Here is an 84400-nt window from a genome sequence, read left to right on the forward strand (position 1 = left end):
CACATCCGCACGAACGCGGCTGATGCGTCGCCGAACAGATAGCCCGGCGCCAGTCCTACATGCGCCTTTTCCAGTATGTCTGCGCAGAGCTTGCGAGAGTCGCTTTCGCCTTGCATGGCGAAGAATGCGTACATGCCGCCCTTCGGCTTGGTGGGCAGGATGATGCCGGGGATTTTCGCCAGCCGGTCATAGGCGAGGTCGAGACCGGTCCTGATGCGCTGGCGGATTTCCTCGACCAGCGGCTCGCCCTGGCGGAGCGCCGCGACCGCGCCGGCCTGGAGCGGGCCGGCGGTGCCGCTGTTGATGTACTGGGTCATCGCGCCGAGCTGGTCGGCGACGCCGGACGGATGCGTCAGCCAGCCGACGCGCCAGCCGGTCATCGCCCAGGCCTTGGAGAAGCTGTTGACCGACAGGACGCGGTCGCCATCGTCGGCGATCTGCAGGATGGAAGGTGCGCACTGGCCATCGAAATAGAGGCGGTTGTAGACCTCGTCGGAGATGATCCAGACGCCGGTGCGGCGGCTGAAGTCGAGCAGCGCCTCCATCTCGGCGCGGGTCGCGGTCCAACCGGTCGGGTTCGACGGCGTGGAGAGGAAGATGGCGCGGGTACGCGCGTCGCAGCTCGCGAACAGCCGGTCGAGGTCAAGCTTCCAGTCGCCGTCGAAATCGAGCGCGAAGGGACGCGGCTCGCCGCCGATCAGGTGGATGGCGTTGTGGATGTTTGGCCATTGCGGCGCGATGTAGACGACGTTGGTGCCGACATCGACGAGGAGCTCCAGCGCCATGTAGAGCGCCTGCATGCCGCTCGGGGCGACGGTGGTCCGGGTCACGGGGATAGGCTGGCCGTGCAGCCGGCTCTGGTACTCGGACAGCGCCTCGTTGAGCGGGCCGTAGCCGCGCATGTTGGGGATGTAGAAGGTGAGGCCTTCGTCGAAGGCGGCCTTCGCCGCGTCGCGGATGAAGGCCGGCGTCACCATGTCGCCTTCACCGTACCACAGCGCGATGACGTCGCCGAGTTCCTGCGCCCGCACGGCGAGGTTGGCGATGTTTTCGGTGTGGAGGTCGCGGATCTGCGCGCGGATGCCGTCGAAGGCATAGCGGGCCTTTGCCGCGGAGGACGACTGGGGTGGCAGGAAGGACAAGTGACCGGACCCTTTGCGCGACTAAGGTTTCCACGCAATTCCGGACGCAAAACCGCGGTGCACTTTTGCTGGAATTGCTTCAGGCTTACGCGGACCGCCCCAAGCTCCACTCCCGGGCCACTGTCCCACGCGATTTCTGGCCAAAGATGCTATCCGAACCCGAGCGCTTTTCAAGGCAAAAGTTTTAAGCTTAAAAAATTAGCCCTTCGCGCTCCGCTTTCGTTTCGCGGGCTTGAAACCGGTCTTGGCCTCGGCGAGGCCGGCGGCGGTGGCGGCGCCGAGGAACATGGTGTCGCTGGCGAGGATGAAGAAACTCGCGCCCTTCTCCGCCCATCGGGCGACGTCCTCCGGACGGCCGCAGAAGATGCCGGCGGCCTTGCCGTGCTTCAGCGTCGCGGCGATGATCTTCTCTATGGCTTTCGCGAGCTTCTGCGCGCCCTCGGGCCGCCAGGCGTCGAGCGAGACGGAAAGGTCGCCCGGCCCGATGAAGACGACGTCGACGCCCTCCACGGCTGCGATCTTGTCGACATTGGCAAGGCCTTCGGCGGTTTCGACCTGCACGGCCACCACGATTGAGGCGTTGGCGTCGGCTAGGTAGTCGAAGATGCCGTAGCCGTAATTGGTGGCGCGGCTCGGGCCGACGCCGCGCTCGCCCTGAGGCGGATAACGCGAGGCTTTCACGATCGCCGCGGCCTGCGCGGCGGTGGAGACGCGCGGCGCCAGGATACCGCGCGCGCCGCCGTCGAGCGCGGCGGCGATCTCCTCCGGCGCGTGGCCGGGCACGCGAACCATGGCCGGGATGCGGTGGATGTCGGAGGCGCGGACGAGGTTCTCGATCTGGTCGCGGGCGATCTGGCTGTGCTCCCAGTCGATGCAGATGAAGTCGGGCTTCGCCAGCGCCGTTACCTCGACCGCTACCGGGTGCGGGATCTCGGCGAAGACGCCGACGAGCGGCGCGTTGCCGATGGTCCTGTCGCGGAATTCCTTCATACCGACCTCCCTGTGGATGCCAAGGCATAGCGGCAAACGCGACTGCTGCGAAGCGCTATTTCAGGCTTGAAATATTTTCACCCGGCCGTAGCGTCAGAGCAATTCCAGCAAAAGTGCGCAGCGGTTTTGCGCCCGGAATTGCGTACAGCAAAGAAGAACGCAGGTCGGGAGGACCGCGCATGATCAAGCAACATCCCCTGAAGGGGTCGAACCGGCTGAAGCTCGGCGTCTTCTCGGCCAACGCCGATGGCGGGCTCGCCATCACCGACGTGCCGGAACGCTGGCAGGCCGGCTGGGACGACAATCTCAGCGCAGCGCAGATCGCCGACCGCGCCGGGCTGGAGTTCTTCCTGCCGATCGCCCGCTGGAAAGGGTTTGGCGGCAAGAACCGCGTGCGCGAGCATTCCTTCGAGACATTCACCTGGGCCGCTGGCCTGGCGGCGGCGACCGAGCGCATCGGCCTGTTCATGACGGTGCACGTGCCGCTGGTGCATCCGCTCTATGCGGCGAAGGCGCTGGCGACCGTCGACCACATCAGCCATGGCCGCGCAGGCCTCAACATCGTCTGCGGCTGGAACCCGAAGGAGTTCGGCATGTTCGGCACGCCGCTGGTCGAGAAGGGCTACGACCAGGCCACCGAATGGATCGACATCGTCGAAAGGCTCTATGCGTCCGACGAGCCGATCGACTTCGATGGCGAGTATTATCACCTGAAGGAGGCGGTCAGCCGCCCGGCGAGCCTGCAGGCGCCGCGCCCGGTGACGATGAACGCTGCCTTCGGCGGGCCGGGCCGCGATTTCGCCGCCGCGCATTGCGACTATCTGTTCACCACCTTCTCGGAAATCGCGGAAGCCGGAAAGCACGTCGCCGACATCGCCGGGCGCGCGCAAAAGATCGGCCGCACGGTCGGCTGCTACACCGTTGCGCATGTCGTCTGCCGCGAGACGGATGCGGAGGCCGAGGCCTATTACACGCGCTATGCCGTGACCATGGCCGACCACGCGGCGGTCGACCAGCACATGGCAGGCAAGAAGGAGTTCTCGCAGTCGCACGACGCGCATGCCTATGACCGCTACCGCCAGCGCTTCGCCGGCGGGGCGGGCTCCTATCCGCTGGTCGGATCACCGGAAAAGATCGCCGAAGAGATGATCGCGATCTCCGCGCAGGGCTACGAGGGGATCGCGCTCTCCTTCGTCAACTACACGCAGGAACTGCCCTTCTTCAGCGACCGCGTGCTGCCGCTGCTGAGGCAAGCGGGGTTGAGGGAGTAGGCTACTTCGCCGGGCTTGCCAGTGGCTTCGTCTTGTCGACCACGAACACGCTGACGGCCTTCGCCGGCACGCTGCCGACGCTCTTCACGTCGTGCGCCGCTCCGGGTGGGATGACGAAGGAGTCGCCCGCTTTCAGCCTGCGGTCGGGCTGGCCCTCGACGATCATCAGCACCTCGCCGTCGAGCACATAGCCGGTCTCGATGCCCGGATGCGTGTGCATGCCCGAGGCATGGCCGGGCGCGACTTCGGCGAGCCCCGTCACGGTCTTGTAGCCCTCGGGAAAGTCGATCGCCTGGAGCGGCGTCCGCTTGATGCCCGAAGGCGCCTGTTCGGCCATCGTGGGAGAAGCCAGCGCCGCCAGCGACAGGATGGCGGCGATCCGCATTGCGCCAAGATTTCGCATGTTTACGTCCTCCTTCGCGATGTCCCTTTTTCTGCTCCGGCAGGCGGTTGCGAGCCGGGCCTGTGCCGGTGCGTTGCCGCTTCACGCGCGGCCTGCTCGTAGATACCGGTCATCAGGTCGAGCGCATGCGCGGCGTCCGGCAGCCGCTTCGCCAGTTCGGGCAGCCGCGCGATCGACTGGACGAGAAGCTCCGCGCGCACGTCGGCGAAGCGGTCGCAGACGTCGCGGCCGACTTCGGTGGCCTCGTAGGTGACGCCGGATCGTCCGCTGCCGCTCTTCGCCACCAGTCCGCCCTTGATCAGCTTGCGCAGGCTGTACTGGATGTTGGGCACGTCCTGGCGGTTCGCCATATGCGCGAGGTCGCGCACGCTCTTCGGTCGGTCGTTGGCGCGGATCATGTGAAGCAGTGCGTTTTCCGGCCCGCTGGCGGAGAACTCGGCGACCGAGGCGAGGCACTCGGCCTGCCAGTGCCCGAATGCCTCGAAGCATCGGATCAGCGCGTATTCGATGCCGGCGACGTTCATCTCCTCAGGCGTCCGGGCCAGATGCCACGATCGATCGAGCGACTTCGGTGCGTCGGGCTGCTGCCTGCGGTTCGACATGAAACTCCTCCGCGGGCGAAACTGCATCAGGGGACCGCTTGCGTCCACATCGATCTTCAAATAGACTTTCTATCATAAAATAAATCATAAATCGGGGTGCAACTTTGGAGGAGAATGCGATGGTTTCGCCACGCAACCGCATGTTCAATCGTGACCAGTTCCTGCTCGGCACGTTCGCGTCCAACTGCTCGGGCGGCATGACCGTCACCAAGCTGCCGGAGCGCTGGAAAAGCTCCTGGGACAACAATCTGAAACTGGCAAAACTGCTCGATGCCGCCGGCATCGACTTCATGCTGCCGATCGCCCGCTGGATCGGCTATGGCGGCGAGACCAACTTCCACGGCAGCGTGCTTGAGACGATCACCTGGGCCGCCGGCCTCCTGGCGCACACCAACGATATCACCGTCTTCGCCACGACGCACACCGCAGCCAATCATCCGGTCGTCGTTGCCAAGCAACTCGCCACGATCGACCAGATCAGCGGCGGCCGCATCGGCCTCAACATCGTCGCCGGCTGGAACAAGCCGGAATACCGGGCGCTCGGGCTGACGCTGCCCGACGACCACGAGACGCGCTACGGCTATGCGCAGGAATGGTTCGACATCGTCAAGGCGCTGTGGAGCCGCGAGGAGGCCTTCGACTGGGACGGCAAGTTCTTCCAGCTCAAGAACGTGCTCGGCGACCCCCGCCCTTCAGCGCCGCTGCCGATCCTCAACGCCGCCGGCTCGGCGCAGGGGCGGGAATTCGCGGTGCGCAACGCCGACTTCCTGTTCACACCGGCGATCGATCTCTCCCGCTCGGGCGAGGAGATCGCCGCGCTGAAGGCACAGGGCAAGGCGGCAGGCCGCGACATCGACGTGCTGACCTTCTGCCACGTCGTCTGCCGGCCCACGGAGAAGGAGGCAAAAGACTACCTCCAGCATTTCGGCCAGACCAATGCCGACTGGGAGGCGGTCGACAATCTGGTGCGGCTGCAGTTCGCGCACGCCCAGTCCTTTCCGCACGATCTCCTGGCGCTGATCCGCGACCGGATGGCGGCCGGCCATGGCGGCTTCCCGCTCACCGGCACGCCGGAGCAGGTGGCCGACGGCATCGCCTCGCTGCATGCGGCGGGCTTCCGCGGCACGACGCTTTCCTTCGTCGACTATGTCGAGGAGTTCCCCTACTTCCGGGACAACGTGCTGCCGCTGCTCGAGGAACGCGGCATCCGCATCCCTCAGCCGGCCTCGGCGGTTGCGGCATAGGCGGCGGCTATGACCGACGCTTCGCAGGGACCGACAGTCGACGTCGCCGACTTCCGTGCGGCGATGCGCATGATCGTCGGTAATGTCAGCGTAATCACCGCGGGCGTCGGCGACGACCGCACGGGCCTGGTGGTGATCTCGCTGGTGTCGCTGTCGGCCAGCCCGCCCAAGGTGATCGCCTGCGTGAACCGCTCGTCCTCCACCTGGCCGGTGATCGAGAAGTACCGCCATTTCGGCGTCAGCTCGCTCGCCGCCGACCATCAGGCGGTGGCCGAGCGCTTTTCCGGCTTCGGCGGCGTCAAGGGCGTTGACCGCTATTCGAATGCCGAATGGTTCACGCTGGAAACCGGCGCATCGCTGCTGAAGGGCGCGACGGCGGTGTTCGACTGCCGGCTGGACGAGATGATCGACCGCGGCTCGCATTCGATCATCGTGGGCTCGGTCGCGGCGGTGCGCACCAACGATATCGGCGAAGCCATGCTTTACTGGCGCGGGGCCTACCGGCCAATGCGCTTCGACGCCTGAAAAAAAGCCGGCCGTCTCGCGACGACCGGCTTCTTTTTCGGCAGATTCGGCGATCTTACTTCGTCAGTTCGGCCTTCACCTTGTCGACCTCCGCCGCGCTCATCTCGCCGATCGTCGTCACCGCGCCATCCTTGATTTGCCAGAGGCGGAACGGGCCGGTGATGTCGCCATACTGGTCGAAGCTGACTGGGCCGATGACGCCTTCATACTTGATCGGCTTGCCTTCCTTGATCAGGCCGAGCGCCTTGGCGAACTCGTCCTTGCCCGCATGGATCGGCTCGCCGTCGGCGGCGACGACTTGCGGTATCGCAGCCTTGATGGCTGCTGCGTCGCCGCTGCCGGCCTTGGCGATGGCGAGCGCCACGATCGCGCCCGCGTCGTAGGAACGGTCAGCCGCCGGCGCGTCCGGCTTGATGCCGTCGGAGAAGGCCTCGTAATTGCCGTAGAAATACTCGGTCGAGGCGGTCTTCGAGGTGCCCGACGAGGTGCCGTAGGCCTCGTTGAGATATTGCGCGCCGACGGCGTCGATGAACTCCTGCGCGTTCATGCCATCATTGAGCAGGAACTTCGCTGCCCCGCCGCCGGAAATCCAGGCGCGGGCGATGGTGGCGCCGTCGACCGGATAGCTGACGAGATAGAGCCCTTCCGGTTCGCCGGCCATGGCGGCACTTGCCTCCGACGAATAGCTGGCCTGCTTCTCGTTGTAGGGGGTGGTCGAGGTGATCGTGCCGCCGAGCTTCTCGAAGGCGGCCGAGAACTCCTTCACCATGTTCACGCCGAAATCGTTGTTGACGTGGATGATGGCGAGCTTCTTCAGGCCCTGGTCGATGGCGTATTTCGCCGCCGCCGTGCCCTGCAGCGCGTCCGACGTGATGGTGCGGAAGAAGACGCCGTTGGTCTTGCCGTCGCGGGCGAGCGCGGTGAGCGTCGGCGAGGACGAGGCGGGCGACACCTGCACCACGCCGGCCGGCGCCGTCACCGAGGTCAGGATCGGGATCGAGATCGGCGAGATGATGCCGCCGATGATGACCGGCACCTTCTTGATGTTGACGAGCTGCGTCGCCTGGTCGACGGCGACCGTGCCCTGGCTCTGGCTGTCGCGCGTGTCGGTCGAAATCTTGCAACCGTCGGCGCCGGAGGCTTCGTTGAAGTCGCGGAACGCCATCTCGACGGATTTCGCGCCGGCCTGGCCATAGGCGCCGGCCGGGCCGGTCAGTTCCATCACCACGCCGACGGTGACGTTGCAGTCCTGCGCGGCGGCGGGCAGCGCGAAGGCGGCGGTCGCTGCGAGAAGCGTTGATGCGAGCAGAAGTCTTTTCATGTCCATTCCCCTTGTGGTTTCGACGCTCTCCCGGAGCGGCTTAGGTTATGTGTCAGGCTGTGAAGGCTGGCGGGAACTCACGCGGCTCCCTTGTTGAGATTGTATTTCATGATCGACCCGTGGCGGCCGTGGCGGTCACGCTCGAGCGTATAGACATCGCCGTCGAGTTCTCCCGCCTGGCCGAGCACGGCGTCGATCTCGGCCCGGTCCTGCGGCGTCAGCGAGACGCCGGAGATGGCGAGGTTGGAGGCGAGGTGGTCTCGGTTGCGCGCCCCAACGATGACGGCGGCCACCGCCTTTTTCGGCAGCATGGCGGCGCTGGCGATCGTGGCGATGTCGACGCCGTGGCGGTCGGCGATGCGGCGCAGGGCTCCGAGCAGCGCCTGGAACAGATCCCAGCCGCCGAGGTCGTCGATGACGAGCTTGTACTTGATCAGCGAGCGGTTCTCGAAATCCTCCGGCTCCGGCTGGCCGAGCCAGCGGTCGCCGAGGAAGCCCCCGGCCACCGTGCCGTAGCAGAACAGCGCGACGCCGTTTTCGGTCGCCGCCTCGGCCATGCGCTTGGCGGGCCTGGAATCGAGCAGCGAATACTGCACCTGCATCGAGGTCAGCGGGACGCCGGCGCGCACCATATGCAGCATGCGCTCGGTGTCGAAATTGGTGCCGCTGACCTTGTGGATCTTGCCGGCGAGCCTCAGCTCGTTGAGCCACTGGGCGGTTTCCAGCCACATCGGCGCGGCGTAGTCCCACCAGTGGAACTGCACGAGGTCGAGCCGCTCCAGGTTCAGCCGCCGCAGCGACTGGTCGATGACGCCCTCGACATAGCTCTTGGTGATGCGCCTGAGCACGTCGAGATCCGGCACGAATTTGGTGTGCACCTTGATGCGGGACAGCGCCTCGGTTCCGCGCACGTCGCGGTAGCGCAGGCGGAAGCGGCCGATCAGCTCCTCGACGCCGGTGTAGATATCGGCGCAGTCGAAGGTGGTGATGCCGGCGTCGGCGAAGGCGATCATATCGGTGACGGGATCGTCGCTCCTGAGCTGGCCGTGGCCGCTGGCGAGCTGCCAGCCGCCGCGGATGACGCGGGAAATCTCGTAGTCGGGCGCGAGCTTTATGCGTTGCATGCGGGAAGGGTCACTTGTCATCGAGAGGCACTGCTGTCGTTTCCGCGTGGCTGAATTTCCGCAAGCCGAGCCGCGTGATCCTGAGCCGCGAGCCGCAATGCGGGTCGGGGCAGGCGATCTCGGCGTCGGTGGTCATCCAGTCGTTCCTGTGGGTCGGGCGCTGCTTGGCCGCGAGCAGCGGCAGCACCGAGGCCAACGAATAGATCGAGATGCCCTGTCCCGGCGGCAGGTGCAGCATCTCGCCGCGTAGCTCGAAATGGTCGCCGACCCTGGCGCCGCAATAGATTTTCGCGCCTTCGTCGGCGACGACCTCGACGCGCAGGTCGAACAGCTCAAACGTGTCGTCCTTCGTCTCAGCCATAGGCGCGCGCCTCCTCGCCGTTTCCCGCGTCGGCCAGCTTGCGGCGGACGAGGTTGAAGGAACGGGTTATGTCGTTCTTCAGCGCCTTCACCGCCTGCGCCCTGTCGCCGCGCTCCAGCGCCTCGATCAGCGCCCAGTGATGATGCGTGCCCGACATGTCGCGCAGCTCGTCATGGATCTGCGCGGCGGCGCGCACATAGGGGCCGGATTGCAGCCACAGGCTCTCGACGACAGGGATCAGCACCGCCGAGCCCGCCGCGCGATAGATGTGGAAGTGGAAGGCGTGGTTGAGCTCGGAGGTGCGGTGCGGCTTGTCCGGATCGTCTCCGGTGAAGGCCGCCTCGCATTCCCTGGTCAGTTCCCGCAACTTTCCGAAATCGTCCGAGGTGAGTGTTGGGAGTGCCAACGCCACCAGCTCGCCTTCGATCAGGCAGCGCGCGCGAGCGAGGTCGTCGAGTTTCTCGCGGGTGATGAGGGGCACGCGCACGGTGCGGTTGGGCATCGATTCGAGCGCCTGCTCGGAAACCAGCCGGCCGAGCGCCTCGCGCACCGGCATGGTGCTGGTCTGCAGGGTTTCGGCGAGCTCCTGCATGCGCAGCGAGGCGCCGGCGTCGAACATGCCGTGGATAAGCGAGCGGCGGAGTTCGGCGTAGACGCGGTCATGCAGCGTTTCGCGGCCGACCGGCGACAGGACGCCGTTCCGGGTCACCGAGGAACCTCCCGGAGACGTGCCGCGAACTCTGCCCTCGATACCGACATCCAACGCCAAATCCTGCTGTCGCCAGCGTATGGAAATTTTGTAGTTGCAAAGAGCGGGGCTGTAAAGTTTGATCAAACATCATCGATCAAGATTGTGCGCATGCAGCCTGCTTCGGACCTTGCCCATACGCTCGCCACCTCGCCGCTTGAAGCCCGCGGCGTGACGAAGGTATTCGGCGGGCTCAGCGCCGTCGACGGCATGTCGATCTCGCTTCAGCGCGGCGAGTTGCTCGGGCTGATCGGGCCGAACGGCGCCGGCAAGACGACGCTGTTCAACCTTTTGGCCGGGAGTCTCAGGTCGAACGGAGGCACGATCGTCGTCAACGGCACGGACATGACGCGCGCCGGGCCGGAAGCGCGGATCGCCAACGGCGTCGGCCGCACCTTCCAGATTCCGCGCCCCTTCGCCGAGATGACCGTGCTGGAGAACGTGCTGACCGGCGGCCAGCGCCAGTCGGGCGAGCGCGCCTGGATGAACATCGTCAGGCCCGGCCGCGTCGCTGCGGAGGAGCGCGCGGCGGTCGAGAAGGCGAGGGCGCTGCTCGATTTCGTGACGCTCTCCAGGCTCGAAGGCGAACCGGCGCGGGTGCTTTCGGGCGGCCAGCGCAAGCTGCTCGAGATTGCGCGTGTGCTGATGGCCGATCCGGACACCATCCTGCTCGACGAGCCGGCGGCCGGCGTCAACCCGACGCTCCTGGAACTGATCATCGACCGCGTGCTCGATCTCAACGCGCAAGGCACGTCGATCCTGCTCATCGAGCACAATATGGAGATGGTGTCGCGGCTCTGCTCGCGTGTCGTGGTGATGGCCGGCGGCCGCTATTTGACCGAAGGGACGCCCGACGACATCGCCAGGAATCCGACCGTGGTCGACGCCTATCTCGGCGGGGTGGCGTGATGGCGGCCGCGTCCACCGTGCTGTCGACGACGGCGCTGGTCGCCGGCTACGAGCGCGACCTGCCGATCGTGCGCGGCGTCGATTTCCAGGTGACCGACGGCGAACTCGTGCTCATCCTGGGACCCAACGGCGCCGGAAAATCCACCTTCGTCAAGGCGATATCAGGGCTGGTGCCGGTGCATTCGGGCAAGGCCGCCCTCGGCGACTTCGACATCACCGGCGTGCCGGCGCATGAGAAGATCAGGCACGGCCTCGCCTTCGTCCCGCAGACCGAGAACATCTTCGCGACGCTCTCGATCCACGACAATCTGCTGCTCGCCGCCGATATCCTGCCGAAGGAGAAGCGGGGGACACGCATCGCCGCGCTCTACGCCATGTTTCCTGACCTTGCCGAGCGCCCGTCGCGCCGCGCCGGCGCGCTGTCTGGCGGCCAGCGGCAGATGCTGGCGGTGGCGCGCGCGCTGATCGTCGAGCCGAGGGTCCTGATCCTCGACGAGCCCAGCGCCGGCCTGTCGCCGAAGATCGTGTCGGAGGTTTTTGCGCGGCTGAAGGAGATCAACGGCCGCGGCGTCACCATCGTGCTGGTCGAGCAGAACGTGAAGGCAGCGCTCGCGATTGCCGATCGCGCCATCATCCTCGTCGAGGGCCGCGTCGCGCATGAGGGCACGGCGGCCGGCCTCGCCGACGATCCTGTGATCGGCGAGCTCTATCTCGGCGCACGCCACCACAGACAGGCCGCGCCATGAACCCGCAGGCGCTGATGGACGGGCTGGTGGCGGGCTCGATGATCGGGCTCGGCGCGGTGGGCGTCACGCTCACCTATTCGATCCTGCGTTTCGCCAATTTCGCGCATGGCGAGTTCATCGCCTGGGGCGCCTATTTCGCGCTGGTGATCGCCGGCGCGCTCGGCATGCTCGCCGGCGGGCTTTCCGCACCGATCGGCCCGTTCTCCTTCGGCTGGGCGCTGATCGTCGCGACGATACTCGCGGTGGCGCTGAACGGCGGCCTGGCGCTGCTGGTCGACGCGCTGCTGTTCGGGCGGCTGCGCTCGCAGAAAAGCACGGTGATCATCATGGTGATGGCGAGCTTCGGCGCGGCGCTGACGCTGCGCTCGCTGCTCGAATTCATCTTCACCTCGCAGCCGCTCTATTTCTCCAAGGCGCTGCAGATCGCCATGCCGCTGGGCCTCGGCATTCGCGCCACGCCCGACCAACTGCTCTCGCTCGGCGTCGCGGCGGTGCTGGTCGTCGCAGTCCACCTGCTTCTGTCGCGCACCGCGATCGGTCGCTCGATGCGCGCCGTCAGCGAGAACCCGCAGCTTGCGGGCGTTGCCGGCGTCGAGGTGCGCAAGGTCATCCGCATCGTCTGGCTGCTCGGCGCGGCCCTTGCCTGCATCGCCGGCGTCAGCGCCGGGCTTCTCGTGCAGATACGCCCGCAGATGGGGCTCGACCTCTTGCTGCCGCTTTTCGCCGCCGCCATCCTCGGCGGCATCGGCTCGGTGCCCGGCGCCATGCTCGCCGGCCTGATCGTCGGCCTGTCGGAAGCCTTCGCGGTGCAGCTCATCGGTGCGGAATGGCGCGCCGCGGTCGCCTTCGTCATCCTGGTGCTGGTGCTGCTGTTGCGCCCGCAGGGCATCTTCGGGAGGGCCGAATGAGCGTGGAGCTTGTCAGCTACGGCGCCTTCTTCCTGACCATGGCGCTGACCTATGCCATCATCTGCCTCGGCCTCAACGTGCAATGGGGCCAGACGGGGCTGTTCAATGTCGGCATCGCCGGCTTCGTCGCAGTCGGCGCCTATGTCTCGGCGCTGCTGACCACGCCCGACGATCCGAACCGCTTCGGCGGCTTCGGCCTGCCGATTTTTGTCGGCTGGATCGGCGGTGCGCTCGCCACCGGCCTCGTCTCCTTCCTGATCGGCGCGCTGACGATTAGGCTGCGCGCCGACTATCTCGCCATAGCGACCTTCGGCGTCGCCGTCGTCGTGCAACTGGCTGCGCTGAATCTCGAGCCGATCACCGGCGGCCCCTTCGGCATAGGTTTCATCCCGCGTCCCTTCGCCGACTATGCCGGCGATCCGCTCGTCTTCAGCCTTGCCAATCTCGGCATCCTGGTCGCCATCGTGCTCGTGCTCTACGTCGTGCTCGAACGGCTGGCGCGCAGCCCGTGGGGCAGGGTGCTGCGCGCCATCCGCGAGGACGAGCAGGCTGCGCTCGCGCTCGGAAAAAGCGCGGTAAAGTTCCGCCTGCAGGCGTTTGCCATCGGCGGCGGCATCATGGGGCTCGCCGGCGCCGTGCAGGCGCATTTCATCGGCTTCATCGCGCCGGACAATTACGTGCCGATGCTGACCTTCCAGGTCTGGGCGATGCTGATCGTCGGCGGCTCCGGCAACAACAAGGGCGCCATCCTTGGCGCGGTGCTGGTCTGGGGCATCTGGGCGATGTCGGCGGGCGCCGTTTCGGAACTCTTCTCGCCCGGCCAGCAGGCGCGGGCGGCGGCACTCCAGATCGTCATGATCGGCGTTGCGCTCTGCGCCATCCTGCTTCTGCGCCCGCGCGGCATTCTCGGCGAGGAGCGAGTCGTCTCGCGCCATCTCGGCGGCGCGCGCCTCCCAACTGACGGAAAGACCTCCGATGCCAAAAGCTCCTGACCGCACGACGATCGCCGACGGCCTGTCGATCAGCCGCCTGGTCTGCGGGCTCTGGCAGGTCGCCGACATCGAAAAGGGCGGTGAGACGATCGATCCGGAGCGCGGCGCCGATGCGCTGGAAGCCTATACCAGGGCTGGGTTCGATACATTCGACATGGCCGACCACTATGGCAGCGCCGAGATCATCGCCGGCCGGCTGCTTGCGCGCTATCCTGCCAGGCAAAGGCCGCTCGCCTTCACCAAATGGTGCCCCGAGCCAGGACCTATGACCGCCGAAATCGTGCGCAAGGGCGTGCAGGAGCGGCTCGACCGGCTGGGTGCGCAGAAGGTCGACCTGCTGCAATTCCACTGGTGGACCTTCGAGCATCCGGCATGGCTCGACGCGCTGCACGAGATGGCGAAGCTGAAGGATGAGGGGCTGATCGGCGCGATCGGCGTCACCAATTTCGACGCCGCGCATCTGCGCGTGGCGCTGTCGGACGGCGTGCCGCTCGCCACCAACCAGGTGTCGTTCTCGCTGGTCGACCGTCGCGCGGCGGGCGAATTGTCGGCGCTGTGCAAGGAAAAGGGTGTCAAGCTGCTGGCCTACGGCACGCTCTGCGGCGGTTTCCTGTCGGAGAAGTGGCTGGGCAAGCCCGAGCCCGCGGAGATTCCCGACTGGAGCCGTTCGAAATACAAGCGCTTCATCGACGTTGCCGGCGGCTGGCGGGGCTTCCAGGGCATTCTCGCCACCGCGTCCGAAATAGGGCGCAAGCACGGCGTCTCGCTCTCCAACGTGGCGTCGCGCTGGGTGCTGGAGCATGAGGCTGTTGCGGCGACCATCATCGGCGCGCGGCTCGGCGAGAGCGAGCACCGTGACGACAACCTCAAGGTCTTCGGCTTCGCGCTTGATGCCGAGGACCGTGCGCGTCTGGATGCCGCTTTCGCGGCGACTACGCCCATCCCCGGCGATTGCGGCGACGAGTACCGCAAGCCGCCCTATCTCACCGCCTCCGGCGATCTCAGCCACCATCTCGATGCCATTCCCTCAGTGTTCGAAGCGGTCCCGGTGCCCAGCCGGCCGAACCGTCTGCGGGTGTCGTCGGGCAGCCTGTGGGAGCCGATCGCCGGCTACAGCCGTGCTGTACGCGTCAAGGACACGATCCGGGTGTCCGGCACCACGGCCACCCATGGCGGCGACCGCTGCGTGGCGCCCGGGGACCCCGCCGCGCAGACGACCTACATCCTCGACAAGATCGCCGCCTCGATCTCGGCGCTGGGCGGGCGGGTCGAGGATGTCGTGCGTACCCGCATCTATCTCAGGGACGTCGCGAAGTGGGAGCCGGCCTCGCGCGCGCATGGCCGCGTGTTCGGCGACGTGATGCCGGCGAACACCATGATCGCGGCCGGCGACCTGATCGGCGACTATGAGGTCGAGATCGAGGCGGAAGCGGTGGTGGATGATCCTGCGTCTTAGGATCGTCCCGCTGCGAACATCGGCCCGCCCCTGTGGGCAGGAAAACCGTAGCCGTTGATCAGCACGAGGTCGATGTCGCTGGCGCGCAGGGCGATCTTGTTCGCCAGCAGCCTGTCGCCCTCGGCGGCCATCGCTCCAAGCAGGCGCGAGACGATTTCTTCGGCTTCTATTCTGCGCGCGACGATGCTCTTCTTCGTCCGGGCGGCCTCGATCAGCGCCGTCACCTCCGGATCGACCGTGCGCTTGCCGTCGGGATAGGCGTACCAGCCGCGACCCGCCTTCTGGCCGAAGCGGCCGGCCTCACAGAGCCGGTCGGCGATCTCGACATAGCGTTCGGCGGGGTCGCGCGTCCCCGCCTGGCGCTTGCGCCGCGCCCAGGCGATCTCCAGCCCGGCAAGGTCGAACACGGCGAAGGGACCCATGGCGAATCCGTAGGCCTCCATCGCCGCGTCGATCTCCTGGGGCAGCGCGCCGTCCTCGAGCAGGAACTCGGCCTCGCGGCGATAGGCGGAGAAGATGCTGTTGCCGATGAAACCCTCGGTGACGCCGGAGACCACCGGTAGCTTGCCGAGCTTCTTCGCCACGGCGAGCGCCGTGGCCAGCACGTCAGGCGCGGTCCTGGCGCAATTCACCACCTCGACCAGCCGCATGATGTTGGCCGGCGAGAAGAAATGCAGCCCGACGACGCGCTCCGGCCGCGTCGTCGCGGCGGCGAGGACATCGGGGTCGAGATAGCTGGTGTTGGTGGCAAGCACCGCGTCCGGCCGAACGATTGCGTCGAGCCGCTGGAAAAGCTCGGTCTTCACGGCGAGGTCGTCGAACACGGCCTCAATGACCAGGTCGGCATCGGCGAGGTCTTCCAGCCGGCCGCTCGTCGTCAGCCGCGCGAGACGTTTTTCGCGGCCGTCCGCGTCGAGCCGTCCTGAGGCGACGTTGCGGTCGAGCACCGCAACGATGCGTTCGCGCCCCTTCTCGGCGGCCTCGGCCGTCATTTCGGCGCCGATCACGGTATAGCCGCCGTCGAGCGCCGCGACCGCGATGCCGGAACCCATCAGGCCGAGGCCGACGATGCCGATGGTGCGTATCGGACGGGGCTCGACGCCCTCCAGCCCGTCGACCTTGGCGGCCGCGCGCTCGGCGAAGAAGACATGACGCAGCGCCTTGGCCTGGTCGGCGTCGCGCAGCCGGATGAAGGTGGCGCGCTCGTCCACCAGCCCCTCGGCCAGCGTGCGTTCGCCAGCGGAGCGCACGAGCCGGAGCGCTTCGGCCGGCGCGTCCTGTCCGCGCGCCCGCGCCAGCACCTTTGCCGACATCTTGTCGAATGCTTCCGCGTCGGCCGCCTGAACCGCCAGCTCGCCGCTGCGCCGCGGTGGGTCGCCGGCCAAGGCGCCGACGGCCGCAACGGCTTTGGCGACCAGGTCGTCCGTCGTCACTTCGTCGACGATGCCGAGCGCCAGCGCCTCGTCAGCGCCGACCATGCGGCCGGTCGCCGCCATCTCGGCGGCGGCGACGATGCCGGCAAGGCGCGGCAGACGCTGCGTGCCGCCGGCGCCCGGCACGATGCCGAGCTTCACCTCGGGCAGGCCAAGCTTCGCCGCGGGCGAGGCGATGCGGTGATGGCAGCCGAGCGCGATCTCCAGCCCGCCGCCGAGCGCAGCGCCGTTGATCGCCGCCACGACCGGCTTGTCGCAGGCCTCGATGTGATTGACGAGCTGCGGCAGCAGCGGCTCGGCCATCGGCTTGCCGAACTCACGTATGTCGGCGCCACCGACGAAGGTCTTGCCCGCGCCGGTGACGACGACGCCGGCGATCCCGCTGTCTGCCGCCGCATGGTCGATCGCCGCGAACAGGCCCTGCCGCATGTCCGCCGACGCCGCGTTGACCGGCGGATTGTCGATTGTGACGACAAGCACGCCGTCGGTGACGGAACCGGTCACCGTCGCGGAAAATGTCAGGCTCATCGCGTCAGTCCTCCGTCTGGCAGAGTTCGTCGAGGTTCAGCCCGGGCCGGAGCCTCAACAATATCGACAAACTCTAGTCCGGCACTACTGCCATCGCCTGGATCTCGACCTTGGCGCGGTCCTCGACCAGCGCCGTCACCTCGACCGCCGCCATTGCCGGAAAGTGCTTTCCGATCACATCGCGATAGGCCTGGCCCAGCCCCTTCAGGTTGGCGAGATATTCCGCCTTGGAGGTGAAGTACCAGGTCATCGTCGTGATGTGCTGGGGTCCCGCGCCGGCCTCGGCGAGAATGGCGACGATGTTCTCCAGCGTCTGTCTGACCTGGCCGGCGAAGTCGTCGGTCTCCCATTGCTGCTGGCCGTTCCAGCCGACCTGCCCGCCGATGAAGACCAGCCGCCCGCGCGCGGCAATGCCGTTGGAATAGCCGATCGGCTTGGCCCAACCCTCCGGCTGCAGGATCTCGTACATCAATTCCCTCGTCAGATTCATCGTCAAAGCTCCGTCCGCACCTTCCAGAGTTCCGGGAACAGCTCGACGTCGAGCATTCGGCGTAGATAGGAAACGCCGGCCGTGCCGCCGGTGCCCCGCTTCAGCCCGATGATGCGCTCGACCGTGGTCACGTGGTTGAAGCGCCATCGGCGGAAATAGTCCTCGAAGTCGACAAGCTTTTCGGCAAGCTCGTAGAGCTTCCAGTATTTCGTCGGGTCGCGGTAGACGACTTTCCAGGCTTCCAGAACCTTGGGGTTCTCGGTCCTGGTTTCCCGCCAGCTCGCACGCTTCTCCTCGCCGCCGATGTCGAAGCCGTTGCGGGTGAGCAGAAGCAGCGCCTCGTCGTAGAGGCTGGGGGCGGCGAGGATGTCTTCCAGCTTCGCCGTGATGTCCGGCCTGTGCTCATGCGGTTTCAGCATGGCGAGGTTGCGGTTTCCCGCCAGGAATTCGATGGCACGGTACTGCCACGACTGGAAGCCCGAGGACTGGCCGAGTGACGAGCGGAACTCGGTGTATTCGCTTGGTGTCATGGTCCTCAGGACATCCCACGCGCCGGTGAGCTGCTCGAAGATGCGGGCGACGCGCGAAAGCATCTTGAAGGCGGGCTCCAGCTGGTCATCGCGGACCGCCAGCATGGTGGCGCGGATCTCGTGGATGGCGAGCTTCATCCACAGTTCGGACGTCTGGTGCTGGATGATGAACAGCATCTCGTCATGGGCAGACGACAGCGGCTGCTGCGCGTCGAGCACGCGTTCGAGATGCAGGTAGTCGCCGTAGGACATGCGCCCGGCGAACGACATCTGCGCGCCTTCCTTCGCTGGATCGTAAGGCTTGCCGCTCACGTCACCGCTGCCTTCCTGTGATATTCGGGCCGGTCCCACAGCCGGTCCTTCATGATCGCTTCCAGCACATCGGCCGCGCCGAGCACTTCCTTCTCGCCGATATAGAGCGGCGTGAAGCCGAAGCGGATGGAATCGGGTGCGCGGAAATCGCCGATCACGTTCTTCGCGATCAGCGCCTGCATGATCGCATAGCCTTGGGGATGGCGGAACGACACCTGGCTGCCGCGTTTGTTGCCGTCGCGCGTGGTGGCGAGCACCAGGTCCGGACAGCGCTTCTCGACTTCGGCGATGAACAGGTCGCAGAGCGCGATGGACGTCGCGCGCAAATCCTGCATCGACACGCCTTCCCAGGCGTCGAGCGCCGCGTCGAGCACGGTGAGCGCGATCACCGGCGGGGTACCGACGCGCATGCGGTCGATGCCCTGGCCGGCCCGGTAGTCGAGATCGAAGGCGAAGGGGGCCTCGTGGCCGAGCCAGCCGGACAGTGCGGGGCGGGCAGTCTCCAGATGGCGCGGTGCGACATAGATGAAGGCCGGTGCGCCGGGGCCGCCATTGAGATATTTGTAGGTGCAGCCGACCGCGAAATCGACGCCGGCGCCGAGCAGGTCGACCGGCAGCGCGCCGGCCGAATGCGCGAGGTCCCAGACCGTCAGCGCGCCGGCCGCATGTGCCTTCGCAGTCAGCGCCTTCATGTCGTGCAGCCGGCCGGTGCGGTAGTCGACTTCGGTCAGCATCAGCACGGCTGTCGTCTCGTCGATCGCATCCTCGACGTCTTCCGGCTCGACGATCTTCAGCTCCAGCCCGCGTCCCAGCGAACCGATCAGCCCCTGTGCGATATAGAGGTCGGATGGAAAATTGCCGCTGTCGGAGAGCACGACCCTGCGGCCCGGATTGAGATCGAGCGCGGCGGCCAGCGCTTGGTAGACCTTGATCGACAGTGTGTCGCCCATGATCGTGGTGCCCTCGGGCGCGCCGATCAGCCTGCCGACACGGTCGCCGATGCTGCGCGACAGGTTGATCCAGCCCGAGACGTTCCAGCCCTTGATCAGGTGCTTGCCCCACTCGTCGGCGAGCATGTCGGCGACGCGGGCCTTCGCAGCGATAGGCAGCGGCCCGAGCGAGTTGCCGTCGAGATAGATCATGCCTTCCGGGATATCGAAGAGCGTGCGTGTCAGGGCGAAATCGGTCATTTCGTCTCCCGCAGCCTGAATCGCTGGATCTTGCCGGTCTGGGTCTTCGGCAGCGCCTGGATGAACTTCACCGAGCGCGGATATTTGTAGGGCGCGATAACAGCCTTGACGTGGTCCTGCAGGATCTTGCGGGTCAGGTCGTCGGCGTCGACGCCCTCGACCAGCACGACATGCGCCTCGACGATCTGGCCGCGATCGCTGTCGGCCACGCCGATGACTGCGCATTCCCTGACATGGGCGTGGGCGAGCAGCGCCGCCTCCACCTCGGGGCCGGCGATGTTGTAGCCGGACGAGATGATCATGTCGTCCGAGCGCGCCGCGAAGTGGAAGAAGCCTTCCTCGTCCTCGAAGAAGGAATCGCCGGTGAGGTTCCAGCCACCGCGGACGTATTTCTTCTGCCTGTCGTCCGCCATGTAGCGGCAGCCGGTGGGCCCGCGCACCGCAAGCCGCCCGATCGTGCCGCGCGGCACGTCTTTCATGTCCTCGTCGACGATCCTGGCCTCATAGCCGGTGACCGGCTTGCCGGTGCGGCCGGGCGCCATGTCGGAAAGACGGTTGGAGATGAAGATGTGCAGCATCTCGGTGGCGCCGATGCCGTCCAGGATCGGCTTGCCGGTCTTCTGCGTCCAGTCCTCGAAGACCGGCGCCGGCAGGGTCTCGCCGGCCGACACGGCGATGCGCAGCGAGGAGAGGTCGGCGCCCTTCTCCATCGCCGCCAGCATGGCGCGATAGGCGGTCGGCGCGGTGAAGCTGATCGTCGCGCGGTACTTCTCGATGATCTCGACCATGTTCGGCGGCGTCGCGCTTTCCAGCAGCGTCGCGGCTGCACCGAACCGCAGCGGGAAGATCGCCAGCCCGCCGAGGCCGAAGGTGAAGGCAAGCGGCGGCGATCCGACGAACACGTCGTCGGGCGTCACGCCGAGCACTTCCTTCGCATAGCCGTCGGCGATGATCAGCAGGTCCCTGTGGAAATGCATCGTCGCCTTGGGCACGCCGGTCGTGCCGGAGGTGAAGCCGAGCAGCGCGACGTCGTCGCGCCCCGTCGCCACCGCCTCGAAGCGCACGTCGTTGTCGAGCGCTGCCCGGTCGAGCTCGGCGTCGTGGTTGGCGGTGCCGTCGAAACCGACCACCTGCTTCAGGAAGCGGCTGGTCTTGGCGCAGGCGACCATCTCGTCCATCAGCCTGGTGTCGCAGAGCGCCAGCGTGATCTCGGCCTTGTCGACGATCTGGGCCAGCTCGCCGGCTCGCAGCATGGGCATGGTGTTGACCACCACCGCGCCGGCCTTGGTGGCGGCCAGCCAGCAGGCGACCATCGCCGGGTTGTTGGCCGAGCGGATCAGCACGCGGTTGCCCGGCTTGACGCCGTAGCTCTCGACCAGCGCATGCGCCAGCCGGTTGGTCCAGTCGGACAGCTCCTTGTAGGTGCGGCGGCGGCCGTTGCCGATCAGGGCGGTGTGATCGCCGAAGCCCTTTTCGACCAGCCGGTCGGTCAGCTCGACCGCCGCGTTCAGCCGCTCCGGATAGTCGAAGCCTTCGAGCAGGAAGTCCGGCCACTGGTCCTCGGGCGGCAGATTGTCCCGCGTGAAGGTGTCGGTGTGAGCTGACGGTCCGAGCATTTTACGCGTTCGCTTCTTCCGGAAGGAAATCGACGTCGTGCTCGGCCGAGAGCTTAACGATGGTCGGAATATCGCTCTTGTCGTGCAGTTGCTCGAAGAGGTTCTTCAGCCGGCCGGCGGGCGACACCCAGAACAGCGCCCGGCAGGGCTTGTCGGACTTGTTGAAATAGCCGTGCGGGATGCCTCGGGGCATGCGCACCAGATCGCCGGCCTTGGCGGTCGACCATACGCCGTCGAGCTTCAGCTCGAGCTGGCCCTCCTGCACGAGAATGAACTCGTCCTGGTCGGGATGGATGTGCACGGGCACGAACTGGCCGGGCGCGCTGTTGGTCTCGAAGGCGAAGCTGCTCTCGCACTCGGCTTTGGGGTAGTAGACCTGGCCGAGGATGTTCCATTTGACGTCACCGAAGCCGGTTCCGCTGGCGGTGATGCCCTTCGCGAGATCTTTCGTCATGACGCAGTTCCTCCCTCTGGATTATGTTCTGTCGGCGAGCACCTGGCGCGCGATGACCACCTTCTGCACATCGGATGCGCCTTCGTAGATCCTGAGCGCGCGGATCTCGCGGTAGAGGCTCTCGATGACATGGCCCTTGCGCACGCCGTCGCCGCCATGGAGCTGCACCGCCTTGTCGATGACCTCCTGCGCCTTGTCGGTGGCGTAGAGTTTCGCCATTGCCGCCTCGCGGGTGACGCGCGCAGCACCCGAATCCTTCGTCCAGGCGGCGCGGTAGACCAGAAGTGCTGCGGCGTCGATGTCGAGCGCCATCTCGGCGAGGTGGCCCTGCACCATCTGCAATTCGGCGAGCGGCGCGCCGAACAGCTCACGCCCGGCGGCGCGCTCCAGGCTTTCGTCGAAGGCGCGGCGCGCGAAGCCGAGTGCGGCGGCGCCGACCGTCGAGCGGAACACGTCGAGCACCGACATCGCGATCTTGAAGCCCTCGCCGGGCTTGCCGATCATGGCGGAAGAGGGGACGCGCACGCCCTCGAAGGAAAGGCGGGCGAGCGGATGCGGTGCGATCACCTCCAGCCGTTCGGCGACGGTCAAACCTTTGGCGTCGGCGGGCACGAGGAAAGCCGAGATGCCCTTCGCGCCGGGCGCCTCGCCGGTGCGCGCGAAGACGACATAGAGGTCCGCGATGCCGCCGTTGGAAATCCAGGTCTTCTCGCCTGACAGCACGTAGCTGTCGCCGTCCTTCGCGGCCGCCATGTCCATGTTGGCGACGTCGGACCCCGAGCGCGGCTCGGACAGCGCGAAGGCCGATATCGCCTTGCCGGCCCGTGTCTTCTCCAGCCACTGCTTCTGCCCGTCCGTGCCGAACAGGCTGATCGCGCCGGTGCCGAGCCCCTGCATGGCGAAGGCGAAATCGGCGAGCCCGTCATGGCGCGCCAGGGTCTCGCGCGTGATGCACAGTATGCGCACGTCGAGCGGGGCGGGATTTGCAGTGTCTATCGCCGTAGGCTTCAGCCAGCCGTCGCGCCCGAGCATGTCGACCAGCTTGCGGCAGGCGGCGTCGACGTCGTGATGATCGACCGGCAGGTTTTCCGCGCACCAGGCGTCCAGCTTCTCCGCCCATTCGCGATGGCGGGGCTCGAAGAACGGCCAGTTGAGAAACGAGCGGTCAGGCATCAATTCCCCTCGAATACGGGCTTTTCCTTCGCCACGAACGCATTGTAGGCGCGCTCGAAGTCCTTGGTCTGCATGCAGATCGCCTGGGCCTGCGCCTCGGCCTCGATCGCCTGGTCGAGACCCATCGACCATTCCTGGTTGAGCTGCGTCTTGGTGATGCCGTGCGCGAAGGTCGGGCCCGACACGATGCGGCCGGCGATGTCCATCGCGTCGGCCTCCAGGGCATCGGCCTCGACGAGGCGGTTGTAGAAACCCCAGCGCTCGCCTTCGGCAGCGCTCATCGTGCGGCCGGTGTAGAGCAGTTCTGCTGCGCGGCCCTGGCCGATGATGCGGGGCAGGATCGCGCAGGCGCCCATGTCGCAGCCGGCAAGCCCGACCTTCGTGAACAGGAAGGCGGTCTTGGCTTCCGGCGTCGCGATGCGGATATCGGAGGACATGGCGATGATCGCGCCGGCGCCGACCGCCACGCCGTCGACCGCCGAGATGATCGGCTTGCCGCAATTCAGCATCGCCTTGACGAAATCGCCGGTCATGCGGGTGAAGGCGAGCAGTTCCTTCATGTCCATCTTCACCAGCGGCCCGATGATGTCGTGCACGTCGCCACCCGAGCAGAAATTGCCGCCGTTCGGCAGGAACACGACTGCGTCGATGTCGTCGGCATAGACCAGCGCGCGGAAGAGATCGCGCAGTTCCGCATAGGAATCGAAGGTCAGCGGGTTCTTGCGCTCGGGGCGGTCGAGCCGGATCTTCGCGATGCGTCCTTCCGCCTGCCAGCGGAAATGTTTCGGCTTGAGCGCCGCCATCGAGGTCATTCACGTCCCTCCCAATTGCTGCGGAACGACTGCAGCATGGCCGCAAGCCGCCTTGTGTCTTCTTCGTTGACGCCGCCGAGCAGCTCGCCGATCCAGCCTTCATGCGCGGCCGCCATCGCCTCGAACTGCGCCTTGCCGGCGTCGGTGAGCTTGACCATCGAGGTGCGGCGGTCGCCGTTACGCCGCGCCCGCGTCACCAGCCCTTCGGTGACCAGCCGGTCGACGATGCCGGTGACGTTGCCGTTGGAGACGAGCAGGAAGCGCGACAGGCCGCTCATCAGCATGCCTTCCGGAGCACGATAGAGAGCGGCCATAACGTCGAAACGCGGCAGCGTCGTGTCGAATTCCTGCCTGAGGCGCTCGCGCAGCTCCGCCTCGATCGTGCGCGATGCCCTGAGCAGCCTGATCCAGAGTCGCAGCCGCTCCTTGCTGTCCTTCGAGATCGCCGAGAGAGGCGCGCTCACCATGTCTCGCCTCCCGAAAGCGCGATCGTCTGGCCGGTGACCGATCTCGCCTTGTCGCCGCAGAGCCACAGCACGGCGTCGGCCACCTCGTCGGCCTGCACCAGCCGTCCCTGGGGATTGGTCGCGGCGAGCGCCGCGCGCGCATCCTCGGGGGAGCGGCCCGTCTTCTCGACGATCTTCTTCACCGACTGTTCGAGCATTTCGGTCTCGACATAGCCGGGGCAGACCGCGTTGACGGTGACGCCGGTCTTGGCGAGTTCGGCGGCAAGCGCCCGCATCAGCCCGACGACGCCGTGCTTGGCGGCGACATAGGGCGCGACATAGCCGTAACCCTTGAGGCCGGCTGTGGAGGCTATGAAAATTATCCGGCCCGATTTCCGCGCGGCCATGCCCGACAGCGCCGGCTTCACGGTGATGAAGGCGCCCGTGAGGTTCACGTCAAGCGTCTTCTGCCAGTCGGCGAGCGTCACCTTGTGCGCCGGCGCGCTGTCGGCGGCGCCGGCATTGGCCACCACGATGTCGAACGGTCCGCGTGCGGTCTCGGCCTTCTCGTAGAGCGCCGACACCGCGTCCTCTTCGGTCACGTCGGCGACGATGCCGTGGATGCGCGCGTTCCCCGCCGCGACTGCCTCGAGCGCGTCCGCGCGCCGGCCGCAGATCGTCACCTCGACGCCTGCCTCGGCCAACGCCAGCGCGACCGCGCGCCCGACGCCCGAGCCGCCGCCCGTCACCAGCGCATGGCTGCCCACGATCTTTTGGGCCGCGATCATACCTTCAGCCCTGCAGACGCCTCGCGTTCGGCGAGCCGGTAGGCCTGGTCGCGGCCGGGCAGGTAGGGATCTGGCCACTTCACGCCGCGGTCGCCGAGCGTGATCGCCGCATGCAGCGTCCAGTAGGGATCGGCAAGATGCGGACGCGCCAGGCAAACGAGGTCGGCGCGCCCGGCCATCAGGATCGAATTGACGTGGTCGGGCTCGTAGATGTTGCCGACCGCCATCGTCGCCATGCCGGTCTCGTTGCGGATGCGGTCGGAGAACGGCGTCTGGAACATGCGGCCGTAGACGGGCTTGGCGCGGATGGAGGTCTGGCCGGCCGACACGTCGCAAATGTCGACGCCGGCAGCGGACAGCATTTTTGCGATCTCCACCGCGTCGGCGGGCGTGACACCCTCGATGCCGACCCAGTCGTTGGCGGAGATGCGCATGGAGATCGGCTTGTGCAGGGGCCAGGCCTCGCGCACCGCCTGGAACACTTCGAGCGGATAGCGCATGCGGTTCTCAAGCGATCCGCCGTAGTCGTCGGTGCGCTTGTTGGTCAGCGGCGTGATGAAGGAGGAGAGCAGGTAGCCGTGCGCGGCGTGGATCTCCAGCATGTCGAAACCGCAGCGGTCCGCCATTTCGGCTGACGCCACGAACTGGTCGCGCACCATGTCCATGTCGGCGCGGGTCATCGCCTTCGGCACCTGGTTGCGCTCGGACCACGGCACGGCCGAGGCCGACATGATCGGCCAGTTGCCCTCCGGGAGCGGCGCGTCGCCTTCCTCCCAGCCGACCTGGGTGGACGCCTTGGCGCCGGCATGGCCGATCTGCGCGCAGATTTTCGCCTGCGTCTCGCGGTGCACGAAATCGACCAGCCGCTTCCAGGCGACTTCGTGCTCCGGCTTGTAGAAGCCGGGGCAGCCGGGGGTGATGCGGCCTTCGGGGCTGACGCAGGTCATCTCGATGTAGAGAAGCCCCGCGCCGCCCTTGGCGCGCTCGGCGTAATGCGTGAAATGCCAGTCGGTCGGACAGCCGTCGACCGCCTTGTACTGCGCCATCGGCGAGACGACGACGCGGTTCGCGAGCTCCATCTCGCGCAGCTTGAACGGCGCGAACATCGGCGCGCGATTCCAGTCCTGCTCAGGCGCGCCGGCCTCGCGCTGGAACCATGCTTCGGCGTCGCCCAGCCATTCCGGGTCGCGCAGGCGCAAGTTCTCATGGCTGATGCGCTGCGAGCGCGTCAGCAGCGAATAGTTGAACTGCACCGGATCGAGGTCGAGATAGCGCTCCACCTCCTCGAACCATTCGAGCGAATTCCTCGCCGCCGACTGCAGCTTCAGCACTTCGGTGCGCCGCGCATCCTCGTATTTGCGGAAGGCGGATTCGAGGTCGGGCTCGGAATGCACGTAGTTCGCCAGCGCCACCGCGCTTTCCAGCGCAAGCTTGCTGCCCGAGCCGATCGAGAAATGCGCCGACGCCGCGGCGTCGCCCATCAGCGCGAGGTTCTTGTGGGACCAGCGTTCGCAGAGCACGCGCGGGAAGTTGATCCAGGCCGAACCCCGTATGTGGTTGGCGTTGGTCATCAGCGGATGCCCGCCGAGATGCTTCTCGAAGATCTTCTCGCAGGTGGCGATCGATTCCTGCTGCGACATCGCGCCGAAGCCGAACTTGTCCCACGTCTCCTGGCTGCATTCGACGATGAAGGTCGCGGTGTCGGGGTCGAACTGGTAGGCGTGCGCCCACACCCAGCCGTGCTCGGTCTTCTCGAAGATGAAGGTGAAGGCGTCGTCGAATTTCTGGTGGGTGCCGAGCCAGACGAACTTGCACTTGCGCGTGTCGATGTCCGGCTTGAACACGTCGGCAAAGGTGGCGCGCGACCGCGAGTTCAGCCCATCGGCGGCGACGACGAGATCGTGCGTCTCCATATAGGGGCGCGGGTCCGGCGCTTCCGTCTCGAACTGCACATTGATGCCGAGTTCGCGCGCGCGCCTCTGCAGCAGAAGCAGCAGGCGCTTGCGTCCGATGCCGCAGAAGCCGTGGCCAGTCGAGACCGTGCGCACACCCTTGTAGATGACGGCGATGTCGTCCCAATAGGCGAAATAGCGCTTGATCCACACCGCGCTGACGGGATCGTTGCGATTGAGGTTGTCGAGCGTCTCGGCCGACAGCACCACGCCCCAGCCGAAGGTGTCGTCCGGCTTGTTGCGCTCGATGACGGTCACTTCGTGCGCGGAGTTGCGCAGCTTCATGGAGATCGCAAAATAGAGGCCGGCAGGCCCGCCGCCGAGAACCGCGACCTTCATCGTGCGATCTCCTCTTTCCTTCGCGTTTGCCAGACTATCGCGCCGGATATTGATTACTTCAAGCTTAAAATTTCAAGCTGAAGCGATTTTCTCGCGATGCCGGCCGGCGGCGGAGCGATCGCACTGGCTGCCCGGCGCGACCGCGACGACCGCAGCGCGGATTATTTCGCCGGGTCCTTCGGGCTCCACAGCACCGTCGCCGCGCCTTTCTCGTAGGCCATGCCGTCGGGATAGCTGATCGCCTCGAACTGCAGCCCCCACGGCGCCTGGAAATACATGACCGTCTGGCCGGCCGCTGGGCCTTCGCCGACCGGGAGCACGATCCGGGTCGCGACTCCCTTGCCTTCCAGATAGGCTTTCGCCGCCGGCACGTCGTCCACGTAGAAGGCGATGTGGTAGCCGCCGACGTCGCTGTTCTTGGGCGTCATGTCCTTCTGGTCCGGCGACGTATATTCGAACAGCTCGATGTTCGAGCCGAAGCCGCAGCGCACAAGCGTGATCTCCTTGATCACCGCCTTCGGGTCGACGCCGAGCAGGTCCTGCATGAAGGTGCCCTTGTCGTCGGCGAAGGGGCCGAACGACATCGCCTTCTGGCAGCCGACGACGTTGGTGAAGAAGTCGACCGCCTGCGCCATGTCGGGCACGGTGACGCCGGTGTGGTCGTGGCCGCGCATGCCGGGAATGGAATCGGCGGATGCGACGCCGGCGCTGCCGAGGATGGCCGTAGCGAGAACTGCGCTGCGAAATAGGTCTTTCACGTGACGTCTCCCGTTGGCGGGCGGTTCCCGTGTCTCGCGCCGGCTGCCCGCTGCGCCGGCGCCGTTGAAATTCCCTCGTGCTACCCCGCCTTGAGCCAGTCTCCATCGATTTCCGGCAGCGGGATCGCTGCGATGAGATCGCGCGTATAGGCGTGCTTGGGATCGGCGAAGAGGGCGTCGGTCGGGCCCTGCTCGACGATCTCGCCGTTGCGCATGACGATCACCTGCCGGCACAGCCGTCGGATGACGGAAAGGTCGTGGCTGATGAAGGCGACCGTCAGGCCCATCTCGTCGGCGAGCTTTTCGAGCAGCGTCAGGATCTGAGCCTGCGTCGAGACGTCGAGGCCCGAGACGATCTCGTCGGCGAGCACGAAGTCGGGCGAGAGCGCCAGCGCCCTGGCTATGCCGACGCGCTGGCGCTGGCCGCCGGAGAGCTCGTGGCGGTAGCGTTTCGCGAAATGTTCCGGCAGGCCGACACGCTTCAGCGCCTCCGCGACCCGCGCGCCGATATTATCGCCGAGCCCGTTCTGCTTCAGCGGCGCGGCGATGATCGCGCCGATGGTGCGGCGCGGATTGAGCGACGACATCGGGTCCTGGAAGATCATCTGCAGGTTGCGCCTGAGCGGCCTGAGTTCTACGTCGGGCAGGTGGGTGATGTCGCGCCCGTCGAAGCTGACGCTGCCGGCGCTGGGCTCGATCAGCCGAACCAGCGCGCGCCCAAGTGTCGACTTGCCCGAGCCGGACTCGCCGACGATGCCGGTGACGGAGCGGCGCGGCAGCTCGAAGTCGAGTCCTTTCAGGATTTCCACCAGCGGCGCGCGACCGACCAGCGGCTTTCGCGTCATGTCTGGCAGGGCGACCTTGAGGCCGCTGACCTTGAACAGGGGCTCAGCCATGGCCCGATTTCCGGTCAAGACTCGGCCTCCAGTCGTGGTCGGCGATGGCGATCTCAGCGGCGAGCCCGGCGAGCACGGCCTCGTCGACCGGCATCAGCGACGCCAGCGGGTCGGTGTATTTGGGCGTCGCCGCCATAAGCGCGCGCGTGTAGGCGTGTTGCGGGTCGGCGAACAGCGCCGCGGTATCGGCCTCCTCGACCACCTTGCCGGCATAGAGCACCGTCACCTTCTGGCTGATCTTGGCGACGACGCCGAGGTCGTGGGTAACGAACAGGATCGCCGTGCCGTGCTCCTTCTGAAGCTGGGCGATGAGTCTCAGAATCTGCTTCTGCACGGTGACGTCGAGCGCCGTCGTCGGCTCGTCGGCGACGATCAGGCGCGGCTCGGCCGCGAAGGCCGCCGCGATCAGCACGCGCTGGCGCATGCCGCCCGACAGTTCGTGCGGATAGGCGCGCATGACGCGGTCCGGTTCTCGGATATGCACCTCGTCGAGAAGCTGGCGCACGCGTTTGTCGGCACGGTCGGCCGCCCAGCCGAGGATGTGGACCAGCCGGTCGGTCATCTGCGGTCCGACGCGGCGCGACGGGTTGAGCGCGGTGAGCGGATCCTGCGGGATCAGCGCGGTCTTGGCCCCGATGACGCGCCGTCGCTCCTTGGCCGACAGCGCGCCGAGGTCGGCGCCTTCGAGCCGGATCGAGCCCTCGACGATCTTCACGCTCGGCGGCAGCACGCCGAGCACAGCCTTGCCGATCATGCTTTTTCCCGCGCCGCTCTCGCCGACCAGCGCCCTGACTTCGCCGGGCTCGACCGACAGCGACACCGAGCGCAGCACCCGCTGCCCGTTGCTGAGCGTCGCGCTGAGATTGGAGATGTCGAGGCAGGCGGTCATCTCAGCACCGGATCGAATCTGGCCTTCAACCCCTCGCCGAACTGGCTGAAGGAAAGCACGGTGAGGAAGAGCGTGATCAGCGGGAAGACCAGCACCCACCAGGCCTGATGGATCGACAGCCGGCCCTCGGCGATGATGCCGCCCCAGGTCGGGTCGTCGGTGGAGATGGAGAGGTTCACGAAGGAAAGGATCGCTTCCACGATCACCGCGATGCCCATTTCGAGCGACAGCAGCGCGACGATGGACGGCAGCACGTTGGGCAGCACTTCCGACAGCATGATGCGGAAGCGCCCGAAGCCGGCGATCCTGGCGTTCTCGACATAATCCATGCGCGACTGGCCCATCGCCTCGGCGCGGATGACGCGGCAGAAGCGCGTCCAGTCGATGACGGCGATGGCGATGATGACGGAGCTCAAGCCGGTGCCGAACACGGCGACCAGCAGGATGGCGAAGAGCACCGGCGGAAACGCCATCCAGATGTCGACGATGCGCGAGATGATGCGATCTGCCCAGCCACCGAAATAGCCGGCGATCAGACCGAGCGTCGAGCCGACGATGCAGGCGGCGAACGCCGCCGCGAAGGCGACGATGAAGGCGACGCGCCCGCCATAGATGATACGCGACAGGAGGTCGCGCCCAAGGCTGTCGGTGCCGAGCCAGAAGCCGGGTTCGGCGCCCTGCATCCAGAAGGGCGGCAGCCGCTCGAACAGCAGATCCTGCGCCAGCGGGTCCTGCGGCGCAATCAGCGGCGCGAAGATCGCCGCGAGCAGCGCGACGAGAAGCCAGCCGCCGGCAAGCACCAGGCGGGCGTCGAAGCGGCGGCGGGGGAGGGCGCGCGCGTCAGCCATGCCTCAGCCTCGGATTGAGCAGCGCATACATCATGTCGACGGCGAGGTTGATCAGCACGAAGATCAGCGCGAAGACGAGCACGATGCCCTGGATCAGCGGCAGGTCGCGGTTGATCACCGCGTCGATCGCCATGTTGCCGAGCCCCTCATAGGAGAACAGCCGCTCGATGATGACGGTGCCGCCGATCAGGAAGGTGAACTGCACGCCCACCAGCGTCAGCGTCGGCAGCGCCGCGTTCTTCAGCGCCTCGCGCAGGATGACCGAAGTCTCGGAGAACCCCTTGACCCTCGCCAGCGTTACATAGTCGAGTGTCATCACTTCCTTGAGCGACAGTTTCAGCAATTGCGAGATGATGGCGGCGAGCGGCAAAGCGAGCGCCAGCGCCGGCATGAACATGTGGCTGATCAGGTCCTTGGTCAGGTCGAGGCGCAGCCTGAGGATGCTCTCGAAGAGATAGAACTGCGTGACGAAGGGCAGTTCGAGCCGTGGCGACACACGGCCTGAAATCTCGAAGACCGGCCACAAGACACCGAACAGCAGGATGAGCGCCAGCCCCCACAGGAAGTCGGGGATCGAGAGCGCCGCGCCATTGGCGACGTCGATGCCGGCCTCGACCGCCGTGCCCTGTTCGCGCGCGCCGAGAATGGCGAGCGGCATGCCGATCAGAAGCGCTATGAGGAGCGCGACGGTTGCGAGCTCCAGCGTCGCCGGCAGCCGGTTGAGCACCAGGCTCATCACGTCCTGGCGGAGCGAGATCGAGGTGCCGAAATTGCCTTGCAGCACGCCGGACAGCCAGATGAAATATTGCTCCACGATGGAGCGGTCGAGCCCGTAGAGCGCGCGCAGCCGGTCGATGTCGGCCTGGCTGGCGCCGGGCGGCAGCATCATGGCGATCGGATCGCCAGGCGCCACGCGGATGATGACGAACACCACCACCGACACGCCGAGCAGCGTGACGGCCATGGTCAGGAGCCGAACGAGGAACCGCTGCAGGATCATACTGCCCAACGTTATCAAAAGAACGCGCGCCGCCTTCTTTTGGAAGAGCGGCGCGCGTTGATCTTATGCAGCCATCAGGCCGGCGTCATCAGATGCGGCAGCAGCGCGCCGGATTTGTGCGGCACGACCTTGACGGTTTCCGAAAACACGATCGGCTGCGCGTACTGCATCAGCGGCAGCACATAGGCGTTGTCGGCGATCAGCTTGCTGACGGCCTTCCAGCCGGCGATGCGCTTGGCCTCGTCCGGCTCGCCCCACAGCGGGTTGATCGCGTCGATGACGTCCTGGCCGTCCCAGACCGAGTGCGGGCTCGGCCCGTACATGGCGAAGCCGGTCGAGGTGGTCGGGTCGCCGATCGAGTTGCCCCAGTTGTAGAAGGCGGCGGGCGCGAGCTGGTCGGCGGCGCGCAGCTCGTAGTGCTTGGCGATCTCGTAGACCTCGATGTTCGCCTCGATGCCGACCTTGCGCCACATGCCGACGATCGCCTGGATCATTTCGTAGTCCTTCGGCTTGAAGCCGCGCGTTGTCTGGATGGTGAACTTCACCGGGTTGTCGGTGGAGTAGCCCGAGGCCTTCAGCAGCTCGGCCGCCTTCTCCGGGTTGTATTCGACCTTGATCGTCTCGTCGAAGGCCTCATATTCCGGCGTCTCCAGCGTGTCGAGCGGCAGGCCGTAGCCGCGCAGCAGGCGGTCGACCAGCAGCTTCTTGTCGACCGACATGACGGCCGCCTTGCGGACATTCTCGTCCTTCATCACATCGATGTCGTTGAAGAAGATCATGCCGATGTCCGACACCGTCTCGGCCGAGCCGGCGAGCCCGTCCTTGGCGGTCAGCCGGTCATATTCCTCGTAGGGGATTTCGAGCGTGACGTGCGAGGAGCCCGACTCGATCTCGGCGACGCGGCTCGCCGCGTCGGTGACGAACTTGATCGTCACGTTCTCGAAGGCCGGCTTGCCGCCCCAGTAGTTGGGATTGGCCTTCAGCCGCACGAAGGCGTTCTGCTCGAATTTCTCGACCATGTAGGGGCCGGTGCCGATCGGCGCCTTCTCGAAACCTTCCGCGCCGACCTTCTCGTAATAGGCCTTGGGCAGCACGTAGCCGGTCAGGAACGACATCCACTTGAAATAGGTCGGGTCGAACTGGACGACGTCGGCGGTGATCTTGTTGCCGTCGATCTTGAAGTTGTTGACGTTCTTCCAGACGAACTGGATCGGGTTGCCCGTCTCTTCCTTGCCGGCGCGCTCCAGCGACCAGACGATGTCCTCGGCCGTGAAGGGCGAGCCGTCATGCCAGGTGACGCCCTCGCGCACCGTCATGTGCACAGTCTTCAGGTCGTCGGAGAAACCCCATTCGGTGAGCAGGCCGGGCGCCAGCGAGAGGTCGGGCTTCTGCAGGATGAACTGGTCGAACACCGACTGGTAGATGCCTTGGATGGTCGGGTTGACGGCCGAAGGGCCGGTGGTCGGGTCCCAGGAGGGCAGGTTGACGTTGTAGGCGATGACGAGTTCGTCCGCCTGCGCGAGGGCAATGTGCGGGATGGAAAATCCGGCCATCGCCGCGCCGGCGCCGGCCAGTTTCAGCACTGTTCGTCTGTTCGGGTTCTTGATCATGTCTTGGTTCCCCAGATTGATTGCTTTTTTTCCGAATGTGTCGCCGTCCGGCGGCGATTGTCTACAGCGCCGCGGTTGCTTCGATCTCCACGAGGAAGTCGGGCAGCGCGAGCGCCTGCACGCCGATGAAGGTGTTCGCTGCCGGCACGACGCCGTCGTAGAAGGCCATGATCTCGCCGATGACCGGGCCGAGCTTGTCGGGCGAATGGTCGACGACATAGGTGCGCAGGCGCACGATGTCGGCGGGCGTGGCGCCTGCGTCGGCCAGCACGGCCTTGAGGTTTGCCAGCGCCTGCCGGGTCTGCGCGGCGAGGTCGCCGGGCCCGACCACTTCGCCGGCCTTGTTCCAGGCGACCTGGCCCGACAGATGAAGCGTGCGTCCGCCGTTCTGCTCCACCGCATGCGAGAAGCCGAACTGCGTCGACTCATACAGTGTCGCGGGGTTGATTGCCTTGCGTTTCATGGTCCTCCCTCGTCTTCGATCGATCACGCGCCGCCGAGCTGTTGGGCGAGCATGAAGCCTGAGCCTGCACCCGTTCCGGCCCCGGGCCAAGTGGCCGCGCCGACAAGATGCAGATTCTGGATGGGCGTGTTCCAGCGGGCGTAACCGCGCGCCGGCCGGAAGAGAAAATTCTGCGAGATGTGATGGCTGCCGCAGATCTGGTCGCCGCCGACGAGGTTGGGGTTGCCGCGCTCGAGATCGACCGGCGAGAACACCGCGCGTCCCAGGATCTTCTTGGCCAGTCCGGGCGCATGCGCCTCGATGAGCTGGAGGGCGCGGTCGGCATAGCGTTCCTTGATCGCGTCCCAATGGCCGGCCGCGATCTCGTCGGCCGCGTCGCCTTTCACTTCGGCCGGCAGGGCGCGCACCTGCACCCACAGCACATGCTTGCCCTCCGGCGCGCGGGACGGATCGACTGTTGTCGGCTGCCCCACCACCAGCACCGGCTCGTCCGGCAGCAGCCCGGCGACGGCCTGCTGGTAGGTCCGCGCCATCTGGTCGAGCGACGGCGCGACATGCACATAGGCGAACTTCTTCAGCTCATCGCCGGCTTTCCAGTCGGGCAGGCCGTCGAGCGCCAGATGGATCATCATCGTGCCCGACGCGTGACGGAACTTCTTCATCGCCATGTCGAAGCCGGCGTCGCCCGAGCCCTTTGGCAGGAGCTTGCCGGGCAGCGCGCCGGGCGCGACGCCGGCAATCACCGCTTTCGTTGCCCTGTGCGTCTCGCCATTGGCAAGCCTGATGCCGGTCGCCTTGCCGCCGGAGGTCAGAATCTCGGCGACCTCCGCGTCGTGGGCAATCTTGCCGCCGGCCGCGGTCAGCAGGCCCTCCAGCGCCATGATGATGGTGTCTGCGCCGCCCTTGCCGAGCACCATGCCGAAACTCTGGTTGGCCATGGATTCGAGATAGGGGAAGACGGCGCCGCCAGCGATGTCGGGGGCGAAGTCGAGATGCATGCCCCAGGCGGCGAGCGTCGCCTTGACCTCAGGCGAGGCGAAGGTTTCGTCGAGCCATGCGCGCGGCGAGGAGAGCAGAAGCTTGCCGGTGTCGAGCGCGCCGGAAACGCCCTTCTTGCGCCAGAGGTTCCAGGCTGTGCCGGCGAGCGCGCGGCCGCTCATCGGCGAGCCGAGCAGGCGGAAGAGATGTTCTGCCTCGCCCATGAAACCGCCGACGAGACGCCGCCATGTATCGGCATCCTCGGTTGAGAATCCTGCGAGCCGGACCGCCGTCTTCTCGATGTCGGTGCTGACGCCGAACCAGCGCCCGTCGGGGAAGACGGAGGCGAAGCAGTCGGCCACCGGAGCGAACTCCAGGCCCGCCGCTTTCAATTCATTTGCATATTTCTTGTGAAAAGCCGAACCGGCGAAGAGGCTCAGATTCATCGCGCCGAGGTCGTGGCGGAAGCCCGGCAGCGTCACTTCGCGAGTCTGGACGGCGCCGCCGCTGACGGGATTTCGTTCAAAGACCGCTGTTTTCCAGCCTTTGAGCGCCAAATGCGCCGCGCAGGCCAGACTGTTGTGGCCGGCACCGACGAATATGGCGTCGAACTCGCTCACTGCCCCTCCCCAATTTCCTTTAGGCTTAAAGATAATTGCAGATGCATATGTTTTCGTCTAGTAGCATATTGAGGGCCGATAGAGCCGCGAGACGCAAACGACCAAGGGGAAACACATGGACACGCAGAAACTTCTCGGCGAATTCGCCAGCCAGCTTCTTTCGGGCGGCATCGAGGTGGTCGATCTCACCACCGTCCTCGGGCCCGACACCCCGCTGATCAAGCTGCCGCCGGAACTCGCGGTCGACACGCCCAAGGTCGAAATCCACACCATCTCGGCCTATGACAAGAACGGCCCGTGGTGGGCCTGGAACTGGCTGAAGCTCGGCGAGCATTCCGGCACCCACTTCGACGCGCCGCACCACTGGATATCGGGCAAGGACTACCCGGACGGCTCGACCGACACGCTGCCCGTGCAGAAGCTGGTCGGCCCGGTCAACGTGCTCGACTTCTCCAAGGAAGCAGCCGCCGATCCCGACTTCCTGCTCACCGTCGACCACATCAAGGACTGGGAAGCCAAGCACGGCGCGATCAACCCGGGCGAATGGGTGGTGATGCGCACCGACTGGGACCGTTTCGGTAATTCGGAGGCCGAATTCCTGAACGCCAACGAGACAGGCCCGCATACGCCCGGCCCGACGGCCGAGGCGATCATCTACCTGATCGAAAAGGACGTCGCCGGCTGGGGCTCGCAGACGATCGGCACCGACGCCGGCGCGGCGGGCGGCATGGAGCCGCCGTTCCCGGCCCACACGCTGATGCACAAGGCCAACAAGTATGGCCTCGCCAGCCTCTGCAACCTCGACAAGCTGCCGCCCAAGGGCGCGGTCCTGATCGCCGCGCCGCTGAAGATCCAGAAGGGCACCGGCAGCCCCATCCGCGCGCTTGCGCTGGTGCCGAGGAAGTAGGGCGGTCGCGGAAGCGGAGGCGATGCTCGCATGACCGCCCCGGATCACATCATCGTCGGCAGCGGCATCAATGCGCTGGTCTGCGCCGCCGTCCTTGGCAACAAGGGCGGCAAGGTGCTGCTGCTGGAGCGCAACGACCGCATCGGCGGCTGCATCCGCACCGATGAGATCATCGCGCCCGGTTTCGTCCACGACGTGATGGCGACGACCTTTGTCCTGTTCATCACCTCGCCCGCCTATGCGGCGCTCGCCGCCGACCTTGGCCGCCACGGGCTGCAGTTCTGCAACGCTAAGGCCCCGACCGGCGTGCTGCGTCCCGACGGCAGCCATCTTGTCCAGCGCATGGACCGCCCGGCCAACATCGCCGCCTTCAAGGACGACGGTGCGCAATATGCCGCCGATGTCGGCGACATCGAGAAGAACGCCGGGCTGCTGTTCGGCCTGCTCGGCGGCGGCTTGTGGACATATCCGACCTTCAAGCTGCTCGCTGGCGAAGCCTGGCGCAGGAAGCCGCGCAACCTCGCCGCCTTTCTTGGCGAGGCTCTGGTTCCGGCGCGCGGCTGGCTGGAGACGTCCTACCAATCCTACCTCTCCCGCGCGCTTTGGGCGCCCTGGGTGCTGCATGCGGGCCTCGGTCCCGAGGATGCGTTCTCCGGCCAGATCGCCAAGGTCATTGCCTTCGCGCTGGAGGCCGCCGGCGCGCCTGTCGTCAAGGGCGGTGCAAAAAACCTGCTCGCCGCCTTCGAGGCGCTCATCACGGAGAAGGGCGGCGTGATCCGCACGGAGGCCGACGTCGCTTCTGTTATCGTCGAGGATGGCCGCGCCATCGGCGTCACCCTGACATCGGGTGAAACCGTCAGGGCGGCGAAGAGCGTCATCTGCTCGGTCACCCCGACGCAGCTTTACGAGCGCCTGCTCGGCCAGGCCGCGCCCGAGGCCGATCTCGACGCGACCAAGAAGTACCGATACGGCAAGGGCAATTTCCAGATCCACTACGCGCTCGACCGGCCGCCGGTCTGGCCCGACGCGTCGCTTGGCGAGGTCGCGCTGCTGCACCTGACGCCGGGCCTCGATGGGGTGTCGAAAGCCTGCAACGAGGCCGCGCGGGGGATGCTGCCAGAAGTTCCGACCATCTGCGTCGGCCAGCCGCACGCGCTCGACCCGTCGCGCTGCCCGCCCGGCAAGGCGATCCTCTGGCTGCAGCTTCCGGAAGCGCCGCGTCACATCAAGGGTGACGCAGCGGGCAAGCTCGCCGTACCCGCCGACGGGCACTGGACCGAGGAGCTGCGCGAGGCCTATGCCGACCGCGCCGAGGCGATCCTCGCTTCTCACATCGACGGCTTCTCATCCACCGTGCTTGGCCGCCGTGCCTATTCGCCCGCCGATCTCGAGGCGATGAACGTCAACCTCGTCGGTGGCGACCCCTATGGTGGCTCGTCGGCCATCGATCAGTCCTTCCTCTGGCGGCCGTTCAAGTGGAGCCGCAACCACGAGACGTCGATCAAGGGCCTCTATCACATCGGTGCGTCGACCCATCCGGGCGCGGGGCTCGGTGGCGGCTCGGGCTTCCTCCTGGGGCAGAGGCTGTGATGGACCAGAAAGTCCAGCAAAAGCGCGAGCGCATCTCGACCTTGGGCCAGATCGGGCTGCAACAGTTCGCGCCCTATCTGATGAACCGCATCATGGGCCGCTACAACGCCACGCTGCGCGACGATCTTCGCCGACAGCACCGCACCATTCCGCAGGTGCGCACGCTGGCTGTGCTGTCGGTGACCGATGGCGTCACCGTCGGCGACCTTTCCGTCTACACCGTCATCGAGCAGTCGACGCTGTCGCGCACGCTCGATGCGCTGGAGGCGCATGGCCTGGTGCGCCGCGAGCCGGGCGAGACCGACAGCCGCGTGCGCAAGGTCTTCCTCACCGACGAGGGACGTGCCGAGTTCAACCGCGCCTGGCCGGCCATGCATGATGCTTTCGAGCAGATGTTCGAGGATATCGACGACGCCGAATATTCGGCGCTGCTGGTGACGCTGCAGAAGATGCTGAAAAACATCCGCCAGCACGACATCTAGAGCATGATCCCGAAAAGTGGGAACCGGTTTTCGGAAAAGATCATGCTGAAAAAATAGAGTTACGCACCGCCGCGCCGGACGCGGCGGCAACGGAGTGGAGAAAATGGCCGAACGGTCATTCGCCAAGGAAGTCGAGAAGCTGAGGCTGGGCGACGGCGAGGAGTTTGCCGGCGAGGGCATTTTGGCCATCACCAAGGCGCTGCTTCAATGTGGCGTCGGTTATGTCGGCGGCTACCAGGGCGCGCCGATCAGCCATCTGATGGACGTGCTGGCCGACGCGCAGGACATTCTGGGAGAGCTCGGCGTGCATTTCGAGGCTTCCGCCTCGGAGGCGACCGCCACCGCCATGCTTGCCGCTTCCGTGCACTACCCGATCCGCGGCGCGGCGACCTTCAAGTCCACCGTCGGCACCAACGTTGCCTCCGACGCGCTCGCCAACCTCGCGTCCGGCGGCGTCACGGGCGGCGCGCTGCTGATCGTCGGCGAGGACTACGGCGAGGGCTCCTCGATCATGCAGGAGCGCAGCCACGCCTTCGCCATGAAGAGCCAGGTCTGGTTGCTCGACCCCAGGCCGAACCTGCCCTCGATCGTCAAGGCGGTGGAGGACGGTTTCGAACTCTCCGAAGCGTCGAACACGCCGGTCATGATGGAAGTCCGCATCCGCTGCTGCCACGTGCACGGCAAGTTCATAGCCAAGGACAACAAGCGCCCGGCCATAACCGTCGCCGACGCGCTTGAAACACCGCGTCGCGACACCGGCCGCATCGTGTTGCCGCCTGCCTCCTTCCTGCACGAGAAGGAGAAGGTGTCGAAGCGCTGGCCGGCCGCCGTCGACTTTATAAAGTCGCGCAAGATCAACGAGTTCTTCGGCCCGGACCATGGCGCGATCGGCATCGTCATGCAGGGCGGCATGTACAATGCCGTCATCCGCGCGCTGCAGCGGCTCGGCCTCGCCGACGCCTTTGGCGAGACCGATATCCCGCTTTACGTGCTGAATGCCGTCTATCCGCTGGTCGACGACCAGTTCCTGTCCTTCTGCGAGGGCAAGGACGCCGTGCTGGTGGTCGAGGAAGGCCAGCCCAACTACATCGAGCAGGCCTTTGCCGCGATGCTGCACAAGGCCGGCCGCGATACAAGGCTGGTCGGCAAGGAATACCTGCCGATGGCCGGCGAATACACCGGCCAGGTGATGCTCGACGGCCTCGGCGCCTTCCTGCGCGCCGAAGCGCCGCTGCTGCTGTCCGCCGAGATCCGCGCACCCAACAAGCAGGAGCAGGGCGAGGAGATCCCCGACCTCAGCCGCGTCGTGCCGGGCCGCCCGCCGGGCTTCTGCATAGGCTGCCCGGAGCGCCCGATCTTCGCCGCGACCAAGCTCGTCGAGCAGGAGCTCGGCAAGCACCACATCGCCTCCGATATCGGCTGCCATCTCTTCTCGATCATGCCGCCCTTCGAACTCGGCGCGACCACCATGGGCTACGGCCTCGGCCCGGCCTCGGCCTCGGCCTTCAATTCGCCGGATGCGAAGCGGCGTTCGATCTCCTTCGTCGGCGACGGCGGTTTCTGGCACAACGGCCTGACCTCCTCGATCGGCAACGCCGTCTTCAACAAAAACGACGGCGTCATCGTCATCGTCGACAATTTCTACTCGGCCGCGACCGGCGGGCAGGACATCCTGTCCTCGCGCGCCGACAACCGCACCAAGGCGACCAAGCATCCGATCACCAAGGCGGTCGAGGGCATGGGCGTGAAATGGCTGCGCCACATCGACCGCACCTATGATGTCGGCAAGATGCAGGCCACGCTGAAGGAAGCGCTGACCACTGAGGAGAGCGGGCCGAAGGTCATCGTCGCCTCGTCGGAATGCATGCTGAACCGCCAGCGCCGCGAGAAGCCGCTCGTCGCCAAGGCGATCAACAACGGCGAACGCGTGGTGAAGCCGAAATTCGGCGTCGACGAGGACATCTGCACCGGCGATCACGCCTGCATGCGGCTCTCCGGCTGCCCGTCGCTGTCGGTGAAGTCGCTCGACGACCCACTGCGCGACGATCCGGTGGCCCATATCGACCAGAATTGCGTCGGCTGCGGCAATTGCGGCGAGGTGGCGGACGCCGCCGTGCTCTGCCCCTCCTTCTACCGCGCCGATGTCGTGCACAATCCGAGCGGCTGGGATCGGTTTCTCGACCGCGCCCGCGGCGCCGTGATCGGCTTCCTCCAGCGCCGGCGCGAAAGCCGCCGGCTGGTCTTCGCCGATGCTTGACAGGGCCTCATCCTCGCGCGCCGACGGAAAGACCGGCGACGGCGGCATGATCAAGCTTGCCATATTGGCGGTCGGCGGACAGGGCGGCGGCGTGCTCTCCGACTGGATCGTCGACGTCGCCGAGCGCAACGGCTATCTCGCCCAGTCGACCTCGGTGGCGGGCGTCGCCCAGCGCACCGGCGCGACGATCTACTACATCGAGATGTGCCCCGACCTGAATCCTGGCGCCGGTCGGCTGCCGATCTTCGCGCTGTCGCCTTCGCAGGGCGACGTGGACATACTGATCGCCGCCGAGCTGATGGAGGCGGGACGCGCCATCATGCGCGGCTTCGTCACTCCCGAGAAGACGACGCTGATCGCCTCGTCTCACCGCATCGCGGCCGTGTCCGAAAAGATCGAGCCCGGCGACGGACGCGCCTCGTCCGCGAAGGTGCGTGAAACGGCTGAACTCGCCTCGAAACGCTTCATCTCCTTCGACATGGAGAAGGTCGCGGTGGAAAGCGGCTCGATGATTTCGGCGAGCTTGCTCGGCGCGCTGGCGGGTTCGGGCGCGTTGCCCTTTGCCCGCGAAAGCTACGAGCAGACGATCGCCACCTCCGGACGCGGCGTGAAGCAGAGTTTGGCGGCGTTTGCGGGCGGCTATGAGGGTGCGCGGGGCGTCAACAAGGCTGCGGAGACGGCAGCGCCTCCGCCCCGCAAGGCGGAGCTTTCGGCTGCGTCTCCTGCCGGCCCGGACCGGCTGGTTGACGGCTGGCGCCATCTGACGGCGCGCGTCGAGCGACTGCCGGAGGAGGTCCGCGACATGGCGCTGCGCGGCCTGCGCAAGGTCGTCGACTTCCAGGACGAGGCATACGGCCGGGAATATCTCGACCGGCTGGAGCGCGCGGTCGAACGCGACAAGGCCGCGCGCGGCTTTGCGCTGTCGGTCGCCGCCGCGAAACATCTCGCCAACGCAATGTGCTACGACGACATGATCCGCGTCGCCGATTTGAAGACGCGCTCGACGCGCGGCGCGCGCGTGCGCCGGGAGGTCGGCGTGAAGGACGACGCCGTCCTGCAGACGACGGAATATTTTCACCCGCGCGTCGAGGAGTTCTGCGGCGCGATGCCGGCCGGGATCGGCCGCTACATCGAGGAGCGCCCGAAGCTCGCCGCCTTCATTGACCGCCGCATCAACCGCGGTCGCCGCATCCGCACCGACAGTTTCACCGGCTTCGCCATGCTGTGGCTGGTCGGCGGCATGCGCCGCTGGCGGCGCGCGCTGCTGCGTCATAAGGTCGAGCAGGCGCATCTCGACCGCTGGTACGATCTCGCGCTCGACACCGTCGCCGACGACTATGCGCTTGCGGTGGAGGTCCTGAACACGCGCCGGCTGATCAAGGGCTACAGCGACACCCACGTCCGCGCGCAGTCCAAGTTCGACCGCGTGCTGTCGGCGCTGCCGATGCTAAAGGGCCGCCCCGACGCCGCCGACTGGCTGCGCCGCCTGCGTGAGGCCGCCCTCAAGGACGAAAAGGGCGACATGCTCGACGGCGCGCTGAAGACGGTGGCGACGCTGGGGGAGTAGCCTCTCCGGGCGTTGTCTCCGTTTGAAATGGGCTAGCGTCGTGCCATTGTCGCGGCCAGCACCTGAATCGTAGTTGCCGATGCTGCATTGAGAGGGAGTATTCCTCACATGGCAGACGCCACCACCAACCGCCAGATCGTCCTTGCCTCTCGCCCTAGCGGCGAGCCTCGACCTGAGAATTTTGGGATCGTTGAGGGTCCCATGCCGCTGGCTCGCAATGGAGAGGCATTGTTGAAGACGCGATGGCTCTCACTCGATCCTTATATGCGCGACGACATGAATGCCGGGCATGCCTATTCCGTCGAGATCGGTGAGGTCATGTACGCCAAGGGCGTCAGCGATGTCGTTCAGTCGAATAATCTCGCCTTGACCGTCGGCGATGTCGTCGTCGGCGAGACCGGCTGGCAAAGCTTCTCCGTCACCGATGGCGTCAACCTCCGTAAGCTCGACGCAGAACTCGCTCCTGTGTCGACCGCCCTTGGCGTACTCGGAATGCCTGGCCTTACCGCCTACGGGGGATTGCTCACCGTTGGACAGCCCAAACCCGGTGAGACCCTTGTTGTGGCGGCCGCCGCCGGGCCGGTGGGTTCGCTGGTTGGGCAGATCGCGAAGTTGCGAGGCTGCAGGGTTGTCGGGATCGCCGGCGGTCCTGAGAAGTGCCGCTATCTGGAAGAAGAGCTTGGTTTTGACATGGCTTTGGATCATCGGACCGCCGATCTTCCAAAGCGTCTGGCGGCGGCATGCCCGAATGGCGTCGATATCTATTTCGAGAATGTCGGCGGCCATGTTTGGAAGGCGGTGTTCCCCCTCTTGAACATGTTTGCGCGAGTACCCGTCTGCGGCCTCATTGCCCACTACAATGATGTCGAACTGCCGCCGGGTCCGGACCACGTCCCCGAGTTGTTGCTTGCCGTGCTCGACAGGCGCCTGACGGTGCGCGGGTTGATGGCTGGCGATTTCGAGCCGCAAGCGGACGAATTCCGCCGCGTCGTTGCTGGATGGCTTCGTAGTGGGCAGATAAAATATAAAGAGGACGTCGTCACCGGTTTAGAGAACGCGCCAGAGGCTTTCGTCGGGCTCCTTAAGGGGAACAATTTTGGAAAACTGCTTGTGCGGGTATCCGGCGATGGTTTGGAAAATTCAAACTAAGACACCGCCCTCTCGGTCAAATTGACTTTTGTCAATGGTCGTGACTATTGTCGGATATGGCAATCCGACCGGCAGACCAGATCGTCCACAAGGCTGCGTGGCTCTATTACGCGCACGGCCTGAGACAGGACCAGGTCGCGCAGCAGCTTAACATTTCGCGCGCGTCGGTCGCCATGTATCTGCGCAAGGCGCGCGAAACCGGCATCGTCAACATCTCGACCTCGACCCAGCTCTTCACCGACGACGTGACGGCACGCGAGATCGAGGACGCCTTCGGCCTCGACGCCGTCTGGATTGCCCCGCATGGCGATCATGTCGATCCCGCCGCCGAGGTTCCGGTGCTGGCGGCGAGCGTGTTCCTGCAACTGGTCGGCAAGGGCGACAAGATCGGCGTCGCCTGGGGCCAGACGGTCTATGCGATCGCCGACGTGATGGCCTATGCCGACCTGCAGGACGTCACCGTCGTCCAGCTCTGCGGCAATCTCGGCGCGCCCTTCGCCTACCGTCCCGACCAGTGCACGATGGAGATCGCGCGGCGGCTCAACGCCAAGGGGCTGAATTTCTACGCGCCGCTGGTGCTTTCCACCGAAGGACTCGCGAAGGACCTGCGCAGCGAGCCGGTCATTCGCGAGCAGCTCGCAGGCATTTCGGAATGCGACCTCGCGCTTTATTCGATCGGCACGGTCGACGCCGGAAGCCATGTGGTAAAATGCGGCGCGCTGACATCGGATGAGATGGACGCGCTGCGCCGCGAGGGCGCCGCCGGCGTCGTCGCCGGGCAGATCATCGACAACAAGGGCGCGCTGCTCGACTGCAGCTACAACCGCCGCTGCATCTCGGCCGACCTTGCTTCGCTGCGCGCCATCCCCAAGCGGCTGGTGGTCGTACAGGAGGAAAACAAGTTCGAGCCGCTGCTCGCCGGTCTCGCCGGCGGACTCTGCACCCATCTCGTCATCAATGCCGCAATGGCCAGGCGCCTTCTCGATCACGCGAAGGCGGCCAACCGGCGCAAGGCATCCTAGGTCGCGCCGGCCGTCATCGGCCAGTCGCCAAAACCCTTCAAACCCAACACATCGAACAACCGGACGAAGATCATGAAAAACCTGTGGAACGACACCGAGGCCGAGAAGCTGGTCGAGCACTACGCCGCGAAGGGCGTTGGGCGCGATCTCGCGCTGCGCGTCTACACGACGCGGCTCCTCGGCGGCGATCCGCGCCTCGTCCTGCATGGCGGCGGCAACACCTCGGTCAAGACCAGGGCGACCGACCTCGTCGGCGACGAATGGGACGTACTCTGCGTCAAGGGCAGCGGCTGGGACATGGGCGTGATCGAGCCGCAGGGACTTCCTGCCGTGAAGCTCGGCGCGCTGCTCAAGGCGCGCAAGCTGGACAGGCTGTCTGACGAGGACATGGTGGCGCTGCAGCGGGCCAACCTGATCGACCCGTCCTCGCCCAATCCGTCGGTGGAGACGCTGCTGCACGCCTTCCTGCCGCATAAATTCGTCGACCACACGCATTCCACCGCCATCCTCGGCCTCGTCGACCAGGACGACAGCGAGGAGATCTGCGCCAAGGTCTTCGGCAAGACATTCGGCTTCGTGCCCTACATCATGCCCGGCTTCGATCTCGCCAAGGCTGCGGCGGAAGTGTTCGAGCAGGATACGTCGGTGGTCGGCCTGATCCTCGACAAGCACGGCATCTTCACCTTCGCCGAAACGGCAAAGGAGGCCTATGACCGCATGATCGATGCGGTGACCAAAGCCGAGGAGTTCATCGCCAAGGGCGCCAAGGCGGCTCCCGCCAGGGCGGCGTTGCCGGCGAAGGTTGCGACCGCGGCCGAGATCGCGCCGATGCTGCGCGGGGCGGTCGCGGTCGACAAGGGCGAGGGACGTTTCGACCGCATGATCAGCGACTTCCGGGCGTCCGACACGATCCTGGACTTCCTGTCGTCCTCGAAGCTTGGCGAACTGGCTGGCCGCGGCGTCTCGACGCCCGACCTGTCGATCCGCATCAAGACCGGCCCGATGACGCTGCCCGCGCCCGAGGCTGGCAAGCCCGACGACTACAAGAAGGCCGTGAAGGAGCATGTCGCGCAGTTCGCCAAGAATTACCGCGCCTATTTCGAGACCAACGACGCGCTCGACGACGTCAAGCGCACCATGCTCGACCAGATGCCGCGCCTCAGCCTCGTGCCCGGCGTCGGCATGTTCGGCCACGGCCGCACGCTGAAGGATGCGAAGATCGCCTCCGATGTCGGCGAGATGTGGATCGAGGCGGTGAAGGGCGCCGAAGCCATCGGCGACTTCAAGCCGCTGTCGAAGGCCGATCTTTTCCCGCTCGAATACTGGTCGCTGGAACAGGCCAAGCTCGCCTCCAACAAGCCGAAGCCGCTGACCGGCCAGGTCATGCTGGTGACCGGCGGCGCCGGCGCGATCGGCGCTGCGACCGCAAAGCTCTTCGCCGACTACGGCGCGCATGTCGTCGTCGTCGACCTCGACGCCGACAAGGCGGCCGATGCGGCGAAGAAGGCCGGCAACAATTCGATCGGTGTCGGCGCCGACATCACCGACCCCGCGCAGGTCCGCGCCGCCTTTGACAAGGCGGTCGCCGTCTATGGCGGCCTCGACATCCTCGTCTCCAACGCCGGCGCGGCGTGGGAAGGCAAGATCGGCGAGATCGACGACGCTCTCCTGCGCAAGAGCTTCGAGCTCAACTTCTTCGCCCACCAGTCGGCGGCGCAGAACGCTGTGCGCATCATGAAGGAGCAGGGCACCGGCGGCGCGCTCCTCTTCAACACCTCCAAGCAGGCGGTGAATCCCGGCCCGAAATTTGGCGCCTACGGCCTGCCCAAGGCGGCGACGCTGTTCCTGTCCAGGCAATACGCGCTCGACCACGGCGCGGACGGCATCCGCTCGAATGCGGTCAACGCCGACCGCATCCGCTCCGGTCTGCTGACTGACGCCATGATCGCCAATCGGTCGGGCGCCCGCGGTGTCTCGGAAAAGGAATACATGTCCGGCAACCTGCTCGGCCAGGAAGTGACGGCGCAGGACGTGGCGCAGGCCTTCCTGCACCACGCGCTCGCCGACCGCACTACCGCCGACGTCACCACCGTCGACGGCGGCAACATCGCGGCGGCGCTGCGGTAGCCAGCGAGTTCGCGGAGAGGGCCAATTGAAAAATGGCCCTCTTTAGACTATCTGATGCGTGATGCTTGATGCGCATCCGAGTGGAGCCATGCGAACTACCCTTGCCATAGATGACGACGTGCTGTTGGCGGCGAAAGCCATTGCCGATCAGCAGGACCGCAGCCTTGGCGATGTCATCTCCGATCTCGCCCGCAAATCATTGCGTAAGCCGCAGCCGCCTGCCGAGCGCAACGGCATTCCCCTGCTTGGCGTTCGGCCGGGAGCGCCGCCGGTGACGTTGGAGACGGTGAACACGCTCCGCGACGAACTGCCGTGACCTACCTGCTCGACGTCAACGTGCTCATCGCACTGATTGACCCTGGCCATGTAGGACATGAGGCGGCCCACGCCTGGTTCGCATCCTCGGGCCGTGAGGACTGGGCGACTTGTCCAATGACCGAAAACGGTGTGATGCGTATCGTCGGTCACTCCAGATACACGAACACGCCGGGATCGCCCGCGGAGGTGGCCGGGATAATTATTCGGCTGCGAGATCTTCCCGGCCACAGTTTCTGGCCGGATGATCTCAGCCTTGTCGGCTCGGACCTTGTCGACCCTTCACGCATCCTGACCTCGGCTCAGGTCACGGACACCTATCTCCTCGCGCTGGCAAAATCGAATGGCGGCAAGCTTGCGACCTTCGACCGCCGGCTCTCGCCGGCCGCTGTGAAAAGGCGGCAAGGCGGCGCTTCACCTCATCGAGAGCTGATCCGAATTCCCACGACGTGACGAAAACGGTGACCCGCTCCGAGGTGCCAGTCTTGGCTCCCGGCCTGCTCTGTCGTAGCCTCCTGCCGCAACGTAAGCATGCGCAGGGAGCGCGTTCGCGATGCGGTTTCCGATCTGGGTTCTTTCCGCCCTGGTGTTCTTCGCGGGTTTGTCATGTGGCGCCAGGGCGGCGGATGAGCCGCAGCTCACGCCGCTGACCGCAGAGATCATCGCTCCGCCCCACGTGGTCTCCGGTTCGGACGGCAAGCGTCATATCGTCTACGAACTTGCACTGACCAACATCACCGGCGGGGATGTTCGTCTCGAGAAGCTCGAAGTCCTCGATCCCGACAGTGGAGCGAGTCTTGCGGTTCTTGGTGCCGATGAACTCGCGGAACGTGTGACGCCCGGCGCCAGCCGCGGCCACGAGACGCGCGAACTGGCCGCCTATCAGTTCGCGGTCGTCTTCCTGCACGTCGCACTGGCCGAAGGCACCGCGGTTCCGTCGCGCATTACGCATGAGATCACGGCCCATTTCGCGGTGATCGACGGCGACATGACGCTGAGGATCGGCGCCGGCGAAGTCGTCGCGACGGCGCCCGTTGTGCTCGGGCCGCCTTTGCGGGGCAGGGGGTATGTCGCCGCTGATGGTTGCTGCGATTCCATCCGTCATGTTCGCGCGCTGCTGTCGCTCGACGGCAGATTCCACCTTGCACAGCGTTTCGCCATCGACTGGGAACAGATCGACGATGACGACACGCTGGTCGTGGGCGACACCAAGGTGCCGGCAAACTACCATATCTACGGTCAGCCGATCCTGGCTGTTGCCGACGGCACCGTAGTCGGCACGCGCAACGACCTGCAGGATCAGGTGCCTGGCTCGTTGCCGGCCAACCTGCCGCTCGACGAAGCCGACGGCAATTTCGTCGTGCTCGACATTGGCTCTGGCTTCTTCGTCAACTACGCCCACATGCGGCCGGGCAGCGTGAAGGTGAAGCTCGGCGACACGGTCAAGCGCGGCGATCTTCTCGGTGAGGTCGGCAACACCGGCAACAGCCAGGCGCCGCATCTGCACCTGCACGTCATGGACGGCCCGTCGCCGCTGGCCTCGGACGGTCTCCCCTACGTCTTCGACAGCTTTGCCATCACTGCTGTCAACGAGGCAGGTACCGAGGACTTCGACAAGGCGGAGGCGACTGGATCGCCGCTTACGCTGACGCCGCGTGTTCCGCCCCAGACGCTTGAGAATGTCCTGCCGCTCGATCTCTCCGTCGTCGATTGGCCAGAATGATTGCAGCAAAAAGGGCGCCCTGCGGCGCCCTTCCTGCATTTCAGCCCTGCGGCTGAAATCACTTCGCGTTCGGGTTCGGCATCCAGGCCGGCATGGCGACATCGGCATGGGCGAATTGCGGCATCTTCGCCGACAGCTCTTCCATGTTCTTGATGTCGTTGTCGTTGAGGTCCTTCTGGGTGATCAGCGTCGGCGGCACGATCACCTGCTTGCCCGGGTCCTCGCCGGCCAAGAGCTGCGCCAGCGCGCGCACCGACACCTGGCCGACCACGGCCGGGTTGGTGGCGGCGGTGGCGACCCAGGCGCTGCCAGGCTCGCGCATCGCGGCGATGTCGGAGGTCGAGATGTCGGCCGAATAGATCTTGATGTCGGACGACAGGCCGGCCTCGTCGACGGCGATCTTCACGCCCTTGGCGAATTCGTCATAGGGCGCGAACATCACCTGGATGTCCGGGTTCGCGGTCAGCACCGAACGCGCCTGGTTGGCGACCGAGTTGGCGATCGGGTTGTCGAGCGTGCCGAACATTGCCGCTTCGTTGATGCCCGAATACTTGGCCTTGAACTCCTTCCAGGTCTCGTCGCGGCGGTCGAGCGGCGCGATGCCGGCGACGTAGACGTAGCCGGCCTTCCAGCTCTCGCCATTGTCCTTGATCGCCTGCTCGAGCGCGAGGCGGGCGAGGTCGCGGTCCGACTGCTCGATCTGCGGGATCTTCTCGTTCTCGACGTTGACGTCGAAGGCGACGACCTTGATGCCGGCGTCGACCGCGCGCTGCGCGGCTTCCTTCATCGATTCCGTCAGGCCGTGCTGGATGATGATGCCCTGCACGCCGAGCGCGATCGCCTGGTCGACCATGTCGGCCTGCAGCGCCGCATCCTGGCGGCTGTCGAGCACGCGCAGGTCGACGCCGAGCGCCTTGGCCTGCGCTTCCACGCCGCTGAGATAAGCCTGGAAGAAGTCGCCGGTCGAGAGATAGCGCACCAGCGCGATCTTGACGTCGCCGGGCTTGTCGAACGGCGCCGGCTTTTCCTGCGCCAACGCCGGCGCCGAGATGAGGCAGCTTGCGGCGGCGAGGCCGATCGCCAGTCTGCCGAGAGTCCTACGCGTAAAGTTCATTCCTTCCTCCACTCCATTGTCTGGTCGGTTGATGTTTAGGCTCTGCCCCTGTTGGAAAGGGCAAAGGTGAAGACGAGGGCCACGACCAGGACCGCCCCCTTCACGAAATCCTGCGTGTAATAGGGCGCGTTCATCATGGTCAGGCCCTGCAGCAGCACGCCGACGAACAACGCGCCGATCGCAGTGCCGAAGGCATTGGGTTTCGCCGCACCCAGAACCGCGAAGCCGATGAGCGCCGCGGCTACTGAATCCAGCAGCAGATTGTTACCCGAAGCGATGTCGCCGCGTCCAAGCCGCGCAGCGAGAAGAATGCCGCCGATCGAGGCAAAAACTCCCGAAATCACATAGGCCCAGATTTTGTATGCCTTGACAGGCGCGCCGGCGAGTTCCGCTGCTTTCGGATTGCTGCCAACCGCATACATCATGCGGCCGAAGCGCGTGTATTCGAGGAAGAACCAGATCAGCACCGCCAGCACCAGCAGCACCACCACCGACACCGGGATAAGGTTCGGCATGAAGAAGTCGAAGCGGTGGCGGCCGAGCGCCAGGAAGGCGGCGCTGAAGGTCCCTTCGGCGGTCGAGCCGTCGGGCATCGTCATGCCGGTGGCGATGGAGCGGCCTTCGGTCGGGATGCGCTGCAGGCCGACCAGCAGGAACATCATGCCGAGCGTCGCCAGTAGGTCGGGCACGCGCATGTAGACGATGAGGAAGCCGTTGATCAGCCCGACCACGACGCCGATGACCAGGCAGATCGCGACCGCCACCAGCGCGTTCTGCTCCAGCACCACCATCGCATAGGCGGCCGCCATCATGGCGGTCGTTGCCACCGAGCCGATCGACAGGTCGAAGCCGCCGACGACCAGCGTCGCGGTGACGCCGAGGGCCAGCACGCCGGTGATCGCCACCGACTGGAAGATGAACACCGCTGCCTGCGGCGAACCGAAGCCGTCGGTCGCCAGCGTGAAGAACACGATCAGCCCGACGAGCAGGGCGATGAAGCCGTATTTGATGGCGAAGTCGCGCAAGGTCATGAAGAGGTGCAGTCCTTGTTGTTGCGCGCGCTGCGCCCTGTATTGCCCGCCATCACGCCGCGCCCCGCATCGGCTGCCCGGCGATCTCGGCGAGCAGCCGGTCGATGTCGACGTCTTCGTTGCGGTGTTCGCCGACGACGGTGTGCTCGGACATCACCAGGATACGGTCCGCCGTCTCCAGCGCCTCGTCGAGTTCGGTGACGAAGATGAGCGTGGCGCGGCCGGCAGCACTTGCGCGCAGCTTGTCGGCGATGTCGCGCCTGGCGGCGATGTCGACGCCCTGGAAGGGCTCGTCGAGGATGAACAGGCTGGCGGGCTGCGACATCCAGCGGGCGACCATCGTCTTCTGCTGGTTGCCGCCCGACAGCGTCGCCATGTCGTCCTTCTCGGAACGGCAGACGATGCCGAGATCGGCGATCGCCTCGCGGGCGACCGCACGTTCGGCGCGCCGCCGCGCCACACCGAAGCGCGACAGGCGGTCGAGGAAGGGCAGGCTCATATTCTCGTAGAGATTGAAGTCCTTGACGATGCCGCTTTCGGCACGGTCCTTGGCCACCAGGAACACGCCGGCGGCGATGGCGTCCGCCGTCGAACGCGGTGCGTAGGGCTTGCCGCGCAGGCTCATCGCACCGCCGAGCGGCCGGCGCACGCCGAACAACGTCTCGGCGAAGGCCGTCTTGCCGACGCCGACAAGGCCGGTCACGGCGACGATTTCTCCGTCGCCGAGCTTCATCGAGAAGGGCCGGGAATGGGCAGCGAGCGACAGGTTCTCGACCGAGAAGACCGCGCCATCGCCGTCGCGCGCGGCGATCTGGGCGCGATGCATGTTCTGGCCGAGCATGGCGTTGACGGCGCCCTCGTAATCGAGCGGCTTTGTCTCGAACATGCCGGTGATGCGGCCGTCGCGCAGGCTGACGATGCGGTCGGCGAGCCGCCTTATGTCGGACATGCGGTGCGAGATGTAGAGGATCGCGACGCCGTGCGCGCGCAGCCGGTCGACCACGGCGAACAGCCGGTTCGCCTCGGCGCTCGACAGCGACGAGGTCGGCTCGTCCAGGATCAGCACCTTCGGCTCGTGCGCCATGGCGCGGGCGATCGCCACCATCTGCCGGTCGGCGAGCGAGAGGTCGCTGATCTCGGCGTCGAGGTCGACGTCGAGCCCCATACGGGCGGCGACTTCCTGCGCCTGCCGGCGCACGCGGCGCGGATTGAAAAGGAATTTTGCGCCGGCGCCGTTCAGGCGGTCGAGCGTCAGATTGGTCGCGACGTCGAGCGCCACCACAACGCCGTCATTGATGTTCTGGTGCACGGTGACGACGCCGGCGCGGATCGCCTCGGCGGGGGAGGCGGGCGCGAAATCCTGGCCGTCGAGCGTGATCGTGCCGCCGTCCCTGGTGTAGACGCCCGAGACGATGCGAACGAGGGTGGACTTGCCGGCCCCGTTGGCGCCCATCAGCACGGTGACCTCGCCGGCGTGAAGCTCAAGGCTTACGCCGCCAAGCACCTGCGTCGGGCCAAAGGACTTCCTAAGGTCCGCTATGCGGAACACAGGATCTGCCATTCATCCTCCCAATAGGCCCACGCTATGGAGGAAGTCGGCAATTGTCAATACGATTGACAATTGCCAGAGTGGCTCCTAGGTTCCGGCCGGAACGCAGGCCAAAAGGGAGGATCAGCATGGACAAAGCCCCGGCTTTTCAGGCCTTGACCGTCGAAACCCTGCCCGCGCGCCTTGGCGCCGTCGAGGCGCTCGCTTCGCGTATCGGCGCCGATTCCTCCCGCTGGGACGTGCGCGAGGTCGGCGACGGCAATTTGAACCTCGTTTTCATCGTCAAGGGTGAAAAGGGCGGAGCGGTGGTCAAGCAGGCGCTGCCCTATGTCAGGCTCGTCGGCGAGAGCTGGCCGCTTCCGCTGAAGCGCTCCTTCTTCGAATATCACGCGCTGGTCCGCCAGGAGGCAAGGGCGGGCGAGGGCACTGTCCCCGCGATCTACCATTTCGACGAGGCGCAGGCGCTCATCGTCATGGAATATCTGACGCCGCACGTCATTCTTAGGCGCGCGCTGATCGATGGCCGCATGCCGCCGAAGATCGCCAGGGATCTCGGCCTGTTCATGGCGCGCACGCTGTTCCGCGGCTCCGACCTCTCGATGAAGGCGCGGGCCCGCAAGGAGGATCTGGCGTTGTTCGCCGCCAACGCCGAGCTCTGCGACATCACCGAGAGCCTCGTCTTCACCGATCCTTATTACGAAGCGGCGATGAACCGACACACCGCGCCGCAACTCGACGCTCTGGTTGCGGAACTGCGTGCCGACCGCGATCTGAAGGTCGAGGCACAGAAGCTGAAGCATATGTTCGCCGCCAACGCCGAGACGCTGGTGCATGGCGACCTGCATTCCGGCTCGATCATGGTGACCGACGAAGACACGCGCGTCATCGATCCGGAATTCGCCTTCTACGGGCCGATGGCCTTCGACGTTGGCATGCTGCTCGCCAATTTCTGGATGGCCTATTTCTCCCAAGCAGGTCACGAGGGGGCCGGCCACGAGAAGGCCGGCGACCGCGAGGCGCAGCGCGCCTATCTGCTGGGCGTCATCGTCGAGACCTGGTCGGTCTTCCGCGAGGAGTTTTCGCATCTCTGGCGCAGCGAGCGCACCGGCATGCTCTACGACCGCCGTCTCTACGAGGATCGCGGCGATAGGCTCGGTTCCGAACAGGCGCTCGACCGCATTCTGCACGACATCTGGGTCGACATGCTGGGCTTCGCCGGCGTCGAAATCCACCGCCGTATCCTCGGCCTCGCCCACAATGCCGACTTCGAGACCATAGAAGACGAGGATTTGCGCGCTACATGTGAGGCAAAGGCGTTGAAGTTCGGCCGCCACATCTGCGTCAACCGCGAACGCATCCACGGCCTGGATGAGATCAATGCGCTGGCCGTCCGCTTCGAGAAGGATCTAGTCGCTTGAAAGTCGCAGACCGCCACTACCGCACCATCTGGGTCAATGAGGACGGCCGCTCGGTCGACATCATCGACCAGCGCTGGCTGCCGCATGATTTCCGCGTCGAGACGGTCGGCACGGTCGAGGGTATCGCCACCGCGATCCGCGACATGTGGGTGCGCGGCGCGCCGCTGATCGGCGTCACCGCCGCCTATGGCGTCGCCATCCAGATGCTAGACGATCCCTCCGACGCCGCCCTCGACAGGGTCTGGCACCGGCTGCACGAGACACGGCCCACCGCGATCAATCTGCGCTGGGCGCTCGACGAGATGAAGCGCGTGCTGTCGCCGCTGTTCCCCGCCGACCGCGCCGCGGTGGCCTGGCGTCGTGCGGGGGAAATCGCCGACGAGGACATCGAGCTCAACCGCTCGATCGGCAGGCACGGTCTCGAAATCATCAAGCAGATCGCCGCCCGGAAAAAGGCCGGCGAGCCGGTCAACATCCTCACCCACTGCAATGCCGGCTGGCTGGCCACTGTCGACTACGGCACCGCAACCGCGCCGATCTACCTGGCGACCGAGGCGGGCATCCCCGTCCACGTCTATGTCGACGAGACCCGGCCCCGCAACCAGGGCGCCCAGCTCACCGCCTGGGAGATGGCTGGCCACGGCGTGCCGCATACGCTCATCGTCGACAATGCCGGCGGCCACTTCATGCAGCACGGCATGGTCGACATGGTGATCGTCGGTACCGACCGCACGACGGCCAACGGCGACGTCTGCAACAAGATCGGTACCTACCTGAAGGCGCTCGCCGCCCGCGACAATGGCGTGCCCTTCTATGTCGGCCTGCCGTCGCCGACCATCGACTGGACCGTGCATGACGGCGTCAAGGAAATCCCGATCGAGGAACGCTCCGCCGACGAGGTTTCCTATGTCCAGGGCAAGACCGCAGCCGGCGACATCGCACAGGTCCGCATCTCGCCCGACAACTCGCCTGCCGCCAACCCCGCCTTCGACGTGACGCCGGCCCGCCTCGTCACCGGCCTCATCACCGAGCGCGGCATCGCAAAAGCCTCGCCCGAGGGGCTGCTGGCGCTGTTCCCCGAACGCGCGAGAAACGCGGCTTAAGCGCTTCCACGAATCTCCTGCGCGGCGTATGGGGTCCGCAGGAGATTTGCCATGACCGTCACCATCTACGGCATCAAGAACTGCGACACGGTGAAGAAGGCGCGCACCTGGCTCGAGGGCAGGGGCGTCGAGCATCGTTTCGTCGACTACCGCGCCGAGGGCTTCGAGCCGAAGAACCTTGCCCGCTGGAAGAGCGCGGTCGGCTGGGAGAAGTTGCTCAACAAGGCGAGCACGACCTTCAAGGAGCTGCCGGATGCCGACAAGCAGGGCCTCGACGAGAAGAAGGCCGTCGCGCTGATGCAGGCGCATCCGACGCTGATCAAGCGTCCTGTGCTCGACGTCGACGGTAACATCACCGTCGGCTTCAAGCCCGACATCTACGAACAGGCGACTTCCGACCGCTGACGGTCAGGCACCGACGCCACCCGCCCGTTAGCGGACGGTCCGTCGCCAAAATCGCCACGATTGTGCGTTCTGGCGGTCGCCGGACATCGAACCGGCTCTCCGTGCCGGCCATTTCCTTTCGCGGGGAAGTGTGGATTGATGCCGCCCGACATACGACGCCACAAGGAATCGCCGCTTGTTCGTATCTTTTTTCCCGCAACCACGGCTGTTTTTCACCTCGGCGGCCATCTGGAGCCTTGTGCTGGTGTTTCTCTGGTTCGCCGGCGGTGAACAGTTGGGCGCGTATTTTGGATTTCCGCCTGCTGCGGCCGGGACGCCCCCCATCATCGGCGTTTCCGTTTTCTGGTCGAAGCCGTTCCTCTGGTTCTATGTGTATTTCGCGCTAGGCGTGGCCATCTTCTACGCCTTCTGGAGCTGGTATTCGCCGCACCCCTGGCAGCGCTGGTCGATCCTCGGCTCCTCGCTCATCCTGTTCATCGTCTATTTCCAGGTGCAGGTCAGCGTCGCGGTCAACAACTGGTACGGGCCGTTCTGGGACTACATCCAGAATGTGCTGTCGAAGACAGTCACCACGACCACTCCCGAGTTCTATTCCCAGGTAGCGAGCTTCGCGGGGCTGGCGCTGGTCGGCATGAACGTTTCCGTGCTGAACGCCTTTCTCGTCAGCCACTGGGTCTTCCGCTGGCGCAACGCGATGAACGACTACTACATGTCTCACTGGGATCGTCTCCGTCACATCGAGGGCGCATCGCAGCGCGTCCAGGAGGATACGATGCGCTTCTCCCAGATCATGGAAGGGCTGGGAACGGCGTTCATCGATTCGATCATGACGCTGATCGCGTTCATGCCGGTGCTGATCGGGCTTTCCGCCCACATCACCGAATTGCCGATCGTCGGTGCGATTCCCAATCCGCTGGTCGTGGCTGCGATCGTGTGGGCATTTGCCGGCACCATCAGCCTGGTTGTTGCGGGTTACAAATTGCCGGGGCTGCAGTTCAAGAACCAGCGGGTCGAGGCGGCGTACCGCAAGGAGCTCGTCTACGGCGAAGACGACGAGGCGCGGGCGCAGCCGGCTACGACGACGGAGCTTTTCCACGATGTCCGTCGCAACTACTTCCGGCTCTATTTCCACTATGTCTATTTCAACGTGGTGCGTTACACGTACCTGCAGGCCAACAACATCTTTTCGCTGCTCATCCTCGGTCCGTCCATCGTGGCCGGCACCATCACGCTGGGGCTGCTGAACCAGATCAGCTACGCCTTCTCGCAGGTCACCGGATCGTTTCAGTTCCTGGTCAATTCCTGGCCGACGATCGTCGAGCTCCTGTCCGTCCACAAGCGCCTGCGCGCTTTCGAGGCGACGCTGGAGGGCGCGCCGCTGCCCGACATCGACCGCCACTATCTGGAGCGTAAGCAGGCAGGCATGCGCCCGGAGGATCAGCCGGCGTCCTGACGCCGTAGCCAATGGGCCGGCGGCTCAGCCGCCGGCTGCCGGGGCGTCGATCCCGCTGTGTTCCGACTGCGTGCGTTTCATGTAGTCCGCATAGCTGGTGCACACGACGTCTGCCATGACGCAGACCTCCGCGGCGAACCGCTCCAGCGCCTTCCAATAGGCGCCGTCGTTCATCAGCGTGAAGTGGAAGCCGAGCTGCAGCGGCGCGCGGCCGCCCCGATACTGCGCGTCGAAGGCGGCCTTGAACGCCTCATAGCTTCGCTCCTGGAAGGCCGCCGCCTCGTCGGGCCGCTCGAAGCCGCCCGAATGGCGGACGAAGAGATTGTAATCCATCGCGATCACCCGGCGCGCCTTTGGTCCTTCCGGGATCTGCGGCAGGGCGAAACGCTCGACGCCGCCCTCGGCATGGGGCTCGACCGGGCCCCGCGAGACGCCGCTCGCGTCATAGCGAAAACCTGCGGCCTTCAGCGCATCGAAGAGCGCCGCGCTCGTGCTGAGATAGGGCGCCCGGAACCCGGACACTCCCGTCTCGGCGAAGTTTCGCCAATCTGCCGGCTCGCCCGCTATTCCGTTGATCTTGTAGGCCTCGGCCATGATGCGCTTGAAGGCGGAAAATTCCTTCAGCCAGTCGGCCCTGCTCCATGCCTTGCCGTCGAAATGGCCGCAGGCGTGGCTGGCGAGCTCATGGCCTTCGGAGAGGGCCAGCCGGATTTCGTCGAGCCGCCTGGCGACTTCCCCTTTCGTTTGCGCGAAGCCGACTTCCGAGCGGCCCGCCTTCCTGCCGGGTGGCTGGTATTCGCCGCGTGTCTCCTTCGACAGCAGGAAGACGCAGGACAGGAAATAGGTGAAGCGCGCGCCGGTCCGCGCCGCCAGCGCGCGGCTGCGCTGCCATTGCGCGAGGTCGTGCGCGCCGTCGAAGGAGATGATCATATATTGAGGCGGAGGGGCTTTGGCCGGTTCGGATGCCGCCTCTGCGGAGGCAGGCAAAAGCATGCAGGATACAGCCAGGAAACGCAGGACGAGGGACATTGACACCAACTGATTCAGTCTTGGCTGGCGGTTCAACACATGAATGTGGCGGCGAGACGATACGCGTGGCGAGGAGGTGATGAAAAGCGCCACTCTACCATGAATTTTGCGTGCGGAGATATTTCAACTACCGCGACCCTGAACCAATAAAAAAGTCTACTTCCAAGGGGGTAGGAGCGAAAAAATCCGAGGTAGCGAGAGGATGCATCTTTTGCTCCGGGGACAATTTGTGATAATTTACTACGAGTGGGCACTTGATTGGGGGAGTGGCATTCGTCTGGTTGCGATGCATCCAGGGGGCTGGCGGATATCGATACTATTGAGCGCTACTGCGCCGTTGGACGTGGCTGGCACGCCGGGTTCCTAGAGGATCGCAACCTAAAAATGTGGGTGGTTGCGATGCGTACTTTTCTGGTCGGACAAAGTAGGCTCTTTCGAGCCGCCTTATCGAGATTGTTGCAAGGAACTACGTTCGCGGTCTCAGCCGCGGCCGAATCTCTTCAGGATGCCGCGGTGGTCGACGGCGTCCGCAGCGGCGATCAGGTGGTTTTGCTTCTCCAGAAGCCGGACCGGCTGGCCGATCTTGAAACTGAAATCGAGGGCCTGAAGGCCTGCGGTGTTCCGCCCTGGATCGTCATACTGGCACGGTCGCTGGACGCCTCGGAGATCGCCGAGGGCTTCCTCTACGGCGTAGATGGGTATCTTCTGGAGGAGATTTCGCCAGAAGCGCTGGTCGAATCCCTCAACCTTGTCATCCTCGGCGAGAAGGTGTTTCCGAGCCAGCTCGTCGATCTGCTGACCGAGGCGGACTGGGCCAAGAGCAGGTCACGCGCTTCGGGGGAATACGACGCCAACCTGTCCGAGCGCGAGTTCGAGATCGTCAATTGGCTGGCACGCGGCGCGCCCAACAAGGTGATCGCGGGAAAGATGTCGATCACCGAAGCCACGGTGAAGGTGCACATCAAGGCCATCCTGAAGAAGGTCGGCGTTCACAACAGAACCCAGGCGGCGATCTGGGCAGTGCAAAGGGGTTTACTCGCAGGCGCCGGTGAGTGAGCGGCATCCGGCGCCAGGCGGCATCATGACCGGTCAGTAGGGCAGACAGATAATAGTGTCTGTCCTACATCGATGGAATTGCCGCCCGATAGCGGTGATACCCTGCGATTGCGCTTCGGCCATCGACCGTCTCGCCGAGGAGCTGCTTCCTGCGGCGGCTGCTAGCGCAAGCCGTCAGAATGGCGCGCACCCGGCGCGCCTGTTTTTCCGCTCCCGTTCTTGCCCCGGCCGATCTTCCTACCGCAAAAGACATGTGTCTGCCTGCGGCAAGAAGTCGGCACACGGCCGTTTTTCGGCCCGCCCCCTTCCATGCCGGCAAATTTAGGCTAAAACCCACGCTCACAACGGGGGTCGGCCGGCAAGGGCCGGCATGGTTCAGGAACAAATGTCGGACGACAGCTTCTTCCGCGAAGTCAACGAGGAAATCCGCCAGGAGCAGGCGCGCGCGCTCTGGGACCGCTATGGGCCCTATGCGCTGGCGATCGCCGTGCTGGTGGTGCTCGGCACCGCGGGCTTCGTGGCCTGGGAATATTGGGCCGAGAGCCGCGCCAACCGTTCCGGCGACGCCTTCTCGCAGGCGCTCACCCTCGCCAACGAAGGCAAGAACGACGAGGCGCTCGGCGCGCTGGAAAAGCTCGAGGCGGACGGCTACGGCGCCTATCCGCTGCTCGCCCGCATGCGTGCCGCCACCGTGCTCGCCGCCAAGGGCGACCTTTCCGGCGCGGTCGCGAGCTTCGACGAGGTTGCCGCCGACACTTCCATTCCCGGCGCGATCCGCGACATGGCCAACCTGCGCGCTGCGTTCATCCTGGTTGACAGCGGCACCTATGCCGACGTGTCGGCCCGTGCCGAGGCGCTCACCGCCGACACCAATCCGCTCCGCCACTCGGCGCGCGAGGCGCTCGGCCTCTCCGCCTGGAAGGAAGGCCGCGCTTCCGACGCGCTGAAGCTCTTCGAGCAGATCTCCGCCGACGAGGGCGCCCCGCGCAACGTCCGCGAGCGCGCCAACCTGCTCGCGGAACTGATCCGCGGCCAGGGCACGGCGTCGTGAACTATGGGCTTCAGCGTAGCCATCATCGGCCGGCCTAACGTCGGCAAGTCCACGCTTTTCAACCGTCTTGCCGGCAGGAAGCTGGCGCTTGTCGACGACACGCCCGGCGTCACCCGCGACCGCCGCGTGCATCCGGCGAAGCTCTACGATCTTCACTTTGACGTTATCGACACCGCCGGCTTCGAGGTCGCCGGACCCGAGACGCTGCAGGGCCGCATGCGCCAGCAGACGGAGATCGCCATTCGCGAGGCCGACCTCATCTTCTTCATGATGGACGCCAAGGCGGGCCTCACGCCGGACGACCGCACCTTCGCCGAGATCGTGCGCAAGTCGGGCAAGCCTGTCGTTCTGGTCGCCAACAAGGCCGAGGCACGCGGGGCACAGGCCGGCCTGCTGGAAGGTTATGAGCTCGGCCTCGGCGAGCCGGTCGCCGTTTCCGCCGAACATGGCCAGGGCCTGCCCGACCTGCGCGACGCGGTGGTGGAAGCGCTCGGCGAAGAGCGCGTCTTCGAGGACGAGGAGGAAGACGATCTCACGCCAGCGGTCAGCGAGACGCTGGTCGGCGAGGACGTCGCCGATCCGGACGCCGAGCCCGCCTATGACGAGACGAAGCCGATGCGCATCGCCGTCATCGGCCGCCCGAACGCCGGCAAGTCGACGCTTATCAACGCGCTGATCGGCGAGGAGCGCCTGCTCACCGGACCCGAGGCTGGCATCACCCGCGATTCCATCTCGGTCGACTGGGAATGGCGCGGCCGCGCGCTGAAACTCTTCGACACGGCCGGTATGCGCCGCAAGGCCAAGGTGCAGGAGAAGCTGGAGAAGCTGTCCGTCGCCGACGGCCTGCGCGCCATCCGCTTCGCCGAGGTGGTGATCGTCGTGCTCGATTCGACCATCCCCTTCGAGAAGCAGGACCTGCAGCTCGCCGATCTCATCATCCGCGAGGGCAGGGCGCTGGTCATCGCCTTCAACAAGTGGGACCTGATCGAGAATCCGCAGGAGGCGCTAGCCGAGCTGCGCGAGAAGACCGCTCGCCTGCTGCCGCAGGTACGCGGCGTGCTGGCTGTGCCGGTCTCGGCCGAGACCGGGCGCGGCCTCGACAAGCTGATGGACGCGGTGCTGAAGGCGCACCGGGTCTGGAACACGCGCATCTCGACCGCGCGGCTGAACCGCTGGCTGGAAGGCACCGTCGCACAGCATCCGCCGCCCGCCGTCGCCGGCCGCCGCCTCAAGATAAAGTACATCACCCAGGTCAAGACCCGCCCGCCGGGCTTCGTGCTGTCCTGCACGCGGCCGACCGAAGTGCCGCAGTCCTACGTCCGCTATTTGGTTAACGGGTTGCGTGAAACTTTCGACATTCCGGGCGTGCCGGTGCGCATGTCGATCCACGCCTCCGAGAACCCTTACGCTTCGCGGGCTGCAAAGCGCAGATAATGCGGCGCGCTGCCGCACTTGGCGACACATTCCCGCCCCATCGCCACCGTTAACCGTCCATCAAGGTTAATGCCGCAGTGTGCCCTCCAGTGGGTATGTCGCGTCCCTGGAGAGGGTTAAGTGTATCGACGACTAGTGACGCGGCACCTCGGCGCCGCCAGCCGAGACAAACGTTCGTTCCTGTCTCCCTTCATCGTTGGCCTTGGCATCTGGATCGGCTTCCCGACGGTCGCCGCCTATCAGGACATGGCCAGCCTTGTGTCGGGTGTCGAGGGCGAACGCGCGCGCTGGAGCGCCTTCGTCGAGCAGGCGGCAGCGGGCTCCGTCCACGCCGCCGAAATGCCTTTCCTGAATGCCGATGCCGCCACCGCCTCGATGGCGGGCTCTGGCGTCGCCGCGCCCGGCATCGGCAAGGTGTCGCTTCGCACGAAGTTCACCAATCCCGTTCCCGACGAGGAGCGCATCGTCCGCGCCGACAAGAAGGGCCGCCTCGTCCACATCGCTCCGGTCGCGCCGCCGAAGACCTTCGACGCGGGCTCGATGTTCAAGCGCACCAGCCTGCTCGTCGGCCCGAAGCGGGAAGATGTGAGGATGGCGTTCACAATCCCCGAGATTCGCGGCAAGGAGGTCGAGATCGCCACCGCCTTCTATCTGAAGGAGGACAAGCGGCGCGATTCCGGCGTGCCGGCGATTCTCGCCGACCTCGTCAACAACGACAAGGCGGACATCCTCGCCACAGCTTACGCGCCGGCCGAGCCCGACTATTCCAGGGCCTCCCCGTTCATCAGCCTGCTAAAGGACCCCAACGACACCGGCCGCTTCATCCCGCCCGTCGTGGATGGCGATCATTCCTGGATGAGCAAGCCGCTGCCGCCGAGCGTCTTCTCCGCCAAGGAACAGACCTGCCTCGCCAACGCCATCTATTTCGAGGCGCGCGGCGAAAGCCTGCGCGGCCAGGCCGCTGTCGCCCAGGTGGTGCTCAACCGCGTGCGCAATCCGACCTACCCGGCGACCGTGTGCGGCGTCGTCTACCAGAACCAGCACCTCAAGAACCGCTGCCAGTTCTCCTTCGCCTGCGACGGCAAGAAGGATGTCATCGCCAACAAGAAGAGCTACGACGTCGCCAAGGACATCGCCATGGCGGTGACGGCCGGCAAGATCTTCCTGCCCGAGGTCGCATCCTCGACCCATTACTACGCCCAATACGTCAAGCCGGGCTGGGCGCGCTCGATGGAGAAGATGAAGAAGATCGGCCTGCACATCTTCTACCGCACCTATGGCGGCGGCTGGAGCTGAGCTTTTCGGGCCTGATGCGCCCGCTCGGCGCACGGATTCGCCGGTCGCTGTGCGCCCAAATGGCCGCGCACTATGTCGCACTTCTTTAAAACATTGATTTCATTGCAGAATTTAGTCTGTTTACCTGACCTCTGCCCGGCTTGACGGGGCACAGGCCCCTATCTATGTTGCGCGCGACTTGGAGCGGACGGAAAGCAGCCGCTGCCGAGGCTTAGGAGGTTGCGATGGCCGTCACGAACGGGCCAGGCGAAACCGGAAAATCCGGGCCAGGCAGACAGGGTGGAGACCACCGCGACGACGACCTTGAACGCCGCCGTCGAAATCTCGAAGCAACCCTTGCCACGAGACAGCCGGACAGGCAGGAGAGGAAGGAAGGCGCCGGCGGCGCCACCGGCTACGGCGAGGCAATGAAGCTGTCCAGCGAGTTCGTCGCTGGTGTGGCGGTCGGAGCCGGTCTTGGCTGGATGATCGACAGGTTTGCGGGCACGTCGCCCTGGGGACTCGTCATCTTCCTGCTGCTCGGCTTTGCCGCGGGCGTGCTCAACGTCCTGCGCTCGGTCGGCAAGGTTGCCGAGTTCGGCCAGGGCAAGAACCAGGGCCCGAACGGACGGCGCAACGATTGAATTTCCTGGCTTGGCCGGGGGACTGAAGCAAACGGAGGCCCGTACGCGGCCTCAGGGGACCGCAAGTGGCTACACCGGACAAGGTCGATCCGATCCATCAGTTCCACATCAACAAGATCGTCGACTTCCACGTCGGCGGGCTTGATCTGTCCTTCACCAATTCGTCGCTGTTCATGGTGGTGACCGTCGTCGTCGCCGGCGCCTTCCTTTATTTCGCGACCTCGTCGCGTGCGCTCATCCCGTCGCGTCTGCAGTCGGTCGCGGAGATGTCCTACGAATTCGTCGCCAACATGCTGCGCGACGCTGCCGGCAAGCAGGGGATGCAGTTCTTCCCGCTGGTGTTTTCGCTGTTCATGTTCGTCCTGGTCGCCAACCTGCTTGGCCTTTTCCCGTATTTCTTCACGGTGACCAGCCACATCATCGTGACCTTCTTCCTGGCGATGATCGTGATCCTCACCGTCGTGCTCTACGGCTTTTACAAGCACGGCCTGCACTTCTTCAAACTCTTCGTCCCCAGCGGCGTGCCGGCGATCCTGCTGCCGCTGGTCGTCGGGATCGAGATTATCTCCTTCCTGTCTCGCCCGATCAGCCTGTCCGTGCGTCTTTTCGCCAACATGCTCGCCGGCCACATCACCCTCAAGGTGTTTGCAGGCTTCGTGGTTTCCCTGTCGGCCATGGGCGGCGTCGGCATCGCCGGCGCGATCCTGCCGCTCGGCATGACGGTCGCCATCACCGCCCTCGAGGTTCTCGTCGCCTTGCTGCAGGCCTACGTCTTTGCGGTCCTGACCTGCATGTACCTGAACGACGCGTTGCACCCGGGGCACTGAACACATTAGGAATCGCCGGCGCTTCTGCCGGTTGAACGGAAACTTTCCAGATCCACCAAGGAGTAGAAAAATGGAAGCTGAAGCAGCACGGTACATCGGCGCTGGCATTGCGTGCCTGGGCATGGGCGGAGCCGGTATCGGCCTGGGCTCGATCTTCGGAAACTACCTGGCGGGCGCGCTGCGCAATCCGTCGGCTGCCGACGGCCAGTTCGGCCGCCTCATCTTCGGTTTCGCCGTGACGGAAGCTCTGGGCATCTTCTCGCTGCTGATCGCGCTGCTCGCGCTGTTCGGCTGATATTGCTCTCCGCTTTGAGCCGCGCCGCGTGAAGCGGCGGGCTCCGGTCTGAGGACGTGAGATGTTTGTGACGGACGCCTACGGGCAAGAGACCGCGCCTTCCACGGAAGGTGGGCACGGCGCCGAAGCGCCTGCCGACGCCGGACATGCCGCCGGCACGGAAGTACCGGCAGCAGGTGGGCACGGGGAGGGGAGTTTCCCGCCCTTCGACGCCTCCACCTTTCCGTCGCAGATCCTCTGGGTCGCCATCACCTTCGGCCTGTTCTACCTCTTCCTGAAGAAGGTGATCATGCCGCGGCTGGCCGGCATCCTCGATGTGCGCGAAAGCCGCATCGCCAAGGATATCGCCGAGGCGGGCCGCATGAAGGGCGAAGCCGACGCGGCGGTCGCCGCCTATGAGCAGGAACTGGCCGAGGCCCGCGCCAACGCCAACACGATCGGCCAGCAGTCCCGCGACAACGCCAAGGTCGAAGCCGAGACCGCGCGCAAGTCGATCGAGGCCAGCCTCGAACAGAAGCTCGCCGAGGCCGAGGAACGGGTCGCCAAGATCAAGGCTACCGCCATGCAGGACGTCGGCGCGATCGCCGAGGAGACTGCATCGGCCATCGTCTCGGCGCTCGGCGGGAAGTCGGCCAAGGCCGACGTCGCCACCGCCGTGAAGTCGGTCAGGAGCTAGCGCCATGGACGCGACATCCCTTGCAACGGTCTGGGCGACCGTAGGACTCCTCATCTTCATCGGCATCGTCGTCTACCTGAAGGTGCCAGGCATGATCGCGAAGGCGCTCGATGCGCGCGCCGCCAAGATTCGCGCCGACCTCGACGAGGCCCGTCGTCTGCGCGAAGAGGCGCAGGCGCTGCTCGCCGAGTTCCAGCAGAAGCGCAAGGACGCCGAGCAGGAAGCGGCCGACATCGTCACCGCGGCCAAGCGTGAGGCCGAGCTGCTGCTCGCCGACGCCCACAAGAAGACCGAGGACTATGTCCAGCGCCGCACCGTGATGGCCGAGCAGAAGATCGCCCAGGCCGAGCGCGAGGCGGTCAACGAGGTGCGCTCCAGTGCCGTCGACATCGCCGTCGAGGCCGCGCGCAAGCTGCTTGCCGGCAGCGCCGACATCAAGGCCGGCGAGGAACTGTTCAAGTCCTCGCTGCAGGAACTGAAGTCGAAGCTGAACTGAAGTCCGGCAGGAATTCGACGATCAAAGCCGCCGCTCAGGCGGCTTTTTCGTTTTCGGCGCCGAGCGGAAAATCGATCTCGAGCAGGTCGGCTTCCACCAGCTCTTCCGCCTCGACCAGGCGGAACGGCGCGAACGACAGGCGGTGCAGCCTCGTCGCCGGACCATGGATCTCGATCGCCGCGCGATGACGCTCGGTCGCGTAGCCCATGTGGATCTCCAGACCGTAGCGCTCGTCCGCCCTGCCGCAGCCCTGCATCATGCGGTCGCGCATCACCTTGGCGACGATCGACGCCGCGGCGATCGACTGCGAGCGCTGATCGCCCTTGATCAGCGCCTTGCACTCGCAGGGAAGCCCGGGCGGCACGTCGCGTCCGTCGGCCAGCGCCATATTTGCGGTCACCGGCAATGCGGCCAGCGCGCGGCGCATCGCTTTCAGGCTCGCCTTCAGGATGTTGCTGCGGTCAATGCCTTCGGCGCAGACCGAGGATACGGAGACGCCGAGCGCCGTCTTGAGGATCGTCTCGAACAGCGCCTCGCGCTGCAGGGCTGTGAGCCGCTTCGAATCGTCGAGCCCTTTCGGGATGCGTTTGGGATTGAGCACGACGGCGGCCGCCACCACCGGTCCGGCGAGCGGCCCGCGGCCGGCTTCGTCGAGCCCGGCGACCGGCCAGAGCCCGTTCTTCATCGCCTTCCTCTCGAAGGAGAAGTCGGGCTTCTGGTCGAGATCGAAGAGGGGCGGAGAATCGGGACGCGCGCGAGCCATGGTGCGGCGATGCTCGCATCGGTTCCGATTCTCCGCAAGGCCTCCCGGCCGCTGGGGCGGCGGTCGGGAGGCTCCGTCGGCAGCCAGGGGCGGGGCTGGACGGATTCTTTACACGCTGGGGACGCGAAGCTTGCCGGTCAGAGCAGCATCAGCTGCTCGTTCTTCTTCTCGGCCTGGACGAAGAGATCGGTCCGGAGCGACGTGCGCCTGGCGTTGAGGCCGAGCCGCCGCGCCGCGATCTCGAAGCGGCGGCCGATCTGCCAGGCATAGGGACCGGTGCCGCGCATGCGCTTGCCCCATTCCGAATCGTAATCCTTGCCGTCGCGCATCGAGCGGATCAGCGACATCACGTGACGGTAGCGGTCCGGATAGTGGCGCAGCAGCCAGTCCTTGAAGATCGGGCTGACTTCGAGCGGCAGCCTGAGCAGCACGTAGCCGGCATCCTGAGCGCCGGCGGCGCGGGCCGCGTCGAGGATCTTCTCGATCTCCTGGTCGGTGAGGCCGGGCACGATCGGCGCCACCATCACCGAGGTCGGGATGCCGGCGTCGCTGAGCTGCCGGATCGCTTCGAGCCGCTTGGTCGGCGTCGAGGCGCGTGGTTCCATCGTCCGCGCCAGCACCCGGTCGAGCGTCGTCACCGACAGCGCCACCTTGGCGAGGCCGCGTTCGGCCATGCGCGACAGGATGTCGATGTCGCGCGTCACCAGCGCCGACTTGGTGACGATGCCGACCGGATGGTTGCGGGCGTCGAGCACTTCGAGGATCTCGCGCATGATGCGCCACTGCTTCTCGACCGGCTGGTAGGGGTCGGTGTTGGTGCCGATGGCGATGGTGCGCGGCTGGTAGCCTTCCTTCGACAGTTCCTTGTCCAGGAGCTTCGCCGCATCGGGCTTGGCGAAGAGCTTCGATTCGAAGTCGAGCCCCGGCGACAGCCCCATATAGCTGTGGGTCGGCCGCGCGAAGCAGTAGACGCAGCCGTGCTCGCAGCCGCGATACGGATTGATCGAGCGGTCGAAGGAGATATCCGGTGAGTCGTTGCGGGTGATGATGGTGCGCGGCTTCTCCACCTGCACTTCCGTCTTGAAGGGCGGCAGGTCCTCGAGCGTTTCCCAGCCGTCGTCGAAGACGTGCCGCGTTACTGGCTCGAAACGGCCGCTCGGATTGATGCCCGCCGAACGGCCGCGGTTGCGCTCGGGGCGCACCCTTATGCCGCTCTGCTCGATCATCGCATTGGCCATTTCTGCTCTCCCGCTGCCGAAAGCTGCAATGTCGGCGCGCACGATCTGTTCCATCTTGGCCCTTTCCCAGGGCGTCTCGGATGCAGGGCGAATCGTCGTTCTCATGAAACTATTCCTATTTGTGGAATAAGAACAAATCAAGAACTTTATGGTTACGGCCTGTCGCTCGGCGGGCGGAACTGGCGCTGTGTCGGCCTTTCCGCTATGCGGCTGAGGATGCTGACGGTTGTGATCGAGACTAGGAACGACGAGGAGGGGCTGGCCCGCACGCTGGCCTCGCTGATCTCAGCGGCGGTGGAGGGCGTGGTGCGCGACGTTATCGTCTGCGACGCCGGCTCGACCGACCAGACGCACAGCGTCGCCGAGCATGCCGGCTGCAACTATATTGCCGAAGGCGGCGCGGCGGCGGCACTGCGCGAGGCCAAAGGCGAATGGCTGCTCATGCTCGAGCCCGGCGCCCGTCTGGCCGAGGGCTGGACCGAATCGGTGGTCGCCCACCTCGCCAGGATGACGATGCCGGCGCGGTTCTCACGCGCGCGGGCCAGCCGCACGCCGTTCCTGGCGCGGGTCTTCTCGCGCCCGACGGCGCTCGCCGAGGGGCTGGTCATCAGCAAGCAGCGGGCGGCCGCACTGGCGAAGAGCGCGAAGAGCGCCGAGGCGATCGCGCGCGGGCTTGCGACCAAAAAACTCGACGGAGAGATTTTTCCGAGAGGGAAGTAGGCAGCCTTTCTTCTCCCCGTTCACGGGGAGAAGAAAAAAGCCCCGCCTCAGGGATGCGTGTCCGGCCCCGGATCGCCGCCGGCCGCGGCTACGGCCAGCCTGCGGCAATAATGCTTCCAGCCCTTTTCATGGCCGGCGCGCTCTTCTTCGTTGGGCAGCCCGCTATGGGTGAGACGCACCAGCGTGCCCGCGCCTTTCTCGAAGAGGTCGATCTCGATCAGGCTCGATTCGGGCGGCACTTCCTCGCGACCCACCCAGCCGAAGCTGTAGGCGAGGCGATGGACCGGGATCACTTCCGTGAACCGCCCGCGCGCCGCGTATCTGCCGCCGACGCTGACCAGATAGATGCCGCCTGGGTGAGCTTCAGAAGTCGCATTGGTGCCAAGCCAACGCTCGATCTTGTCGGGATCGGTGAGGAAGGCGAACACCGTGGCCTGTGGGGCCGCGACCTCGATCTCGGTGCGAAGCATCTCAGCCATTGGCGGGTCTCCTTCGGTTTGCGACGTCACCCCAGCCTTACAATCTAGGCAGGCGGCTCCCCGGCGCAAGAAAGCTGCCGCCACCTCATGACAGGCGGCTGACACAGTTGCATGATCGCGGTCATGCATCTGCCCCCGGCTCTCTCCTATCTGCTTGACGATGCTGCCGGCGCGCCCGGCGCCGACGCCTTCCTGACGGCGCTTGGGCAAAGGCTCGTCGCCGACGGCCTGCCTCTCGCCGGCGGTGCGTTCACCCAGGCGGCGCCGCACCCGATCATAACGCGGCGCACCTGGCTGTGGCGCGCCGACACAGGCCAGGTCATCGAGGCGCTGGGCTTCGGTTTTGCTGGACTTGCTCCCGAGAATGTCGGCCGTGATTGGCTGGCCGGGCTGGGGACCGGCGTCGTGCATGAGGATGTCGTCGGTGGCGCCGCCGACGGCACCGTGCTCGGCTGGGCCGCAAACCGGCCGTTCGATGAGGCGGAGCTGGATCTGCTTCGCAGGGTCGCCCGCTTCGCCGCCGCGCCGTTGGCCGCACTCGCGGCCCGCTCGACCATCTCCGTGCTGCTCGAGACCTATCTCGGCCGGCGCAGCGCTGCGCAGGTGCTGGCGGGCAGGCTGCGGCGCGAGCCCGGCGAGACCATCCGCGCGGCCCTGCTTTACGCCGACCTCCGGGGCTTCACCGAACTGTCGGAGAACACCGCGCCGCAGGACGTGGTCGAGGCGCTCGACGCCTGGTTCGACCGTATCGCCGGCGCAGTCCATGCCTTCGGCGGCGAGGTGCTGAAATTCATCGGCGACGGCGTGCTGGCGATCTTCCCGATCGGCGAACGCGGCGCCACGGCCGCCTGCGATGCCGCGCTCAGCGCCATCGCGGCTGCGCGCGCCGGCATGGACCATCTCGACCGTGCCCGTGCCGCGAAAAACCTGCCGCCGCTGCCCTTCGGCGCTGCGCTGCATGTCGGCGAGATGCTGTGGGGCAACATCGGCACGGCCAACCGGCTCGATTTCACCGCCATCGGCTCCGCCGTCAATCTGGTCAGCCGGCTGGAAGGGCTCTGCAAGACGCTCGACCGTCAGGTGCTGCTCTCCGGAGCCTTCGCCCGGGAAACGACGCAGCCTCTGCTTCCCCTCGGCGAGCACAGGCTGCGCGGCATCGCCGATCCCTGCGCGGTGTTCGCGCCAGAGCAGTAGCGCCGGCGCTCCATTCCACGCATAGTCTCCTCGAAATGGGCTCTGCCGGGGAGGAGACCGATGGCAGACGAAGCCGATGCCGTCATTGTCGGAGCCGGGCTGGCTGGCCTCGCCGCCGCGGCGGAGCTTGCCGATACGGGCCGGCGCGTCGTCATCCTCGAGCAGGAAGGCGGCGATTTCCTCGGCGGTCAGGCATGGTGGTCGCTTGGCGGCCTCTTCATGGTCGACACGCCCGAGCAGCGCCGCCTCGGCATCCGCGACAGCCGCGACCTCGCCTGGCAGGACTGGCTGGGTTCCGCGCAGTTCGACCGTCCCGAGGATTTCTGGCCGCACAGGGTCGCCGAGGCCTTCGTCGATTTCGCCGCCGGCGAGATGCGGCCGTGGCTGCACAGTATGGGCATGCGCTGGTGGCCCGTCGTCGGCTGGGCCGAGCGCGGCGGCGCGCTTGCCCACGGCCACGGCAATTCGGTGCCGCGTTTCCATCTGACATGGGGCACCGGGCCGGGCGTGGTCGAGGTGTTTGAGCGCCGCGTGTGCGCGCATGTCGCCGACAGGCGCATCGCGCTGAAATTCCGCCACCAGGCGAGCCGGCTGATCAAGACGAACGGCTCGGTGACCGGCGTGTCAGGCGAAATCCTGGAGCCATCGACCGTAGGGCGTGGCGAGCAGTCGGGTCGCGCGGTTATCGGTGAGTTCGAGGTGAAGGCCGGCGCAGTCATCGTCACCTCCGGCGGCATTGGCGGCAACCACGATCTCGTGCGCAAGGCCTGGCCGGTCGAGCGCCTTGGGCCGCCGCCGAGAACAATGCTCGCCGGCGTGCCGCACCATGTCGACGGCCGCATGGTCGCGATCGCTCAGGCAGCGGGCGCGGCAGTCATCAACGCCGACCGCATGTGGCACTACGTCGAAGGGCTGAAGAACTGGAATCTGGTCTGGCCGAACCACGGCATCCGCATCCTCGCCGCGCCGTCCTCGCTCTGGTTCGACGCGCTCGGCGCGCGGCTGGAAGCGCCGTTCTTCCCAAGCTTCGATTCGCTCGGCACGCTGAAACGCATCCTCTCCACCGGCCACGACTATTCCTGGTTCGTGCTGAACAAAAGGATCGCGTCGAAGGAGTGGGTGCTTTCCGGCTCGGAGCAGAATCTCGACTTCACGGCGAAGGACTGGCGCGCGGTGCTGAAGAACCGCCGCGGCGGCAGGACGCCGCCCTCGGTCGCGGCCTTCCTGGAGAAGGGCGAGGATTTCGTCATCCGCGACAATCTCGCCGACCTCGTCGCTGGCATGAACGCGCTTTCCGGTGACGATCTCCTCGACCACGACCGGCTTCGCGCCGAGATCGAGGCGCGCGACCGCGAGGTCCTGCACTCCTATTCCAAGGATGCGCAGGTCGCCGCCATCCGCAATGCGCGCCGCTATGTCGGCGACCGCATCTTCCGCGTGGTGAAGCCGCACAGGATCCTCGATCCCGCGCACGGCCCTCTGATCGCCGTGCGGCTCTCCATCCTGACTCGCAAGACGCTTGGCGGCCTGCACACCAACCTCGACGGGCAGGTACTCGATGCGGCGCGCAAGCCGATCCCCGGCCTCTACGCGGCGGGCGAGGTCGCCGGTGGCGGAGGCGGTGGCTACCACGGCTACAACGCGCTCGAAGGCACGTTCCTCGGCAGTTGCATCTTCATGGGCCGCAACGCCGGACGCCATGCGGCGGGGCGGAGCTAGCCCTTTGCTCCGCGCCTCAAATGCTCGTCCAGCCGCGGCATGATCTCGACGAAGTTGCAGGGCATGTGCCGGTAGTCGAGCTGCGCCTTCAGGATGCCGTCCCAGGCGTCCTTGCAGGCGCCGGGGGAGCCGGGCAGCACGAAGACGAAGGTCGCGTTGACGACACCGCCGGTGGCCCTGGACTGGATCGTGGAGACGCCGATCTTCTCGTAGGAGATGCGGTGGAAGACGGCCGAGAACCCGTCCATGCGCTTCTCGAAGATCGGCTCCAGCGCGTCCGGCGTCACGTCGCGGCCGGTGAAGCCGGTGCCCCCCGTGGTGATCACCACGTCGATCCGGTCGTCGCGCGACCAGCCGAGTACCTTCTCTCGGATCAACTCGACGTCGTCGGTGACGATCGCGCGGTCGACCAAGGTGTGACCCGCCTCGGCGATGCGGTCGGCTAGCGTCTGGCCGGACCTGTCCTCGGCGATGCCTCGCGTGTCGGAGACGGTGAGCACCGCGATGCCGACGGGGATGAACGGGCGGCTCTCGTCCAGCCTGCTCATGACAGGCCGGGCTCCGACGGCATGCTCCGCGTCGCCGCGACGAACCAGCCGGGGTGTCGGTTGCGGATCAGCGCCGCGGCGCGCTTGGCCATGTTGCCCGTCTCGAACAGCCCGAAGCAGGTCGCGCCCGATCCCGACATGCGGGTGAAGGCGGATCCGGCGCGGTCCAGCGCGGCCTTCGCCGCGCCGATCGACGGTTCTATCGTCTGCGCCGCCGCTTCGAGATCGTTGCGGGTGTTCTCCAGCCAGTTGCGCACGCTGTGGAAATCGAAATGCCGGGGCAGCGGCGGCAGCGGTTCGTTGTCGCGGCGTTCGAGCGCCGAGAACACCGCCGCGGTGCCGACGCCGATCCCCGGATTGACCAGCACCAGGCCGAGCGCCGGGAAGCCGCCGACGAAGGAGAGCTCGTCGCCGGTGCCGCGCGCCACCAGCGGCTTGGCCGCCAGGCACATCGGCAGGTCGGCGCCGAGCGCGCCGCCGATGCGCATCAGCGCGGCGTCGCCGGGTCCGGTCCCCCACAGCGAGGCAAGTCCGCGCAGCACGGCCGCGCAATCGCTGGAACCGCCGCCGATGCCGGCCGCGACCGGCAGGTTCTTTTCCAGCGTGATTGCAACCGGCGTTGCCCTGGCCGGGCCGTGGAGCGAACGCATCGCGTCGCGCGCCTTGAGGATGAGATTGGTTTCGTCGGTCGGCACGGCGGGGGCGTAGGGCCCCGAGACCGAAAACGCGTCGTGCTCGGCCGGCTCGATCGACAGCCGGTCGCCGAACCGGGTGAACACGGCGAGGCTGTCGATGAGGTGGTAGCCGTCGGCCCTGCGCCCGGTGACGTGCAGCGCAAGATTGATCTTCGCCGGCGCGAACTGCACGCGGGCGACGACGACCGGCGCCGTCTCGGAGATCAGCTCATGAACTGGCTCGGAAAGGATCGCGATCAATCCTTCGCCAGGCGGTATTCACCGGTCTTGGGGTCCTTGACCAGCGTGCCGTTGGCGCCGGTGGCGGCCTGTTTCTCGGCACGGCGCACCTTGGCCGTCACGCGCTCGGCTTCCTTCACGAAGGAGCGGTAGCCGATATAGGCGATGAGGCCGACGAGGGCGAAAAAGATGATCTGCGGCATGCGTTCACTCCTTCCCTCGGGGGACGGCGTTTGCTGGCGCCGGCCGGGTCGGGCAAGCGGTCATGATAACCGGCTTGCCCGCCAATTCAAAGGCCGAAGCGCGACCAGAGAGCGCGCTCCTCTGCCGCATCCAGGAGTCCGTGCGCCGCCTCGGCCGCGAAATCGGTGGCCCATCCATGGTCTCGGCGGCTGCCGAAGAAGCCGAGCCGCCGGGCGAAGAAGCCGCGCGGCGGCGACACCAGCGCCAGCCGCGCCTTCGGTCCGTAACGGTCCCTGACCACCTGCCGGATGTCGCCGAGCGTGTCGACGAGGCCGAGCGCGAGGCCCTTCCTGCCGGTCCAGAACAGGCCGGTAAACAGGTCCGGATCGTCCTTCAGCTTCGTCCCGCGCCGTTCCTTGACCAGGTCGATGAAGGTCTCGTGCACTTCGAGCTGCAGTGTCTTCAGCCGCTCGACATCCTCTTTCTTCTCGGGCTTGAACGGGTCGAGCACCGCCTTGTTCTTGCCGGCGGTGTAGACGCGGCGCTCGACGCCGATCTTCTTCATCAGGTCGGTGAAGCCGAAGGAGGCCGACACGACGCCGATCGAGCCGACGATGGAGGAGGGGTCGGCGATGATCTCGTCGCCGGCCACCGCGATCATGTAGCCGCCCGACGCCGCCACATCCTCGACGAAGACCAGCACCCGCTTGTTCTTCTCGGCGGCGAGGTCGCGGATGCGCTTGTAGATCAGCCGCGACTGCACCGGCGAGCCGCCGGGCGAATTGATGGAAATGGCGACGGCGGGCGCTTCGGGATAGGCGAACGCCTTCTCGATCACGCCGGCCGTGCTGGCGAGCGACAGGCTCGGCCGCAACTGGCTGCCGCCCGCCATGATCGTTCCGTGCAGGCGTATGACGGGGATGGTCACCGCCTCCGAACGCATCGATTTCGGCAGCAGGCGGTTCAAAAATCGTCTCACCGAACGGGTTCTCCAGGCGGGAGCAATTCCAGGAAAAGTGGAAACCGGTTTTCCCTGGGAATTGCGACAAAACAAGTGGGCGTCGAAAAAGGATGTAGGCATTCGGGCCGCACGCGCAATGCCGCGGGAGCGGTCAATCGCCGAAAAGCGCGGCTTTTCCGTTGTTTATCGCGTCCGCGCGGGCCGAAAATCCGTCGCCCGGCCCGTCATGCAGGACAAGCGGCGGCCTCAGGGTGAGCGCGCCGCGTGAGGCCCTTCTTGCCCTGACCACGATCCTGATCGCCGGCGTGTCCGCTCGCGCATGCACCGGAAGGATCTCGGCCGACCCGAAACGGCCGGCGAGTGCTGCCAGGATCGGCGCCAGCGAGACAGGCCGCGCGATGACCGCCAGCCCGCCCCGCGGCCTGGTGACGGCCGCCGCGCTACGGATCCAGCTCTCGAACAGGCCGTCCTCCATCACGTGCGCCTTCTGCTTCAGCGCGTCGGGGGTAGGGCGGTCCCGCGCTGCATTGAAGGGCGGGTTCATGATGACATAGTCGAAGCCGCCGTCGGCGAGCCCCGCTCTTTCGCGCGCCCTGCCGGTCAGCGTCACGTCGGCGACCAGCACGCAGGCGCGTGAGCGGAGATGCGTGTTGTGCTCATGTTCGAGCGTTAGCGACGCGAAATCGGCCATTTCCGGCGCGTTCTCGACCAGGATGACGGAAGCCTCGGGGCATCGCGACGCTACCGCCAGCCCAGCCGCACCGGCGCCGGCGCCGAAATCGGCGAGCCGCCCGGCAAAGGTGGAAGGCACGGCTGCCGCCAGCATCATCGCGTCGACGCCGGCGCGATGGCCGGCGCCCTTGGGCTGCACCAGCCAGAAATCGCCGCGATGGAAGGCATCGAGCGTATATGCGGGCTTTTCCTGCAGCATAGGCGGGGAGGCTAGCTTCCGCTGATCTCGTTGGCGATTCCGGCGTCGGCCAGGATGCGCCGGGCGGTCGTCATGTCGTCCTCGAGCACCATGATCCGTCGCGGCAGGATGCCGATGGAGCCGTCCAGCACGCTCATGTTCTGGTCTGCCACCAGGCAGCCTATGCCGGCGTCCTTCAGCAGCGATTCGACGAATGAGATGACGACCGCGTCGTTGGTTCGGAGGAGTTCCTTCATGCGGCCGACGTTCGCAGTTCGCCGCACAGATGTAAACGCCGCTCCTTTGGCGGGAAAAAGCCGCGCCAATTCGCCACTTGCCGTTCATACCCCCGCCGCCCTAGAATCTCTGGGGTAGTATTCGCCGGCGGGCAAGGATTCAGGGACGGAGTTTCTGGTGGGCGTTGTAGTCAATCTCGAAGGCGGCAAGCGCGAACCGGCGTCGATCGCCGAACTCATCGCGCTGACTTCGGCCGATATGGGCCGCGTGAACGAGCTGATCCTGTCCAAGGCCGGCTCGGACGTCGAGATGATCCCGGAGGTCGCCAACCACCTGATCTCGTCCGGCGGCAAGCGCCTGCGTCCCATGGTGACGCTCGCCGCCGCCCAGATGTTCGGCTATTCGGGCGAAGGCCACGTCAAGCTCGCCACCTCGGTCGAGTTCATGCACACCGCGACGCTTCTCCACGACGACGTCGTCGACGAAAGCGATCTCAGGCGCGGCAGGAAGACGGCGCGCACCATCTGGGGCAACCAGGCGAGCGTGCTGGTCGGCGACTTCCTGCTCGGCCAGGCCTTCCGCATGATGGTCGATGTCGGCTCGCTGGAAGCGCTGGATATCCTCTCCACCGCCGCCTCGATCATCGCCGAGGGCGAGGTCATGCAGCTTGCGGCGGCCAAGAACCTCGAGACCACCGAGGACGAGCATTTCGCCGTCATCAAGGCGAAGACTGCGGCGCTCTTCTCGGCCGCCGCCGAGGTCGGGCCGGTGATCGCCGGCGTGTCGCGCAACGACCGCGCGGCGCTGCGCTCCTACGGCATGAACCTCGGCCTCGCCTTCCAGCTCATCGACGATGCGCTCGACTATGGCGGCACCAGCAAGGACCTCGGCAAGAACGTCGGCGACGATTTCCGCGAAGGCAAGGTGACGCTGCCCGTCATCCTCGCCTACCGTCGCGGCACCCCCGCGGAGCGCAGGTTCTGGAAGGCGGCGATCGAGGAGAACCAGACGGACGACGCGGCGCTGGAGAAGGCGGTCGGCCTGATGACCAAGCACGGCGCCATCGCCGACACCATCGGTCGCGCCGGCCATTTCGGCGGCATCGCGCGCGACGCGCTGGCGCCGCTGGAATCGACGCCGCAGAAGGCCGCGCTGCTCGACGTCATCGATTTCTGCATCAGCCGCGTCGCCTGAGCGGCCGCGACGGACTGAACGCTTTGTGAAGGGGAACGGATTGAACACCGACCCCAAAAAGGCCATGCTTTCATGACAAATGCCGGCTGGGTTCGATGGGGAGTCGGCTGTAGGCACGGCGGGACGGCAGGAAGGAAGATGATGCGGCTAACAGATGGACGCTGGCTGATCGGGCTGGCGGCGGCGACCGGGCTGATGGTCTCGGTGTCCGGGCAGGCCGTTCTCGCCGCGCAATCGGCCGCTCCGGTCGAGATCAGTTCGTTTTCCGGCGCCTACCTCGCCGCGCGCGTCGCCGAGGTCGACAACGATCTCGAAGGCGCCATCGCCTATTACCGCAAGGCGCTCGACTTCGATCCCGACAACCAGCCGCTGCAGCAGAGCCTGATGCTGGCGCTGATCTCCGAAGGCCGCTTCGACGAGGCGCTGCCCTATGCCGAGAAGCTGAAATCCGCGCCCGAGATCGAGCGGCTGTCGCGCCTGGCGCTCGCCATCGACGCCTTCCGCAAGAAGGACTACGGCGCTGCTGAGCCGCTGCTCACCTTCGCCGAGGAATCTGATCTCGACGGACTGATCGCCAAGATCATGACGGCCTGGGCGAAGCTCGGGGCCGGCGACAAGACCGGCGCCATGGCGACGCTCGACGAACTGGCCGGGCCTGACTGGTACGGTCTCTTCGTCTCCTACAGCAAGGGACTGGTGGCCGAGCAGGCGGGCCTCGACGAGGAGGCCGACGCCGCCTACCAGTCCGCCGTCGACGACGTGGCCGCCGGCGGCGCCGCGCCCGACGCCTGGCTCCGTGCCGCCGAGGCCTATGCCGGTTTCCTCGCCCGCCAGGGCAAGAAGGACGCCGCGCTCGCCGTGCTGGAGAAGGCCGACGAGTTCGCCTCCGGGCGGCTGCAGATGATCGACCTGCGCGACAAGATCATGAAGGGCGAGCCCGTCGCCCGCATCGTGTCCAACCCGTCCGACGGCGCCAGCGAACTTCTGCTGGTGCTCGCCAGCGCGCTCAACCGCAGCGGCGGCGAATCCTTCGTGCGCCTCTATCTGCGCTATGCGTTGGCTCTGAGGCCCGACAGCGACATCGCTCTCGTCCAGTTGGCCGGCGTGTCCGAGCAGCAGAACGACGCCGAGGGCGCCATTGAGCTTTACAAGCGCATCCCGCATTCCTCGCGGTTGAGGCGCGTGTCGCAGTTGCAGCTTGGTCTGAACCTCGCCGATCTCGACCGCCGCGACGAGGCGATCCGCCAGTTGCAGGCGCTGGTCGAGGAGAACCCCGAGGACATGCGCGGCTATCTGGCGCTCGGCGGCGTCTATGCCTCCAAGGAGGACTATGCCGGCGCGGCGAAGGTCTACGACAAGGCGGTCGAGCGCCTCGAATCGAAGAAGTTCTCGATGCCCAGGGACCCGCGCACGACGGCCAACTGGAACATCTATTACCAGCGCGGCATCGCCTATGAGCGGCTGAAGGAGTGGCCGAAGGCCGAGCCGAATTTCCGCAAGGCGCTCGAGCTGTTCCCAAACCAGCCGCAGGTGATGAACTATCTCGGCTATTCGTGGATCGACATGAACATGAACCTCGAAGAGGGCATGGATCTGATCCGCAAGGCGGTGGAACTGAGGCCTAGCGACGGCTACATCGTCGATTCGCTCGGCTGGGCGCATTATCGCCTCGGCGAATATGACGACGCCGTGCGCGAGTTGGAGCGCGCCGTCTCGCTGAAGCCGGACGATCCCGTCCTCAACGACCATCTTGGCGACGCCTATTGGCGCGTCGGCCGCAAGCTGGAAGCGACCTTCCAGTGGAGCCATGCGCGCGACATGAAGCCGGAGCCTGCCGTGCTCGCCGAGGTCGAGAAGAAGCTCAAGGAGGGTCTGCCTCCGGAAGACGACAAGGCGGTGGCCGGGCAGCAGAAGGCGGCGCCTCAGCCGCCGGCCGATGAGCCGCCGGCGACCGCTCCTTCCGACCAGCGCACCGAGGTCAAGCCGGACACGGCCGCCAAGCCGGTCGCCTACAAGGTGACGCCGGGGCAGTCGCTCTGGTCGATCGCCGCCGACCATCTCGGCAATGGCAACCGCTACATCGAGATCCTGAACCTCAACCCGCAGCTCCAGGGCGATCCCGGCCGGCTCATGCCCGGTCAGGAACTGACGCTGCCGCCCGCCGGGAACTGAGCCGGCTCCGACTTGGCGATCATTCGCCGGCGGCGAGGTACTCCGGGTAGAGCGCCAGAGCGAGATCGCGGATGGCGCCGGCCGTTCGTGGACCGAAGCCCAGCATGTAGGGACCGTCGAGGACGAGCAGCGACCTGTTCGCCGCCGCCGGCGTGTTGCGAAGGGCAGGGACGGCGAAGACTTCCTCGGGGGTAGGGCCGCCATTGCCGTCGCCCAGCATCAGGATCGTGTCCGGCGCCATGGCGAGCAGCGCTTCCTCGGAAGCTGCCTTATAGCCGTTTACCCCGTCGAACGGGTTCGTAGCACCTGCATAGCCGATGATAGCATCCGCAGCGGTGCCGTCGCCGGCCGCGGTCAGCCGCGCCAGCCCGTGCAGGAAAAGCACCTTCTTGCGGGCGGCTTCCGGAACCCGTTCCGCCATCCGCGCGGCCGCCTCGAAATCGGCCTTCACCGACCTTGCGAGCTCTTCGCCGTCGCGGTCCAGCGTTGCGGCGACCAGTCCAATCTTCCTGCCTATGCCCTGGAGCGAATTGTCCTCGGGGACGAACACCACCGCGATGGAGAGGCCTTTCAATATGTCCACCACTTCGGGCGGGCCGATGTCCTGTGCCGCGATAATCAGGTCCGGCCGCAAGGCAAGAAGCCCTTCCGCCGACAGCGAGCGGCGATAGCCGACATTCGGCTTTTCCGCCGCCTCGGCCGGGTAGCGGCTGCTGCGGTCGAGGCCGACTATGCGGTCGCCGACGCCGAGCGCGAAGGCGATTTCGGTCACGTCGGGGCCGAGGGTCACGATCCGCTCGGCGCTGCCCACCCGCACGTCGCGGCCGAACGCATCGGTCACGGTCCGCTCTACCGCCACGAGTTGCGCCGGAAGGGCTGCAAGCATAAGCGCCACGGCCGCTCCGACGGCGGATTTCCTCGTTCGGCCGAGCAGGCCAGGCAGGCTGGAAAACGGCATGGATCGTCACCCTCTCTTTGCGGATGACGCATCCTTAGGCCGGCCTGCGCCGCCTGTAAATAAACTTGATAAAAAGAGTCATCTTTAATGGGATGACGCCGCCGCAAACTTGACGCTCGCAGGACGCCGCTCTAGGACGGGCCGACTTCCGCCCACCCCGCGAGGCTTCCCTTGTCCGCCGAAATCGCCGCCCATATGCGCCCCGACCGCTCCTTCCAGGGGCTGATCCTGACGCTGCACAATTATTGGGCCGAGCGGGGTTGCGTGATCCTGCAGCCCTACGACATGGAGGTCGGCGCCGGCACCTTCCATCCGGCGACTACGCTGCGCGCGCTCGGGCCGCGCCGCTGGAACGTCGCCTATGTGCAGCCGTCGCGCCGGCCCAAGGACGGTCGCTACGGCGAGAACCCCAACCGTCTCCAGCACTATTACCAGTACCAGGTGATCCTGAAGCCCAACCCGCCGAACCTCCAGGAACTCTATCTCGGCTCGCTGGAGGCGATCGGCATCGACCCCCTGGTGCACGACATCCGCTTCGTCGAGGACGACTGGGAAAGCCCCACGCTGGGCGCCTGGGGGCTCGGCTGGGAATGCTGGTGCGACGGCATGGAAGTCAGCCAGTTCACCTATTTCCAGCAGGTCTGCGGCATCGAATGCGCGCCGGTCTCGGGCGAACTCACCTACGGTCTCGAGCGCCTCGCCATGTATGTGCAGGGCGTCGACAACGTCTACGACCTCAACTTCAACGGGCTGGAAGGCGCCGACAAGGTCACCTACGGCGAGGTCTTCCTGCAGGCCGAGCAGGAATATTCACGCCACAATTTCGAATATGCCGACACCGCCATGCTCTTGCGCCACTTCGACGACGCCGAGAAGGAGTGCAACGCACTCCTCGCCGCCGGCGCAAGGGCCGGCGAGGGCGGCGCGCACAAGATGGTGCTGCCCGCCTACGACCAGGCGATCAAGGCCAGCCACGTCTTCAACCTGCTCGACGCACGCGGCGTCATCTCGGTGACCGAGCGCGCCAGCTACATCCAGCGCGTGCGCAACCTCGCCAAGGCCTGCGGCGAGGCCTTTTTGCTTACCGAAGCGGGCGGGTTGGGTCACCTCCCCCTGGAGGGGGGAGGTCGCCGCGAAGCGGCGGGTGGGGGTGGGAGCGTCACAGCCTGATGTCCAAGCTCGACCGTTTCAAGCGCCGAGGCGGACGAGACGGTCGAACGGAAACCGATGCCGAGCACGTGCTGTGGGAAAACCTTTATCGCATACCTTTGGAGGGCACGCACTTCCGCAGGCAGATCGAGATCGGGCCTTATCGCGCCGATTTCGGTTCGTTGCGATTGAAGCTGCTCATCGAGATCGACGGGCCGATTCATCAAGAGCCCGAGCAGAAGAAACGAGACCTTCGCCGGGATCATTGGCTGGAGAGTGAGGGGTATCGCGTCATTCGCTTCTCCAACCACGATGTCACGACCGATATGAACTCGGTGCTGGGCGCCATCGGATTGGCGATCGAAAACCAGAAGCATACGCTGGACGACAACCCACCCCGGCGCTGACGCGCCGACCCTCCCCCTCAAGGGGAGGGTCGGCTAGCGGAGGGTGAACACTTCCAGTGTCTGCAAGGCCTTGCGCGTGCCCGGCATGCCGGAGACGGAGGCCGGGTGGAATTGCGCGGCGAGGCAGGCCGCCAGCGTGGCGACCTGGATCAAGGTGGATATCGATTTCATGGCCGTAGTCTTCCTTCGATATCCTTGGTCGCGCCGGCCGCCGATTTGGTTCACGTAAATCCCCGCGGCGGGTGACAGGGGCCGGATGACTTGCTATTCCCGCGCCAGCTTTCGCCCACGAGACTGTCTATGCCCGACCTCCTGCTAGAACTCCGCTCCGAGGAAATTCCCGCCGCGCCGCGCGCCCGCAGCGCCGGAGGCGCGAGGACGTGCCAAACCAAGAACAGCATGCGGGCGATGGAACGCGTCTGATGCCCGACCTCCTGCTAGAACTCCGCTCCGAGGAAATCCCTGCCCGCATGCAGCGCAAGGCGGCCGGCGACCTCAAGAAGATGGTCGCCGACGGTCTGGTCGAGGCGGGTCTGACCTATGAGGCGGCGCGCGAATATTGGACGCCTAGGCGCCTGACGCTCGACATTCGCGGCGTCACCGCCCGCTCGAAGGACGTCAACGAGGAGATCAAGGGGCCGTCGACCAAGGCGCCGCCGCAGGCGATCGAGGGTTTCCTGCGCAAGGCCGGCCTGTCCGATGTCAGCCAGGCCCACGTCCATTCCGACCCGAAGAAGGGCGATTTCTATGTCGCCCACATCTCCCGGCCGGGCAGGGCTGCCGAAGAGATCATCGCCGGGCTGATCCCGTCTGTCATCCGCGCCTTCCCCTGGCCAAAATCGATGCGCTGGGGGCCGGCTTCCGGCCCGAAGGGCGCGCGTTACGGCGAAAGCGAAGGACGCGGCGGCGAGGCGCTGCGCTGGGTCCGCCCGCTGCAGTCGATCGTCTGCACCTTCGGCCCCGAGACCGAGGAGCCTGCCATCGTCGATTTCGAGATCGACGGCATCCGTTCCGGCAACGTCACCTATGGCCACCGCTTTCACGCGCCGGGCGCGATCACGGTAAAGCGCTTCGACGACTATGCCGCGAAGCTGGAAGCCGCGAAGGTCGTGGTCGACGCAGAGCGCCGCAAGGAGATCATCCAGGCGGATGCCAGGAACCTCGCCTTTGCCAATGGGCTAGACCTCGTCGAGGACGACGGCCTGCTGGAGGAAGTGTCGGGGCTGGTCGAATGGCCGGTCGTGCTGCTTGGCGCCTTCGAGGAGGATTTTCTGTCCATCCCCGCCGAGGTCATCCGGCTCACCATCCGCGCCAACCAGAAGTGTTTTGTCACGCGGCCGAACGGCGCGTCCGACGCGCTCTCCAACCGGTTTGTCGTCACCGCCAACATCGAGGCGAAGGACCACGGCAAGGAGATCGCCCACGGCAATGGCAAGGTGGTGCGCGCCCGCCTCTCCGACGCGCTCTATTTCTGGAAGACCGACCAGGCGGACCTGCCCGACCTCGACACGCTGAAGCCGTCGGCGGAAAAATTCGGGCTCGACCTGAAGAAGCCGCTCGACCAGCGCATGGCCCGGCTCGACAGGCTGGGCGTCACCTTCCATGCGAAGCTCGGCACGCAAGGCGAACGCGTGACCCGCATCGCGCGGCTGGCGGAAGAGCTTGCCGGAAAGCTCTGGCAGCAGCCGAATTTCTTCATCGGCAAGCGGCTCTCACCTGACGAGTTCACCGATGAGCAGCAATATGCCGGGCTCGCCCGCCGCGCTGCCGTGCTCGCCAAGGCCGACCTGCAGACAGAAGTGGTCGGCGAGTTCCCGGAACTGCAGGGCGCGATGGGCCGCAAATACGCTGCTCTGCAGGGCGAGAATCCATCCGTCGCCGCGGCGATCGAGGAGCACTACAAGCCGCAGGGCCCGTCAGACCGGGTGCCGGCCGATCCTGTATCCGTCGCCGTCGCGCTCGCCGACAAGCTCGACACGCTGACTGGATTCTGGGTCATCGACGAAAAGCCCACGGGCTCCAAGGATCCTTATGCGCTGAGGAGAGCGGCATTGGGTGTCATTCGGATCGTACTGGAGAATGAGCTGAATTTTTCCATCGATCCTTTCAACGATGTCCAGGTACTGCGTCACCAGATCGGCGCGTCCCCGTCTGCGCCTGAAAAGCTTGACGCGATATTGTCGGAAGCTGCGAAGGGCGGCATGTTCTCGGAGCGTGCCCGCGCATTGATTGCCGATGCCAAGGCCGATGCGCCCGATTGGCTGCCGCTGGTAGATAAGCACGACCCGTCGATCAGCGACGACTTGCGCGCCTTCCTTCAGGATCGCCTCAAGGTCCATTTGCGTGACAACGGCGTGCGCCACGACATGATTGACGCCGTGATAACGCCGGGGAGTTGCAACCTCCTCACCATCGTCCGCCGCGTCGAAGCCCTGGGCTCCTTTCTCGACACCGAGGACGGAAAAAACCTGCTCGCCGGCACCAAGCGCGCGGCGAACATTCTGGCTGCCGAGGAGAAGAAGGGCACGGCCGTCGCGGCTGCCGTCGACCCCGCGCTTTTCCGCACCGACGAGGAGAAAAACCTCGCCGCCGCGGTGAATCAGGCTGAGAAGGAAGCCGGCCAAGCGATTCGGAATGAAGACTTTTCCGCCGCCATGCTGGCGCTTAGCGCGTTGCGTGAACCGGTTGATTCATTCTTCGAACGCGTCCTCGTAAACGACGAGGACCAAGCCGTGCGCGCCAACCGGCTTGCGCTGCTCGCCCGCATCCGTGCGGCGACCGGTCAGGTCGCGGATTTCTCGAAGATCGCAGGCTGACGCGGACTACCGCCCGAGCGGCGCCGGCTCGGTCGACGGGTCGGGCTGCGGGTTCTGCGCCCCGGCTGCCGCCGCCTCGCGCGCCAGCCGCTCCTCCTGCCGCTTCAGCGCCTTGCGCTTGGCCGGCGTGCCACGGTCGTTCGGGTCCAGCAACGGTTCGGCAGCGGCCTTTGCCGGCGTGGGCGAGGGGCGGGCGGATGCCGATCCGACCTCGCCGCCGCGAATGAGCATGGGCGTCGTCGAGCGCTCGGCCGTTTCTGTGTCGCCGTCGGCAGGTTCCCCAAGCGCGATGATCGACGGCGTCGCCGTCGTGTCCTGGAGGGTCACGATCGAAGGCGTCGGCTCCGTTTCCGAAACGGCTGCGACAATCGACGGATCGACGGCGTTTTCCTCGCCAAGCATGATGATCGACGGCGTGGCTTCGACGGAAGCCGCCTGCGCCTGTGCCGCGCCGAATGCCGCAAGCAGAATGACTACGCCCTGAACACGCATGACCGACAGCCCCGAAACCGCACCACCTTGCCACGCCGTGGTTCACGGCGGCTTGCCGGAAAGGATAGCATTTTAGCGATTAACAAATCGGTGACGCGGCCGCCCCGCGGATCGGCTCGCAAGGGTCGAGACGGCGCGAGGGCGAGGCGCCCTTATCTCCCCCCTTGCGGGGAAGAAAGCAAATTCCTGGGCTTGGCGCAGCCAAGTCCTTGGAATTTGCAAGAGAGGGGTCGTCCGCGTTAGAAGAAATCCCCTCACTTGCGATTTCTAACACTTAGCCTCCGCATTCGCTCCGGCTAAGATGTTGAAATCGCTTTCTCTCCCGCAAGGGGAGAGAAAAGGCCGCACCCCTCAAAAAATTTCTCTCAATCCTTTTCCACACTCCCAAAACCTCCCGCATAATCCTGGCATCGCTCTCGCGGGAACCTGGTGCGCACCGGGTGTCAGGGAGGGCGGCGGTGACCTCCCACCCGTGGAAGCGGTT

Annotated in this window: 82 protein-coding genes and 1 pseudogene (1 of these 83 only partly in view); 40 read left to right on the forward strand and 43 right to left on the reverse strand. The window is 65.9% G+C overall.

The window, feature by feature from the left end; genetic code table 11:
* Together D8676_RS21440 and D8676_RS21445 are read right to left on the reverse strand one after the other, a co-directional pair.
* On the reverse strand, positions 1–1142 hold the 5' portion of the coding sequence (locus tag D8676_RS21440; protein ID WP_121583142.1) for a pyridoxal phosphate-dependent aminotransferase. 64 nt of this gene lie to the left of the window's left edge; the window shows 1142 of its 1206 coding nt (coding positions 1–1142); it begins with the start codon at positions 1140–1142; its stop codon lies off the left edge, out of view.
* Positions 1143–1340: 198 nt separating this feature from the next.
* Positions 1341–2132 (reverse strand): aldolase/citrate lyase family protein, encoded by a 792-nt coding sequence (locus D8676_RS21445; RefSeq protein ID WP_121583143.1) that lies wholly within the window; start codon positions 2130–2132, stop codon positions 1341–1343.
* Between the two features lie 179 nt (positions 2133–2311).
* Between D8676_RS21445 and D8676_RS21450 the strand changes: the two genes are divergently transcribed.
* A complete protein-coding gene (locus D8676_RS21450; RefSeq protein ID WP_121583144.1) occupies positions 2312–3403 on the forward strand; it encodes an LLM class flavin-dependent oxidoreductase in 1092 nt (363 codons plus the stop codon).
* A 1-nt stretch (position 3404) separates the two neighbouring features.
* On the opposite strand, the gene D8676_RS21455 is transcribed toward D8676_RS21450, so the two are convergent.
* Together D8676_RS21455 and D8676_RS21460 are read right to left on the reverse strand one after the other, a co-directional pair.
* Complete coding sequence (locus D8676_RS21455; RefSeq protein ID WP_121583212.1) at positions 3405–3788, reverse strand: cupin domain-containing protein; 384 nt, start codon at positions 3786–3788, stop codon at positions 3405–3407.
* 20 nt (positions 3789–3808) lie between these two features.
* Entirely contained in the window at positions 3809–4408 is a 600-nt protein-coding gene (locus D8676_RS21460) for a winged helix DNA-binding protein (protein WP_121583145.1), read from the reverse strand.
* 119 nt (positions 4409–4527) lie between these two features.
* Between D8676_RS21460 and D8676_RS21465 the strand changes: the two genes are divergently transcribed.
* On the forward strand, positions 4528–5652 hold the full coding sequence (locus D8676_RS21465; RefSeq protein WP_121583146.1) for an LLM class flavin-dependent oxidoreductase: 1125 nt from the start codon (positions 4528–4530) through the stop codon (positions 5650–5652).
* 9 nt (positions 5653–5661) lie between these two features.
* The gene (locus D8676_RS21470; RefSeq protein WP_121583147.1) at positions 5662–6177 is read left to right on the forward strand and encodes a flavin reductase family protein; all 516 of its coding nucleotides are present in this window, start codon (positions 5662–5664) and stop codon (positions 6175–6177) included.
* Positions 6178–6232: 55 nt separating this feature from the next.
* Here D8676_RS21470 and D8676_RS21475 read toward each other — a convergent pair whose 3' ends face one another.
* The 4 genes from D8676_RS21475 to D8676_RS21490 all read right to left on the reverse strand — a co-directional run bounded on the left by D8676_RS21475 (position 6233) and on the right by D8676_RS21490 (position 9692).
* Positions 6233–7498: an ABC transporter substrate-binding protein gene (locus tag D8676_RS21475; RefSeq protein WP_121583213.1), complete on the reverse strand. Its 1266-nt coding sequence runs from the start codon at positions 7496–7498 to the stop codon at positions 6233–6235.
* Between the two features lie 77 nt (positions 7499–7575).
* On the reverse strand, positions 7576–8622 hold the full coding sequence (locus D8676_RS21480; protein ID WP_121583148.1) for an aldo/keto reductase: 1047 nt from the start codon (positions 8620–8622) through the stop codon (positions 7576–7578).
* A 10-nt stretch (positions 8623–8632) separates the two neighbouring features.
* On the reverse strand, positions 8633–8983 hold the full coding sequence (locus D8676_RS21485; protein WP_121583149.1) for a TIGR04076 family protein: 351 nt from the start codon (positions 8981–8983) through the stop codon (positions 8633–8635).
* Positions 8976–9692 carry a GntR family transcriptional regulator gene (locus D8676_RS21490; protein ID WP_245427031.1) on the reverse strand — a complete coding sequence of 239 codons (717 nt, stop codon included), beginning with the start codon at positions 9690–9692 and terminating at the stop codon, positions 8976–8978. Before D8676_RS21490 ends, D8676_RS21485 begins: the two co-directional genes overlap by 8 nt.
* 150 nt (positions 9693–9842) lie before the next feature.
* On the opposite strand from D8676_RS21490, the gene D8676_RS21495 reads away from it, so the two are divergent.
* Genes D8676_RS21495 through D8676_RS21515 form a run of 5 tightly spaced genes read left to right on the forward strand, consistent with a single transcriptional unit; the run spans position 9843 to position 14742 of the window.
* A complete protein-coding gene (locus D8676_RS21495) occupies positions 9843–10640 on the forward strand; it encodes an ABC transporter ATP-binding protein (protein WP_121583150.1) in 798 nt (265 codons plus the stop codon).
* Complete coding sequence (locus D8676_RS21500) at positions 10640–11386, forward strand: ABC transporter ATP-binding protein (protein WP_121583151.1); 747 nt, start codon at positions 10640–10642, stop codon at positions 11384–11386. The genes D8676_RS21495 and D8676_RS21500 overlap by 1 nt, the downstream gene beginning before the upstream one ends.
* On the forward strand, positions 11383–12294 hold the full coding sequence (locus tag D8676_RS21505) for a branched-chain amino acid ABC transporter permease (protein WP_121583152.1): 912 nt from the start codon (positions 11383–11385) through the stop codon (positions 12292–12294). Before D8676_RS21500 ends, D8676_RS21505 begins: the two co-directional genes overlap by 4 nt.
* Positions 12291–13286, forward strand: a complete 996-nt coding sequence (locus tag D8676_RS21510) for a branched-chain amino acid ABC transporter permease (protein WP_121583153.1) — start codon at positions 12291–12293, stop codon at positions 13284–13286. The genes D8676_RS21505 and D8676_RS21510 overlap by 4 nt, the downstream gene beginning before the upstream one ends.
* Positions 13270–14742 (forward strand): aldo/keto reductase, encoded by a 1473-nt coding sequence (locus D8676_RS21515; protein ID WP_121583154.1) that lies wholly within the window; start codon positions 13270–13272, stop codon positions 14740–14742. Before D8676_RS21510 ends, D8676_RS21515 begins: the two co-directional genes overlap by 17 nt.
* Here D8676_RS21515 and D8676_RS21520 read toward each other — a convergent pair.
* The 19 genes from D8676_RS21520 to D8676_RS21610 all read right to left on the reverse strand — a co-directional run bounded on the left by D8676_RS21520 (position 14739) and on the right by D8676_RS21610 (position 34867).
* The gene (locus tag D8676_RS21520; protein WP_121583155.1) at positions 14739–16703 is read right to left on the reverse strand and encodes a 3-hydroxyacyl-CoA dehydrogenase NAD-binding domain-containing protein; all 1965 of its coding nucleotides are present in this window, start codon (positions 16701–16703) and stop codon (positions 14739–14741) included. The two genes, D8676_RS21515 and D8676_RS21520, sit on opposite strands and share 4 nt — an antisense overlap.
* Positions 16704–16776: 73 nt before the next feature.
* A complete protein-coding gene (locus tag D8676_RS21525; RefSeq protein WP_121583215.1) occupies positions 16777–17172 on the reverse strand; it encodes a RidA family protein in 396 nt (131 codons plus the stop codon).
* A gap of 23 nt (positions 17173–17195) precedes the next feature.
* Complete coding sequence (gene kynA / locus D8676_RS21530; protein WP_210210746.1) at positions 17196–18035, reverse strand: tryptophan 2,3-dioxygenase; 840 nt, start codon at positions 18033–18035, stop codon at positions 17196–17198.
* Positions 18032–19225 carry a kynureninase gene (kynU, locus tag D8676_RS21535; RefSeq protein ID WP_121583156.1) on the reverse strand — a complete coding sequence of 398 codons (1194 nt, stop codon included), beginning with the start codon at positions 19223–19225 and terminating at the stop codon, positions 18032–18034. The genes kynA and kynU overlap by 4 nt, the downstream gene beginning before the upstream one ends.
* Positions 19222–20841, reverse strand: a complete 1620-nt coding sequence (locus tag D8676_RS21540) for a benzoate-CoA ligase family protein (protein ID WP_121583157.1) — start codon at positions 20839–20841, stop codon at positions 19222–19224. The genes kynU and D8676_RS21540 overlap by 4 nt, the downstream gene beginning before the upstream one ends.
* A gap of 1 nt (position 20842) precedes the next feature.
* Positions 20843–21295, reverse strand: coding sequence for a cupin domain-containing protein (locus tag D8676_RS21545; RefSeq protein WP_121583158.1), 453 nt, complete (start codon positions 21293–21295; stop codon positions 20843–20845).
* Positions 21296–21316: 21 nt separating this feature from the next.
* Positions 21317–22468, reverse strand: a complete 1152-nt coding sequence (locus D8676_RS21550) for an acyl-CoA dehydrogenase family protein (protein WP_121583159.1) — start codon at positions 22466–22468, stop codon at positions 21317–21319.
* On the reverse strand, positions 22468–23280 hold the full coding sequence (locus D8676_RS21555) for an enoyl-CoA hydratase family protein (RefSeq protein ID WP_121583160.1): 813 nt from the start codon (positions 23278–23280) through the stop codon (positions 22468–22470). Before D8676_RS21555 ends, D8676_RS21550 begins: the two co-directional genes overlap by 1 nt.
* Positions 23277–23747, reverse strand: coding sequence for a MarR family transcriptional regulator (locus D8676_RS21560; protein WP_121583161.1), 471 nt, complete (start codon positions 23745–23747; stop codon positions 23277–23279). The genes D8676_RS21555 and D8676_RS21560 overlap by 4 nt, the downstream gene beginning before the upstream one ends.
* A complete protein-coding gene (locus D8676_RS21565) occupies positions 23741–24514 on the reverse strand; it encodes an SDR family NAD(P)-dependent oxidoreductase (protein WP_121583162.1) in 774 nt (257 codons plus the stop codon). The genes D8676_RS21560 and D8676_RS21565 overlap by 7 nt, the downstream gene beginning before the upstream one ends.
* Positions 24511–26805 carry a bifunctional salicylyl-CoA 5-hydroxylase/oxidoreductase gene (locus tag D8676_RS21570; protein WP_121583163.1) on the reverse strand — a complete coding sequence of 765 codons (2295 nt, stop codon included), beginning with the start codon at positions 26803–26805 and terminating at the stop codon, positions 24511–24513. The genes D8676_RS21565 and D8676_RS21570 overlap by 4 nt, the downstream gene beginning before the upstream one ends.
* A 161-nt stretch (positions 26806–26966) precedes the next feature.
* Entirely contained in the window at positions 26967–27563 is a 597-nt protein-coding gene (locus D8676_RS21575) for a VOC family protein (RefSeq protein WP_183097191.1), read from the reverse strand.
* An 80-nt stretch (positions 27564–27643) separates the two neighbouring features.
* Positions 27644–28459: an ATP-binding cassette domain-containing protein gene (locus D8676_RS21580; protein ID WP_121583164.1), complete on the reverse strand. Its 816-nt coding sequence runs from the start codon at positions 28457–28459 to the stop codon at positions 27644–27646.
* Positions 28452–29348 carry an ABC transporter ATP-binding protein gene (locus tag D8676_RS21585; protein WP_121583165.1) on the reverse strand — a complete coding sequence of 299 codons (897 nt, stop codon included), beginning with the start codon at positions 29346–29348 and terminating at the stop codon, positions 28452–28454. The genes D8676_RS21580 and D8676_RS21585 overlap by 8 nt, the downstream gene beginning before the upstream one ends.
* Positions 29345–30196, reverse strand: a complete 852-nt coding sequence (locus D8676_RS21590) for an ABC transporter permease (RefSeq protein WP_121583166.1) — start codon at positions 30194–30196, stop codon at positions 29345–29347. The genes D8676_RS21585 and D8676_RS21590 overlap by 4 nt, the downstream gene beginning before the upstream one ends.
* Entirely contained in the window at positions 30189–31196 is a 1008-nt protein-coding gene (locus D8676_RS21595) for an ABC transporter permease (protein WP_121583167.1), read from the reverse strand. The genes D8676_RS21590 and D8676_RS21595 overlap by 8 nt, the downstream gene beginning before the upstream one ends.
* Positions 31197–31270: 74 nt before the next feature.
* Positions 31271–32749, reverse strand: a complete 1479-nt coding sequence (locus D8676_RS21600) for an ABC transporter substrate-binding protein (protein ID WP_121583218.1) — start codon at positions 32747–32749, stop codon at positions 31271–31273.
* A 118-nt stretch (positions 32750–32867) separates the two neighbouring features.
* Complete coding sequence (locus D8676_RS21605) at positions 32868–33269, reverse strand: RidA family protein (RefSeq protein ID WP_121583168.1); 402 nt, start codon at positions 33267–33269, stop codon at positions 32868–32870.
* 23 nt (positions 33270–33292) lie between these two features.
* Positions 33293–34867 (reverse strand): NAD(P)/FAD-dependent oxidoreductase, encoded by a 1575-nt coding sequence (locus tag D8676_RS21610; protein ID WP_121583169.1) that lies wholly within the window; start codon positions 34865–34867, stop codon positions 33293–33295.
* Positions 34868–34982: 115 nt separating this feature from the next.
* Between D8676_RS21610 and D8676_RS21615 the strand changes: the two genes are divergently transcribed.
* The 11 genes and pseudogenes from D8676_RS21615 (at position 34983) to D8676_RS21665 (ending at position 48006) form a co-directional block, all read left to right on the forward strand.
* Positions 34983–35774: a cyclase family protein gene (locus D8676_RS21615; RefSeq protein WP_121583170.1), complete on the forward strand. Its 792-nt coding sequence runs from the start codon at positions 34983–34985 to the stop codon at positions 35772–35774.
* A gap of 30 nt (positions 35775–35804) precedes the next feature.
* Positions 35805–37364, forward strand: coding sequence for an NAD(P)/FAD-dependent oxidoreductase (locus D8676_RS21620; protein WP_121583171.1), 1560 nt, complete (start codon positions 35805–35807; stop codon positions 37362–37364).
* Positions 37364–37846, forward strand: coding sequence for a MarR family transcriptional regulator (locus D8676_RS21625; RefSeq protein ID WP_121583172.1), 483 nt, complete (start codon positions 37364–37366; stop codon positions 37844–37846). Before D8676_RS21620 ends, D8676_RS21625 begins: the two co-directional genes overlap by 1 nt.
* A 103-nt stretch (positions 37847–37949) precedes the next feature.
* Positions 37950–40103 (forward strand): indolepyruvate ferredoxin oxidoreductase subunit alpha, encoded by a 2154-nt coding sequence (locus D8676_RS21630; RefSeq protein ID WP_121583173.1) that lies wholly within the window; start codon positions 37950–37952, stop codon positions 40101–40103.
* Positions 40096–41670 carry an indolepyruvate oxidoreductase subunit beta family protein gene (locus D8676_RS21635; RefSeq protein ID WP_121583174.1) on the forward strand — a complete coding sequence of 525 codons (1575 nt, stop codon included), beginning with the start codon at positions 40096–40098 and terminating at the stop codon, positions 41668–41670. The genes D8676_RS21630 and D8676_RS21635 overlap by 8 nt, the downstream gene beginning before the upstream one ends.
* A 108-nt stretch (positions 41671–41778) precedes the next feature.
* Positions 41779–42819: an NADP-dependent oxidoreductase gene (locus D8676_RS21640; protein WP_121583175.1), complete on the forward strand. Its 1041-nt coding sequence runs from the start codon at positions 41779–41781 to the stop codon at positions 42817–42819.
* Positions 42820–42875: 56 nt separating this feature from the next.
* Positions 42876–43841, forward strand: coding sequence for a sugar-binding transcriptional regulator (locus D8676_RS21645; protein WP_121583176.1), 966 nt, complete (start codon positions 42876–42878; stop codon positions 43839–43841).
* A gap of 72 nt (positions 43842–43913) precedes the next feature.
* Positions 43914–45968 (forward strand): bifunctional aldolase/short-chain dehydrogenase, encoded by a 2055-nt coding sequence (locus D8676_RS21650; RefSeq protein ID WP_121583177.1) that lies wholly within the window; start codon positions 43914–43916, stop codon positions 45966–45968.
* A gap of 88 nt (positions 45969–46056) precedes the next feature.
* Positions 46057–46284, forward strand: a complete 228-nt coding sequence (locus tag D8676_RS21655) for a CopG family transcriptional regulator (RefSeq protein WP_121583219.1) — start codon at positions 46057–46059, stop codon at positions 46282–46284.
* Positions 46281–46716, forward strand: a pseudogene (locus D8676_RS21660) (TA system VapC family ribonuclease toxin). Before D8676_RS21655 ends, D8676_RS21660 begins: the two are co-directional and overlap by 4 nt.
* 120 nt (positions 46717–46836) lie before the next feature.
* A complete protein-coding gene (locus D8676_RS21665) occupies positions 46837–48006 on the forward strand; it encodes a M23 family metallopeptidase (RefSeq protein ID WP_121583179.1) in 1170 nt (389 codons plus the stop codon).
* A gap of 58 nt (positions 48007–48064) precedes the next feature.
* On the opposite strand, the gene D8676_RS21670 is transcribed toward D8676_RS21665, so the two are convergent.
* From D8676_RS21670 to D8676_RS21680, 3 genes are read right to left on the reverse strand one after another with little or no spacing between them, the layout of a single operon-like run.
* The gene (locus tag D8676_RS21670) at positions 48065–49120 is read right to left on the reverse strand and encodes a substrate-binding domain-containing protein (RefSeq protein WP_121583180.1); all 1056 of its coding nucleotides are present in this window, start codon (positions 49118–49120) and stop codon (positions 48065–48067) included.
* A gap of 35 nt (positions 49121–49155) precedes the next feature.
* Positions 49156–50151 (reverse strand): ABC transporter permease, encoded by a 996-nt coding sequence (locus D8676_RS21675; protein ID WP_121583181.1) that lies wholly within the window; start codon positions 50149–50151, stop codon positions 49156–49158.
* Positions 50152–50203: 52 nt separating this feature from the next.
* Complete coding sequence (locus D8676_RS21680; protein ID WP_121583182.1) at positions 50204–51712, reverse strand: sugar ABC transporter ATP-binding protein; 1509 nt, start codon at positions 51710–51712, stop codon at positions 50204–50206.
* Between the two features lie 116 nt (positions 51713–51828).
* Between D8676_RS21680 and mtnK the strand changes: the two genes are divergently transcribed.
* From mtnK to sbmA, 4 genes are all read left to right on the forward strand, one after another.
* Positions 51829–53118 (forward strand): S-methyl-5-thioribose kinase, encoded by a 1290-nt coding sequence (mtnK, locus tag D8676_RS21685; RefSeq protein WP_121583183.1) that lies wholly within the window; start codon positions 51829–51831, stop codon positions 53116–53118.
* The gene (gene mtnA, locus D8676_RS21690; protein WP_121583184.1) at positions 53115–54221 is read left to right on the forward strand and encodes an S-methyl-5-thioribose-1-phosphate isomerase; all 1107 of its coding nucleotides are present in this window, start codon (positions 53115–53117) and stop codon (positions 54219–54221) included. The genes mtnK and mtnA overlap by 4 nt, the downstream gene beginning before the upstream one ends.
* Positions 54222–54272: 51 nt before the next feature.
* On the forward strand, positions 54273–54626 hold the full coding sequence (locus tag D8676_RS21695; RefSeq protein WP_121583185.1) for an arsenate reductase: 354 nt from the start codon (positions 54273–54275) through the stop codon (positions 54624–54626).
* A 175-nt stretch (positions 54627–54801) separates the two neighbouring features.
* Positions 54802–56079 carry a peptide antibiotic transporter SbmA gene (gene sbmA / locus D8676_RS21700; RefSeq protein ID WP_121583186.1) on the forward strand — a complete coding sequence of 426 codons (1278 nt, stop codon included), beginning with the start codon at positions 54802–54804 and terminating at the stop codon, positions 56077–56079.
* 24 nt (positions 56080–56103) lie between these two features.
* On the opposite strand, the gene D8676_RS21705 is transcribed toward sbmA, so the two are convergent.
* Complete coding sequence (locus D8676_RS21705) at positions 56104–57072, reverse strand: polysaccharide deacetylase (protein WP_245427034.1); 969 nt, start codon at positions 57070–57072, stop codon at positions 56104–56106.
* Between the two features lie 435 nt (positions 57073–57507).
* On the opposite strand from D8676_RS21705, the gene D8676_RS21710 reads away from it, so the two are divergent.
* The 9 genes from D8676_RS21710 (at position 57508) to D8676_RS21750 (ending at position 64862) form a co-directional block, all read left to right on the forward strand.
* Positions 57508–58164: a response regulator transcription factor gene (locus tag D8676_RS21710; RefSeq protein ID WP_183097193.1), complete on the forward strand. Its 657-nt coding sequence runs from the start codon at positions 57508–57510 to the stop codon at positions 58162–58164.
* Positions 58165–58549: 385 nt separating this feature from the next.
* Entirely contained in the window at positions 58550–59215 is a 666-nt protein-coding gene (locus D8676_RS21715) for a tetratricopeptide repeat protein (RefSeq protein WP_121583189.1), read from the forward strand.
* A 3-nt stretch (positions 59216–59218) separates the two neighbouring features.
* On the forward strand, positions 59219–60649 hold the full coding sequence (gene der, locus D8676_RS21720) for a ribosome biogenesis GTPase Der (RefSeq protein ID WP_121583190.1): 1431 nt from the start codon (positions 59219–59221) through the stop codon (positions 60647–60649).
* A gap of 120 nt (positions 60650–60769) precedes the next feature.
* Positions 60770–61945, forward strand: a complete 1176-nt coding sequence (locus D8676_RS21725; RefSeq protein ID WP_121583191.1) for a cell wall hydrolase — start codon at positions 60770–60772, stop codon at positions 61943–61945.
* A 224-nt stretch (positions 61946–62169) separates the two neighbouring features.
* Positions 62170–62568, forward strand: coding sequence for an AtpZ/AtpI family protein (locus tag D8676_RS21730; RefSeq protein WP_121583192.1), 399 nt, complete (start codon positions 62170–62172; stop codon positions 62566–62568).
* A 65-nt stretch (positions 62569–62633) separates the two neighbouring features.
* Positions 62634–63395, forward strand: coding sequence for a F0F1 ATP synthase subunit A (locus D8676_RS21735; RefSeq protein ID WP_121583193.1), 762 nt, complete (start codon positions 62634–62636; stop codon positions 63393–63395).
* A gap of 70 nt (positions 63396–63465) precedes the next feature.
* Positions 63466–63690, forward strand: coding sequence for a F0F1 ATP synthase subunit C (locus tag D8676_RS21740; RefSeq protein ID WP_121583194.1), 225 nt, complete (start codon positions 63466–63468; stop codon positions 63688–63690).
* Between the two features lie 61 nt (positions 63691–63751).
* Complete coding sequence (locus tag D8676_RS21745; RefSeq protein WP_121583195.1) at positions 63752–64366, forward strand: F0F1 ATP synthase subunit B; 615 nt, start codon at positions 63752–63754, stop codon at positions 64364–64366.
* 4 nt (positions 64367–64370) lie between these two features.
* Positions 64371–64862 (forward strand): F0F1 ATP synthase subunit B, encoded by a 492-nt coding sequence (locus D8676_RS21750; protein WP_121583196.1) that lies wholly within the window; start codon positions 64371–64373, stop codon positions 64860–64862.
* Between the two features lie 34 nt (positions 64863–64896).
* On the opposite strand, the gene D8676_RS21755 is transcribed toward D8676_RS21750, so the two are convergent.
* Both D8676_RS21755 and D8676_RS21760 read right to left on the reverse strand, forming a co-directional pair.
* The gene (locus tag D8676_RS21755; protein WP_121583197.1) at positions 64897–65625 is read right to left on the reverse strand and encodes a ribonuclease HII; all 729 of its coding nucleotides are present in this window, start codon (positions 65623–65625) and stop codon (positions 64897–64899) included.
* Positions 65626–65762: 137 nt separating this feature from the next.
* Entirely contained in the window at positions 65763–66917 is a 1155-nt protein-coding gene (locus tag D8676_RS21760) for a PA0069 family radical SAM protein (RefSeq protein WP_121583198.1), read from the reverse strand.
* 162 nt (positions 66918–67079) lie between these two features.
* On the opposite strand from D8676_RS21760, the gene D8676_RS21765 reads away from it, so the two are divergent.
* Complete coding sequence (locus D8676_RS21765) at positions 67080–67583, forward strand: glycosyltransferase (protein ID WP_121583220.1); 504 nt, start codon at positions 67080–67082, stop codon at positions 67581–67583.
* A 47-nt stretch (positions 67584–67630) separates the two neighbouring features.
* On the opposite strand, the gene D8676_RS21770 is transcribed toward D8676_RS21765, so the two are convergent.
* Entirely contained in the window at positions 67631–68062 is a 432-nt protein-coding gene (locus tag D8676_RS21770) for an SRPBCC family protein (protein WP_121583199.1), read from the reverse strand.
* Positions 68063–68185: 123 nt separating this feature from the next.
* Here D8676_RS21770 and D8676_RS21775 point away from each other — a divergent pair, with 123 nt between their 5' ends.
* Both D8676_RS21775 and D8676_RS21780 read left to right on the forward strand, forming a co-directional pair.
* Positions 68186–69256, forward strand: coding sequence for an adenylate/guanylate cyclase domain-containing protein (locus tag D8676_RS21775; RefSeq protein WP_121583221.1), 1071 nt, complete (start codon positions 68186–68188; stop codon positions 69254–69256).
* A gap of 60 nt (positions 69257–69316) precedes the next feature.
* Complete coding sequence (locus D8676_RS21780) at positions 69317–70975, forward strand: FAD-binding dehydrogenase (protein ID WP_121583200.1); 1659 nt, start codon at positions 69317–69319, stop codon at positions 70973–70975.
* On the opposite strand, the gene moaB is transcribed toward D8676_RS21780, so the two are convergent.
* The 6 genes from moaB to D8676_RS21810 all read right to left on the reverse strand — a co-directional run bounded on the left by moaB (position 70972) and on the right by D8676_RS21810 (position 74748).
* Complete coding sequence (gene moaB / locus D8676_RS21785) at positions 70972–71523, reverse strand: molybdenum cofactor biosynthesis protein B (RefSeq protein ID WP_121583201.1); 552 nt, start codon at positions 71521–71523, stop codon at positions 70972–70974. The genes D8676_RS21780 and moaB overlap by 4 nt on opposite strands.
* Positions 71520–72389, reverse strand: a complete 870-nt coding sequence (locus tag D8676_RS21790; RefSeq protein ID WP_121583222.1) for a 4-(cytidine 5'-diphospho)-2-C-methyl-D-erythritol kinase — start codon at positions 72387–72389, stop codon at positions 71520–71522. The genes moaB and D8676_RS21790 overlap by 4 nt, the downstream gene beginning before the upstream one ends.
* A gap of 65 nt (positions 72390–72454) precedes the next feature.
* Positions 72455–72640 (reverse strand): hypothetical protein, encoded by a 186-nt coding sequence (locus tag D8676_RS21795; RefSeq protein WP_121583202.1) that lies wholly within the window; start codon positions 72638–72640, stop codon positions 72455–72457.
* Between the two features lie 86 nt (positions 72641–72726).
* Positions 72727–73599 carry a S49 family peptidase gene (locus D8676_RS21800; RefSeq protein WP_121583203.1) on the reverse strand — a complete coding sequence of 291 codons (873 nt, stop codon included), beginning with the start codon at positions 73597–73599 and terminating at the stop codon, positions 72727–72729.
* A gap of 133 nt (positions 73600–73732) precedes the next feature.
* On the reverse strand, positions 73733–74512 hold the full coding sequence (locus tag D8676_RS21805; protein WP_121583204.1) for a methyltransferase: 780 nt from the start codon (positions 74510–74512) through the stop codon (positions 73733–73735).
* 11 nt (positions 74513–74523) lie between these two features.
* A complete protein-coding gene (locus D8676_RS21810) occupies positions 74524–74748 on the reverse strand; it encodes a DUF2007 domain-containing protein (protein ID WP_121583205.1) in 225 nt (74 codons plus the stop codon).
* 157 nt (positions 74749–74905) lie between these two features.
* Between D8676_RS21810 and D8676_RS21815 the strand changes: the two genes are divergently transcribed.
* Both D8676_RS21815 and D8676_RS21820 read left to right on the forward strand, forming a co-directional pair.
* Positions 74906–75922 (forward strand): polyprenyl synthetase family protein, encoded by a 1017-nt coding sequence (locus D8676_RS21815; protein ID WP_121583206.1) that lies wholly within the window; start codon positions 74906–74908, stop codon positions 75920–75922.
* A 138-nt stretch (positions 75923–76060) separates the two neighbouring features.
* Positions 76061–78094 carry a tetratricopeptide repeat protein gene (locus D8676_RS21820; protein ID WP_245427037.1) on the forward strand — a complete coding sequence of 678 codons (2034 nt, stop codon included), beginning with the start codon at positions 76061–76063 and terminating at the stop codon, positions 78092–78094.
* A 19-nt stretch (positions 78095–78113) separates the two neighbouring features.
* On the opposite strand, the gene D8676_RS21825 is transcribed toward D8676_RS21820, so the two are convergent.
* Positions 78114–79052, reverse strand: coding sequence for an ABC transporter substrate-binding protein (locus D8676_RS21825; RefSeq protein WP_121583207.1), 939 nt, complete (start codon positions 79050–79052; stop codon positions 78114–78116).
* A gap of 171 nt (positions 79053–79223) precedes the next feature.
* On the opposite strand from D8676_RS21825, the gene D8676_RS21830 reads away from it, so the two are divergent.
* Positions 79224–80222: a glycine--tRNA ligase subunit alpha gene (locus D8676_RS21830; RefSeq protein WP_245427040.1), complete on the forward strand. Its 999-nt coding sequence runs from the start codon at positions 79224–79226 to the stop codon at positions 80220–80222.
* Complete coding sequence (locus tag D8676_RS21835) at positions 80222–80608, forward strand: endonuclease domain-containing protein (protein WP_121583208.1); 387 nt, start codon at positions 80222–80224, stop codon at positions 80606–80608. Before D8676_RS21830 ends, D8676_RS21835 begins: the two co-directional genes overlap by 1 nt.
* A 33-nt stretch (positions 80609–80641) precedes the next feature.
* On the opposite strand, the gene D8676_RS27435 is transcribed toward D8676_RS21835, so the two are convergent.
* Entirely contained in the window at positions 80642–80779 is a 138-nt protein-coding gene (locus tag D8676_RS27435) for a hypothetical protein (protein ID WP_183097194.1), read from the reverse strand.
* Positions 80780–81030: 251 nt separating this feature from the next.
* On the opposite strand from D8676_RS27435, the gene glyS reads away from it, so the two are divergent.
* A complete protein-coding gene (gene glyS / locus D8676_RS21840; protein ID WP_121583209.1) occupies positions 81031–83424 on the forward strand; it encodes a glycine--tRNA ligase subunit beta in 2394 nt (797 codons plus the stop codon).
* Positions 83425–83430: 6 nt separating this feature from the next.
* Here the strand turns inward: glyS and D8676_RS21845 are convergent, their stop codons facing one another.
* Positions 83431–83916: a hypothetical protein gene (locus tag D8676_RS21845; protein WP_121583210.1), complete on the reverse strand. Its 486-nt coding sequence runs from the start codon at positions 83914–83916 to the stop codon at positions 83431–83433.
* Positions 83917–84400: the final 484 nt, after the last annotated feature.

The organism is Mesorhizobium sp. YM1C-6-2, from assembly GCF_003666685.1.
In the GTDB taxonomy this organism is placed as follows: Bacteria; Pseudomonadota; Alphaproteobacteria; order Rhizobiales; family Rhizobiaceae; genus Mesorhizobium_K.

Excerpts from the sequence above, each read along its gene's own strand:
- D8676_RS21445 (WP_121583143.1), bottom strand. The coding sequence starts at position 2,132 with ATGAAGGAATTCCGCGACAGGACCATCGGCAACGCGCCGCTCGTCGGC.
- D8676_RS21450 (WP_121583144.1), top strand. The coding sequence starts at position 2,312 with ATGATCAAGCAACATCCCCTGAAGGGGTCGAACCGGCTGAAGCTCGGC.
- D8676_RS21455 (WP_121583212.1), bottom strand. The coding sequence starts at position 3,788 with ATGCGGATCGCCGCCATCCTGTCGCTGGCGGCGCTGGCTTCTCCCACG.
- D8676_RS21460 (WP_121583145.1), bottom strand. The coding sequence starts at position 4,408 with ATGTCGAACCGCAGGCAGCAGCCCGACGCACCGAAGTCGCTCGATCGA.
- D8676_RS21465 (WP_121583146.1), top strand. The coding sequence starts at position 4,528 with ATGGTTTCGCCACGCAACCGCATGTTCAATCGTGACCAGTTCCTGCTC.
- D8676_RS21470 (WP_121583147.1), top strand. The coding sequence starts at position 5,662 with ATGACCGACGCTTCGCAGGGACCGACAGTCGACGTCGCCGACTTCCGT.
- D8676_RS21475 (WP_121583213.1), bottom strand. The coding sequence starts at position 7,498 with ATGAAAAGACTTCTGCTCGCATCAACGCTTCTCGCAGCGACCGCCGCC.
- D8676_RS21480 (WP_121583148.1), bottom strand. The coding sequence starts at position 8,622 with ATGCAACGCATAAAGCTCGCGCCCGACTACGAGATTTCCCGCGTCATC.
- D8676_RS21485 (WP_121583149.1), bottom strand. The coding sequence starts at position 8,983 with ATGGCTGAGACGAAGGACGACACGTTTGAGCTGTTCGACCTGCGCGTC.
- D8676_RS21495 (WP_121583150.1), top strand. The coding sequence starts at position 9,843 with ATGCAGCCTGCTTCGGACCTTGCCCATACGCTCGCCACCTCGCCGCTT.
- D8676_RS21500 (WP_121583151.1), top strand. The coding sequence starts at position 10,640 with ATGGCGGCCGCGTCCACCGTGCTGTCGACGACGGCGCTGGTCGCCGGC.
- D8676_RS21505 (WP_121583152.1), top strand. The coding sequence starts at position 11,383 with ATGAACCCGCAGGCGCTGATGGACGGGCTGGTGGCGGGCTCGATGATC.
- D8676_RS21510 (WP_121583153.1), top strand. The coding sequence starts at position 12,291 with ATGAGCGTGGAGCTTGTCAGCTACGGCGCCTTCTTCCTGACCATGGCG.
- D8676_RS21515 (WP_121583154.1), top strand. The coding sequence starts at position 13,270 with ATGCCAAAAGCTCCTGACCGCACGACGATCGCCGACGGCCTGTCGATC.
- D8676_RS21520 (WP_121583155.1), bottom strand. The coding sequence starts at position 16,703 with ATGAGCCTGACATTTTCCGCGACGGTGACCGGTTCCGTCACCGACGGC.
- D8676_RS21525 (WP_121583215.1), bottom strand. The coding sequence starts at position 17,172 with ATGTACGAGATCCTGCAGCCGGAGGGTTGGGCCAAGCCGATCGGCTAT.
- kynU (WP_121583156.1), bottom strand. The coding sequence starts at position 19,225 with ATGACCGATTTCGCCCTGACACGCACGCTCTTCGATATCCCGGAAGGC.
- D8676_RS21540 (WP_121583157.1), bottom strand. The coding sequence starts at position 20,841 with ATGCTCGGACCGTCAGCTCACACCGACACCTTCACGCGGGACAATCTG.
- D8676_RS21545 (WP_121583158.1), bottom strand. The coding sequence starts at position 21,295 with ATGACGAAAGATCTCGCGAAGGGCATCACCGCCAGCGGAACCGGCTTC.
- D8676_RS21550 (WP_121583159.1), bottom strand. The coding sequence starts at position 22,468 with ATGCCTGACCGCTCGTTTCTCAACTGGCCGTTCTTCGAGCCCCGCCAT.
- D8676_RS21555 (WP_121583160.1), bottom strand. The coding sequence starts at position 23,280 with ATGACCTCGATGGCGGCGCTCAAGCCGAAACATTTCCGCTGGCAGGCG.
- D8676_RS21560 (WP_121583161.1), bottom strand. The coding sequence starts at position 23,747 with ATGGTGAGCGCGCCTCTCTCGGCGATCTCGAAGGACAGCAAGGAGCGG.
- D8676_RS21565 (WP_121583162.1), bottom strand. The coding sequence starts at position 24,514 with ATGATCGCGGCCCAAAAGATCGTGGGCAGCCATGCGCTGGTGACGGGC.
- D8676_RS21570 (WP_121583163.1), bottom strand. The coding sequence starts at position 26,805 with ATGAAGGTCGCGGTTCTCGGCGGCGGGCCTGCCGGCCTCTATTTTGCG.
- D8676_RS21580 (WP_121583164.1), bottom strand. The coding sequence starts at position 28,459 with ATGGCTGAGCCCCTGTTCAAGGTCAGCGGCCTCAAGGTCGCCCTGCCA.
- D8676_RS21585 (WP_121583165.1), bottom strand. The coding sequence starts at position 29,348 with ATGACCGCCTGCCTCGACATCTCCAATCTCAGCGCGACGCTCAGCAAC.
- D8676_RS21590 (WP_121583166.1), bottom strand. The coding sequence starts at position 30,196 with ATGGCTGACGCGCGCGCCCTCCCCCGCCGCCGCTTCGACGCCCGCCTG.
- D8676_RS21595 (WP_121583167.1), bottom strand. The coding sequence starts at position 31,196 with ATGATCCTGCAGCGGTTCCTCGTTCGGCTCCTGACCATGGCCGTCACG.
- D8676_RS21600 (WP_121583218.1), bottom strand. The coding sequence starts at position 32,749 with ATGGCCGGATTTTCCATCCCGCACATTGCCCTCGCGCAGGCGGACGAA.
- D8676_RS21605 (WP_121583168.1), bottom strand. The coding sequence starts at position 33,269 with ATGAAACGCAAGGCAATCAACCCCGCGACACTGTATGAGTCGACGCAG.
- D8676_RS21615 (WP_121583170.1), top strand. The coding sequence starts at position 34,983 with ATGGACACGCAGAAACTTCTCGGCGAATTCGCCAGCCAGCTTCTTTCG.
- D8676_RS21620 (WP_121583171.1), top strand. The coding sequence starts at position 35,805 with ATGACCGCCCCGGATCACATCATCGTCGGCAGCGGCATCAATGCGCTG.
- D8676_RS21625 (WP_121583172.1), top strand. The coding sequence starts at position 37,364 with ATGGACCAGAAAGTCCAGCAAAAGCGCGAGCGCATCTCGACCTTGGGC.
- D8676_RS21630 (WP_121583173.1), top strand. The coding sequence starts at position 37,950 with ATGGCCGAACGGTCATTCGCCAAGGAAGTCGAGAAGCTGAGGCTGGGC.
- D8676_RS21635 (WP_121583174.1), top strand. The coding sequence starts at position 40,096 with ATGCTTGACAGGGCCTCATCCTCGCGCGCCGACGGAAAGACCGGCGAC.
- D8676_RS21640 (WP_121583175.1), top strand. The coding sequence starts at position 41,779 with ATGGCAGACGCCACCACCAACCGCCAGATCGTCCTTGCCTCTCGCCCT.
- D8676_RS21645 (WP_121583176.1), top strand. The coding sequence starts at position 42,876 with ATGGCAATCCGACCGGCAGACCAGATCGTCCACAAGGCTGCGTGGCTC.
- D8676_RS21650 (WP_121583177.1), top strand. The coding sequence starts at position 43,914 with ATGAAAAACCTGTGGAACGACACCGAGGCCGAGAAGCTGGTCGAGCAC.
- D8676_RS21655 (WP_121583219.1), top strand. The coding sequence starts at position 46,057 with ATGCGAACTACCCTTGCCATAGATGACGACGTGCTGTTGGCGGCGAAA.
- D8676_RS21665 (WP_121583179.1), top strand. The coding sequence starts at position 46,837 with ATGCGGTTTCCGATCTGGGTTCTTTCCGCCCTGGTGTTCTTCGCGGGT.
- D8676_RS21670 (WP_121583180.1), bottom strand. The coding sequence starts at position 49,120 with ATGAACTTTACGCGTAGGACTCTCGGCAGACTGGCGATCGGCCTCGCC.
- D8676_RS21675 (WP_121583181.1), bottom strand. The coding sequence starts at position 50,151 with ATGACCTTGCGCGACTTCGCCATCAAATACGGCTTCATCGCCCTGCTC.
- D8676_RS21680 (WP_121583182.1), bottom strand. The coding sequence starts at position 51,712 with ATGGCAGATCCTGTGTTCCGCATAGCGGACCTTAGGAAGTCCTTTGGC.
- mtnK (WP_121583183.1), top strand. The coding sequence starts at position 51,829 with ATGGACAAAGCCCCGGCTTTTCAGGCCTTGACCGTCGAAACCCTGCCC.
- D8676_RS21695 (WP_121583185.1), top strand. The coding sequence starts at position 54,273 with ATGACCGTCACCATCTACGGCATCAAGAACTGCGACACGGTGAAGAAG.
- D8676_RS21705 (WP_245427034.1), bottom strand. The coding sequence starts at position 57,072 with ATGCTTTTGCCTGCCTCCGCAGAGGCGGCATCCGAACCGGCCAAAGCC.
- D8676_RS21710 (WP_183097193.1), top strand. The coding sequence starts at position 57,508 with ATGCGTACTTTTCTGGTCGGACAAAGTAGGCTCTTTCGAGCCGCCTTA.
- D8676_RS21715 (WP_121583189.1), top strand. The coding sequence starts at position 58,550 with ATGTCGGACGACAGCTTCTTCCGCGAAGTCAACGAGGAAATCCGCCAG.
- der (WP_121583190.1), top strand. The coding sequence starts at position 59,219 with ATGGGCTTCAGCGTAGCCATCATCGGCCGGCCTAACGTCGGCAAGTCC.
- D8676_RS21730 (WP_121583192.1), top strand. The coding sequence starts at position 62,170 with ATGGCCGTCACGAACGGGCCAGGCGAAACCGGAAAATCCGGGCCAGGC.
- D8676_RS21740 (WP_121583194.1), top strand. The coding sequence starts at position 63,466 with ATGGAAGCTGAAGCAGCACGGTACATCGGCGCTGGCATTGCGTGCCTG.
- D8676_RS21745 (WP_121583195.1), top strand. The coding sequence starts at position 63,752 with ATGTTTGTGACGGACGCCTACGGGCAAGAGACCGCGCCTTCCACGGAA.
- D8676_RS21750 (WP_121583196.1), top strand. The coding sequence starts at position 64,371 with ATGGACGCGACATCCCTTGCAACGGTCTGGGCGACCGTAGGACTCCTC.
- D8676_RS21755 (WP_121583197.1), bottom strand. The coding sequence starts at position 65,625 with ATGGCTCGCGCGCGTCCCGATTCTCCGCCCCTCTTCGATCTCGACCAG.
- D8676_RS21760 (WP_121583198.1), bottom strand. The coding sequence starts at position 66,917 with ATGGAACAGATCGTGCGCGCCGACATTGCAGCTTTCGGCAGCGGGAGA.
- D8676_RS21765 (WP_121583220.1), top strand. The coding sequence starts at position 67,080 with ATGCTGACGGTTGTGATCGAGACTAGGAACGACGAGGAGGGGCTGGCC.
- D8676_RS21770 (WP_121583199.1), bottom strand. The coding sequence starts at position 68,062 with ATGGCTGAGATGCTTCGCACCGAGATCGAGGTCGCGGCCCCACAGGCC.
- D8676_RS21775 (WP_121583221.1), top strand. The coding sequence starts at position 68,186 with ATGCATCTGCCCCCGGCTCTCTCCTATCTGCTTGACGATGCTGCCGGC.
- D8676_RS21780 (WP_121583200.1), top strand. The coding sequence starts at position 69,317 with ATGGCAGACGAAGCCGATGCCGTCATTGTCGGAGCCGGGCTGGCTGGC.
- moaB (WP_121583201.1), bottom strand. The coding sequence starts at position 71,523 with ATGAGCAGGCTGGACGAGAGCCGCCCGTTCATCCCCGTCGGCATCGCG.
- D8676_RS21795 (WP_121583202.1), bottom strand. The coding sequence starts at position 72,640 with ATGCCGCAGATCATCTTTTTCGCCCTCGTCGGCCTCATCGCCTATATC.
- D8676_RS21805 (WP_121583204.1), bottom strand. The coding sequence starts at position 74,512 with ATGCTGCAGGAAAAGCCCGCATATACGCTCGATGCCTTCCATCGCGGC.
- D8676_RS21810 (WP_121583205.1), bottom strand. The coding sequence starts at position 74,748 with ATGAAGGAACTCCTCCGAACCAACGACGCGGTCGTCATCTCATTCGTC.
- D8676_RS21820 (WP_245427037.1), top strand. The coding sequence starts at position 76,061 with ATGATGCGGCTAACAGATGGACGCTGGCTGATCGGGCTGGCGGCGGCG.
- D8676_RS21825 (WP_121583207.1), bottom strand. The coding sequence starts at position 79,052 with ATGCCGTTTTCCAGCCTGCCTGGCCTGCTCGGCCGAACGAGGAAATCC.
- D8676_RS21835 (WP_121583208.1), top strand. The coding sequence starts at position 80,222 with ATGTCCAAGCTCGACCGTTTCAAGCGCCGAGGCGGACGAGACGGTCGA.
- D8676_RS27435 (WP_183097194.1), bottom strand. The coding sequence starts at position 80,779 with ATGAAATCGATATCCACCTTGATCCAGGTCGCCACGCTGGCGGCCTGC.
- glyS (WP_121583209.1), top strand. The coding sequence starts at position 81,031 with ATGCCCGACCTCCTGCTAGAACTCCGCTCCGAGGAAATCCCTGCCCGC.
- D8676_RS21845 (WP_121583210.1), bottom strand. The coding sequence starts at position 83,916 with ATGCGTGTTCAGGGCGTAGTCATTCTGCTTGCGGCATTCGGCGCGGCA.